The organism is Candidatus Lariskella endosymbiont of Epinotia ramella, assembly GCF_964019805.1.
In the GTDB taxonomy this organism is placed as follows: domain Bacteria; phylum Pseudomonadota; class Alphaproteobacteria; order Rickettsiales; family Midichloriaceae; genus Lariskella.
Genome location: NZ_OZ026472.1, coordinates 1 through 115,343, shown reverse-complemented (window position 1 = coordinate 115,343; position 115,343 = coordinate 1). Strand labels below are relative to the sequence as shown.

The 115,343-nt window shown below is 35.4% G+C and carries 89 protein-coding genes, 3 tRNA genes, 1 rRNA gene and 1 pseudogene (1 of these 94 running past the window's edge); 35 read left to right on the top strand and 59 right to left on the bottom strand.

Annotation, left to right across the window (positions count from 1 at the left end):
* On the top strand, positions 1 to 1,234 hold the 3' portion of the coding sequence (gene murJ, locus AACL20_RS00460) for a murein biosynthesis integral membrane protein MurJ (protein ID WP_339052215.1). It extends 302 nt beyond the left edge of the window; 1,234 of the gene's 1,536 nt are visible here — the last part of the coding sequence; the start codon falls outside the window, past its left edge; it ends in the stop codon at positions 1,232 to 1,234.
* A 202-nt stretch (positions 1,235 to 1,436) separates the two neighbouring features.
* On the opposite strand, the gene folP is transcribed toward murJ, so the two are convergent.
* The 4 genes from folP to AACL20_RS00440 form a co-directional block, all read right to left on the bottom strand.
* Complete coding sequence (gene folP / locus AACL20_RS00455; protein ID WP_339052214.1) at positions 1,437 to 2,219, bottom strand: dihydropteroate synthase; 783 nt, start codon at positions 2,217 to 2,219, stop codon at positions 1,437 to 1,439.
* Between the two features lie 42 nt (positions 2,220 to 2,261).
* Positions 2,262 to 3,218 (bottom strand): beta-ketoacyl-ACP synthase III, encoded by a 957-nt coding sequence (locus AACL20_RS00450; protein ID WP_339052213.1) that lies wholly within the window; start codon positions 3,216 to 3,218, stop codon positions 2,262 to 2,264.
* A 448-nt stretch (positions 3,219 to 3,666) separates the two neighbouring features.
* The gene (dnaN, locus tag AACL20_RS00445) at positions 3,667 to 4,821 is read right to left on the bottom strand and encodes a DNA polymerase III subunit beta (protein WP_339052212.1); all 1,155 of its coding nucleotides are present in this window, start codon (positions 4,819 to 4,821) and stop codon (positions 3,667 to 3,669) included.
* A gap of 220 nt (positions 4,822 to 5,041) precedes the next feature.
* Positions 5,042 to 5,113, bottom strand: a tRNA-Thr gene (locus tag AACL20_RS00440).
* A gap of 295 nt (positions 5,114 to 5,408) precedes the next feature.
* On the opposite strand from AACL20_RS00440, the gene nuoI reads away from it, so the two are divergent.
* From nuoI to flhB, 3 genes are all read left to right on the top strand, one after another.
* Positions 5,409 to 5,891 (top strand): NADH-quinone oxidoreductase subunit NuoI, encoded by a 483-nt coding sequence (gene nuoI, locus AACL20_RS00435; protein ID WP_339042687.1) that lies wholly within the window; start codon positions 5,409 to 5,411, stop codon positions 5,889 to 5,891.
* A 145-nt stretch (positions 5,892 to 6,036) separates the two neighbouring features.
* Positions 6,037 to 6,819, top strand: coding sequence for a flagellar biosynthetic protein FliR (locus AACL20_RS00430; RefSeq protein WP_339052211.1), 783 nt, complete (start codon positions 6,037 to 6,039; stop codon positions 6,817 to 6,819).
* Positions 6,820 to 6,833: 14 nt separating this feature from the next.
* Positions 6,834 to 7,907 carry a flagellar biosynthesis protein FlhB gene (gene flhB, locus AACL20_RS00425; protein ID WP_339052210.1) on the top strand — a complete coding sequence of 358 codons (1,074 nt, stop codon included), beginning with the start codon at positions 6,834 to 6,836 and terminating at the stop codon, positions 7,905 to 7,907.
* 309 nt (positions 7,908 to 8,216) lie between these two features.
* Here the strand turns inward: flhB and AACL20_RS00420 are convergent, their stop codons facing one another.
* The 8 genes and pseudogenes from AACL20_RS00420 to AACL20_RS00385 all read right to left on the bottom strand — a co-directional run bounded on the left by AACL20_RS00420 (position 8,217) and on the right by AACL20_RS00385 (position 20,876).
* The gene (locus AACL20_RS00420) at positions 8,217 to 8,762 is read right to left on the bottom strand and encodes a hypothetical protein (RefSeq protein ID WP_339052209.1); all 546 of its coding nucleotides are present in this window, start codon (positions 8,760 to 8,762) and stop codon (positions 8,217 to 8,219) included.
* 511 nt (positions 8,763 to 9,273) lie between these two features.
* Positions 9,274 to 9,942: an OmpH family outer membrane protein gene (locus tag AACL20_RS00415; protein WP_339052208.1), complete on the bottom strand. Its 669-nt coding sequence runs from the start codon at positions 9,940 to 9,942 to the stop codon at positions 9,274 to 9,276.
* A gap of 806 nt (positions 9,943 to 10,748) precedes the next feature.
* A complete protein-coding gene (locus AACL20_RS00410; protein ID WP_339052207.1) occupies positions 10,749 to 11,786 on the bottom strand; it encodes a DMT family transporter in 1,038 nt (345 codons plus the stop codon).
* Between the two features lie 1,242 nt (positions 11,787 to 13,028).
* Positions 13,029 to 14,113: pseudogene (locus AACL20_RS00405) on the bottom strand (IS481 family transposase).
* Positions 14,114 to 14,340: 227 nt separating this feature from the next.
* Positions 14,341 to 17,463, bottom strand: a complete 3,123-nt coding sequence (locus AACL20_RS00400; RefSeq protein ID WP_339052206.1) for an efflux RND transporter permease subunit — start codon at positions 17,461 to 17,463, stop codon at positions 14,341 to 14,343.
* 637 nt (positions 17,464 to 18,100) lie between these two features.
* Positions 18,101 to 18,727, bottom strand: coding sequence for a BON domain-containing protein (locus AACL20_RS00395; RefSeq protein ID WP_339052205.1), 627 nt, complete (start codon positions 18,725 to 18,727; stop codon positions 18,101 to 18,103).
* 612 nt (positions 18,728 to 19,339) lie between these two features.
* A complete protein-coding gene (gene ubiA / locus AACL20_RS00390; RefSeq protein ID WP_339052204.1) occupies positions 19,340 to 20,233 on the bottom strand; it encodes a 4-hydroxybenzoate octaprenyltransferase in 894 nt (297 codons plus the stop codon).
* 43 nt (positions 20,234 to 20,276) lie between these two features.
* The gene (locus AACL20_RS00385) at positions 20,277 to 20,876 is read right to left on the bottom strand and encodes an NADH-quinone oxidoreductase subunit C (RefSeq protein WP_339052203.1); all 600 of its coding nucleotides are present in this window, start codon (positions 20,874 to 20,876) and stop codon (positions 20,277 to 20,279) included.
* A 499-nt stretch (positions 20,877 to 21,375) separates the two neighbouring features.
* Between AACL20_RS00385 and AACL20_RS00380 the strand changes: the two genes are divergently transcribed.
* From AACL20_RS00380 to AACL20_RS00365, 4 genes are all read left to right on the top strand, one after another.
* Positions 21,376 to 21,945, top strand: coding sequence for a carboxymuconolactone decarboxylase family protein (locus AACL20_RS00380; RefSeq protein ID WP_339041277.1), 570 nt, complete (start codon positions 21,376 to 21,378; stop codon positions 21,943 to 21,945).
* A 762-nt stretch (positions 21,946 to 22,707) separates the two neighbouring features.
* A complete protein-coding gene (gene ychF, locus AACL20_RS00375) occupies positions 22,708 to 23,829 on the top strand; it encodes a redox-regulated ATPase YchF (RefSeq protein ID WP_339052202.1) in 1,122 nt (373 codons plus the stop codon).
* A gap of 50 nt (positions 23,830 to 23,879) precedes the next feature.
* Positions 23,880 to 25,094 carry an IS256 family transposase gene (locus AACL20_RS00370; RefSeq protein ID WP_339051785.1) on the top strand — a complete coding sequence of 405 codons (1,215 nt, stop codon included), beginning with the start codon at positions 23,880 to 23,882 and terminating at the stop codon, positions 25,092 to 25,094.
* Between the two features lie 782 nt (positions 25,095 to 25,876).
* Positions 25,877 to 26,812, top strand: a complete 936-nt coding sequence (locus AACL20_RS00365) for a hypothetical protein (RefSeq protein WP_339052201.1) — start codon at positions 25,877 to 25,879, stop codon at positions 26,810 to 26,812.
* Between the two features lie 348 nt (positions 26,813 to 27,160).
* Here the strand turns inward: AACL20_RS00365 and recR are convergent, their stop codons facing one another.
* The 3 genes from recR to rpsD form a co-directional block, all read right to left on the bottom strand.
* The gene (gene recR, locus AACL20_RS00360) at positions 27,161 to 27,748 is read right to left on the bottom strand and encodes a recombination mediator RecR (protein ID WP_339040187.1); all 588 of its coding nucleotides are present in this window, start codon (positions 27,746 to 27,748) and stop codon (positions 27,161 to 27,163) included.
* Positions 27,748 to 29,136 (bottom strand): glutamate--tRNA ligase, encoded by a 1,389-nt coding sequence (gltX, locus tag AACL20_RS00355; protein WP_339052200.1) that lies wholly within the window; start codon positions 29,134 to 29,136, stop codon positions 27,748 to 27,750. The genes recR and gltX overlap by 1 nt, the downstream gene beginning before the upstream one ends.
* Before the next feature lie 669 nt (positions 29,137 to 29,805).
* Positions 29,806 to 30,423, bottom strand: coding sequence for a 30S ribosomal protein S4 (gene rpsD / locus AACL20_RS00350; protein ID WP_339052199.1), 618 nt, complete (start codon positions 30,421 to 30,423; stop codon positions 29,806 to 29,808).
* A gap of 869 nt (positions 30,424 to 31,292) precedes the next feature.
* Here rpsD and AACL20_RS00345 point away from each other — a divergent pair.
* Both AACL20_RS00345 and nhaA read left to right on the top strand, forming a co-directional pair.
* Positions 31,293 to 31,369: transfer RNA gene (locus AACL20_RS00345), tRNA-Ile, on the top strand.
* Positions 31,370 to 31,487: 118 nt separating this feature from the next.
* Entirely contained in the window at positions 31,488 to 32,660 is a 1,173-nt protein-coding gene (gene nhaA / locus AACL20_RS00340; RefSeq protein WP_339052198.1) for a Na+/H+ antiporter NhaA, read from the top strand.
* Positions 32,661 to 33,198: 538 nt separating this feature from the next.
* Here nhaA and AACL20_RS00335 read toward each other — a convergent pair.
* The gene (locus AACL20_RS00335; protein WP_339052197.1) at positions 33,199 to 33,378 is read right to left on the bottom strand and encodes a hypothetical protein; all 180 of its coding nucleotides are present in this window, start codon (positions 33,376 to 33,378) and stop codon (positions 33,199 to 33,201) included.
* Positions 33,379 to 33,822: 444 nt separating this feature from the next.
* Between AACL20_RS00335 and uvrB the strand changes: the two genes are divergently transcribed.
* Positions 33,823 to 35,847, top strand: a complete 2,025-nt coding sequence (uvrB, locus tag AACL20_RS00330) for an excinuclease ABC subunit UvrB (RefSeq protein WP_339052196.1) — start codon at positions 33,823 to 33,825, stop codon at positions 35,845 to 35,847.
* Between the two features lie 875 nt (positions 35,848 to 36,722).
* Complete coding sequence (locus AACL20_RS00325) at positions 36,723 to 37,772, top strand: monodechloroaminopyrrolnitrin synthase PrnB family protein (protein ID WP_339052195.1); 1,050 nt, start codon at positions 36,723 to 36,725, stop codon at positions 37,770 to 37,772.
* Positions 37,773 to 38,098: 326 nt separating this feature from the next.
* On the opposite strand, the gene AACL20_RS00320 is transcribed toward AACL20_RS00325, so the two are convergent.
* The 7 genes from AACL20_RS00320 to AACL20_RS00290 all read right to left on the bottom strand — a co-directional run bounded on the left by AACL20_RS00320 (position 38,099) and on the right by AACL20_RS00290 (position 46,452).
* Positions 38,099 to 38,779 (bottom strand): phosphatidylserine decarboxylase, encoded by a 681-nt coding sequence (locus AACL20_RS00320; RefSeq protein ID WP_339052194.1) that lies wholly within the window; start codon positions 38,777 to 38,779, stop codon positions 38,099 to 38,101.
* Between the two features lie 738 nt (positions 38,780 to 39,517).
* On the bottom strand, positions 39,518 to 40,012 hold the full coding sequence (gene infC / locus AACL20_RS00315; protein ID WP_339052643.1) for a translation initiation factor IF-3: 495 nt from the start codon (positions 40,010 to 40,012) through the stop codon (positions 39,518 to 39,520).
* 82 nt (positions 40,013 to 40,094) lie between these two features.
* Complete coding sequence (gene thrS, locus AACL20_RS00310) at positions 40,095 to 42,005, bottom strand: threonine--tRNA ligase (RefSeq protein WP_339052193.1); 1,911 nt, start codon at positions 42,003 to 42,005, stop codon at positions 40,095 to 40,097.
* A gap of 5 nt (positions 42,006 to 42,010) precedes the next feature.
* Positions 42,011 to 43,312 carry an amino acid carrier protein gene (locus AACL20_RS00305; protein ID WP_339052192.1) on the bottom strand — a complete coding sequence of 434 codons (1,302 nt, stop codon included), beginning with the start codon at positions 43,310 to 43,312 and terminating at the stop codon, positions 42,011 to 42,013.
* Between the two features lie 670 nt (positions 43,313 to 43,982).
* Positions 43,983 to 44,564: a hypothetical protein gene (locus AACL20_RS00300; protein ID WP_339052191.1), complete on the bottom strand. Its 582-nt coding sequence runs from the start codon at positions 44,562 to 44,564 to the stop codon at positions 43,983 to 43,985.
* Between the two features lie 92 nt (positions 44,565 to 44,656).
* Positions 44,657 to 45,823, bottom strand: coding sequence for a succinyl-diaminopimelate desuccinylase (gene dapE / locus AACL20_RS00295; RefSeq protein ID WP_339052190.1), 1,167 nt, complete (start codon positions 45,821 to 45,823; stop codon positions 44,657 to 44,659).
* Positions 45,824 to 46,131: 308 nt separating this feature from the next.
* Positions 46,132 to 46,452, bottom strand: coding sequence for a hypothetical protein (locus AACL20_RS00290; RefSeq protein WP_339052189.1), 321 nt, complete (start codon positions 46,450 to 46,452; stop codon positions 46,132 to 46,134).
* 199 nt (positions 46,453 to 46,651) lie between these two features.
* On the opposite strand from AACL20_RS00290, the gene ppa reads away from it, so the two are divergent.
* The 4 genes from ppa to ftsY all read left to right on the top strand — a co-directional run bounded on the left by ppa (position 46,652) and on the right by ftsY (position 50,716).
* Positions 46,652 to 47,203: an inorganic diphosphatase gene (gene ppa / locus AACL20_RS00285; protein WP_339052188.1), complete on the top strand. Its 552-nt coding sequence runs from the start codon at positions 46,652 to 46,654 to the stop codon at positions 47,201 to 47,203.
* 177 nt (positions 47,204 to 47,380) lie between these two features.
* A complete protein-coding gene (locus AACL20_RS00280; protein WP_339052187.1) occupies positions 47,381 to 48,127 on the top strand; it encodes a rhodanese-related sulfurtransferase in 747 nt (248 codons plus the stop codon).
* Positions 48,124 to 49,422, top strand: a complete 1,299-nt coding sequence (locus tag AACL20_RS00275; protein ID WP_339052186.1) for a hemolysin family protein — start codon at positions 48,124 to 48,126, stop codon at positions 49,420 to 49,422. Before AACL20_RS00280 ends, AACL20_RS00275 begins: the two co-directional genes overlap by 4 nt.
* A gap of 346 nt (positions 49,423 to 49,768) precedes the next feature.
* Positions 49,769 to 50,716, top strand: a complete 948-nt coding sequence (ftsY, locus tag AACL20_RS00270) for a signal recognition particle-docking protein FtsY (protein ID WP_339052185.1) — start codon at positions 49,769 to 49,771, stop codon at positions 50,714 to 50,716.
* A 324-nt stretch (positions 50,717 to 51,040) separates the two neighbouring features.
* Here the strand turns inward: ftsY and AACL20_RS00265 are convergent, their stop codons facing one another.
* Positions 51,041 to 51,193: a hypothetical protein gene (locus tag AACL20_RS00265; protein ID WP_339052184.1), complete on the bottom strand. Its 153-nt coding sequence runs from the start codon at positions 51,191 to 51,193 to the stop codon at positions 51,041 to 51,043.
* A 1,040-nt stretch (positions 51,194 to 52,233) separates the two neighbouring features.
* Between AACL20_RS00265 and topA the strand changes: the two genes are divergently transcribed.
* Entirely contained in the window at positions 52,234 to 54,615 is a 2,382-nt protein-coding gene (topA, locus tag AACL20_RS00260; RefSeq protein ID WP_339052183.1) for a type I DNA topoisomerase, read from the top strand.
* Positions 54,616 to 55,062: 447 nt separating this feature from the next.
* On the opposite strand, the gene AACL20_RS00255 is transcribed toward topA, so the two are convergent.
* From AACL20_RS00255 to ffh, 10 genes are all read right to left on the bottom strand, one after another.
* Positions 55,063 to 56,418, bottom strand: a complete 1,356-nt coding sequence (locus tag AACL20_RS00255) for a hypothetical protein (protein WP_339052182.1) — start codon at positions 56,416 to 56,418, stop codon at positions 55,063 to 55,065.
* Positions 56,419 to 56,833: 415 nt separating this feature from the next.
* Positions 56,834 to 57,220 carry a dihydroneopterin aldolase gene (locus tag AACL20_RS00250; protein WP_339052181.1) on the bottom strand — a complete coding sequence of 129 codons (387 nt, stop codon included), beginning with the start codon at positions 57,218 to 57,220 and terminating at the stop codon, positions 56,834 to 56,836.
* Positions 57,221 to 57,258: 38 nt separating this feature from the next.
* Positions 57,259 to 58,656 carry a UDP-N-acetylmuramoyl-L-alanine--D-glutamate ligase gene (gene murD, locus AACL20_RS00245; RefSeq protein ID WP_339052180.1) on the bottom strand — a complete coding sequence of 466 codons (1,398 nt, stop codon included), beginning with the start codon at positions 58,654 to 58,656 and terminating at the stop codon, positions 57,259 to 57,261.
* A complete protein-coding gene (gene mraY / locus AACL20_RS00240) occupies positions 58,657 to 59,742 on the bottom strand; it encodes a phospho-N-acetylmuramoyl-pentapeptide-transferase (RefSeq protein WP_339052179.1) in 1,086 nt (361 codons plus the stop codon). It lies immediately after the preceding gene.
* 416 nt (positions 59,743 to 60,158) lie between these two features.
* Complete coding sequence (trmB, locus tag AACL20_RS00235; RefSeq protein WP_339052178.1) at positions 60,159 to 60,866, bottom strand: tRNA (guanosine(46)-N7)-methyltransferase TrmB; 708 nt, start codon at positions 60,864 to 60,866, stop codon at positions 60,159 to 60,161.
* Positions 60,867 to 60,871: 5 nt separating this feature from the next.
* Positions 60,872 to 63,328 carry a PBP1A family penicillin-binding protein gene (locus AACL20_RS00230; RefSeq protein ID WP_339052177.1) on the bottom strand — a complete coding sequence of 819 codons (2,457 nt, stop codon included), beginning with the start codon at positions 63,326 to 63,328 and terminating at the stop codon, positions 60,872 to 60,874.
* Between the two features lie 38 nt (positions 63,329 to 63,366).
* A complete protein-coding gene (locus AACL20_RS00225) occupies positions 63,367 to 64,617 on the bottom strand; it encodes a DNA recombination protein RmuC (protein ID WP_339052176.1) in 1,251 nt (416 codons plus the stop codon).
* Positions 64,618 to 64,791: 174 nt separating this feature from the next.
* A complete protein-coding gene (gene bamE / locus AACL20_RS00220) occupies positions 64,792 to 65,196 on the bottom strand; it encodes an outer membrane protein assembly factor BamE (RefSeq protein WP_339052175.1) in 405 nt (134 codons plus the stop codon).
* Between the two features lie 452 nt (positions 65,197 to 65,648).
* On the bottom strand, positions 65,649 to 65,837 hold the full coding sequence (locus AACL20_RS00215; protein WP_339052174.1) for a hypothetical protein: 189 nt from the start codon (positions 65,835 to 65,837) through the stop codon (positions 65,649 to 65,651).
* 15 nt (positions 65,838 to 65,852) lie between these two features.
* Positions 65,853 to 67,208: a signal recognition particle protein gene (gene ffh, locus AACL20_RS00210; RefSeq protein WP_339052173.1), complete on the bottom strand. Its 1,356-nt coding sequence runs from the start codon at positions 67,206 to 67,208 to the stop codon at positions 65,853 to 65,855.
* Positions 67,209 to 67,932: 724 nt separating this feature from the next.
* Between ffh and AACL20_RS00205 the strand changes: the two genes are divergently transcribed.
* The 3 genes from AACL20_RS00205 to AACL20_RS00195 all read left to right on the top strand — a co-directional run bounded on the left by AACL20_RS00205 (position 67,933) and on the right by AACL20_RS00195 (position 69,313).
* Positions 67,933 to 68,007, top strand: a tRNA-Gln gene (locus AACL20_RS00205).
* 34 nt (positions 68,008 to 68,041) lie between these two features.
* Complete coding sequence (gene rpmB, locus AACL20_RS00200) at positions 68,042 to 68,350, top strand: 50S ribosomal protein L28 (protein WP_339052172.1); 309 nt, start codon at positions 68,042 to 68,044, stop codon at positions 68,348 to 68,350.
* A 633-nt stretch (positions 68,351 to 68,983) separates the two neighbouring features.
* Positions 68,984 to 69,313, top strand: a complete 330-nt coding sequence (locus AACL20_RS00195; RefSeq protein WP_339052171.1) for an iron-sulfur cluster assembly accessory protein — start codon at positions 68,984 to 68,986, stop codon at positions 69,311 to 69,313.
* A 442-nt stretch (positions 69,314 to 69,755) separates the two neighbouring features.
* Here the strand turns inward: AACL20_RS00195 and lpxB are convergent, their stop codons facing one another.
* Positions 69,756 to 71,018, bottom strand: a complete 1,263-nt coding sequence (gene lpxB, locus AACL20_RS00190) for a lipid-A-disaccharide synthase (protein ID WP_339052170.1) — start codon at positions 71,016 to 71,018, stop codon at positions 69,756 to 69,758.
* Between the two features lie 204 nt (positions 71,019 to 71,222).
* Positions 71,223 to 72,146, bottom strand: coding sequence for a 16S rRNA (cytidine(1402)-2'-O)-methyltransferase (gene rsmI / locus AACL20_RS00185; RefSeq protein WP_339052169.1), 924 nt, complete (start codon positions 72,144 to 72,146; stop codon positions 71,223 to 71,225).
* A gap of 99 nt (positions 72,147 to 72,245) precedes the next feature.
* On the opposite strand from rsmI, the gene AACL20_RS00180 reads away from it, so the two are divergent.
* The 3 genes from AACL20_RS00180 (at position 72,246) to AACL20_RS00170 (ending at position 76,743) form a co-directional block, all read left to right on the top strand.
* Positions 72,246 to 73,541, top strand: coding sequence for a penicillin-binding protein activator (locus tag AACL20_RS00180; protein WP_339052168.1), 1,296 nt, complete (start codon positions 72,246 to 72,248; stop codon positions 73,539 to 73,541).
* Positions 73,542 to 73,798: 257 nt separating this feature from the next.
* Positions 73,799 to 74,314, top strand: coding sequence for a CarD family transcriptional regulator (locus tag AACL20_RS00175; RefSeq protein WP_339042721.1), 516 nt, complete (start codon positions 73,799 to 73,801; stop codon positions 74,312 to 74,314).
* A 930-nt stretch (positions 74,315 to 75,244) separates the two neighbouring features.
* Positions 75,245 to 76,743 (top strand): 16S ribosomal RNA (locus AACL20_RS00170).
* Between the two features lie 787 nt (positions 76,744 to 77,530).
* On the opposite strand, the gene AACL20_RS00165 is transcribed toward AACL20_RS00170, so the two are convergent.
* Together AACL20_RS00165 and AACL20_RS00160 are read right to left on the bottom strand one after the other, a co-directional pair.
* Positions 77,531 to 77,698, bottom strand: a complete 168-nt coding sequence (locus tag AACL20_RS00165) for a hypothetical protein (RefSeq protein ID WP_339051810.1) — start codon at positions 77,696 to 77,698, stop codon at positions 77,531 to 77,533.
* Positions 77,699 to 77,857: 159 nt separating this feature from the next.
* Positions 77,858 to 78,678, bottom strand: a protein-coding gene (locus AACL20_RS00160; protein ID WP_339051669.1) for an IS5 family transposase whose coding sequence is annotated in 2 segments (ribosomal slippage) — positions 77,858 to 78,291 and positions 78,291 to 78,678 — 822 coding nt in all. Because the reading frame shifts where the segments join, the coding sequence is not laid out codon by codon here.
* Between the two features lie 103 nt (positions 78,679 to 78,781).
* Between AACL20_RS00160 and AACL20_RS06840 the strand changes: the two genes are divergently transcribed.
* The 3 genes from AACL20_RS06840 (at position 78,782) to AACL20_RS00150 (ending at position 80,556) form a co-directional block, all read left to right on the top strand.
* Entirely contained in the window at positions 78,782 to 79,021 is a 240-nt protein-coding gene (locus AACL20_RS06840) for an IS630 transposase-related protein (protein WP_410519911.1), read from the top strand.
* 231 nt (positions 79,022 to 79,252) lie between these two features.
* The gene (locus tag AACL20_RS00155; RefSeq protein ID WP_339051717.1) at positions 79,253 to 79,699 is read left to right on the top strand and encodes a transposase; all 447 of its coding nucleotides are present in this window, start codon (positions 79,253 to 79,255) and stop codon (positions 79,697 to 79,699) included.
* A 56-nt stretch (positions 79,700 to 79,755) separates the two neighbouring features.
* A complete protein-coding gene (locus AACL20_RS00150; RefSeq protein ID WP_339051716.1) occupies positions 79,756 to 80,556 on the top strand; it encodes a transposase in 801 nt (266 codons plus the stop codon).
* A gap of 367 nt (positions 80,557 to 80,923) precedes the next feature.
* Here AACL20_RS00150 and AACL20_RS00145 read toward each other — a convergent pair whose 3' ends face one another.
* Positions 80,924 to 81,835, bottom strand: a complete 912-nt coding sequence (locus AACL20_RS00145; RefSeq protein ID WP_339052167.1) for a hypothetical protein — start codon at positions 81,833 to 81,835, stop codon at positions 80,924 to 80,926.
* Between the two features lie 466 nt (positions 81,836 to 82,301).
* Here AACL20_RS00145 and AACL20_RS00140 point away from each other — a divergent pair, with 466 nt between their 5' ends.
* The 4 genes from AACL20_RS00140 to AACL20_RS00130 all read left to right on the top strand — a co-directional run bounded on the left by AACL20_RS00140 (position 82,302) and on the right by AACL20_RS00130 (position 83,603).
* The gene (locus AACL20_RS00140) at positions 82,302 to 82,496 is read left to right on the top strand and encodes a hypothetical protein (protein ID WP_339052166.1); all 195 of its coding nucleotides are present in this window, start codon (positions 82,302 to 82,304) and stop codon (positions 82,494 to 82,496) included.
* Entirely contained in the window at positions 82,456 to 82,821 is a 366-nt protein-coding gene (locus tag AACL20_RS00135; protein ID WP_339052165.1) for a NirD/YgiW/YdeI family stress tolerance protein, read from the top strand. Before AACL20_RS00140 ends, AACL20_RS00135 begins: the two co-directional genes overlap by 41 nt.
* A 360-nt stretch (positions 82,822 to 83,181) precedes the next feature.
* Positions 83,182 to 83,310 carry a transposase gene (locus tag AACL20_RS06835; protein WP_410519944.1) on the top strand — a complete coding sequence of 43 codons (129 nt, stop codon included), beginning with the start codon at positions 83,182 to 83,184 and terminating at the stop codon, positions 83,308 to 83,310.
* 143 nt (positions 83,311 to 83,453) lie between these two features.
* Positions 83,454 to 83,603 (top strand): hypothetical protein, encoded by a 150-nt coding sequence (locus tag AACL20_RS00130; protein WP_339052164.1) that lies wholly within the window; start codon positions 83,454 to 83,456, stop codon positions 83,601 to 83,603.
* Between the two features lie 523 nt (positions 83,604 to 84,126).
* Here AACL20_RS00130 and AACL20_RS00125 read toward each other — a convergent pair.
* The 4 genes from AACL20_RS00125 to AACL20_RS00110 form a co-directional block, all read right to left on the bottom strand.
* The gene (locus AACL20_RS00125) at positions 84,127 to 84,495 is read right to left on the bottom strand and encodes a ribosome-binding factor A (protein ID WP_339052163.1); all 369 of its coding nucleotides are present in this window, start codon (positions 84,493 to 84,495) and stop codon (positions 84,127 to 84,129) included.
* On the bottom strand, positions 84,496 to 86,850 hold the full coding sequence (bamA, locus tag AACL20_RS00120) for an outer membrane protein assembly factor BamA (protein WP_339052162.1): 2,355 nt from the start codon (positions 86,848 to 86,850) through the stop codon (positions 84,496 to 84,498). It lies immediately after the preceding gene.
* A gap of 29 nt (positions 86,851 to 86,879) precedes the next feature.
* Positions 86,880 to 87,977, bottom strand: a complete 1,098-nt coding sequence (locus AACL20_RS00115; protein ID WP_339052161.1) for an RIP metalloprotease — start codon at positions 87,975 to 87,977, stop codon at positions 86,880 to 86,882.
* A 594-nt stretch (positions 87,978 to 88,571) separates the two neighbouring features.
* Positions 88,572 to 89,306, bottom strand: a complete 735-nt coding sequence (locus AACL20_RS00110) for a biotin--[acetyl-CoA-carboxylase] ligase (RefSeq protein WP_339052160.1) — start codon at positions 89,304 to 89,306, stop codon at positions 88,572 to 88,574.
* Positions 89,307 to 89,331: 25 nt separating this feature from the next.
* On the opposite strand from AACL20_RS00110, the gene AACL20_RS00105 reads away from it, so the two are divergent.
* A complete protein-coding gene (locus AACL20_RS00105) occupies positions 89,332 to 90,093 on the top strand; it encodes a hypothetical protein (protein ID WP_339052159.1) in 762 nt (253 codons plus the stop codon).
* 359 nt (positions 90,094 to 90,452) lie between these two features.
* Positions 90,453 to 91,811 carry a sigma-54 dependent transcriptional regulator gene (locus AACL20_RS00100; protein WP_339052158.1) on the top strand — a complete coding sequence of 453 codons (1,359 nt, stop codon included), beginning with the start codon at positions 90,453 to 90,455 and terminating at the stop codon, positions 91,809 to 91,811.
* Between the two features lie 12 nt (positions 91,812 to 91,823).
* Here the strand turns inward: AACL20_RS00100 and AACL20_RS00095 are convergent, their stop codons facing one another.
* From AACL20_RS00095 to AACL20_RS00080, 4 genes are all read right to left on the bottom strand, one after another.
* Entirely contained in the window at positions 91,824 to 92,204 is a 381-nt protein-coding gene (locus AACL20_RS00095) for a hypothetical protein (RefSeq protein WP_339052157.1), read from the bottom strand.
* A 61-nt stretch (positions 92,205 to 92,265) separates the two neighbouring features.
* A complete protein-coding gene (locus tag AACL20_RS00090; protein ID WP_339052156.1) occupies positions 92,266 to 97,020 on the bottom strand; it encodes an NAD-glutamate dehydrogenase in 4,755 nt (1,584 codons plus the stop codon).
* A gap of 189 nt (positions 97,021 to 97,209) precedes the next feature.
* Positions 97,210 to 97,833, bottom strand: coding sequence for a phosphatidylglycerophosphatase A (locus AACL20_RS00085; RefSeq protein ID WP_339052155.1), 624 nt, complete (start codon positions 97,831 to 97,833; stop codon positions 97,210 to 97,212).
* A gap of 331 nt (positions 97,834 to 98,164) precedes the next feature.
* The gene (locus tag AACL20_RS00080) at positions 98,165 to 99,154 is read right to left on the bottom strand and encodes an RluA family pseudouridine synthase (protein WP_339052154.1); all 990 of its coding nucleotides are present in this window, start codon (positions 99,152 to 99,154) and stop codon (positions 98,165 to 98,167) included.
* Between the two features lie 268 nt (positions 99,155 to 99,422).
* Between AACL20_RS00080 and AACL20_RS00075 the strand changes: the two genes are divergently transcribed.
* The 3 genes from AACL20_RS00075 (at position 99,423) to nrdR (ending at position 101,319) form a co-directional block, all read left to right on the top strand.
* A protein-coding gene (locus AACL20_RS00075) for an IS3 family transposase (RefSeq protein WP_339051915.1) occupies positions 99,423 to 100,534 on the top strand; the annotation gives its coding sequence in 2 pieces (ribosomal slippage) (positions 99,423 to 99,702 and positions 99,702 to 100,534; 1,113 coding nt in all).
* 49 nt (positions 100,535 to 100,583) lie between these two features.
* Positions 100,584 to 100,847: a hypothetical protein gene (locus AACL20_RS00070; RefSeq protein ID WP_339052153.1), complete on the top strand. Its 264-nt coding sequence runs from the start codon at positions 100,584 to 100,586 to the stop codon at positions 100,845 to 100,847.
* Positions 100,848 to 100,857: 10 nt separating this feature from the next.
* Positions 100,858 to 101,319, top strand: coding sequence for a transcriptional regulator NrdR (gene nrdR / locus AACL20_RS00065; protein ID WP_339052152.1), 462 nt, complete (start codon positions 100,858 to 100,860; stop codon positions 101,317 to 101,319).
* 159 nt (positions 101,320 to 101,478) lie between these two features.
* On the opposite strand, the gene aspS is transcribed toward nrdR, so the two are convergent.
* The 12 genes from aspS to hemE all read right to left on the bottom strand — a co-directional run bounded on the left by aspS (position 101,479) and on the right by hemE (position 115,308).
* Positions 101,479 to 103,281, bottom strand: coding sequence for an aspartate--tRNA ligase (gene aspS, locus AACL20_RS00060; RefSeq protein ID WP_339052151.1), 1,803 nt, complete (start codon positions 103,279 to 103,281; stop codon positions 101,479 to 101,481).
* A 375-nt stretch (positions 103,282 to 103,656) separates the two neighbouring features.
* The gene (locus tag AACL20_RS00055; RefSeq protein WP_339052150.1) at positions 103,657 to 104,514 is read right to left on the bottom strand and encodes an LpxI family protein; all 858 of its coding nucleotides are present in this window, start codon (positions 104,512 to 104,514) and stop codon (positions 103,657 to 103,659) included.
* A gap of 5 nt (positions 104,515 to 104,519) precedes the next feature.
* The gene (lpxA, locus tag AACL20_RS00050; protein ID WP_339052149.1) at positions 104,520 to 105,335 is read right to left on the bottom strand and encodes an acyl-ACP--UDP-N-acetylglucosamine O-acyltransferase; all 816 of its coding nucleotides are present in this window, start codon (positions 105,333 to 105,335) and stop codon (positions 104,520 to 104,522) included.
* A 4-nt stretch (positions 105,336 to 105,339) separates the two neighbouring features.
* A complete protein-coding gene (gene fabZ, locus AACL20_RS00045; protein WP_339040971.1) occupies positions 105,340 to 105,804 on the bottom strand; it encodes a 3-hydroxyacyl-ACP dehydratase FabZ in 465 nt (154 codons plus the stop codon).
* Positions 105,805 to 105,824: 20 nt separating this feature from the next.
* The gene (gene lpxD / locus AACL20_RS00040) at positions 105,825 to 106,832 is read right to left on the bottom strand and encodes a UDP-3-O-(3-hydroxymyristoyl)glucosamine N-acyltransferase (RefSeq protein WP_339052148.1); all 1,008 of its coding nucleotides are present in this window, start codon (positions 106,830 to 106,832) and stop codon (positions 105,825 to 105,827) included.
* Between the two features lie 119 nt (positions 106,833 to 106,951).
* On the bottom strand, positions 106,952 to 108,115 hold the full coding sequence (gene tgt / locus AACL20_RS00035; RefSeq protein ID WP_339052147.1) for a tRNA guanosine(34) transglycosylase Tgt: 1,164 nt from the start codon (positions 108,113 to 108,115) through the stop codon (positions 106,952 to 106,954).
* Positions 108,116 to 108,769: 654 nt separating this feature from the next.
* Entirely contained in the window at positions 108,770 to 109,234 is a 465-nt protein-coding gene (gene ssb / locus AACL20_RS00030; protein ID WP_339040979.1) for a single-stranded DNA-binding protein, read from the bottom strand.
* Positions 109,235 to 109,595: 361 nt separating this feature from the next.
* Positions 109,596 to 109,745 (bottom strand): hypothetical protein, encoded by a 150-nt coding sequence (locus AACL20_RS00025; protein WP_339052146.1) that lies wholly within the window; start codon positions 109,743 to 109,745, stop codon positions 109,596 to 109,598.
* A gap of 1,293 nt (positions 109,746 to 111,038) precedes the next feature.
* On the bottom strand, positions 111,039 to 111,293 hold the full coding sequence (locus AACL20_RS00020; protein WP_339041327.1) for a DUF2312 domain-containing protein: 255 nt from the start codon (positions 111,291 to 111,293) through the stop codon (positions 111,039 to 111,041).
* Between the two features lie 54 nt (positions 111,294 to 111,347).
* A complete protein-coding gene (locus tag AACL20_RS00015; RefSeq protein WP_339041325.1) occupies positions 111,348 to 112,406 on the bottom strand; it encodes an AI-2E family transporter in 1,059 nt (352 codons plus the stop codon).
* A gap of 379 nt (positions 112,407 to 112,785) precedes the next feature.
* The gene (locus AACL20_RS00010) at positions 112,786 to 114,234 is read right to left on the bottom strand and encodes a replicative DNA helicase (RefSeq protein ID WP_339052703.1); all 1,449 of its coding nucleotides are present in this window, start codon (positions 114,232 to 114,234) and stop codon (positions 112,786 to 112,788) included.
* Between the two features lie 30 nt (positions 114,235 to 114,264).
* Positions 114,265 to 115,308, bottom strand: coding sequence for a uroporphyrinogen decarboxylase (gene hemE / locus AACL20_RS06830; protein ID WP_410519943.1), 1,044 nt, complete (start codon positions 115,306 to 115,308; stop codon positions 114,265 to 114,267).
* Positions 115,309 to 115,343: the final 35 nt, after the last annotated feature.

Genomic DNA, 115,343 nt, shown 5'->3' with positions numbered 1-115,343 from the left:
TGCATTGTTATCTATGAGATTTATCGTAGAAATCACAACTCCAGGACTGACATTTGATAATCCTGAGTATTTAAATTTCATCACAGAACTTGCAAGAATCACATTTCCTTATCTATTACTTATCTCAATGGTGGCCTTTTATGGTGGAGTATTAAATAGTATAGGCAAATTTTTTCCATTTGCTTCTATATCTATTCTATTCAACATCACACTAATTATATTTTTATTGTGTAGATCTGTATTCAAAACTACTGCTCATGCATTGTGTTATGGACTGCTGCTTGCTGGCATTATCGAGTTAATTTGGATGATTTATTTCGCAAAAAGGAATGATGTAATTATTCCAATTAAGAAGCCAAAAATAAATAGTAAAATAAAAACCATGTTAAAGAGAATGACGGCTGGGATGTTCGGGGCTGGAATATTGCAAGTGAATGTTTGGATAGATATGGTGATTGCTTCATTTATTCCTGGCGGTATTTCATTTTTATATTTTGCAGATAAAATAATGCAACTCCCTCTTGCTGTGATAGGCACAGCATCATCATTGACACTTCTTCCGACACTTGCGAAAAGTTTTCAAGTAAGTAATTTCGAAGCTGCGAATGCTACTCAGAATTCTATGTTGAAATTTACAATGTTTTTTGCCATTCCATCTTGCTTTGGTATTATATACTTAGCGTTTGAAATAGTTGATTTGCTTTTCCATCGTGGAGCATTTACACATTCAGACACTCTTAAAACTGCTGCTGCGCTACAGTTTTTTGCTCTTGGATTGCCAGCTTATGTTTTAAATAAAATTTTTATTAGTTATCTTCACAGCAAAGGGGATGTAAAGACACCTGTGACAATAGGAGCGATTTGTCTTATTTTAAACGCCTGTTTTAGCGTAGCGCTTGTCATTCCTCTTCAGCATTCTGGGATCGCGCTGTCGTCATCTATTGTTGCGTTTATAAACGCTGCTATGCTTATGAGAGGTTGTTATAAGTACAGTGGTTATAAAATAGACGTTAGATCGATTTTTAGTCTCATATATAACATGATAGCAGCACTGATAATGGTAATATCATTATATGTTTTGCAATTGTTACAAATTGTAAATTCTAAGATATTAGAAATGTTATTTTTGCTAGCTTCTGCTGCGATATGCTATATAGTGTCGTATTTTGCGATATTTTATGCACATAAATTTATTACAACTCAAATTTGGCGTTGCAAGGTAAAGAATGTGTAATACTAATCGATTTCTGATGGACACATTATTTTATTAATTGGTCCATCCGCCAAATATATTCATTGGCCCTGTACTGCAACGCTACTTTCATAAAATCCATAAGGTTTTTGCGTTCATTATAACATTTTCTTACGAATTGAGAGTGCTATTTTGACACTCGTGGCATCATTTTATGCCTCTTCCAAGACTTTTGGCGCGCGTACTAATTGATTTTATATTTAAGAATAGCTTCGATTACAGACAAGGCTCTTTTATGCATATGAACATTATGTACTCGCAAATAGTCCACATTTTCTAGCATAAGGTATACGGAAGCTGCTGTTGTTTCTATATCTCTTTGTTCTGGTGGATAATATGTTAATTCTTGTAGAAAAGACTTTCTAGAGTGTCCAACGTATATAGGCACGCCCAGTCTTTTATAGTGTTTAATGTTTGCAATTAGTTCTAATGATTGTTCAGGATTTGTTGTAAATCCTATTCCTGGATCAAAAATAATCTGAGCTTTTTGTATTCCATATCTTAAACATTCCTCTATCTTACGTTCTCCAAAGCTATATATCTCTGAAATATCTTTAACTCTTACTTTTTTGTCTGCGGGAAGTACTAAGCTTTGCATTAATACATATTTGATACTTGGATTGTTTGCAATGATCTCAAGCATTCTTGGATCTTTTCCTCCTGATACGTCGTTTATCATGGAAGCTCCAAGCATTATAGAACGCAGTGCATTTTCTGGATAAAAAGTATCTACACTAATTTCATATTCTGTGCATAAATTTAACAGCGCTTCTAGTTTTTCCCATTCTTCTTCTTGTGATAGAAGCTTTGCTCCATAAGAAGTTGAGGTAATACCTATATCAACTATATCGGCGCCTTCTTGCAACATCTGTGCTGCACCTTCAGCTGCAGCTTGTGGAGTACTAAAGCGTCCACCATCTGAAAATGATATATTATTATAATTCAATACGCCAACAAGCTTAGTCATATATTTGGTTTATGTATGTTGGTTTTTTATAACAAGCATTTTTTAAAACCTAATAAGGCCGCTTGCCCATGTCATTCCTGCGCCAACTGCTGACACCCCAATGAGTTGTCCACGTTTTATTCTGCCTGATTTTACATAAGAATCAAAGGCAAGTGGAATCGATGCTGCAGAAGTGTTGCCATGAGTTGCAATTGTTGAAACTATTTTATGTGTTGGTAGTGCTAATTTTTCAGCAACTGCAGATAAGATTCTAGAGTTTGCTTGGTGAGGAATGAACCAATCCAATGCCTCTATTGGTATATTTAATTTTTCAAGTAGCGAAAGGAAAGATTCGCACATTTTGAGCACTGCAATTCTAAATACTTCACGACCAGACATCTGTAATTTAGCACCTAAATTACCTTTCGAGACTCCTCCATCTACTTTTAGTAAATCTATTGTATTCATATCAGAAAACAGCTGGATTTCAAGAATACCTTCGATTATATCGGATCTTTCCAGTATCACACAACCTGCTCCATCGCCAAAAAGTATGCAAGTTGATCTATCATTCCAATCCAGTATTCTTGACATGGATTCTGCTCCTATTACAGCTATTCGTTTTGCGGAGCCTGAAATGATGAAGTTATGTGCAATAGAGAGTGCATACAAAAATCCTGAGCATACTGCTTGAATATCAAAGGCAAAACCTCTAGGCATACGTATTTTGGACTGCACTTGCACTGCTGTTGATGGAAATACAAGATCAGGTGTGGTTGTTGCAAGAACTATTCCATCTAGGTCTTCTGGGCCTAGTTTTGCTGAGTTAAGTGCATCAGAAAGTGCAAAGGTAGCAAGATCAGAAGTGTTATGATGCTTTGAGATAATATGTCTGCTTTTTATTCCAGTTCTTTCTGAAATCCAAGCGTCGCTTGTATCAAGAAAAGTTGTGATCTCGTCATTAGATAAAATTTTTTCAGGAAGAAAGGAGCCACAAGCTAGAATACGAGATGAAAGCACGAAAAAACACTCCATGTAAAACAAACTTTAGTGAGAAGTGAAGATAACACAAAATAGAACTAAAGTGCAACTTAATTAATAACTGCGGCATCATTCAGGTTACTTTTTGCATAATCAGCGGATAACACAAAATACATTTGTCATTATACTTGAACTAGTCGCATGCGTCATAACTCTAAGAAGCTGAGTGGTTTATATATTGGCCTGCAAGCAATTATGATACACCAAAAATCCCGCAGCAAAAGTGGTAAAATTGCCAACAATCTTATGGATTTTGTTAAGTAGTATTTTTAAGTATCAGACAAATTATATATCCGAAAATTAGCACAGGGCTGTGGTTTTAAGCTAATTTTTGTACATTTCACTTTCCGCAAAAATTTATTTATATAGCAAATTAATTTTTGACGGACAGACTAACGAACTTGAGTATAGTCATTTATTCTCAAGCTTATGCAGTGACTTCCATAGGCATTAAGATAAAAAATACATTTGTATAATTACTACAGCGGATCGATACAGCAGGGTTTGAAGAGCTCAGTGAAAATTCTATGTCAAAACCATTTAAGAGGGATAGTATATCCATGATATATCTAGAATTAAAAGCAATCTCAAGCATACTATCACCATTATATGTAATACCGCTTATGTTTTGTAGAGCATGCGAGTTGTTCTGAGTATTTACAGTCACCTGAAGTTTTTGCTTATCAAATAATAGTTTTACTGATTTTTTTTTATCTATCGTGATAGTAGTTACAAGATCTATAGCGCGACTTAAATCTTGCGCAGGCACAGTTGCGGTAATTGTACTTTGTGGTGGGATAGCTTTTTTATACTCGGGAAATTTACCATCTATTAGTTTAGATATCAGCTTTGTGCCGTTTGTTACTAGAGCAATTTTGTTATCACAAAATTCTAATTCAACTTCTTCTTCAGCTTCAGACAAGATATTTAATATCTCAGCTACAGTTTTTTTCGGCAATATTATCCCAGAAAATTCCTCTGCGGTATCTTGGATTGCAATGTCAACAACCGCCATCCTGTGACTATCTGTTGCAACAGCAAATAATCTCTTCTCATTATGCACACTTTCTATGTGAAGGTATATGCCGTTTAGATAATACCTAATTTCCTCTGTTGACATAGCATGCCTTACAAAGGAAAGTAACATATATAGTGAATTTGCATCTAGATTTAATTTCCACAAGCAGTTTCCAGCATCAAAATCCGGAAATGTATCTGCAGGTAGTGAAGGTATCACAAACTCGTTCACTTCTGTTTTAATTAATAAACTATCTGTAGTTCCAACTTTGCTAATCTGAATTTTTAGATCATCTGGCATTTTCTTTATGATTTCACAAAGCATTTGAGCTGGGGCAGTTGCAACGCCAGGTGATATAATTTCTCCAGCAGTAGTACTGATAACAGACATTTCAGTATCGGTGGTGTATAGCTCTATTTTATCATCTTTAGCAGTGATTTTAACGTTTGCCAAAATAGGCAGAGCATGTTTTTTATCTACAACACCTTGTACTTTATTTAGAGCCTTCAAAAATAATTTTTTTTCTACTTGGATATGCATTTTATCATCTCTTATGTTGCTCATGGCGTAAAAATTGAAGCGCAGTGGCAGCGGCTATTGGCGTTTTTCAGAGTAAATACAGACACTGAACAATACTTAAATTATAACAGATCATAGTCAACCTTTAATACTTGTTACATAGCGCTCATCAGATTGCTCGAAGCAGAGCTGCGTAAGCAAAAATTTATGCCGCGCGAGCTTAAGTTTATAAAGCGCAAGAATTGCTTTTATTACATCTTCGCGGTGCCGTTAGCAGGAATTGAACCTGCGACCTCTTCATTACCAATGAAGTGCACTACCACTGTGCTATAACGGCATGTACTGCAGTTCTCACTTTAAAGACATACGCATTTCTAAGAAAGCTTCAAAGCGTCGACAGCATTCCTTATATAAAACAAGCTTGCAAATTACGCAAATAAAAATTTCCAGATGTAGTAATGCGCTATCAAAGAACTAGTATTTCACAATCCAAAAGGCTAAAATCATAAAAAACTTTCGCCTTTTATTGTGATATAATTTATATAATATGGATAGCATGTTTATTGCAAGCGATTCTACATATTAATTCAGATGTGTCGATTAATTTTATGCAAACGTCTCCTATAAAAAGTTTGATATTCTGGTTGAGAGCCTACCTAATGGTCGATATTATAGTTGGCATGATTAGAGTACTGAAGCATATGGTGAGGAAGAAGGTCACTTTAAATTATCCATACGAGAAGGGCTATATGAGTCCGAGGTTCAGAGGAGAACACGCTCTGAGACGTTATGCAAATGATATAGAGGAAGAAAGATGTATAGCGTGTAAGCTTTGTGAAGCTATTTGTCCTGCGCAAGCAATTACAATAGAGGCTGAAGCTAGATTAGATGCTAGTAGGAGGACGACTAAGTATGACATAGATATGACCAAGTGTATTTACTGTGGAATGTGTCAAGAAGCTTGTCCTGTAGATGCAATAGTGGAGGGGCCTAACTTTGAATATGCAACAGAAACTCACGTTGAGCTGATATTTAATAAAGCAAAGCTCCTGCAGAATGGCTTGAAATGGGAGACAAGCATTTGTGCAAATATAAATCAGGAAGAAGGAAAGTAATTTTGTCAATTATTCAAAGGTCTGCGCAAGTGACTTTGCCGACAGTGCCATAGGCATTCTACAAAGAAATGAAAATGTAGTGTATACTCGATCAATTTTTAGTTTAGTATGTAGTTGTTATCGAAAACATATAAGCATAGGTTTGGTGAGTAAAACAGTGGTCGTAACAACAATCTCGACAAATACCGTATTTTCAGTTTTTTTGGTTTTTGCAAGAGTAGGTAGTGCTTGCATGCTAATGCCAGGGGTTGGTGAGGTGAATGTTCCATCAAGGTGGAAATTACTTATTTCTATATGTCTTAGCATAATTATATACAATGCGGCCTCTTTTCAATTTCCAAAAATGCCAGCGTCTATAATTGGACTATTTTTATTAATAGCTCATGAGGTTTTGGTAGGTCTCTGTTTAGGGCTGATTAGCAAACTTGTGTTATCTGCGTTGCACGTTACTGGAATGGTGGTTAGTATGCAATCCGGATTATCTGCAGCTATGATGTTTAGTAATATTCAAGATACACAGAGCAGTATAATTGGAAATTTTCTTTATAATATAGTAATAGTATTGCTTTTGCTTGCAAATTTGCATTTGGATTTTGTGAGAACGCTTGCAAATAGCTATGATGTGATAAGCTTTATGAGTTTCTCGACGCATTATAACGATTTTGCTGAGATTTTTGTGAAGACTGTCTCTAATGTGTGGTCTGTTGGGCTGCGTCTCTCTATGCCATTTGTTATTGCAGGTCTTGTAATGTTTATAGCAATGGGTATCATGTCTAGGCTTATGCCGCAGCTTCAAATGTTTTTCCTGATGTTACCTGCGCAGATTGCTGTATTTATTATTATATTTTACATGGTGATATCTAGTAGTGTTGTGTGGTTTTTAGAGCAATATCATGAGATAATGGCCGGTTTATTTGGGATATTCTAGTTTGGTAGGACTTTATGTCGGAAGATCAAAAAGATCCATCACAAAAGACTGAAGAGCCCACTTCCAGAAAGCTTGAAAAGGCTAGGGAAGAAGGAGATGTAGTGACTTCTAGAGAAACTATTACGTTTCTGTTATTTACGTTTTTTACTCTCTCTCTTTATTTTGGAATGCCTCTGATTATGAAGAGTGCTACAAAAATGCTAGCTCCATATACGTATAGTATACATGATATGCATATAGATGCTTTTAGCATAAAGAATTTATATGCAAGAAGTGTAATAATTTTTGCTGTAATTGGAGCAATTCCAGTTTTATCAGTTATAACAGCAATTATATTAGGATATTGGATACAGCGTGGTGGCTTTATTTTTTCTACTAAAGCTCTAAAGTTCGATTTAAGTCGAATTTCTCCTCTCAAAGGTTTTGGCAAGTTATTTTCTATGCGCTCAATTGTTGAGCTAATTAAGAATATTTTGAAGATATCGCTGGTTGGTTTTTCCATATTTATAGTGATCATACCAGAAATACAGTCTTTTACGGAGCTTTATTTGCATAGTTGGTCTGGGATATTGAAACTGCTTTCTAACATCATTCTTAAGATGTTTATTACAGTTTCTATTATAATGGCATTGCTTGCGCTTTTTGATTACTTTTATCAAAGACATACATACATGCAAAAAATGCGTATGACAAAACAAGAAGTAAAGGATGAAATGAAGCAATCTGAAGGAGATCAAGAGATTAAAGCTAAGATGAAAAGCATTCGTATACAAAGGATGAAGAGAAGAATGCTTGCTGCTGTGCCAAAAGCTACAGTTGTAATTACAAATCCAACACATTATGCAGTAGCACTTTTTTATCTTCCAGAATCTATGAAGGCTCCGCAGGTTGTTGCAAAAGGACAAGATCACTTAGCGCTAAAGATCAGAGAAGTCGCTAAAGAAAATGGTGTGCCGATAGTGGAAAACAAGGCTTTAGCACGGGCTTTATTCGAGTCAGTTGAGCTAGATGACATAATTCCTTACGAGCACTACAGGGCAGTAGCAGATGTAATTGCCTATATAATGAAGATGCGACCAACTTTATAATAGGAACTGATAACAAAGTGCTTATGTTTGAGGATTTTTTTATAGTACGCGCGCCAAAAGTCTCGAAAGTGCGCATGAAATAGCGCTTTAAATCCGTAAGCAAATGTTATGCAAAAACCTTACTGATTTTGTGAAAGTAGTGTTTGCGCGCGGCGCAGGACAAATTATATATCCATAAGATTTGTAGCAACTTTGCAATTTTTTCTGCTAGACTTTCTATGCCTCATAATCACTTGCAACCAACATAAATCCTCAGCTTCTTAGAGTTATTGCGCAGGCGACTTGATATCACAAATCATTGCAGAAAGTTTATTCACATTTGTCAAGTTGTATGTAGTAGTTTTTGTAACGTGGCTGCGCAATAGATTTGTGATTTCCGAATATCCAGCCATAAAAAATAAGATCTTGTATAGACGATTGTTCATCATCAATATATACATCTTCTCCATCTATATCTTGATTTTTATAAAGTGCAACTAAACTCATGCTTTCTGGATGTATCTTTACCTTTTCTTCTTGCCAACAAGATAGCACATGTATGGAAAAGCTATCGAGTTTTTTAACATCGCTCATGCCAACTGTGTGGTATTGCGATTTGCCAGTGTTAATATTAAGAATTCTTAATTTTGCAGAGCTCCTGAATGAGCCATCCGTTAAAATTGAGTAAGTATCTCCATTATCATACCCAGGTGGTAGTAAGTTTTGTGGTGAAGTATCTACTTCATCTTGTTTTTTGTTTTTGCCAAATAAGAAGTCGAAAATTGATTTAGATTCTTTGGCTTCTGCTTCTGTGTAGTTATAGCAAAAGCAGCAGAAAATAATTACTAGATAGCGAGTTAAATTGTGTAATTGCATATTACCTCTGAATAAAGAGTTTATATACTCACTATGGCACTGCTCACCAAAGTTACTTGCGCAGACCTTTTTGGCATGATTTTCCATATAATACCGACTTCCTAAATCACAGAATACTTTAGCTTCGTCTTTCTTTTAAAATTTAAGCGCGCCCATGGTCACTGTGCTAGAAGTACAGTTAAACTCAAATCTCATCTTAAATTTTCTAAAAAATACGCAGCAAATATATGCTGTTATTTGTGGAGTTTGTATTACTTCATTAATTTCTGCGCAAACATATATAATATTTGGTTCAGAAATTAACTGGTACTCTAAAAAATCATGCCATTAAAATCCTTGTGCATACATTTATGAAGGCCGCGCCTAATTTTTCTGTAAAACACAAAAAGTGTGGCAACACACTGCATCATCATGCTCTCTACAATCGAAATTGTTTAATGTATTTCGCACTTTAAAGAGAAATTGAGGTCTGCAATGTGTCACCTATGGTGCATTTCAGCAATCACGGACACTACTTTGTTTGCTTCGCCTTATCACCTTCTTTTTTAGTAGGCTGTGATGTCTTTTCATGTGTAGGAGAAGGTTCGAAATTCACTTTTATGTCTGTCATTTCTTTGTTTAGTTGTTCTAGTATGACATCTGTGATTTCAATGCTATTTACATTGTAGAGAGCTGCTTCTTTTGTTATGACGAGCATTATACCATTCTCTTCAGCATACTTTGCGACTATATCGTGAATTTTGTTCTCATAAATGACCATTGCATCATTAAAAGCTTTGTCGAGACTAATTCTCTCTGCATAAACAGATTTTTGGTAAGACTCAGCTTCTTGAGCAAGTGCTTCGTTCTTTTTTGTTAAAGCTTCTTTTGAAAGGGTAGACTTTTGGGCTTCAAGTTCCTGAAACTTCTTTTGAAGTTTTTCTTGTATCTTAATTGCGTTCTTCTTATATTCGTCTGCTTTTTGCTCAACTTGCTTATTCATGCTCTGAGAAGCTAGAGATTTCTCCATAAATTGTCGCGTATCTATGATAGCTATTTTGCAATTTGATTGAGAAATTGCAGTAGTATCAACGCCTAGAGCAGATTGTGTAAAAAGTGGTAGTGAAATAATTGCAAAGAAGAAAAGATAGCCGAGCACTCCAGAAATAGCAGTCTTAGCATTTTTCGAAAATTTACTCATATGATTCCTTTTAGTTTTAGTTTGCTTTATGGTCGAATAAATTAAGAATTATCCGTTTTAGCTCAGTGCTCGAATTAGTATCTCTAAAAATTTGAGCCAGTTATAAAGTCTTACGCGTTAGTACTTGCAAAACGATTAGTGGATGAGTGCATACTGCAACTCATATACTAGTCATACTTTTCAAAATTGGCGCCTGAAAGACCGCTCGTTATGTATTGGTTTATACACATGCCGCATTAGCTCTTCCTAGCTCTTTTTGAAGTATAACTTCGTATGCATAAATCAAATACCAACTCTTCATTTTACCTGCGGTATATACGTCTTATAAGTACAGCGCTTTATGTTTCAGTCAATTTTGATTTTCAAAACATAAAGACTTTGTTGCGCAAACAAGCAAAGCAATATTTGAATAACCTTTGACTTAATATACAGTAAGTAGTTAGCAACAATAGATCTTATAATATTGCGTTTGTCAAAATATTTCTGCTGTCTGAAAGATAAAATACATAGCAATTATGCTATGGCACTGCTTTAAGTAAATGCATGCACGAAGATTTTAATGATATGATCTTTTAGAGGAGCAGTTAATTTCTGAATCAAATACTATATATATTTGCGCAGAAATGAACGAAGTAATACTTGAAAATCAGGCCAAAAAAATCTGCGCAAGCGGCTTTGCCGGTAGTGGCATAACTTTTGTCTATGTTGCTATCGAGATGTTTGATTGCATCTTACTGATGTGATTTAGACTAAGATTTTTGCTATACGCAGGGTTTAGTAATATACCTCTGATAATTGTCTATATGTTATGATTGCAAAATATTAAGTAATTTTTTTCTTGTAATCCCTATATTCACTGCTGCATCATTGTTATCCACTGAAGTCTGAATTTCTTCCTTTTTTTTGCGCACTTGTGTGCTGAATAATAACAAACCACTTGCAATAATTAAAGCGTATCCAACATATGAGAAATGATTACTCACAATTTCTGCAAAAATGGTATAGCCCAGTATTCCGCTGAATAATAATTTTGTGTATCTAAACGGAATGACTATAGATAATTCAGATTTTAGCGCGTTAAAATATGCAACACCGTGTATAAAATAACAGCTAGCCATAGTTGCAAGTAGTAGTAATGATTTTATTCCTATTTCTAGCGGTCCAAATTGTCTGAAGGAAATAGGGATGATTTTCAATGGCAAGCCCATTATTTGTAAAGACTTGTAGTTTATAAATGCACCTAGGAAAGAGAATATAGAAGCAAATAGCAGCAGGTAGAACATCTGAGTTTTATTGTGCTCTGTGTTTCCAAGAAGCTTCACAAGAATTGTATTTAAAGACCAAAAACATATAGCAAGTATTATAAACCAATAATCTTTATTGAATGAAGTATTTGACAGTGAGTTAAAAATATCGGGTTTTACAACTATCACAGCTCCTGCAAACCCTACTATTACTGCAGCTATCTTGATTTTTGTACAACGTTCTTTAAAAAATATCATTCCAACTATTGCAACTAGGACATACTGTATGTTTTCTAGTGCAGCGGCATCTGACATATTTACAAGCCCAAGCCCATGTATGAATGAGAATGACCCAGCTACACTGAGTAGACTACGAAACATATGCAGATGTGCCTTTTTAGTCTTGAGGCGTAATATCCCTTCCATACAGACCCAAGGCAAAATTATCAGAAACAAGCTGAATTTATACATGAAAACTATAAGCGGAGCGTCAATAGTGCCTCTGAGTGTCTTTGCTGATATGTCAAGCCCTGCAAGAGCCATTGTATTAATCAGCATAAATATAATTCCGTAAATGGTACTGTTACTCTTGTTGATCATGAACATATGTATTATGAGACCCCTAAAAAAAGATTTGTTGAATTTATGAACAAATTAGAAATGACGCTTTGTGTTTTTAGAACGAACTCATAAAAGCACTCTGATGTTGGTTGGATAACTTGCAACATATGTAGAGAATGCGATTTTTGAGTAGCATACACAAAGCGCGTGCCACCTTTACCAACTACTTGACTAATATGGCGCTGCCGGAAAAGTCATTGTACAGACCTTTTTGCCTGATTCTAAAGTATTACTTCGTCAATTTCTTCGCAAAAATGTATATAATGTTTGATTCAGAAATTAACTGGTACCATAAAAAATCATGCCATGAAAATACTCGCGCGTGTACTTACTTAAGGCAGCGCCATATACCAACACAATTTGTAAAATAGATATGAGATCTAACTTTCTTGTTTTTGTACTATCTGGTAAAGGCAGTAAAGAAAGGAATTTTTAGAGGAGCATAACATGCGGCGGGGCTCTGAAGATAGCATGCCAATAACGCAATCTATAATATGTAGAGCAAAGACAAAGCGAAAGATTAAGCATATGCTGTTAAGTACCCTTTTTGCCGTGTAATGATACCAATTATATTCTAAGCATGCAATAGTATTTATTTATTTTCGCTAAAATATTGTGTTTTGAGCGAAAATATGCAAAGCATACGGCAAGTTATTGCTCAATTAATAATTAATATATGAATATTGATTAGATAAATTTGCGCTGCAGGTGTATGGTTGCAACCAAATTTGAGAAATATACCAGTCATACTGTTTAAAATTAGCACCTTGTGAGGTCGCTTGTTATATATTGATTATACAGCATGCCACAAGCACTCTTCTTAGTCTATCCATCAAAAATAGGTTTGCCGCGCAAATAAATTTTTGCAGAAAATTAAATGTGCAAAAATTAGCTCAGGATTCGGCCATGATTGTTGCACTTCGTTTTAGAATTCAAGGGACGGACTATGAGATATAATAAACCCATTTATATCAGCCATAAGCATGAATCTGAAGGCGATAGGACGCACCATATCTGGCTAATCACCTGAATTTAAATAGATAAAAATCAAATGCCACAAAGTGGCAATAGAGGACGTATGCTTCAAACGCAGCATTTTGCGTGCCTTACAAACATTTTTCCCATTCTGCCGTAAAAAATCACAATAAATTGACACAGATACCATCAGCTGAGCAATAAACTGTAGAAGTCAAGATTTGATCTTACAGACAGTTATAAAATTTATATCTGCTTGTCATTTAAGTTTTGACTGTCAGATATGTAACTGAGATACAAGATTTCATTATTCTTTTCAACAGCTAACTTTTTACTATCCAGAAAAGTTTGCATAGGTGTTTTTCCATAACAATATTTACCAGAATGAGGTCTTTCATTGTTGAAATATTCTAACCAAATATCAAGATCTAATTGCAAGTCATCCAATGATGTATAAATCTTTTTACGCATAGCGGTATCAAAGAATTCTTGTTTCATAGTTTTATTAAAACGTTCACACATACCATTAGTTTGAGGTGAATATGCTTTAGTTGTGGTATGCTCTTACCTTCTATACTGAGAAATAACTCAAAAGCATGATGTTCTATATTTCCCTTATATTCTCCTCCACGATCTGTCAGAATACGAAGCATCGGTATCCCTTGACTCTCATACCATGGTAACACTCGATCATTTAGCATATCAGCAGCAGTAATTGCAGTTTTGTCAGTATACAGTTTAGCATCAGCAAATCTACTGTAGCTATCAATAAACACCTGAGCATAAACCTTTCCTATCCCTTTGAAATTGCCTACATAATATGTATCTTGGCAACCTAAATAACCTGGATGTTGTGTCTCAATTTCTCCATGTGCTTCTTTTTCATTACGGCGTTTCTCTAGTACTTGCAGCTGTGCTTCGGTCAATATAATACCATCTTGGGCCATCTTAGCTTCTAAGGCTTTCAATCTTTTATTGATATTATTCAAATCATTACGTAACCAAATCGATCTTACTCCTCCAGGAGAAACAAGTATACCACTCTTCTGCAGCTCATTTGATACTCTAAGTTGTCCATATGCTGGGTACTCTATCGCCATATCAACTACTGCTTTTTCTACTGCAGGATCTACTCTATTAGCGATTATTGGCTTCTTGCGACTTATCTCGTATAGCGCTTCTTCTCCTCCTGTTTCATATAGTTCTTTAAATCTGTAATAGCTATCTCTACTATAACCCATTGCCTTACATGCAGATGATATACTACCAAGGCTTTTTGCCAATTCAAGTAAACCTAGTTTCGGTTTGATGATTTTTTGATTTAAGTTCATTGATTATCTCCATTTAATAACTAATTTAATTTACTAAATGTAAGATAAAATGTCGACTAATACAAATAAACCACACAATACACAGTTGTGCCAAGGCATTTCAAAAGCTATAATGCATATTTCTGGCAGATGGACTTATTCTAAATGCTTGTTTGCCATGGCTATTTTATGGCGCTTTAGCCATATCATATCTCTTGCCATCCTTGATCAAACCACAAGGCTCCATATCAGGATTCAGACTTCTTACCTATGCTATCATATTTCTTTAAAAGTAATAGCAGGCAAGGAGTAAAAAATAATGTCAATACTGTTGCAAAAGCAAGGCCACCTGCTATTGCTGTAGAAAGCTGTCTCCACCATTGGCTGGCAGGTGCATCATATGTAATTTCTCTTTCAAAAAAGTTAATAGTTATCCCAAGCACCATTGGCACAAGACCAAGGATCGCAGTACTTGCTGTAAGACAAATTGGCCGCAACCTTTGAACTCCAGTTGTGATAACAGCTTTCTTTACATCAAAACCATCTCTTCTTAAGTGCTGATATGTATCAACAAATATAATATTATTGTTCAATACTATGCCAGAGAGCGCTATTATCCCTATGCCACACATAACTACTCCGAAAGGCTGCCATGCAATAAGCAATCCTAACAAAACCCCAACTGTTGAGAGAAAAACTGCACTCATTACTATGAGAGTTTGATAAAAACTGTTGAACTGTATCAACATCACTATAAACATAGCAAAGAGCGCAAGTACGAAAGCATTAATTAAAAATGTCCCAGTTTCTTGCTGATCTTGATTATCACCCTTGAATTTAACTTTTACTCCGTCCTGTGCATTTTGCTTAAACCAAGCCCCCAATTCCTTTACTTTTGTATCAGCTAAAACCCCTTTTTCAACATTTGCTTTGACAGTTATAACGTTTTTTTTATCTACTCTCTTGATCTGACTCACCTGTCTATCTGGAATTCTTTTTACAAAAGTGTTTAATGGAATAGCAACGCCATTTGTATTAACAATTTTTAGACTTTCAATTGTAGTAATAAAACGTTTCTCCTTTGGCAATCTGACCATGATATCAACCTCATCATCCGTATCATCTGGCCTATATGAAGAGATTTTCACACCATCTGTCAAAAGTCTAAGCATAGACCCAATTGAACCAACATCTACAGAGTATTTTGCGGCTTTCTCTCTATCAATTAACAAGTGCCACTCTATTGCTGGAACAGGCCTTGAATCTTCTATATCTTCCATCCCTCCAATCTCGTCCATAGCACTGCGAAACTTATCTACGAACAAAAGCAATTTATCATAATCTGGCGCAGAAAAATCTATCTCGATAGGCTTCTGTGATGGAGGTCCTACGCGCTCTTCAAGCACCTGATATGAAACGCCTCCTACAGTATCTAATCTTTTTTTAATCTCTTCTATAATTACTTCGGCTTTTGGTCTACGTTTCCAATCATCAAACTCCATCTCTATGACACCTATCGTATCTTCTGGAAATTGGTTATTGTCATTAACATTTCCAGCTTTGACATAAAATATCTTCACTCCAAGCGACATATCTACAACTTTCTCTTCGATCCGTTTCATGATCTCATCTGCTTGTGTAATCGAAATATTTCCTGGGGAACCTATAGTAATAACAGCTGAACTTGGCTCTATCTTAGGGAAAAACTCTATCCCAGTGCCAAATTTGAAGAAGAATATATATACTCCAATTATCCCTGCGATTACTGCATATACAAAAATTTTGGCATGATCTAAGACGTATAATAGACACTTCATATATAACTTGGAGAATGTTCCTAAATTCTCCATATCTCCTTCCTCTGAAGCCTTCATTGCCGCTATTTCATCTTCATGTATAGACTCACTCTTTCCAAATAATGGACCAAGGGATGGTTGGAAGAAAAGCGCAAAAAGCAGAGAATTACCTAATATGAAAATAGCAGTAATTGGCAAATACTGCATAAATTGTCCGAGAACTCCAGGCCAAAATAGAAGAGGAGAAAACACTATGATTTTTACCAGTGTAGATGTAAAAATCGGCCAAAACATACGTGTTGCAGCAGTAGTAAATGCCTCTTGTAGAGGGGCCCCCTCAATTATTTTGCGATCAGCATACTCACTTACTACTATTGCATCATCTACGATCATTCCAACGGTCAGTATTAAGCTAAATAACACAACTATGTTTAGCGTATAACCCATTAGTTGCAGTATCAAGATTCCAGATAAAAACGAAGATGGAATAGAAAATGCTATCAAAAAAGAAGCCCTTGTACCAACGGCTTTCATGATGACAATCACAACAAGGATTGAAGCTATAAGAATAGTATTTTCAAGATCTGACAATATATCTTTAATATCATCTGATTTATCCTGCGAATAAACAATTTCTAAGTTGTTTGGCAGGGAATCTCTCATGTTATCAATTTCAGCTTTTACAGCTTCAACAGTCAATATTATATTGTATCCTGTACGTTTTGAGATCTCCAAAACCAGTGCAGATTTTCCATTTACTCTAGCTGTGTTTTTAATATCCTTATATGTATTTCTGACTTCTGCTATATCCTTTAGTTTCAATACCATGTCTCCCTTGGCGAAGACTGGAAACTCCATTAATTCATGAAAATCCTTCACAAGACTCGGGATTTTTAATGGGAAAGAGCCGTTTTGATTTTGTATGGTACCAGCTGGTACCAGCTGGTTATTACTGTCTACTGCATTGCCCAATAGCTGTAGTGGAAGTCCGTAATTTTCTAGTACTTTTGGCTCAACTATTATTTCTAGAGCTTCTTCTCTGTCACCTCTTATATTGACATCCAAAACCCCCTGCACATTCTCTATTGCATCCTTTAAATCTCTTGCAGCTTGAAGCAAAGTTCTATCAGGGATATCTCCGAGCAAAATAACATTAAGAACTGGCTCAAGACTAAGGTCAACTTCTTTAACTATTGGCCTGTCTGCATCAGTGGGCAGTTCATGCTCATGATCATTAACTTCATTTCTAACATCGGTCAAAGCTTGATCTACATCCTTACCAGCTTCAAACTCGACTATTATTGATGCAGAACCTTCCATTGCATATGCCGTCATCTCTTTAATCCCAGAGATGTTTCTAAGCGCATTCTCCATTGGTTTTAAAAGTAGCCTCTGCCCATCTTCAGGAGAAATTCCTTCATAGGTTATAAGCACATAAATCATCGGAACTTTTACGTCTGGATTGCTTTCTTTTGGAATTTTTAAGAAAGCGACGTAACCACATAGAGCAACCATAATTAATAACATTATGCTTGCTCTCTTTCTATCTACAAAAGATTGTATTATACGCCCCACCTGCTCTCCAAAGATCTAAAACAAGTTAAAAACACAAACTGTGCAACACCTTCTAGAATGATTATAGACATGATAAATAGAGTTTGCAAATCACAAAATACCTAAAAATCCTCATATGCGCCCGAAAGAACGATGGAATTATTACGTCTTTGTATATTATCTTAGATGAATAAGCTACATTTGAAATATCAAAGGAGAATCTCGAATAAGGATTGGAACATATAATACTAAAATAATGCTCTTACCTCCTTAGAATTTATGAGTTTTTGCGTCATAACTTACAAGAAACTAGAGGATTGATATTGACATGCAAGCAATTATGGTGCACCAAAAGTCCAGTAGAAAATGGCAAATTTATCCAAAATCTTATGTATTTTGTTAAATAGTATTTGCTAGGTACAGGACAAATAATATCTGAAAATTAGTGCTGGGACCTTTGGCTTTAGGCTAATTTTTGTACATTTAATTTTCTGCAAAAATTTATTTGCGTAGCAAAGCAATTTTTAGCGGATATACTTACGAAGTATTCTAATTTTGCCAAAATACGCAGCAGGCACTAAACATACAAAAAAATTCATAACGTTCATCTTATAAAACAAACGTGCTAGTGCTATTTACAAGTGCTTAACCGATATATTTAAGGAACTCTTCGTCTTTGATCATTAGATAACAAAACATGATTAATTACCTTTCTAACACCTTTCACAGAACTAGCAATTTCTATTGCTAAATCTAATTCTGCCTGATCTTGAGCTATTCCAAAGAGGAACACAACAGAATTATTTACAGCAGTTGTATAGTTTACAGAATCCATATTTTTTCTGAATAAAAACTTACTTCTAACCTGATTAGCGATCCAAGTATCATTTGCACTATTAATTACCTCACTTGAGACAATAATTTCATCTATGACTTCTTTGACACCCATAACGCCCCAAACAATTCTGACTGCTTCATGCTTGTAGTACTCCTCTTTTACTGCGCCTGTAAGCATAACACGTCCTTCTTTAACATTAACGGCTACTTTAGTGAATACATCCTTTACAGCAAACCTACCAAACTCTCCCTTAATCTTTGTAAATATCACATTATCATCAACAACAGCTCCTATAGATCTCTGATCCATCATGACAGCACCAGCCGTAACAGCAGCAACTGGAATAAAAAGTGCACAACCAGCGCTGATTAAAGTAAAAGAAAGAGTTATACACATTAAAACAGCACGAAACGTGCGCCATTCATAGAAATTAGTAGTATTTTGCATAACGTCCTTCAATACACTTTTATTGATCTTATTCAAGTTATTAACCTCCTAATTTGCGTAAAAATACAATGATCTTATAATATGCGAAAAACACTATAGATAGTCGCTTGCGTCATAACTCTAAGGAGCGCAGTATTTATCTTGGCCTGCAAGTAATTATGGCGCACCGAAAGCCCAGCAGAAAAAGTAGCAAAATTGCCAAAAACCTTATGGATTTTGTTAGGTAGTGTTTGCTAGGTACAGGACAAATTAATATATCCAAAAATTATGGCAGAGCCAGGGCTAAAAGCTAATTTTTGTACATTTAACTTTCCACAAAAATTTATTTGCGCAGCAAATCGATTTTTGACGGACAAACTAAGGCTCTACCCGCAGTGCCTAGATAATTTATATAAACTAGTCCTCACACAGCACATCTAACTACCGGCCAAGCGCCTCATTAGACTTCTTCTAAAAAACGTTTGTTCTGGCAGCAAATTGCTTTGTCGTATCATTGAGCCTTCATGTGATGCAAGTTGTGCTTCTTGCACTTGCATCACTTGAAGCTTGAGTTTAAAGAAGAAATCTATTATCTCACAACTCAGTATTGTATAATTCTCATTTGAAATATACTTATATGTGACCGAGCAAAATTCCAAGTAAAACTATCACACCAAATTCAATATTTGATTTGAACTTAATACCACAACTCTTAGCATCATGAATATCTAAAGTTTCAGTTTGCCAATATAAATGGTAAGCAGCAATACCCATAAAAGCATAAAAAATAATATTCATATGTAGCGCAAGACCAACGATACATATAGCAGTAATTGCCACCTGATATATACGCCAAACAAATAGCGGTGTATTATCTCCAAATTTTATAGCAGTTGACTTGAGCCCCAGCAAAACATCATCAGTCCTGTCCTGATGTGCATAAATCGTATCATATCCAGCAGTCCACATTGCAGATGCTACATATAACAACAAGCCATGAATTGAAAAATATCCTGTTGCAGCAATCCAAGCAATTACTACACCAATATTAAAAGTAAATCCAAGAAAAAACTGTGCAAAGTGTGTGAAGCGCTTCATAAATGGATATACGATAATTGGCAGCACTGCAGCAAAACCGATATAAATAGCAGCATCCGGCAATTGCATCAATATGATCATACCTAACAAAAGAAGTATTGCAAGAACGCATAAAGACATACCTAAACTGACTTCCCCAGATGTAAGTGGTCTATTTTTTGTTCTTTCTACACTATGATCAAATTTGCGATCTGCTATATCATTGATGATACAACCAGCACTCCTCATAACAAGAGCACCGACTGAAAACAGCAAGAAGAAGTATATAAGTTTAAATACATCTTTCAGATTGAAGGCAATCACCCACAAAACTGGAAGGATAAGCAACACACAAGCCACAGGCTTATCTAGGCGCATCAGGCGCGCTATTTTAGAAGAATTTATGAAATTATCGTAAATTTTAGGTATCAGCAAGCGTCTTTTTGACATCCTATCAAAAAAATTTGATAGAAATATTTGTAAACGTACTATGCTATTTTGATGCTTTTTCATCTCCAGGTAATATATAATTTGGTCCATACCAAGGACTTGAGAAATCAAAGTTCCTAAATTCTTGACTTAGTTTAACAGGCTCATAGACCACCTTTTCCTGGATAAGATCATATCTAACTTCAGTGTATCCAGTTAAGGGAAAATCTTTCCGCATAGGATGCCCTACAAAGCCGTAATCTGTCAATATTCTTCTCAAGTCTGTGTTGCCTTTGAAATAAACTCCATACAAATCCCAAACCTCTCTTTCATACCATCCAGCTGACCCAAATAAATCAGTTAAACTAGGAACTATGTCTTCTATGCCGGCACACAATTTCACTCTTACTCTAAGATTATGCTCAACACTTAACATGTGGTACACTACTTCAAATCTCTCAGTACGACTTGGGTAATCTACGGCGCATATATCCATAAGCGCTGAGAATCTGCAGTTCTTGTCATCCCTTAAAAATTGCATTAATGTAAGCAAATCTTCTGTATCCACAAGAACAACAAGTTCGCCATGTACCTCTTGAGCTGAGATGACAGGAGGAGAAATGTCAGAAGTAAGAAGTTGTTTTATTTTACTAAGTTTCTGCATGACTGCACTTGCTGGATTTATTATTAAGATTACATGTTGCAAATTAGGCTTACAAATAGCAATATACATTTTTCTCTTTATTTTTGCAATTTTTGCTTTACAAGAATTTTTAGAAAAATCTTTATGAGCAAAGACGCTTATAATATATTTTGCCAAGTGCAAAAATAATGTTGCATAACCAATTAAAGAACTATAAAAGATGTCAGACTACTATTAGTATTAACCTATATGCCGTGTAATTAAAGGATATCGCATGCAAACTAAGCACTTTTGACTCAAGAAGGTTGTAGTTAGTTAATTTTTGCAATGCTTTATTTAGCCAGGTTGAGCTATGTGCAATTCAAAATTATGTCCACTTTTGATTTTTTATATTAAAATTAGGTGATACATATTCTGAACTACACCACATGCCTTTACATGCATATAAAAATTTTTAGCGTCTTTTTGATAAAATTACTTAAATACAAGAGATCAATACACTTTTTAGGGAATATTAATTATGTCTGTATCTAGCGTAGCAAAGAAACTACCAGAGTATGCGTTGAACATAAAGCAAAATCTTCTTTCAATCTTTGTGAACGGAAATACATCTTTAGCAAATCCGCAACTTTATGGTGTTGCACTAACTGTTGGCTACTTGCTAGGAAACGAGCAGTTGCTAAATGCAATCCGCGCTGAAGCAAAGCTTCATCTTGAAGAAGTAGATGCAAAAGCCTGCAAAATCGCAGCAGTGATGATGTCTATGAACAACACGTATTATAGATTTGCTCATTACACATGTGATCCAGAGCTAATCAATATGCCATTAGAACTTTACATGGATAGCATATTCAATATAGAAGTTACAAAAAGCGATTTTGAGATATATTGCTTGGCAGCATCTATCCTAAATGGATGCCAATACTGCGTCAACATACATAAAAAAAAGTTGACAGACGATGGAATTGCAATGACAACAATCCGAGATATTGGACGTGTTGTATCAGTATTAAAAGCCACAAGTGAAGTCCTTGGAATAGAAACCATGCGCAGTTATGATTTCATAGCAAGAGGAGCAAGCTTTGATTAGATTTGCTGTAAATCGCCTATAAAAATTTAGTAAAATGCGTGCTGTAACATCTGTTATACCTATGCTACAGCATATAAACCTTTAGTTTTCAAAGGAAAGGAATAAATAGTAATAGAATTTGCTATGCATATATACCGTAGGTAAATGCAGAGCTGGTATTTAGCTTGTGTACATACGAAATTATACAAAATCTCATAAATAATAGCATATATTTGCTGCGTATTTTTAGAAAATTTAAGATGAGATTTGAATTTAGCGGCACTAAAAGTACAGCGAAAAGGAATGCGCTTAAATTTCCTAAAAAGGCGAAGTTAAAGTGTTCTATTATTTGTGGGAGTTGGTATTAGAATTCAAAAAGAGTTAGGAAGAATTTAGTTGCATGTGTAACACTACTGATATAAGTGTTTTGCGCAAGGGGTTTTGAGTATGATTTTTTTAGAGTACAAGTTTACTTTCTATATCGAATACTTTTACATATTTGAAAAAAATTAACGAAGTAATAATGTAATACTTAAGCTAAAATCCTATACAATGACTTGATTAACAGAGCTGTATACAAAACACATAAAACGCGTTTTGAAGACGCAAATTTTGAAAAGCATCACATACATTACTACAAATGCGGTTTTATTCACCAATTAATATATCATATAGAATTCCTACTAAAGTCACAGTTAAGTGACTTGTTCACTTAACTACGAAAACTATATGAATGAATAAGAAATAGCACGTTTTTATTAAATATATATATAGCAATTAGATATGAGTTTAAAATGTGGCATTGTTGGCCTTCCCAATGTTGGAAAATCAACTCTTTTCAACGCACTGACCAGCACTATGGCAGCAGAAGCTGCAAATTACCCTTTTTGCACTATTGAACCAAATATCGGACGAGTTGCTGTCCCAGATGATAGGCTAATGGCACTAGCGGAAATTGCTGGCTCTAAGGAAATCATACATACTCAAATAGATTTTGTTGATATCGCAGGTCTTGTTAAAGGTGCAAGTAAAGGAGAGGGACTTGGAAATCAGTTCTTAGGGCATATTAGAGAAGTCGACGCCATAATATATGTTTTACGATGCTTCGATAACGATGACATTATCCATGTCGCGGGAAACGTAGACCCTCTAAGAGATGCTGAAATAATAGAAACAGAGCTAATGCTGGCAGACTTAGAAAGTCTTCAAAAAAGGCGACTTAACCTAGAAAAAAAAGCAAAGCAAGATAAAGGTGCAGCAACTCAACTTCAGTTAATAGAAGAGATTATTAAGCTACTCAATGATGGAAAACCAGCAAGAGAGATATTGAAAAAAGAAGGAATATCAAAAAATGATGTCAATATCCTACAATTACTTACTTCCAAGCCAATTTTATATGCATGTAACGTCCCAGAGAAAGATGTCAATAGTGGTAATATCTATACACAAAGCGTATCAGATAAGATTGGTCCGCTAGGTGCAGAAATTATCCTTATATCAGCTCAAATTGAAGCTGAGATAGCTCTTCTTCAGAATCAAGCTGAAAAGGAAGAATTCCTTAGTAGTATTGGACTTACAGAGAGTGCTTTGAGCAAATTAATAAAGAGCAGTTACAAAGCACTCGATTTAATCACTTTCTTTACAATAGGACCTAAAGAAGCGCACGCGTGGAATGTCAAAGAAAATACCACAGCGCCAGACGCAGCTGGAGTAATCCACACAGATTTTACTAGAGGCTTTATATGCGCAGAAACAATATCTTATGATGACTACATAAAACATAGTGGCGAAATTGGGGCAAAAGAAGCAGGGAAAATGCGCCTTGAAGGAAGAGAATATATTATACGAGACGGCGATGTAATGCACTTCAGATTCAATATTGAGTCTTTATCAAAGATTGTGTAAATTATAGTAGAGCCTATATTTGGAATTAATAAAGAATATAGGTAATTAGAATGAAGACAGAAAAGAATAAGAAAATAAATGAAGCGATAGATTTACTGATAGAAGGAGGAGCGGATTTAAAGACAGTACTGAAGCAGGATGGATTGATTAAGGAATTAACGAAGAGTATTTTGGAGAGAGCCTTGCAGGCAGAAATGTCTGAACACTTAGGTTATAACAAATATGATAGGTCTGAAACTGAGAATTGCAGGAATGGTCATTATAATAAGAATTTGATTACTGAGAATGGCAGTATCGAGTTAAATATTCCGCGAGATAGAGAAGGTAAATTTGCACCTGTAATTGTCTCCAAGAATCAAACAAGAATAGATGGTTTAGATCAAAAGATAATATCTCTGTATGCCAAGGGGATGAGTTTGTCTGATATCAAGATCCAATTACAAGAATTATATGGAGCAGAAGTTAGTGAGAGTTTAATTAGTAGGGTTACAGATGATGTAATTGATGAGGTTAGAATTTGGCAGAGTAGACCTCTTGAACCATTATATCCTATAGTATATTTTGATTGTTTAATAGTTAAGGTAAGGCAAGATAAACAGATAATTAATAAATCAGTATATGTTGCGCTGGGTATAGATTTACAGGGCCGGAAAGATATTTTAGGATTATGGATAAGTGAGAATGAAGGATCTAAATTCTGGCTTAGTAATTTTACTGAATTGAAGAATCGAGGATTAAAAGATATATTAATTGCCTGTAGTGATAACCTGACTGGTATGTCTGAAGCTATATGCGCAAGTTATCCCAAAACTGAGCATCAGCTTTGTATAGTACATCAAATTAGAAATAGCCTGAAGTATGTATCATATAAAGACAGAAAATTATTGGCATCAGATTTAAAGCTTATTTATAGCTCTGCTACTGAAGATGAAGCGCATCTTGCCCTAGAATCTTTTGATAAGAAATGGAGTAAACGATATCCACATATAGCAAAATCCTGGTATAATAATTGGGAGAATCTTGTAATATTTCTGCAATATCCAGAGAGTATCCGTAAGATAATTTACACTACAAATGCTATAGAATCGCTGAATAGTCAGTTGAGAAAAGTTACAAGAAATAAGCGTGTTTTCCCAAATGATGATTCGGTATTCAAGGTTTTATACCTAACGATTGATTATATTACCAAAAAATGGACCATGCCTATCTCTAACTGGAATGAAGCTATGGCTCATTTTATAATCAAATTTGATGGGAGATTTTAATGGCTCTAAAAAATTTACACAATCAATGGGATAAACCCTCAATATTTGATTTTGCGCTGTAATTGACATCTCTGATTTTGTTTTAAAAATCACTATTTGCATTTATACTTCCAGTAATAGTTAGTATTTAATTTTCTGAGTAAAATATTATATAGTACGCGCGCCAAAAGTCTCAAAAGTGCGCATGAAATAGTGCCCCGAGCGTCAAAATAGCGCTTTAAATCCGTAAGGAAATGTCATAATAAATGCAAAAACCTTACGGATTTTGTGAAAATAGTGTTTGCGCGCGGCATGGGACCAATGAATATATCCAAAAATTAGCATAGGGCCACACCTACAAGCTAATTTTGTACATTGAACTTTCGGCAAAAATTTATTCGCGCAGCAAATTGATTTTTGACGGACAGACTAGATACGAAATTAGACTTCAAAAAGAGCTAAGAAGAATGGTACACAAGTGTAAAATACATAAGGCACATTCTAAAAGCATTAATTTTGAACAGTATGACGATCTTAGGTAAGCATGCTCCAATGTTTAACACGGCGCAATTTATAGTTGAATAAATGCAAACAAATTTATAATCTTATTAGGTGTGCAACTTGTGTTTTTGTTAAATATATTAAATATCGTTAAGCGTCGCTATAAAAAGATTTGTATACTGCTATCAATTATTGTGATTTTATTGGTGATTATTATGTATTACAGTGACCGAGAGATGCGATACTCACTAAATGATGCATTATCTTACTACGGATTTGACAGCACTGAACAAAAAAGTGCAATGCAAGATCTTCTACAACAATCATCGATAATTCCAAGTGACCAATCATTGCTTGCTGCATTTCCACCGAGAAGTACCAAAGATCAGCTAGCTTTAGATATTCTAACAATGGTTAAAGGAACTCAAAGTAATCTATCAATGAGAGTAGGAACAAAAGAACGCTGGGAGATGCAATCTGCTGAATGGATGACAGAAAATAAAACGCATAATATTCAAAATCTCAAAATTCTAGGTTTTATTAATGCTATCGTCCCAGTCATGAAAAAAGCTGAGGCTCTGTGCATTCTAGGAGCAACTGGCCCAACTATGTTAAGTAGAATTGAATATGCCAACTCGCTTCTGGAGTCTGGCTTGAAGGCTAGTTCTGTAATATTACTTACAGGAGAACGCTATGTAAATACAAGTGTTGATGGCACTGAGGAAGAATTAGCAGAAATAGCTGATAAATTCGCACTCAGTAGTTGGCGCGAAGTAACAGAGACACACTTAATGCAGGATTTATATAATCAATCTGATTTGCATGACAAAGGTTTAACACTTCATGTTATAGACACACCAAGACAAGATCTACCTAGACCTACTACCCAAACAACAGCGCTGGAGTTAGTTTCATGGCTAAAGCTGCACGATGAAATACAAAGCATTATCTTTATCTCTAATCAACCACATGTAAAGTATCAAAACTGTATTATAGACACAGTTTTTAATGAACAAGGATGTGACATGCCACACGAAGTTGTCGGCGCATCTGCAGACATTGATCAAGTGCAAAGTATAATAGAGGGGCTTAGTGCATATATATGGGCAGCAACACCTAAAGTATTAGCAACTCTGAATATTACAGTGAACAGCAAAGTAATAGAAGAGGCTGTAAAACATTTATATTCTAAGACACCTCTTGTTTACCGCTCTATACCACGATGCTTTACCAGATAATTTATACGCACACTAAAAGTCTCAGAAGCTGTATCAAATAGTGTTTAGAGTTGGAAAATAGTGTTTTAAGTCCGTAAGAAAATGTTAGAATAAGCGCAAAAAACTTACGGATTTTGTGAAAGTAGCATTTAGCATAGAGCCAATTAATATATCCAAAAATTAGCGCAGGGCAGATCTAAAAGCTAATTTTTGTGCATTTAACTTCTACGCAAAAATTATTACTTAACAAAATCCATAAGATTTTCGGCAATTTTACCACTTTTCCTGCTGGATTTATGCGCACCATAATTGCTTGCAATCAAGATAAATTCTATATCCTTTATAGTTGCCGCAGGCGACTTTGTGAAATTAAAAATTTTGCCTAAGTTGAAATGCAACATTTAGCGTACCATCATCCATATATTCTAATTCTGCGCCTATTGGAATTCCATGAGCCAGTTTTGTGATTTTTATATTGAGCCCAGTTAGCATTTCTGCTATGTAATGAGCAGTTGTTTGCCCCTCTAGTGTTGAGTTTGTGGCGAGTATGACTTCTTTGATCTCTTTCTCCACAACTTTATTTTTAATTGCAAACATGTTGAGAGTTTCTGGAGTACGATTATCAATTATTGATAAATTACCGCCAAGTACATGATAATGACCGTTATACAGCTTGCTGCGTTCTATCGCCCAAAGTTCCGATATACTCTCTACAACACATAGCACTTCAGCATCTCTCTCCATATCACTGCAAATTCCACAAGGCGAAACATCATCAAAATTATTACATTCTACGCATCTTTTAATGTCTTGAGAGGAACTAGCAAAGAGTTCTGAAAGACGCATCATCTTTTCTGGGTTTTGTAGTAGGTAAATGAATAATCTTCTAGCAGACCTCGGGCCAAGCCCAGGCAATTTTGATATTAATGCAATTGTGTTATCTATAATCTGAGGCATCACTTTAACTCATTAATTCTACGCAATACCTCCTCTTTTCCGAGAACTTCCATAAATTCATAAATTCCTGGCGACTCAAAAGTGGCAATAATAAATGCTCTCAAAACTTGCATAACTAGTGCTGGTTTTATGGATAAAATCACCGCAACATTCACACCAATTGACTTCAAATTCCCAGCATCCCACTGTTTACACTCTGTGTATTCAGCAATAAGCTTCTGTATAAGCTCAGATCCCCTATATGCATCGATCAACTCTTGCGATCTTGGATCAGTAGGACTTTTTTTCTCAATATATAAACATGCAAGGTCTGTTAATTGCTTCAAGGTATTTGCTCTTGTCTTGATTAGTTGCATTCCGGATAAAATCTTATCACTTACAGAACTGTTTTCAAGTAACATACCGATTTTTTCCAACCTTTCTTTGAGTAAACCTAGAAGCTCAAAATCATCTTTATGCTTGATATAATGTGCATTAACGTAATTTAATTTTTCTAAATCAAACCTAGCTGGAGACTGAGTAATGTCAGAGAGCTGAAAGATTTCTGACACATCTTCTTTGGTAATTAATTCTATATTTCCTTTGCTCCAACCAAGCCTTAACAAATAATTGCACATAGCTTCTGGTAGATAACCCATTTCTCTGTATACATCTATTCCAAGAGCTCCATGCCGCTTTGAGAGTTTAGTACCATCGCTACCGTGTATTAGCGGTATATGTGCGTAAGATGGTCTTTGCCAGCCTAGTGTATCATATATCTGGAGCTGACGAAACGTGTTTGTAAAATGATCATCTCCACGAATAATATGATTTACGCCAGAATCATAGTCATCAACAACTACAGCAAGCATGTATGTTGGAGTCCCATCTGACCTAAGTAGAACCACATCATCTAAGCTGTCGTTAGGCACAGAAACTCTTCCGTGCACAGCATCTTCCATTTCAGTTGAGCCATTTAGCGGTGCTTTTAGTCTTATGGTATATTTACCACTAGAAACATTACTATCTTTATCTCGCCATACACTACGAAACCTAATGGATGGATTACGTATTTTTGCATCTTCTATTTCTTGTGGACTCATATAGCAACGGTAAGCTTTCCCCATACTAAGCATCATCTCAACCACTTCTCTGTGACGCTCTATGCGGGTAGACTGCATTACATACTCTCCATCCCAAAATAGACCAAGCCATTCCATTCCACTCAAAATCGCATCAATAGCCTGCTTTGTAGATCTTTCTTTATCAGTATCCTCAATACGAAGCAAAAATCTACCACCAACAGACTTGCTAAAAAGCCAGTTAAAAAGTGCAGTACGTGCTCCCCCGACATGAAGGAAACCCGTAGGAGATGGAGCAAATCTAGTTACTACTTGGTTAGATGTCATATTTGTTGTTTTGATTGGATATTGGATGCTACATTATAAGTTATCACTGACTAAAAAGCTTCCAATGCAGAGAAAAGTGACGGTGTTTAGTATGGAATTCATTATATATACTCGCTATATTGCAAAATTAGCGCATTAAAGATTGCTCATTATGTAGCCCATCCGTCAAAAATTGATTTGCGTAAGCAAATCAATTTTTGTGCAAAGTTAAATGTACAAAAATGAGCTTGACAGCAGCTCTGCGCTCACTTCCTGAGATCTCATTTGTCCTGTACCTAGCAAATACTACTTAGGTACTGCCGACAAAGCCTCTTGCGCAAAACTTTTTGGCCTGATTTTCAAGTATTACTTCATTAATTTCTTCGCAAATATACCATAAAATCCTTAAGATTTTTGGCAATTTTACCACTTTTTCTGCTGGATTCTCGGGGCGCCATAATCGCTTGCAGCTAATATCAATCCTCCGCTTCGAAAGTTATGACGCAGGCGACTTAGTAAGGTCCATGCTACTTAAATATCTACCCATGATAGATGACGATTTAGCATTTATTAAGTATATACGAAGTGAGATTTCAAAAAAGCTAGGCAGAATGTGATGCACATGTATACATAATACATCAATATATATGCAGTATTTACATACTCTTGGCGTGCAAGTAAAATCAGCTATTATCTTGAGTAAAATTCAATGACAAGATGTGGCTCCATCTGCAATGCATATGGAATTTCCTCAAGCACAGGTATCCTTACATATCTTCCAGATAGTTTACTTTGATCAAACTCTATATAATCAGGAACAGATCCAACGCTTTGCAAAGCAGATTGAATTATTAGAAGATTTTTTGAGCATTCTCTAACTTCAACAACATCTCCTACTTTAAGTCTGTAGCTGGCTATGTTCACCACTTTTCCGTTTACCATGACATGCTTATGGTTCACAAACTGGCGCGCAGCAAATATAGTAGGAACAACTCCCATTCTATAAATAAATGCATCAAGCCTAGACTCAAGGAGACCTACTAAATTCTGCCCAGTATCTCCCTTTCTTCTAACCGCTTCTGCATATATGCCACGGAACTGGCTCTCAGTAATATCTCCATAATACTTCCTGAGCTTTTGCTTCGCTTTAAGCTGCTCTCCGTAATCGCTGAGCTTTCTATATCCCATGGAGCCGTGAACACCTGGCGGATAATTTTTATTGTTGTTTACAGGGTCTTTTACAGAACCCCAGAGACTTGCCCCTAGCCTACGGCTAATTCCGAACTTTCTATTATGACGCTTAGACACAGCACCTCAAGATAAAACTGATTGATAATTGCACTTAAAATCCTCCCTTCTACCAAGGAATGACGGAGAAGATTTTAAATTTAAGAGTCCACTTTGTCAATTTAAATCCTACCATGAGTAATATAGATCTATTCTTATGGAATCATTTCCTTTGAATGCCTTCATATATCCTGAATCTACTCATCTATCACTATAGTAAAAAGATAATACATATTATAGATTTTTTATATTAAGCTAGCAATAGAGAGCTAATGTATCATAAGCTAAACTTGAGAAATAAGATTTTTTGTTCAGTAGGCTAGATTTTTCAATTCTACCTTACATGATATTTTTATACTGCCTTGACATATGCCATTTTACAACTTTAGTAGTTGCTTACAACATATCCACTTGCAAAAAGCGTTGAATTTTATATTTCAAAAACTTTAGAAATGTTGCTCCTGACTCAATTTTCGCACATTATACTGTTAATAAAGGTGCTTGCGTGATGATTTTTGAAGTATGACTAGTTTTGTCTGCCTATAAGAAATGAAGAGTTGGTATTTAACTTTTGCACATATGAAGTTAGACTGCAAAAAGAGGTGGGAAGAGTCAAAGGAGAATTTGTATAATCAATACATAACGCTATAGGAACCTGACGACGCCAATTTTGCAAAGTATGAGAGTGTATAATTGCATTAAAATATCTTTAAGTACTTTTTACTTATCACTTCAAACTTTAGAGAAATAATTCATTAATCTGTTACAGTAAGATAAATAGAATGATGTCATGAAGTATATATAGTTGATTTTTTATTAGAAAGTTGCTAAGAAGAATCTTGGCGTATAGTAGAAGATGTTAGAGCGTCAATTGGAGATAAATTTTAGATGGGTTTGTAGCTCAGGTGGTTAGAGCGCACGCCTGATAAGCGTGAGGTCGGAGGTTCAACTCCTCCCAGACCCACCATCTTAATATTTGACTTTTACTTTTGCTGACTTGGTTTTGAATACCGAAGATTGTGATAAGAAATGTGATAGGTCAGCTATTTAATTAATATCTAATAATTCATATCACACTTGAGCATATGGTAGTAGCTAGATTGGCAAATTTTGGACTCATTCTACATAGAGCAGTCGAAAAAGGTGTATTATTATTTGGCTCGGCTATATTTGCACTTCTAATTGCGAATTCTCATTATTTTGACATTTATAATGCGATTTTGCACGAACACTTTACTCTTTCTTTTGGCAACCATGCTTTTAAATTATCATTAGAGTATTGGATAAATGACTTCTTAATGGCAATATTCTTTTTAGTTGTTGGTACTGAGATAAAACGAGAGTTAATTGCCGGTCATCTTGCAAATCCTGAGCAAAGGTTACTTCCTGTCGTTGCTGCTATTGGGGGCGTGCTGGTTCCTATTTTAATATATTTGACCTTTAACTATAATGACCACGTGAAAGTAAGGGGTTGGGCTATCCCCGCCGCTACTGATATAGCTTTTGCGCTTGGTGTACTGCTACTCTTTGGAAAATCTCTTCCAGCTCAGCTCAAGATTTTTCTGACAGCCCTTGCAATAATAGATGATCTGATTGCAATAGTGATGATTGCTTTCTTTTATACAGAGACGATAGTCTGGTATTATCTAGCTTGTGTAGCAGTTTGCGTGCTGGTTCTATTGCTTTTAAATCGCTATAAAGTAGCGTATATTCCAGTTTACTTGCTTGTTGGACTCATTATGTGGTACTGCTGCTATATGTCTGGCATACATGCAACAATCGCTGGTGTCATCCTTGGATTTTCCATCCCGCTTTATATTGATGAAAATTATTCACCACTTAGATCTTTAGAACATGCACTCACACCGTTTGTTTCTTATATTATTTTACCTATGTTTGCATTTGCAAATAGCGGCATTTTATTGTCAGACCTTTCATTCAATAGTATATTTAACTCAATTACTCTTGGTATAATATTTGGATTATTTTTTGGAAAACAGATTGGTATTTTTGGCACTATATTTCTCTTGGTGAAGTGTGGAGTAGTGAAGCTACAGCAGAAGGTTTCAATGCTGCATTACTATGTTGTATCTATAATGTGTGGCATAGGCTTTACAATGAGCCTGTTCATTGGAATACTATCTTTTGAAAATCAGATGTATTTGTCTAGCGCCAAAATTGGTGTAATGTTAGGCTCAGCCTTATCTTGTGTATATTGTGGCATTGTAATGCTAATCGTAAAATTACGCTCTTCTTAGCATGATTAGCTGCAAGACATATATAAATAATATATCTCCGATAAATAAAAAGAGTTGCTATTTCGTCGATTTGCTACGCACATTAATTTTTCGGAAAGTTAAATATACGAAAGTTAGCTTGAAAGCACACATACGCTAATTTTCTGGTATGTAATTTGTCCTGTACCTAGCAAATACTACTTAACAACGTCCATAAGGTTTTTGGCAATTTTGCCATTTTTTTCTGCTGGACTTTCGGTGCATCATAATAACTTGAAACCGATATAAATCCTCAAGTCTTAGAGTGATGACGCAGGTGACTCAGAAGAATGCAGGGTGCGCAAGTAGCGCTGCCTTCATAAGTTGCGCGTGAGGATTTTAATGGCATAATTTTTTAGAGTGCATGAGAAAATCAGGCCAAAGGAGTCCTGCGCAAGTGGCTTTGCCGGCAGCGTCTACATAAGAAGCATTTTAAAGATGCCAATTTTGAAAAGTACGACGAATATATTTACTTTCCTCTATTGATATCGCATAAGCGATTATAGATTGAAACGACCGATTATTCTTCTATTTTTTTTCGGATATCATCTGGAATGTTATCCTTATATAAGTTATACATGAATTTTTCGTATAGACTGAAATCTTTGTATTTTTTACCACTTGGTATAGAGAAGTAGTGCATTGCACTACTTGAACCGTGTTGCATAAATTGAAAAGAAGAAAATAAATCATTATCCACTTTTTTTCTTTCCTTGTTGTATTGACAGTACAAGTAAATTATGAGCAGCAATGCACCTATATTCACAATTTTGCTGTTAAATGAGATCATAGAATGTTTTTAAAGTAATAATAATGCGTAACAAAAACCAGTAAGCGACCCACCTCCATAAACTATGTGGCAACAGAAGTAGAAAGCTTGTAGTACATATACCGGCATGCAAATGAAGAGTTGGTGTTTATTATGTACATACTAAATTAAACTTCAAAAAGAGCCAGGAAGAATGCTGGCATATGTGTACACACATAAAATAACATAAGGAGTATTTTGACAACGCCAATTTTGAAAAGTATGACTAGTATATACAAAGCAATGCCAAACTTCTTTGCAAAGATTTGCCATAAAAACGGCTCAACATTTCATCAATATAGCATATTAAAAAGCGATAAGTAGCAAAAACTTCACATGCAAAAAAACACATTTCATCTACATACAGAATTTTTACCAGCAGGCGATCAACAAAAAGCCATAGACTATTTGGTAAAAAATATAGACCAAGAAGCAAAAGATCAGGTATTACTTGGAATCACTGGTTCTGGCAAAACATTTACTATGGCAAATGTGATAGCGAAAACAAATAGGCCTACCATCATTATGGCTCATAATAAAACATTGGCGGCACAGTTATATTCTGAGATGAAAGGTTTTTTTCCTAATAATGCAGTAGAATATTTTGTTTCATATTACGACTATTATCAACCTGAGGCATATATTCCAAAGAGAGATCTATATATAGAGAAGGATGCAAGTATAAATGATAGGTTAGATTTACTTAGGCACTCTGCGACCAGAGCATTACTTGAAAGACAAGATGTCATAGTAGTTGCTTCTGTTTCCTGCATATATGGACTTGGTGCGCCAGAGCTCTATCTAAAAATGACTCAAAAGCTTGAAGCTGGTATGAAGCTTTCTAGAGAAGCATTGATAGAAAAGTTAGTGGAGCTGCACTATAAGAGAAATGATACCAGCTTTGAACGCGGCACATTTAGGGTTAGAGGAGAAAATATAGACATTTTCCCATCGCACTATCAAGATAGGGCTTGGAAAGTTACATTTTTTGGCAATGAAATAGAGAAAATTAATGAATTTGATCCAATTAATAATAAACGTACAAACACTTTATCTGAGATAACTATATTTGCCAATAGCCACTATGTAACACCGAGACCAACCCTTCAACAGGCAACTCGCCTTATCAAGCATGAGATGCAGCAAAGAGTAAAATATTTTGAAAATCAAAATAGGATGGCTGAAGCGTTTCGTATTGAACAAAGAGTGAAATTTGACTTGGAGATGATGCTAGAAACTGGTAGTTGCAAGGGAATAGAGCATTATTCAAGGTATTTGTCTGGTAAAGAGCCAGGAGAGCCACCTCCAACTCTTTTTGAATATTTACCTAAAAATGCATTATTGTTTGTGGATGAAAGTCATGTGACTCTTCCACAAGTCGCCGCAATGTTTAATGGCGATAAAGTGCGTAAAGCAAATTTAGTTGAATATGGTTTCAGGTTACCATCTGCAAAAGATAATAGACCTCTGAAATTTGAAGAATGGGATACAATGCGCCCTCAAACTATTTTTGTCTCAGCAACTCCAGGAAAAATAGAACTTGAATTAGCTGGAGACAAATGTATAGAGCAGGTAATAAGACCAACAGGACTTTTAGACCCTGTATGTATAATCAGACCGATTGAGACGCAGGTTGATGATTTATTAAATGAATGTAGAATTGCTGCTGAAAATAACGAGCGTGTTATGGTCACTACGCTTACAAAAAAAATGGCAGAAGATCTTGCAGACTATCTAGCAAATATAGGTGTAAAGGCTATATATCTTCACTCTGAAATACAGACTCTTGAAAGAGTAGAAATTATAAATAAGTTACGTATTGGCATTGTAGATGTATTAGTTGGAGTAAATTTATTAAGAGAAGGCTTGGATATCCCTGAATGTTCACTAGTTGCCATACTTGATGCAGATAAAGAGGGCTTTTTACGCTCAGAGACATCGCTCATACAAACTATCGGAAGAGCTGCACGAAATGCTAAAGGAAGAGTAATACTCTATGCAGATCGCATTACAAACTCTTTGGAGAAAGCTTTGAGCGAAACTGAAAGGAGGAGAAAAATACAAGAAACATATAATGAAGTGCATGGTATAACACCAGTTTCTGTCAAGAAAAAAGTAAGTGACGCTATCAATGAAGCGCTTGAGATTCTTGGAGCAACTGAAAATGGCGCAAAAATTTACAAAGATGATTCTTTAGACTTTAAAAAACTTAGTGTAAGAGAAATAGAGAGAAGTATAGAGCGCATTAGATCTCAGATGCTTGCTGCAGCTAAAGACCTTGATTTTGAGCTCGCGGCTGGACTTAGAGATAAAATAATTACTCTGCAACAGTTCTTGATAGAAGCTGGCGTAGAAGAATAATACTAATTTCCTAGATGCCGCGCTCAAGGTCAGTGCTCGCGCGAGGATTTTAAGAGCATGATTTTTTAGAATGCCAGCGCCATATATAACAGCTTAACTTCAAAATTTTTTAGTTTTATAGGAAATGCTATTGGAAATTATATTATATTATGATCATAAAAATTGCTCTTATATTATCAAAGCAGCATAAATGACTTTTTATCGAATAAATCAATAAATTTATTATATATCGCGACGCCAAATTTAAAATTTAGGTGACAATGCGCAATTTAACAATAAATAATTATGTAGTATTATAATAAGATGCTATAATCAAATTATGGTTGTATAGAATCGAGTACAGCGAAGCTTATCAGCAAGATAATGCTTAAAAGCGTGATCTTTGCCAATTTTCGCTAAAAATACGAATGAGAATTGCAAAATTCTGCATAATCTCGGAATTAGCCTCGATTACCGCCTGTTTTCACAAGAATCATAGAATCCTTGCTTGTTTTGATATCTAAGCAAGCAAATTATGTCCTAGGCGCTGCATTAAGTAAGTGCACGCGCATGAATTTGAATGGCATGATTTTCTAGAGCGCAAGTGAATTTTCGAGTCAAATATTATATATTTGCGAAAAAATTGACGAAGTAATATCAACTACCACAAATAACAACATATATTTGCTGTTTATTTTCTAGAAAATTTAAGATGAGATTTGAGTTTAGCTATACTAGAAGTACAGTGGCCATGCGCGCTTAAATCTTCAAAAAAGACAACACTTGAAAACTTAAGGTGAAAAATTAAATTATAAAAAAAGATTAGTTTGATAAAAAGTCATAATACCAATGCTTTCATAAAGATTTAGTCAACTGCATAGCTATAGGTTATTTGTATGGAGACGGCATTAACTTACTCTAAATATGTATCATCTCTCGATCCACTTTACTTTGATGAGCTTGTTTCTCTAATACACGATTCTAATGCACAAAAAAACTCAAGTGAACTCATTAGAATACTAAAAACTCTAGCAGAGAGAGCTGCTATCAGAGATTTTAATTATTATGAAAAAATAGCAGCCATACGTGATATTGGTATCTTGCTAGGCTCTTTAATAAGACTAGACATACAACCATGTAATATTTTACCAGGGCTACCTGATGTACTGATGAAATTTGCAAAAGACACAGATTTTCCACCTAGAGATACTATATTACACTATACAATTTTCAACCCGCAAAATGCTCGTATTCGTTCATATACCGGCCTCTCAGACGAGCTATTGTTCATTCAGAATATACGCTCTGGAGTATCTGATATTATGACAGTAATGCATGAACTAGTCATTCTGTACACAATCTCACCACTTGATGAGGAATTTACATTATGCGCAGAAAATATCTTGGCAAAACTCACTGTATCGCTATATAAGTGCTTAGCATTGGCTGCTCAAGTTGCCTCCTCGGAAGTCGCCGCAAATAAATTAATGTACTTCTATCAAGAGTTAACTATAGATAATCAAAAGTATTTTTGGGTCAACTTCATACAGGCCTGTATTTGCATCTTTGATCATATATTATGGAGCTGTTCAATTGCAGAAGAATTGCCTATTCAAGAACAGAAAATAGACTTACTATACATGTTTCCTGAATTGCGACAGATTTATAAAAGATTTATAGATATGCCAGATTTAATAACAAAGTTTTCTCACTTGACTAAAGGCAAAACACATTTAGAGATTGTGCAAAAAAATCATAAATTGCTTACTCACATACTAAATTATCTAATTGATCCTAAGAAATCTCCTATACAAGCAGATAATGACACTTCTTTAGATGATCAAAAAAGTAAATTTAACTCTAGCGATATATTCATTCCTAATCATCAATTATTTTTTGCTAAAAAACAGGAAGCTGCAATGAGATTAAGAAATCTCATCCACTAATCCCAAATACCATTTCTCACATATAAAGCTTGAGAGAGTGTGGAAGTATATGGCCAAAGAAGGTGGAGAGATTATATATTAAAAGCAAAATCGGCAACGTGTTAAACAATTTGGAATTTATGAGCTAAAGATATGGCTAAAGCAGCATAAAAAAGTCATGTTATACTTTGTACTTTTGATAAATTTTAAGTCAGCCTCTCCACTAAAATAGAGTTATATTGCCGATTTCAAATGAATAAAAACTTATTCTAAATACTGCTTGCCATACATACTTTATAGTGCTTGCTATGGCATTTTGAAATATGACGAGTATTATTAGTCATTTTCTACTTTTTAGCTAATCTATTTTTGAAGTCTGCTATAATAGTCTCGCCGCCAGTCATTCTTTGTTTTTCTAACACTTGCAGTTGAACATCAATCGGAAGATAAATATCAACTCTACTACCAAACCTAATGATTCCAAATCTTTGACCAGTATCTACAGCATCATCCTTTTTCAAGTCACATACTATTCTACGAGCAATTAGCCCTGCTATCTGCACTATAGCGATTTCATTCCCATCTTTAGTTTCTATAAGTATTGATTGACGCTCATTATATTCGCTTGCTTTGTCTAGCGATGCGTTGAAAAACTTTCCAGGATTATAATGCAACTCCTTTACTCTTCCTGCGATTGGTACGCGATTTACATGTACATCAAAAACATTCAGAAAAATGCTAATTCTTGTCATCATATGATCTCCCATGTCTAATTCTTTTGGAGGAATAGATTGAGTTATCTTTTGCACAACACCATCAGCTGGACTGACTACAATATCAGGATCTTCAAACGTTATACGTTCGGGATCTCTAAAGAAAAATACACACCATAAAGTAAGAATCAATCCGCAATACCCTAATGTACTCGAGATTGCAAATAATATAACTGTTCCTAGCAAGAAGAGTATGATAAATATATATCCCTCTTTATGTATACTTGGAATATAATCTTTAATGCTATCAAACATACGACCTCTTAAAAAGATTTAAAAAACGTGGCAACCTACAAGAAATTGATCTATTTTCACTAATATACATAAATATATTAAGAGTATATTTTAGACAAAATTGATATCATACTTGATGTAATTTTTTACATACTAAAGAAATAAGACTTTCTGGTTTGCTCGTCAAAAATCGATTTGCTACGCAAATAAATTTTTGTGGAAAGTTAAATATACAAAAATTAGCTTTTAGGCGCGACCCTGCTCTAATTTTTGGATATATTAATTCCGTACTTGCAAATACAACTTAGGTACTGCCTGCAAAGCCACTTGTGCAGACCTTTGCGGCCTAATTTTCAAGTATTACTTCATTGATTCCTTCGCAAAGATATATAATATTTGACTTAGAAATTAACTTGTACTCTAAAAAATCATGCCCTTCAAATTCACGTGCGTGCACTTTATAAGCAGTATCTAACAAAAGCCATAAGGTTTTTGGCAATTTTGCCACTTTTTCTGCTGGACTTTCGGTGCATCATAATTGCTTGCAACCAGAACATAAATCCCTACATTCGAGAGTTATAACGCAGGCGACTTTCTATTTACAATACATTCACTAGACTTCTTTGAGTTTCTAGGCTTATTCTAAAACTACAAAACACAGTAACTTAAGGTTAGTTATGACTCATTATTAAAGACATAACAACGAACTTATAAGCAATATCATGCTCAGATCTCATATATAGCTTTACATCTTAAGTATTACTTAGGAACGATAATCATATATATCTGTTTTCCTTCCATCTTAGGTGTAGACTCTATTTTCGCAAATTCATCAACGTCATTTTGGAACCTTTGCATCAAGCTAAATCCCACCTCTTGGTGAGTAATTTCACGCCCTTTAAACATGAGCGAAATCTTCACTTTGTTTCCTTCCTTGATAAACTTCTGCGCACTGCGGATCTTCACTGCGTAATCGCCAATATCTATATTTGGCCTCAGCTTTAATTCCTTCACCAACACCACCTTTTGATGCTTCTTGGCTTCATGAAATTTCTTCTGCTGCTCATATCGATATTTACCGTAATTTATCAGCCTGCAGACAGGAGGAGAAGCATTTGGCGAAATCTCCACAAGATCCAATCCTCTTTGTCTTGCAATATTTAGAGCTTCACGCGGTGCAATCACACCTACCATATCTCCATTTTCATCTATCAACCGCACTTCATCAGCCTTAATCTGCTCGTTAACGCGGATATCCAGTTTACTGCTTATGACTTCCTCTCATTATTTAAATTAAAAACTTCAGCTATAAACATTATGTCAAATAACAAGCTATTTACCTGGGTATATTGCTCATTTCAATAAATTGCAACATAAAATCATCCAACGAAAGCTCTATGTTAGAATCTTCTCCAAGTCGTCTCATACATACTGTACGATTTACTGCCTCTTTGTTTCCAATGGTGAGAATCACTGGAACTTTAGCAAGCGAGTGCAATCTAACTTTATAACCGAGGGTTTCGGCGCTGGAGTCTAATATAGCACGTATCTTGTGTTCTCGCAAAAATGAAAATACTTCTTCGGCATAATTTTCAGCACTGCTTGATACAGTAGCAATCACTACTTGGATCGGTGCAAGCCAAATTGGTAATTTCCCTATATAATGTTCAAGCAAAATTCCTATAAACCGCTCTAAAGAACCAAAAACAGCTCTATGTAACATGACGGGAGTATGCTTCTGCCCATCTTGTCCTATATAACTAGCTCCAAGTCTATATGGCAAGTTAAAATCTACTTGCAATGTTCCAAGTTGCCAGTCACGACCAATTGCATCCTTCAAAACGAATTCTATTTTAGGGCCATAAAATGCTCCTTCTCCACTGTTAATTACATAGTCCAGATTCAGTTCTTGAATCGCAGCAAGCAGTGCAGTTTCTGCATTATCCCAACTCTCATCAGATCCTATTCTTTTTGATGGTCTGTCAGAAAGTTTAATTCTAACATCTTTGAATCCAAAATCTCTATAAATACTAAGGACCAAACGACAAACAGAGAGACACTCCTCATGCATTTGTTCTGGCGTGCAGAATATGTGTGCATCATCTTGAGTAAATGCTCTAACTCTCATTAAGCCATGCAAGGCGCCGGATGGTTCATATCTATGCACTTTCCCAAATTCCGAAAGACGTAGCGGCAAATCTTTATAACTAGTCAACCCACATTTAAAAACTTGCACACCGCCTGGACAATTCATTGGACGTACAGCATAAGTTCTTTCGTCTGCAGCACTGGCAGTAAACATATTCTCGCTAAACTTTTCCCAGTGTCCTGATTTCTCCCAAAGACTTCTGTCAATAATTTCTGGAGTACTGATCTCGTTATATCCAGCAGCATTCTGCTTTTCTCTCATATAATTTACCAAAAGCTGAAATAATGTCCAACCTTTTGGATGCCAGAATACAGCCCCTGGTGCCTCTTCTTGAAGGTGGAATAAGCCCATCTCTTGACCTATTTTTCTATGATCACGCAGCTTTGCTTCTTCCAAAAAATTTAGATATTCTTGCAGTTGTTCTTCTTTAGAGAATGCAGTGCCATATATCCTTTGCAGCATCTGATTTTTGCTATCACCACGCCAGTAAGCACCAGCAACCTTCATTAACTTAAAAGCTTTCACTTTGCCTGTGGAAGGACAGTGTGGCCCTCTACAAAGATCAGCAAAATCACCTTGAAAATAAACACTTAATTCCTCATGAGCTGGAATATCTTTTATAATTTCGACCTTATAATTTTCTCCTTTATCCTGAAAATACTTTATGGCCTCTGCTCTTGTCATGACAACACGAGTGATTTTCTCATTTTGCTTCACTATACTACGCATTTCAGATTCAATCGCAATTAAATCGTCAGTAGTAAACGCATCCGTCCTCACAAAATCATAATAAAAGCCGTTCTCAACTACAGGCCCTATAGTAACCTGCACGTCAGGATAAAGCTTCTTCACAGCCTGTGCAAGGATATGTGCTGCGCTATGCCTTACTATATCCAAAGCTTCAATACTATCCTCGGTGATAATTGATATAATAGCATCATCGTTTAAGGTATGACTTAAATCTTTAATGACACCATTCACTCCAATCGCAATGGCCTTTTTTCCAAGACTCTTGCTAATATTTTCCGCAATTGTAAAACCTGTAACAGGAGAATTAAAACTTCTTACACTGCCATCTTGTAACGTAATGTTTATCATAATTACTATAAAAACTTTATATCTTTACGAAGCTTGAACACACCTAAAATGTTGATTAACATCAATAACCCACCGGAAACACTCATTACAAGGATCACTTTCTCCTGCGTTTGAAAGGAAAACACTATGAAAGCAAACATAGAGTATATTATGTAAACAACTTTTCCAAATTTAGGACTGATAAACTGCGCACATTTTTGTCCTACTACAAGATAACCCACAATAGTAGTATATGCAGCAACAAAAAATAAGCACATTGTAAAAATATCTATGTGAGCTATATAATCTGAAAGCGCTACTGATATATACTCCGAAGGCTGAAGATTTTCAGCTTGCCACACACCAGTTAGCAACGCTATCAAAATAGTAATCGTACAAATGAATGAATCAGTAAACAGACCAAATATAGCCATTCTTGCCTGTCTTTCAGGATATAGCGTTTGTGTTTCACTTTGCACAGTAGAATCATAACCTATTCCAATATCTCCAGAATAAACTGCTCTGGAAACTCCATAGTGCGCAGCAAGTAATATTGTGCTGCCAACGAATCCTCCAACTGGTGCATGACCTGAGAATGCAGACTGCACAATCACCTTCAGCACTGATGGCAATTCAGCTGCATGATCAAATATAACCCAAAGACCGATCAAAACGTAACATATTATAAAAGGAGGCATCAAAGTAGAACATATATTTGCAAGTCTGGAAACCCCGCCAACTGCAGCAAGCATTACTAGCACAAGCAATACACCAATCACCAAATAACGATTGCTACCAGTTGTGCTAACTATCGTATCTGTGACAATTAAGAACTGTGCGACCTCAGCCCCATATATGCAAAGCAGTATGCAAACTATATAAGACAAAAATTTATTTCCAAATGCGGTTTGCAGGTAATACATCGGGCCACCATTATACCCACCTTTATTATCTGAAACTCTATATTTAATCCCAAGATATATTTCAGAATACTTAACAAGCATCCCACAAAATGATGCCATCCAAAGCCACACCAGGCTTCCAGGACCACCCATAGTAACTGCAGCCATTACAGTCACAATATTACCAATACCGACCATGCCACCAACCGATGCGAAGTATAGCTTTATTGGGTGCAGACCTTCTTTTCCCTTCTCTGCACACTGTATAAGTTCTTTTACATGACTGCTAATTTTAAAGACCGAACGAAATTGGAAAAACTTAGAAGAAATCGTAAAATATATACCAGAGAACAATATCACCGCCAGTGAAATATACGTCCACAGCAGATCATCAAGCAAAGATAAAAAATCAAAGAATAGATCCATAACTATTAATAATAATTAAATAATAATAAATTAAAACATTCACTCAAATTGACTTTTCAGCATTCAGACGTATCTTTTCTTTGCAAAAAAATCTTCTATGTAATATGAAATCCATATAGGTACTGGGCTTAGAGTGATCAGAAATACACCCAACAAACACTAAGAATTTAAGTTATATAATCTGTCCATCAAAAATCGATTTGCTCTGCAAATAAATATCTTGCCGAAAGTGCAATGTACAAAAATTAGCTTTTAGGCGCGGCCTTGCGCTAATTTTCGGATATATAATTTGTCCAATACTAACAAATATTACTTAACAAAAGCCATAAGGTTTTTGGCAACTTTGCCACTTTTCCTGCATGACTTTCGTTGCATTATAATTGCTTGCAGGCCAATATAAACCTTCTGCTTCTTAGAGTTATGACGCAGGCGACTATACTCAACATACTTTTTAAAATTGACGCCTTTAAAATGCTCCTTATGTATACATATGCACCCTCATTCTTCTTGGCTCTTTTTGAAGTCTAACTTCGTATGTGCATAATTAATAAATAACAACTCTTCACCTATAGGAGGTATGTGCTATAAGTTAGATGTATCTTTAGGTCATAATCCATAAAATAAGCCCTTAATCTCACTAAAAAGCTGCAAGAAAAACAGAATGCAAACATCACCAAGATATGTCTACCTTGGTATCACCTGTAATACAAACTCCAAATCCGCCATATGATGGATCTCCACTTGCATCTGCATATTGCAAATTGCACTCCATCAGAAGACCATCATCTGCAATCAATTTGCCAGACATCTTACCAGATGTATGCTCAGATCTTTTCCCATTTTTCAAGAAGCCTGTGCGAGCAGCATTTCTGCTGCGACCCACTACAGCCCCATCCATGCGAAGTCCTGTCATAGTATCTGTCTTAAGAATTCGACCTGAGTGTATTACTCTTCCTTGGAACACAGAACCATCTGGCATATAAAGTGTCAACCACGTACTCTGATCCAATTTCTTGTATTGAATAGAAACCTTTTGAGCAGAAGAGATTATTATTCCCTGCATACTTCCAGATGTAGGTCTATGTGACGAACAACATGTTAATAACAAAAGCAAAGCGATGAGAGACTTATACACCCATATGTTTGCTTTGCCAATATTTAAGTTTGCGTATAAAAAAGTAAATACAGAGGATATTATGAAAAACACCTGTGACTTCACACAACCTGCGCACATAATCCACTTTCTAGCCATAATAATCAAATATTCCCACTGTTCTTTGTGCTATAAATTATATTTTTCTCGCATGCAGCCCATATAAAGCAAACTTAAATATCAGAAGATATCTATATTTTTGTATTAAAAAATTTATGCAAGAAATTTTTATATATTGCTTTCAATATCATGATATCTGACACGCTTACATGTTCATCAACTTGATGTGCCGTTTTATTAAGCAAACCAAATTCCAGCGTTGGACAATGATGCATTATAAACCTTGCATCAGATGAGCCACCAAAAGTATTGATATCAGGTTTGATCTTTGTTACTTCAAATATTGAATCTGAAAGCATATCTGAAATTGCGCTATGATCTGTGCAAAATGGCATGCTATTCATATTATAATCTAGAGAAAAATTATTGATATGCTGAGAACATATGTCTCGTATTAGCTCATAGAGACTCTCACATGTATGACGATCATTAAATCTTACATTAAATTGTACACGAACAGCTCCAGGGATTATATTTTCCGCACTATTTCCTATATTTATATCAGTAAACTCTAGATTTGAAGGCTCAAATTTATCAGATCCATTATCAAGTTTGTATGATTTAATAGACTGCAGAATCGGCAGCATTATATCCACAGCATTATCTGCCATACGATGATACGCGACATGTCCTTGCTTTCCATAAATCATTAGAGAAAATGTGACACTACCTCTTGCGCCAACCTTAATTATATCTCCAACACGCGCATTGCTAGTAGGCTCCCCTATGATACAAGCATCTATCTTGATATTGCGGTGCCTAAGCCATGCAATGACATCTCTTGTGCCATGAATTGCTGGCCCCTCCTCATCACCCGTTATCAACAGGCTTATCATGCCACTCTGGCGTCCAGCACATTCCTTGAGATATTCACCTGCAGCTGATATGAAAGCTGCTATTGCTCCTTTCATATCAACACAGCCTCTACCATAAATAACGCCATCTTCCAGCGCCGCTTCAAATGGATGAAATTTCCATTTAGATATTTCACCAACTGGCACAACATCTGTATGAGCAGCAAAACATAAGTTTGGCCCGGAATCTCCTATCCATGCATAAAGATTTTTAATCCTTGCGGATAGATCTCCACCAAATTCGAGAATTTCACATTTAAACCCAGCGTTTATCAAAGTTTCATATAAAAAATCTATAGCTCCATCATCAAGCGGAGTAATGCTCCGAAATCTAATTAAAGATCTTAACAACTCTAAACAATCCATCATATGACGTCCTAACACGATAAAAACACTGAATTTTAAAAAATCATAAGCGTCTGCGGGTGGATTTTAAATAAAAGCGCACAACTTTGCAACAAAAATAATAAATTCCAATACCATTAAACAGTGCAAATCATTAATTAATGCAACACAAGTTGGAGGATTTTGAGGAAATGCTCTTTTAGAGCCCAAGTTAATTGCCGCACCTAATGTTTTAACATATTTGCAAAAGCATGAACAAAGTAATATGAAAAATGAGGAATCCACAAAGGCTTGTACAATAACTTTGCAGGCAGTGCAATACTAATATAGCAAGAAGAGAAAAAGATTTATGATGCAATCTCTAGTGATTCTGGCGGAAACATAGGCAAACCAGATAGGCAAATTACAACCTTTGTTGGAGCTGCTGCACTATTTTGTTGTTTTTTAATAGCCTCAAGTGCAGTGATGGCCTCTACCAATTGAAAGTCAAGACCTACATATACCATATAATAACCCTTATGCTTATATCTATACCTGCCCATATAATCGATAGAAGTAAACTCTCTCAGTGTATTGTCAAAGTTAGAATTCAACTCATATGTTTTTATATTATTGAAACTCTCATTACGATCTGTATCAATTTGTGGCGTGCTATTGAGCTCAGGCATATTGTTAGTATGTAAAGAAAGTTAAAAAACTACAAACAACAGTGTAACATCTTTTAGTTTAACAAAAAATATTAGCATCCATCAAATCATTTTTATCAGCAAAACACTTCATTCAGTTTCTTGACATTAATAAAAAATTGTTTAGCATTAGCGCGTGCCCGTTTTTCATGTTTTAAAAATCGCAAAGCGAGATAATATTATGATAGTTAATTACGAAAAATTGAGCGCTGGTAGCAATCTGCCACATGAGGTTAATGTCCTAGTGGAAGTGCCAATGAACGCCGAGCCTACAAAATATGAGTTCAACTCTGATGTAGGTGTTATGTTTGTCGATAGGTTTATACACACAGGTATGCGTTATCCATGCAATTACGGCTTCATACCAAAAACACTCAGCGGTGACGGAGACCCTGTTGATGTTCTAGTATATGCAAATTACCCCATCATATCAGGCGCTGTAGTGACAGTAAGACCGCTTGGAGTTCTGCTTACAGAAGACGAAAAAGGTCAAGATGAGAAAATTTTAGCTGTCCCTATTACAAAATTAGATCCATTTTTTGAGAAAGTAAAATCTTATCTAGATCTCCCGGAAAGTCTGATACAACAGATAAATCACTTTTTTACACATTATAAAGCTCTTGAAAAAGGCAAATGGGTTAATATAAAGGGCTGGGAAGGTGTTGCTTACGCGCAACAAATCATACAATCAGGAGCAGCTAACTTTAAAGCGCAGCAACACAGCAGATCGTAGTGCATATATAAAAGCAAAGTTGTTATTTCCTTTAGTATAAATTAGATTCAGATTGAATGTATCGTTCAAAACTGTATGGGTATATAATAATTGTATAGCTCTGTTCACAGCAACAGCACTATTAATGTTTTTGGGGAATATATAGGATAAAATTCGAGAAACCATAGAGAGATTATAATGGAACAATATACTGTAATAACGTTCTACAAATTCATTAACATAGAAAATATTCCTGAACTACAGATTCAACTATTAAAGATCTGCAAAAAGCATTCTATAAAAGGAACAATCTTAATTGCAAAAGAAGGAATTAATTCAACACTCGTTGGCAAAGAAAATAATATTGAACTATTTCTAAACAGCTTGCTCAAGCAAAAATTGTTTTCTGATCTTTACGTACAGAGAAGCAAAGTCGACTTTATGCCATTTCATAAGCTCAAGGTAAAGGCTAAAAATGAAATAGTGACATTTCGTGAACAAGAGTTAGACATTGCACAAACAGGAATACATGTTGAGCCAGAAGAGTGGGATTCATTGTTGCAAAACAAAGAGGAATTTCTAGTAATTGACACTCGCAATGATTATGAGGTTGAGGTCGGTACGTTTGCAAACTCAATTAACCCAAATATCAAAAATTTCACAGAGCTTAAAAATTGGCTACACTCTTTGGATATAGGACACAAAAAAAACATAGCAATGTTTTGTACTGGTGGCATTCGGTGTGAAAAATCTACCGCATATATGAAATCTCTAGGGTATAAAAATGTTTACCAACTTAAGGGTGGCATTATTAACTATCTAGCAAAAACAAGTAATAAAAGTGGCATGTGGCAAGGCGCTTGTTTCACATTTGATGACAGGAGAGCCTTAGACACAGATTTGCAACCGCAATATAATAATGCTCACATGTATAAAAGAACATGATTAATTTCTCTTTAGATGTTCTTGTGTTGCTTGCAATTTTGATGCTAAACGCGCTTTTTGTCATGGCAGAAATTGCTATAATCACCTCCAAACAACCCAAATTAGAAGAACTGTCTAGAAAAGGAAATAGAGGCTCTAGACTTGCAATGAAGTTATCCTCAACTCCAGAGGTATTTCTATCTACTGTACAGGTAGGCATAACATTTCTAAACATTTTGATAGGGCTTTATGGAGGAACTTCTATAATCAAAGACGTAGACAATTTTGTTGCGGAATTACCAGTGATAGGAGAATATCATCAAGCCGTAAGTTATGCTAGTGTGATGATAGTGGTAACATATTTTACAGTTCTGGGAGAAGTTGCACCAAAGCGTATAGCAATGCTTTATCCTGAAAAGGTAGCATCAATTGTTTCTCACAGCATGATTATTGTGACGCAAGTACTATACCCTTTTGTTTGGCTAATTACAGTATCCACAAAAGCTGTGCTGTATATAATTAGAGTGAAAAAACCTCAAACACAAGTCTCGCTTGATGAAGTACGTTTTCTAATCCAGCACACTGAAGCTTCTGGTATGTTTGCAGCAACTGAGCAGGATATCTTCAAAAGAATATTGCATCTAAGTAATGCAAAAGTAGGTGCAATAATGACACCAAGAAGTAAGATGGTATGTATTAATCTTCATGATGATAATAAAACAAATGTGTATAAGTTATCTGCATATCCGTTTAATTACTTTCCAGTGATTAACAAAGAATTGAATGATCTAATAGGAATCGTACCTGTAAAGAAATTATTAAATGTAAGAGTAACAAATGATACGCTTGAACACATAGCTAAAAAATCTAAAATCTTATACATACCTGAGGTTGCTAAGGTTAGCAAGTTAATTGAAATTTTCCGGCAAAAGCGTGCTAGAATAGCAGTAGTACTTGATGAATATGGTGATATAGAAGGGCTAGTCACTTTAAATGATATATTAAAAATTCTAGTTGGAGATATTGCTATAGGTGTTCCTAGTATACAACCAAATATTATTAAGCAAAAAGATGGTGTATATCATGTTCAAGGCAACACTCTGATAGAAGAGATAATGACGCTACTTAATATTACAAAGCTTCCTGGAGAAGATGAGCATGAGTATAGAACACTCGCAAGCTTTATCTTAAAGCAAATGCTGAATTTTCCTAAGCTTGGTGATAGTTTCATTGCAGTTGGCTGGAGATTCACAGTTATAGGAATGGAAAACCGTAGAATAGCTAGAGTGTTGATAGAAAAGATAATAGCTGATTAGTCCTAAAATTTCTTTTAAAGATAGATTTAAATTTGTTGCAAAAGAAGCTGTGCTAATGTCTAGTCTATGCCAATAGATGTTATAGTAGTGCTAGGTGCTGCCGGCAGTGCCTAGTATCATCTAAAAAAACAATTAGTAATAATAAGTATGCTACAGAATGTATTACATATGGCTAAAGCAGCATACGAATGAAAATTATTCTAAATACTCGTTTGCCATGCCTATTTTATAGCGCTTTAGCTATATATCAATTCTGAGACATAACACTTTGTCTATACTTCTTTTTTGTCCGTGTTATTAATCAATCAATATATTGCTAATTTTAAAATGAAGCGGAGACAATTTAATGACATTTTTTAATAAACTATATTCTACCCTTGCTAAAACTTCTGGGAAGATCAGCTCTGGCGTAGGGAAAATCTTCGGACTAGGCAAATTTGATAAAGAATCACTAGCGCAAGTTGAAGAACTTTTGATAGCCTCAGATATCGGAGTTGCAAGTGCAGAACATCTAGTATCTAAACTTGCAGCAGCAAAACCAAGCGGCGTTGACCTCGAAAATGAGATAAAAACCTTATTACGTAATGAAATTAAAGAAATTTTGCTGCGCGCAAAGAAACAGCAAAGTATCTTTGACAATACTGCTGAGTATAAGCCGTATGTACTGATGATATGTGGGGTAAATGGTAATGGGAAAACTACAACTGTAGCAAAACTCGCAAAAAAATTCCAGGATCTTGGTAAAAATGTAGCAATTGCTGCTTGCGATACATTTAGAGCTGCTGCAGTTGAGCAACTAAACGAATGGGCAAATAGAATAGGATGCAGATTTATAAGTGGAAGCGAAGGTTCTGATCCTGCAAGTGTTGCGTATAAAGCATTACAAGAATCTAAAAACTTGAAACTTGATGTACTGATTATAGACACAGCAGGTAGATTGCAAAACCAAGCAAACTTAATGTCAGAGCTCGAAAAATGCAAGCGAGTCCTACAAAAACTTGATGAGTCTACTCCACATGAAATTATTTTAACGCTCGATGCTACTACAGGGCAGAATGCTATAAACCAGGTCGAACTATTTGGCAAAGCAGTAGGAGTATCTAGCCTCATCTTAACTAAACTGGACGGAAGCTCAAAAGGCGGCATTGCCATTGCACTTGCACAAAAGTTTGGGATTCCTATATGTGCAATCGGCATAGGTGAAACTCTTGATGATCTACAGGAATTTTCTCCTGAAGAATTTGCCAGCGCAATAGTCAGTCCATCCGCCAAAAGTATGAATTCTAGCTTTTGAAATTCCTTGGCACAACTTGATATTGTGTATTTTATTGCCCAGCTGATGGCATCTGTGTCAATTTGTTGTGATTTTTTATGGCAGAATGAGAAAAATGTCTGCAAAGTGTGCCTTTTTCATTAGATGGCACGCGCGCAAAAAGTCTCAAAACAAGCATAAAATAGTGCCTGGAGCGCAAAAATAGCGCTTAAATCCGCAAAAAAAATGTTATAATAAACGCAAAAACCTTACGGATTTAAAACACTATCTTCCAACTCTAAAGGTCATTTGATACAGCTTCTGAGACTTTTTGCGGGTACTTCTTAGAGTTTGAGACGCGGGTGACTAAAGACTTTCTGAGTATTTTATCTCCAAAACTTTCTTTACTTGTTTTACATCTGGTTTGTAATTAAATAATTTGATCAGCAGTACAATTAATAGAGCGATCTTCAGCACAATCACGACAATTGAAACTTTTTTGATTGATATTTTTTTCATATCACAAATACTCTGATTATCTAACAGTTACTGTTAATTACATTTTTTAAGCAGCAATAATTTAATTAAAAGCCTGCTTTTCAAAAGCAATGCTTTTTATGCAGCAAATTTTGCAAGTATATAGTCCATTTAAGCGCTGATTTAATGCTATTTTGTATTTTATGCCGCTTTCTGAGGCTTTTGGCGCGCGCCAGCTCAAATGCTATTCTTTTACAAAGAAATATGTTGAAACACAGCATGTATTAAATATACAAGCAGATTTTATTACTTGCTCACTCGTAAAAGTTATAGCGCTGACTCAAAATCATGACATTGCAAGCCAAAGCTTTACTTATGCTGCGCAGTATATCATAGCACATGTGCAGTTGTGCGCTGCAAAATTAGCATCTATTAACTCGTAGTTTTTGTTGCATATGATACTCTCTATATTATTTAAGCAATAAATACTACAACTAAAACTTTAAACTTTGCTCTTCTATTCAATTGCACTTTTGATTAATAATCTTTATGTGCTCAAATAAAAGATTCAATTCCTAATTTTCAAGGTGCTGTATATCATCTTATTAGTTTGTTTGCAAATACGAAGCACAATATATGCTGCAGGCAAATGAAGAGTTGGTAATTTAGAATTTGATACGAAGCTCCATTTCAAAAGAGCCAGAAAGAACTTGAGAGCAGTGTATAAATACATAACAAGCGACAAATTTTTAAAATATAGCGAGTATACTCATGTTTATAGGATTGATGCAGCTTTGCTAATAGGTATGGATTTTTTATTGTTCGTTACATATAGCATGTATATATTGATACTTCTTGTGATAAAGAAAGAGTTAGTATACGAAGTTAGACTGTAAAAGAAGTTAAGAAGAATGCGCAATGTATACAAAAATACATAAGGAACATTCCGCACTGTGCCGATTTTGAAAAGTATAACAAGTATAAATATGAAACTTACAAGTCTCATTTAAAGGAAACAGCGACTAAAAAACGACATGTTAACACTTATAGGATAATAAAATTAAAGAATATTTTTAGTTTATATGAAATTACTGATAGTAGAGTCTCCGGCAAAAGCAAAAACAATCAATAAGTACTTAGGACAGGACTTTAAGGTTATATCATCCTATGGTCATATTCGCGGCCTGCCTTCTGAAAAAGGCGCTGTAGACCCTGATAACGGGTTTGCAATGCGTTATGAAATCAATGATGGCGCAGAAAAACGAGTGGAAGAAATTATATCATATGTAAAAAAAAGCGATGAAATATACCTTGCAACAGATCCGGATAGAGAAGGAGAGGCAATTTCATGGCATATAATAGAGGTGCTAAAAATACGCGGAGCGTTAAAAGAAGAGGCTACGATAAAAAGAGTGGTATTTTATGAGATTACAAAAAATTCTGTGCTGGATGCCATAAAAAATGCAAGATCATTGAATGATAATCTTGTTAATGCGCAGAAAGCGAGGCAAGCATTGGATTATCTTGTGGGGTTCACTCTCTCTCCAGTTCTCTGGCGTAAGTTGCCTGGAAGTCGCTCTGCTGGCCGTGTTCAATCTGTAGCTCTTAGAATGATCGCAGAAAGAGAATCTGAAATAGAAAAATTTAAAACTGAGGAATATTGGACGATTACCGGAATATTCCAACCAAAGGCAAAGGCAGCGTTCAGTGCACAGCTAACTGTTTTTAATAACGAAAAACTTGATAAACTCAGTATTAAAACGCAAAAGGATGCAAATCATATAAACGATCTGCTAAAGCAATTTGCTTACCATGTCTCAGAAGTAAACAAGAAGCAAATTAAACGGCATCCTAACCCACCTTTTACTACAGCAACACTGATCCAAGAAGCCTCAAGAAAGTTTGGCTTCTCTGCAAAAAGAACTGCACAAATAGCTCAAAAACTTTATGAAGGGATAAATATTGCTGGCGAAATGATTGGACTCATCACATATATGAGAACAGATAGCGTTAATATATCGCAAGAATCGATAGCCGCAACACGCAACTTGATTAAAAACACTTATGAGAACAGTTACCTTCCAAAGTCTCCAAGGATATATAAGACGAAATCTAAAAATGCACAAGAGGCGCATGAAGCAATTCGTCCAACCGATGTGGATAAACTCCCTCAAAACATAGCTTCTTACCTTGAACCAGAGCAGCTGAAGTTATACGATTTAATATGGAAGAGGCTTGTTGCAAGCCAGATGGAAAGCGCAATTCTTGACTCTGTTTCTATTAATATTCAATCCGAAGACAAAAGCATATCTTTTAGGGCAACAGGCTCTACAGTTGCGTTTCCTGGGTTTTATATTCTTTACTCAGAAAGTCATGATGACAAAGAGCAAGAAGAGAGTGAAAAGGAAAATAGACTACCAAAGCTTGAAGAAAAAGAAGAATTAAAACTCAAAGAAAGCAATCCTCTACAACATTTTACACAACCTCCACCAAGATATACTGAAGCAAGTTTAGTGAAGAGTATGGAAGAACTCGGAATAGGGAGACCTTCTACATATCCGTCAATTATCTCAATATTACAAGACAGAAAATATGTGTCACTTGAAAAGCGAAGATTTTTTACAGAAGCGCTTGGAAGACTAGTGAACGCATTTCTCACTGCATTCTTTGCAAAATATGTAGAATATAACTTCACAGCAAATCTTGAAGATCAATTAGATGATGTTGCATCAGGTGGACAAGATTGGAAAGAATTAATGCAACAGTTCTGGCACCCATTTAAAGAAAAAACAGATACTGTACTTGGCGTACCTAATGCAGAAGTTCTATCACACATACAAAAATCTTTGGAGTATTATATATTCGGTGATGAACAAGGAAATGAAACCAGAAAGTGTCCATCATGCAGTAGTGGAACGCTTGAACTCAAAACAAGTAAGTTTGGTTCATTTGTTGGCTGTAGTAATTACCCAAATTGTAAGTACACAAAAAAACTACATGCAATACAAGAAGAAACAGGACAAATTAGTGACGCTAAAGTGCTGGGAGAAGACGCAAATGCAAGTCAAATCAGCTTGAAGCGTGGGCCTTATGGGTTTTATGTTCAAATCGAATCGTCTGAAAGTAATAATAAAGTTAAGAGAATGCCTATACCTCAAGGTGTTGATATAAATTCAGTTGATTTAAAATATGCAAAGGCATTGCTAGAGCTACCAAAATCACTTGGTATACACAAAGAGCTAGGTTATGAAGTCAAAGTTTCCATAGGAAGGTTTGGTCCATATGTTGAGTGCAACAAGACATATGCTTCTATTACTAAAAAGAGCGGTATAGATTTTTTAAATATCACACTTGATGAAGCCATAAAATTAATTGCTGAAAAGCTAAATAAAATAAAAGATCAGCCAAGCAAACCAAGAGCAGTAAAAAAGACAGCAAAAAAACGTGGTATCAAAAAAAAGTGAATTTGATCACTCTAATCAGATTTTGTTAAATAAATCTTATGGCGCAAAACATTTATTTACACCATGTATGTCTCAGGCGAATGAAGAGTGGGCATTTGAACTTTTGCACATACGAAGTTAGACTGCAAAAAGAGCTAGGAAGTCGCCTGCGTCAAACTCTAAGGAATATACGATTTATCTTGACATGCAAGCAATTATGGCGCACATAAATCTAGCAGAAAAGTGGCTATATATCCGAAATTAGGGCAGGGCCGAATGGCATTATGCAACAATGCCGGCCGATCTAAGGGCTAATTTTTGCACATTGCACTTCTCCACAAAAATTGCTTTGTTTGCGTATATAAATTTTTGGCGGATGGACTCTTTAAATCCTAAACACAAGCACTGTGCTGGCAGCGCCATACACGCGCGATTTTCAGCGCGTGCAATAATTTTAATTGAGCTGTACTAACAACTCAGCGTCGGAGATATTGTTATTTCTAATTCAGTTGTTGGCATATCATTTGTGAATTCTAACTGTATGTCCTGTGCGTCCCTAGTGTCTTCTTCACTAGCAGTAGCGTTAGCTGTTTGAACAAAGAGCTCTTCGGTCAACCCTTCTGCAGCTGAGTTGTCACTACCTCCAGCACGTAATGATGTAAAAAAGTCTACAACTCTGCTGATAATACTGCCTCTGCTCGCTACCGATTGCTGCGCTACAGCATCCTCTGAAACAACAGTAGTAATATCATCAGAAACATCATTGTCAATAGCAGAAGTAGTAGGAACATCAGCAGAAACAATAGTAGTAACCTCAAGATCGTCTACTGTTTGCATCAATTGATTCATCAATTGAGCTTTCTCTGAACCAGACGCATTACTCGTGAGCATCGTTATGATATAGTTATTGTCCATTTCCATTTCTTTCCAGAATTTTATCTGCTCATATATTTCGCTTGTAGAAGCATCCATCTCAGCATGAGAAACATCAGTTGTTTGACTGCTAGTTTCTGCTGCCTCCTCATCTTGATCAAGAGCTTCTGCAACTTCTGTATGTTGTGCATTTTCCAAATATCCTTGCAAAACTGTTGCAACCATACTCAAGCTTGCATCATCGCCACTACCTGTGCTCATGGCACTAGCAATGCCTTCTAAAATGCTGTCACGATGTTCAACAAATAGGGCAGGATGAGTAGCAATATAATCTATTGCCCAAGGAGATGCGAGCATTACATTAACCGCCTGCGCAATCGTATTCTCACTGATCTCTTGAATAAACATACTTCTATAATCTATTGAGATACTATACAACGCCTCATCTCTAGTTAAAATAGCTGAAGCTAACAATACTCTTTCGCCTTCACTCAAATCATTATTAGAGCTCAATGTTCTCATTATATATTCTTCTGCTCGCAACTCTCCGACCACATCAGAAGAGATAGACCTGCACATCAAAGCCATAATAAGAGGATGGACAGTGATCACATCACTATTATCATCACCTATGCGCCCAATATTAGGTGCACTCATAATTTCTGCGAAGCTCACTCCTTGGATTTCCCAACTATTAAATGTCTCTTCTTGATTTTCACCACCAAACCTTTCTACATATCTGCGGAATATCGATTCCATAAGTAGTGTCTGTATTACAGAAGCGCCCTGTTCTCTTGTAGCATTCATCAGGTGAATACTACGTATAGCCCTATTAAAGATGTTTTCGCTCATAGTTAATTCAAAAGATGCATTCCCACCTGCCCCTTCTTCATAACCAAATTCTTTTACTAGCACATCGAATTTCCAAGATGTATCAATACGCCAACCCATAATAATTACCTCCGATCAATCTAAAATGTGTGAAAAGCAACTTAAACGCAAGTTCACAGATAACTGAGTATAAAGCTCAACTTGTGATATAAAGTACACACTTTTATTGCTTTTAAAAAAAACAAGCCATACACTACAAAATTACACAAGTGTCAGCGCAGCTCACCATTATAAAAACAACTCCTACAAAATCTGTAGGAAAAATATCATTTGAATGTAAAAGAGAAAACAAAAACAGACTTGTAAAAAGCCCAGAAACCTAAGGAGATTAGGCAAAAATACATAAGAAAGCGCTTTTAACGCTAAATATATCTATAAACCACAAATTGTGTATCTTGAGTTACCATTGCGCAACACAATTGTAACAAATGTATCTGGACATGTACAACTATTTATATTAAAAAAGAATAAAATTTCATATTGACATACTGAAATTCGAAATCCTAAAAGACGCATATCCCTTAAGTCCTGGGACTTGCGGCTTCTTTTTTACTACTAAAGTTGCCTCTTTTATAGAACAGTCCTGTCTTAAGCACTCAAATAAAGCAAAGCTATAATGCTCTATCAACATAAAACTACGGTTTTCCGAAAAATTTTTAATGCAATTTAATATCTCTGCATAGCAAATAGAATCAGACATATTATCTGAAATACAACCATGCGGCACACCTTGAAAATGAACCGTATAATCCACCAGCACTTCTTGTTGCACGAGTCTCTCACTATCAGAGACTCCTATATTAATGGCAACCGAAAAATCAGAAATTTCTATAGATGAAATATAATCTTTAAGATTTGGCATTCTGTTACTATCCCAAGTTCAGGTTATACACGAAGTCTCTAACTATATATTTCCAAAATTAATTCTTTAAACTTAGCACCTCTCTCTTCATAATTTTTCCATTGATCTTGTGATGCACATGCAGGCGATAGTAATATATTACCACTTTTAAGATTCATACTTTTTATCTGTTTTATAGCATTCTGCATGTCTCCTGAAATAGTATATTGCACGCCATAATCTTCAAGAGTTTTAGCAAAATCATCTGCTGCCTTGCCAATTAAGAATGCATGTTTCACCTTCGAGAAAAACTCAGAAAGTGCGGCTATCCCATCATCTTTACATATACCACCTAAAACCCAGTATATATTATCAAACGTCTTTAAAGCCCAATAAGCTGCGTCAGAATTTGTGGCCTTGCTATCATTTATAAATCTTAAATCGCAAGTACGATGAAAAACTTCCATCCTATGTGGTAGAGCCTTAAAATGCCTAATTGCTTCCATTATGAGCTCTGGCGCAACACCTATCAATGAAGCTGCCGAAAATGCAGCAGCTATATTTTCTGCATTATGCTCACCTAAAAGACTTTCAGGTGCTTCAAAATCATATTCACACCCAGTAAAATATTTGTCTATAATCTTACTTGATATAAAAGAAACGCCATTATTGAGCAATTTATTACTTGATACTGCAATAATATTTTGCCTTTTTTGCTCAGAGAGCCAATCTAGCATCGCATAACCTGAATTTACACTAACTACAGCATGATCTAACATATCTTGATGTGCAAATATCTTCTTTTTACTTTCAAAGTAATTCTCAAATGAACCGTGCCTATCTATATGATCTGGCTTGATACTTAGTGCAATTGCTATATCAAAACGCATATTAGAAAAAAGATCTAACTGAAATGAAGAAACCTCCATTGTATAGACATCACCTAACTGCAGCTCTGAAAGAGCTAAAGCAGGATTTCCAATATTACCTCCAACTTCTGTCTTAACACCAGCAAACTGCAGAATATGCCCTACTAGTGCTGTAGTAGTCGACTTACCATTTGTCCCAGTAATCCCTATATAAGACGCAGCTGGCTGAGCTACCTGCAGCAACTCTATATCTGATACCAAAGCAATATTATGCTCTCTTGCAAAGAGAATATATTTGCTAACATAAGGATAACAAATTGGAATGCCTGGACTTACAACGATCGAATACATCTTCTGCAATTCTTCTTCAGAAGGCCTTTGAAATCGAAGGTGAGATTTATGAAACGCAATAGATAGCTCTCCCTTCTCATACAGCAGATCTTTCATAGACTCCATTACAGAATCATTATCATCCCAGGCAATAACAGAAGCGCCTCCAAACACCAGTGCTTCTATTGCAGCAACCCCAGTTATGCCAAGCCCATATACCCCAACAAGCTTTTTCTTATAATAATTTAAGCTAATCATTTATCTAAGTTTTAATGTGGAAAGCCCGATTAGAGCAAATATAATTGCAACTATCCAGAATCTCATCACAATAGTCGACTCACTCCAACCAAGTTTTTCAAAATGATGGTGTATTGGTGCCATCTTAAATATTCTTCTCCCATATAATTTGAAAGATGCGACTTGTAATATTACAGACATAGCTTCTATCACAAAAAGACCACATATAATACCAAGCACAATCTCATGCTTAGTAATCACACTGATAGAACCAAGAAGCGCTCCAAGTGAGAGACTACCGATATCTCCCATGAAAACTTTAGCTGGTGGCGCATTATACCAAAGAAACCCAAGCCCTGCTCCAATTAATGATGCACAAAGTACAGCAATTTCTCCTGCACTTTGCACATAATTAAGCTGCAGGTAATTTGCAAACACAATATTTCCAGTCAAGTAACTAATCAATGCGAAACACGCGGCAGCTATAATGATTGGCATAATTGCAAGTCCATCAAGCCCATCTGTTAAATTCACTGCATTCGAAGAACCTGTAATCACAATGCTTGAAAAAACAAAATAAAATAAACCCAAATCAACACCAACATTTTTAAAAAATGGGAAGAACAAAGTTGTCGCAGAGCTTTCTGCCACAGAACCTATTAATATGCTTACAAGTAATCCAAATAAAAGCTGCATGGAGAACTTCGCTTTTGCAGAAAGACCTTTTGAATTTTTATACTTGAGCTTTCTATAGTCATCAATGAAGCCAATCACACCATAAGCTAACATAGCAGATAAACAAATCCATACGTACTTATTTTGCAGATCTGCCCAAATGAAAGTTGATACTATTGTACTAAAAAGTATCAAGGCACCTCCCATAGTAGGAGTCCCTGCTTTAGTCATAATATGAGAATCAGGTCCATCTTCTCTAATTGGCTGCCCTGCAGTCTGTACAGACTTTAAAAAGCTTATGAATTTTTTGCCAAATATAAAGCTCACTAAAAGTGCTGTGAATACCGCACAAATACTTCGAAACGTGATATATCTACAAACATTAAATATGCTAAAATGATGTATTAAATCAGCAATAAAATAATATATCATACTCTAAATCATTTATTTATGTATATTAGCACAATAATCTTGTGCAACTTATATAAGCGTTTATTTTAATCAACTCTACAGCGCTTTTCAACCTACCATAGCAATTGACTCGCTCGTTAAACCAGCCAACCTGCTCTAACACTTAGAATGCATTTCGAGATAACAACAGTTATTTATCATGCGCCTATACACTTTGCAAATATATGAGTACTACTTGCAGAATATATTTTTGATGCAGGCACTACATCTAACTCAAGTTACCAATTAATAATCAGGGATGAACTATATCAGATGTTGGAACAACATAAAATTGTAAGATAATAAGTTCATAAACAAATAGATAACACAACTCTAGCAGCTAAACATTACACATATTGTGCAAATAGCTATAGAACGTGAACCTTGTAAATGTAACATTAAATCTTCATTGCGACTATATAGAAGATTTTTTTAGATAATTCTATAGCTTTAGCCTCATACTTAGTCTCTCTCCAGTCTGAAGGTTTCTCTAGCGCATTTAACTTATCTTCTACTGACTTACAATATCTAGGTAAATTTTTTATTGCAAAATCATTATTCTCAAAGCAGCACAACATATGCTCTGCATAGCCTCTATCATCTGTTGCAGTATACAATAAACCATCAGACCGCATTTTGCTTGCAAATAGCTTTAAAGAATCTGAATTTATTATTCTACGTTTATTATGTCTTACCTTTGGCCAAGGATCTGGAAATAAAATATAGATCCTAAATAAAGAATTATCTGGGATTTTTGCAATAAACTCACGCCCATCACCTTCATAAAAGTATATATTTGCAGCATCATTATCTTTGATATATGAAGCAACTCTAAATAACCCTTTTTTATATACCTCACAGCCTATGAATATTTGTTCTGGAAATTTAGTAGCACGCTCTATCAAATTTTTTCCGTCACCGAACCCTATCTCAAAATTTATTTTTCTCTCACATTGCTCTATATTTTCAAAAATCCTTTCACAATTTACAGAAGCAGAAAATTTTTTGAGAACATCTAGCATTAAATAATTTTGATCAGGACTTAAAGACCTCCCTCTTACAGCAAAAGATTGAAGATATTTCTTGTGCTTATAAAAATCTTCCATGAAATCTACTCTTCTTCATCTAAAGTGGATAATATTTCTCCTAGGTTATAATGAGGAATCGACTCTTCCAAATTTTCCTCAGATCTATCTCTAAATGCATGAGACCAAGAATGATTCTTTTTGAATGCCTCAATTATGATATCAGATTTTGCTACCTCATAGTCTTCTTCCTCCAATACTCTACCAGTTCTTTTATTTACAGCTTTAAGCGCAATACCATCTGGAACTGCAAATTCTAATGCCGGCATTTTAGCACAAGCTTTTTGCATAAAATCTATAAAAATAGGCAATGCAACGGTAGAACCAGTCTCTCTCGCCCCAAGAGTTCTTGGTTTATCAAATCCAACATAAACACCAACAATTATATATGGCGTAAATCCTACAAACCATGCGTCAAAACTATCATTTGTTGTGCCTGTCTTTCCTGCAACTGGAATTCCAAGCACATTCGCCTTTGCGCCTGTTCCCCTTCGCATAGCGCCTTCTAACAAAGAAACAAATTGGTAGTTCGTATCAGTATCCACCAATCTATATGTAGGGTATTCTATATCAGGTAATTCTGCATCTTCATATATACTACCATCTGCTATGCTACTTATCAGATCTGATGTGCAAGACTTACAAATTATATCTTCCGACCTATAGATCATATTCCCACGCCTATCATATATGCTCTCTATAAGTTTCGGAGTGACTGCAAGACCACCACTTGCAACTGTATTATATGCATTAGTTATCTCCATAAGAGTTGTTTCAAATGCTCCAAGTGCAATTGAATAAGCAGCTTTGCTTTTTTTATATACTCCAAAACGATTAGCAAGTTCTATAATTGATGGCAATCCAACTGTTAACATAATCCTTACAGTCGGAGTATTCCTAGATTTTTCAAGCGCCGTTCGCAAAGTAATGGGGCCCAAGAAATTTGCATTATAATTCTTTGGCGACCAATTTGGCATTCCCTTTCCTTGGCTAACAGAAATTGGCTCATCTAGTATTATTGTGTTTGGCTGTATATTTTGCTCCAACGCCGCAAGATATACCAATGGTTTAAACACAGAACCTGGCTGACGCTCTGCTTGGATTGCACGATTAAAATATGTTTTATTTCCATTAAAGCCACCAACCATTGCTAGAACTTTACCTGTATATGGCTCCATAACTACCATACCACCTTCCACATCTGGAACTTGTTCAAGTGTGTATTTATCGCCTTCAATATTTTTAACAAAAATCACATGTCCGGCATTTAATACTTCAGAGATACTATTTAATTGCGGCCCTAATGTTTGATTCTTTAGATTTTTTCTAGCCCACTTTACATCATCAAATGCAATAAATCCTTGCGATGAATTCGGAAGACCTATAATAGCTCTATTATTCGCTATCTTCAGCACTATTGCGACATCTAGGTTATTTTCTATAGCCACTGCTGAATATCTTGATATAACATTTTGCCAATTTGCTATTTCACTACTTGAGATTTTATCTATAGGACCACGCCACCCATGTTTCTTATCGTATCCAATCAATCCTTTTTTGAAAGACTCATCAGCAAATCTTTGCAGCTCAATATCCAAATTTGTGTTTACAACAAACCCCTTAGATACAACATCATGCTCTCCAAACATTTTAACAAGCTCTTGTTTGACAGACTCTGTATAAAAACTTTCACCATGTTCTTGCAACATACGCTTCGTACGCAGCAATATTTTTTGCTTAATATATTTTGCAGCCTCTCTATCGGTAATCATTTCCTCCTCTGCCATTCGTTCAATTACCCAATCACGTCTTATTTTTGCTTTCGAGTAATTAGTAAATGGATTAAGAGTAGAAGGAGCTTTAGGCAACGCAGCAAGCATTGCAGCTTCTGCGATATTCAGATCTTTTAGATCTTTATCAAAATAATTTTGAGCTGCAGTTACAATACCATATGAGTTATTACCTAAGAAAATCTGGTTTAAGTATAGTTCAAGTATCCTATGCTTTGAATATATCTTACTAATTCTATAAGCAAGGATAGCTTCTTTGATTTTTCTAGATATACTGCGTTCGTTTGTAAGCAAAAAATCCTTCACAACCTGCTGTGTAATTGTAGAACCGCCCACAACTCTTTTGCTAGCCGCTAAGTTAAGCACGCTTTGTATCGCAGCTCTAATAGTGCTGTATAAATCCACACCAGGATGTTGAAAGAAATTCTTATCTTCAGCAGCCAAAAACGCATTAATTACAATCGTTGGCACTTCTGATATCGGTACAAATGTACGTTTTTCTATAGCATATTCCGACAAAACTTCACCACTGTGTGAATAAAGTCTCGTTATACCTGGTGGATCATAATCTGCAAGTTGCTGATAATCCGGCAAGTCATGACTGAAAAATATAATTAGCTGTAATGAAAAAATGACAAACAATAAACAGACACCAAACAAAAAAGCAGCCCATTTAACTATAGAATTTAGCATGTCAATAATCTGAAAATTTGCTCTTAAGACACTTCAATTTAAATACTTGGAAGATGTTCTACATCTAATTCTACAACGTTTGCTGCAGAGGAGCTCTCTATATTTTGAAAATTATTCTGTATTTTCCTCGTTTCATTTTCAACTTTTACAATTGTTTCGGTCGCCTGTTCTAGCTTCAGCCTTGTTTTGCCAAGAAGAGTACCAAAATTATTAAACTGGGATTTAAGCGGAGCAAGAAGCGCCCAAAGCTCTTTTGACTTTCTCTCAATTGCTAAAGTCTTAAAGCCCATTTTTAAACTGCTTAGCATAGCACTGATAGTCGCAGGCCCTGCAATAATAACTCTATAACTACTTTGCAGCTCCTCAACTATTCCAGGCTCTTGCAGCACTTCTGCATAAAGCCCTTCAGTTGCCATGAACATAATAGCAAAATCCGTAGTATATGGATCCTTTATATATTTCTCACTAATAGTTTTCGCTTGTTTCTTTACAACCTTTTTTAAATTACTAGCATATTCTTTGATTCGATTAACATCTCCAGTTTTTTGGGCTTCTATTAAACGCTGATAATCTTCAAGAGGAAATTTGGCATCAATAGGGAGCAAAATATCTCCAGAATTATCTCTACCAGGGAGTCTGACTGCATATTCGACTCTCTCTTGACTCCCTGGGATTACATTTATGTTTTCCAGGTATTGCTCAGGGGTCATTATCTGCTCTATAATAGATTTTAGCTGTACCTCGCCCCAAATACCTCTAGTTTTCACGTTTGAAAGAATATTTTTTAGATCTACAACCTGTGATGAAATACTCTGCATCTGTCCAAGTCCTTTATGCAACATTTCAAGCTTATCACTAACAAGTTTGAATGACTGATTAAGGCGTTGCTCCAAAGTGCTATGCAACTTTTCATCCACAGTCTTTCTCATCTCTTCAAGTTTTTTATCATTGCTATGCTGTATATCAAGAAGTTTAGAATCTACTGTCTGTCTCATTCTATCTGCATGTAGATCATTTGCTGTTTTAAGTTTTTCAAGAGCATCACTAATGAATTTTAGCTGTTCCTGTTGAATATCTCTACTTACTTTCAGCTGTTCTGATATATGAGATTGCAAGCTCTCAATTTGTGTTTTATTCGATACACTAAGGTATGTTAGTTCTGTTATTTGCTTTGTTAGCTCCTCAAGAGCGCCACTTCTACCTGCAAATATAGATACTTTCCTATACACAAAGAACTGCGACAGGAGAACAAAAAACAGTGAAGCTAAAGCTATAATTATTGTTTCCATAAGTTACAAACATCAAATTTTTCGCTATACGCATTAAGATACAAATTCACAAAACGTGTAAAAAGCGGATGATACTCGTAACCTCGCTCTTCTTAAAAAGCAAACAGCATGTTTAACTTTGTGTTTTTAATGTGTTAGGTAAAATGCCTAGCAAAGCAATTAATTTAACACTCTTCATAAATTGCTAGGAGACCTATTAAACCTTCCTAGATTTCTAAAGAGCTGCCTGAACAAGCTTACTTCATTCCCTTTAATTATGATGCTATCCTTGCTAAAGACAACCATTCTACTATCTTCTGTTCCATAAAAGCGTATATCATTAACAACATCATTGTTATTGAAAGAGATTGCGATTATCTTTTGCTCTATTAGCTTAGGATCAAAGAACGCGATCTTATCGTATTTCGCCCCCATATAAAAGAAAGTCTTAGGACCGAAATCTGAAGTAACAGTAGGAGTACCTAGTATCCTGTTCACATCGTCTGATGTAGATTGTGATTTCACAATGCTCTGAAGATCAGCATTTTCATATTGATATCCCGAATTAATTCTCCGCACTGAGCATCCGACTACGAACAAAACTATAAGAGCACAAAGCGCTAATTTATGAAAATGCATAATTAAAAGTATTTAATCATATTTTTATTTTTTAATAATCCTACAATAGACTTCTTCTTCAAACGCTTGCTTCAGTTTCCAATTGCTTTATCACATCCTTAGCCTTTAAGTGGATACTCATGCACTCCGTGTACACTGCACTTGCCTCACCTGTAATCGAGTTTTAAGAAGAAGTCTAATCTACCCGTGGGATTATCAGCTAATTCTGCTTATAACACAAGAAGTACAAACAAAAAGCACTAAAATCAACTTAGAACATACGAGGTTAGGAATTTGACTAACAGATAAAAACGAAATTAGCAATGTTTTTAGATATCTTCAACAAGTCATAAGTTACGTAAAAAGACAAAAATCAGCATTAAGTTACAAACAAAACTTTTAAAAATACCGAGTAAATAATCAGACAACGCATCTTACTTCTGATCTGTGTTTCGCAGTTGCTTTCTGCGCCTTATATTTGCTCTTAGCGCTTCATACAATTTAGATCCTACTTCAAATTTCATATTCTTAACCGTATCATTTAATGTCTCATGATGATCATTATTTTCTTCTTTTTGCACTGTAGTATTATTTTTATTACCAGCACTTAGTTTGTTACTCATACCACAATAATCTCTTCATTGAAATTTAATGTTCATCATGTTTTGCATTTTTTGCATTTGTCCTTGATCCATTTTGCTAAACTTTTTGACCATGCCTTGCATTTCAATGCATTGCTTTATTAGCTTATTTATTTCTTGAACACTAGTCCCAGAACCCTTAGATATACGCTGTTTGCGTGAAGCATTTATCATCTTTGGATTTTTTCTCTCCCATGGAGTCATTGATTGTATTATAGCCTGCTGATGTAACAGAACACGTTCATCAATTTTAGCATTTTGCATAGATTGTTTGATTTTCCCAAGGCCTGGTATCATCCCGAGTAATGAACCAAGTCCTCCCATTTTACGCAAAGTTTTTAATTGTGCAGCAAGGTCATTCATATCGAAAAGGCCTTTTTGGAATCTAGATGCTATCTTTTCTGCTTCTTTCTCAGATATGTTTTCCGAAGCTTTCTCAACAAGAGCTACTATATCGCCCATGCCAAGTATTCTACTGATTGTACGTTCAGGATCAAATTCTTCAAGATCTCCAGGTTTTTCGCCAACACCCATAAATTTTATTGGCATTCCTGTGATCACTCTCATACTCAAGGCCGCGCCACCTTTTGCATCACCGTCTGCTTTTGTTAGGATAATGCCAGTCAATGCAATTTGTTCGACAAAGGTTTTTGCAATTTTTGCTGCATCTTGACCAAGCATAGAATCTACTACAAGTAATACTTCCTTCGGCTCTATGAATTTTTGTAAACTTATTAACTCATTCATAAGCGCATCATCAGTATGCATACGACCAGCTGTATCAAACAGTATTATATCTGCATTCATCTCTCTTGCAACGCTTTGTGCTCTTTTTGCAATCTCCATAGGACCTTGGCCCTGTATTATTGGCAGCGATGAAATGCTAAGCTGCTTTGCAAGCAACTCAAGCTGTTTTTGTGCAGCAGGCCTTGACGTGTCCAATGAGACAAGAAGTACGCTCTTCTTATACTTCTGACGCAGCCTAAGTGCTAGTTTTGCAGTAGTAGTTGTTTTACCCGCACCCTGAAGCCCAACCATCAAAAATCCAACAGGGTCACCTTTTGAAGAGAAGTCTAATCTATTATCTTCGCTTGATATTATGGCAATCAGTTCATCATGTACTATTTTCACGAACATCTGAGCAGGAGAGACGCTATCTAAAACTTTCTGTCCAATAGCCTTCTGTTGAATTTTTTCTATTACCCCTTTCACAACTAAAAGAGCAACATCAGATTCAAGTAATGCTATTCTTATTGCTCTAATAGCTTCAGCAATATTGCTCTCAGAAAGTACTAAATTACCTTTCAGCCTATCGAAAATTTTTGTTAGACTATCGCCAAGACTTGAGAACATGGTTTAATTTAGATTTTGCTATTGATTAGTATATGAGTATTATGCTGTTTTTGATAATTTCGCAAGTATGCAAGAACCATACCAGATTTGGATTTGCACCAATTCAAGGGTAGTATAATAGCTCATTTTTAATATTTTGCAATCGTATTTGCTGGTTATTTGGCCTATTTAACATATTTTTCGAAAACTTGTTACAACAAAAGCCGCACCTATTTTAGTTACAGCTTTTATTATTGCACTGCAAGAGCGCAATACAATTTTGCCACTTTAGTAACAAGTGACAACATATCGACCTTTGCAAAAATCATTAATTAAACCGCTCCTGACTCTATTTTCAAAATATTTAGATGCATTGCTGATTATAAATGACATTAATAATTTGCGTGAGTCAAGCCTAATACTGACCGATTTTGAGGGCAAAATCACTGTTTCCACAATGAATATTTTATTCCGTTAAGTAGAAAAATGAGTTGACAGTTTAGCTAGATATTGGTAGTCAATATACGTTGCGTTTAGGCCTATTCTCTTTTTGTGCGCCACGCTTTTAGCTTGTGTTTTTTTGAGTGACCGTCTCTAAAGTTGTTACTCATCACATTGCATTTTTGTTTTTTAAAGTTGCGATCTTTTGTTACATTTGGTTAAGCTCTGCGGGCATGAGCTTTTCGTGCCCGACTTTTGTTTCACCTAGTCGGTTTTGGGCAGTGAGCGATCGCCAATAGAATCTTGGGGCGTAGCCAAGCGGCAAGGCACTGGTCTTTGATACCAGCATGCGGTGGTTCGAATCCACCCGCCCCAGCCAGTTTCAATTTAAGTTTTTATTAATTACTTGTGTTATGGCAAAAATTGACAGCATTAACCCCAAAAAGGGTGTATTGAGCGGAAATAATGTTTCTCATTCAAATCGCAAGACTAGGAGAAGATTTTTGCCCAACATGCAAAATTTTTCTCTTATAAGTGAAGCCCTTGGAGGGTTTGTTACGCTACGCATGACTACAAACAGCGTTAGGAGCGTTGAACATAATCATGGAATTGACGCATATCTTCTATCAAAACCTAACTCTAAATTAGCTCCAGAGGCAAGGGTTCTAAAAAAAAGGATCATCAAAGCTATAGCGAAAAAGGAAGCTGCTACTGCTGCGTAGTTGATAGCTTCTCTTTCTTTTGTTTCATATCAGTTGTCTTATTAATAGCCCTCATAAATTCAAGCTTTTACCTTAAGGCCAATTTTGAAAAGTATTATGAGTATACTCTATAATACATAAACAAAGTAGCAAATACGATTGCAGGGAGTGATATTTTTGTCTAAGCAACTCTATAAGCTAACAGTGATAAAAGGTCAAATTGTTATATAAACCATACAGTTTAAACCTCTTCTTCGCAGAAGTACTCTGTCTATATATTTTATCAAACCTCTAGATCATATAAGTTGCCAATCATAAAATACCATTGGCAATTCATCTACATATGTGCGAAAATCGAGCCAGAAGAAGTATCACACAATTTTCAAAGTAGGTAGTCCCGTGTGTCTTCAAAATGACGCAACAACTAGATATGTTGTAAGCGCTACTACTAAAGTAGGCACTGTTAACAAAGTGCCTAGTAAAATGGCATACCACTCTTTGTATTGCCGAAAAATCTGCTGCACACTGATGATTAGATAATAGCAAGCTTGCATTATCTATAAATGCACTAATCAGCAGCGCAACAAGCAAGCTTGAAATATTTGCATATAACAGTAAACAAGACATCTCTAATTATTTTATTAATAGAAAGTGATGGTTTTCACTATAACAGATGCGGCGGCATCAAGAATTTTAGAAATAGCTAAATCTGATTCCACACCACCAGTACTAAGAGTCGCTGTTGATGGTGGAGGCTGTTCCGGATTTCAATATATATTTGATGCGGGCGCTACTAAATCTGAAGATGATATGATTTTTGAACACAGCGGAGCTACAGTAGTTATAGATAGTGTTTCACTTGATCTACTTTCCGGCTGCAGTATTGACTATGTTGAAGATTTGGGAAGCGCAAGCTTTGTTGTAATAAATCCAAAAGCAAAAGCGAAATGCGGCTGTGGTAATTCTTTTTCTATGGATATCTAACGATCTCGTCCCCTACATCATCACTCTAAGAAATAGAGTATTCATGTTGGTTGTAAGAAATTATGAGGCACATAAAATCCAGTAGAAAATATGGCAAATTGCAAAAAAAACCTTGTAGATTTTGTTAAGTAGTATTTTTGTAAGTACCTGATAAATTATACATCAAAAAATTAGCATAATGCCACTGTTCAACTAGCACGCACGCAAAAAGCCTCGAAACAAGCATGAAACCGCAAAAAAAATGTTATAATAAAACGCAAAAACATTGCGGATTTCGTGAAAGCAGTGTTTTTAGGCGTATATATACAAAAGTTGATTTGTTACGCAAATAAATTTTTGGCGGATGGACTTTATAGTATACTTGCGACTCACATAAATCTTGCATTACAAGCATTATGATGCAACGATTTGTGCGTGTGATTAATCAGAAGCTAGCGCTAGATTAGATCTGTAGCATCGAGAGAACAAGTTCTGCAGCGATTTCACTTGCTTGAGGGCTGTGATCTGCGCGCAAAAGACGCTTCACTTTGTCATATCCTGCTAGTTGTTTTGCTCTAGCATTCTCGTCATTTAATAATATTTCTATTTCTGCTACTATATTCTTATAATTCATATCAGACTGCAATAGCTCTGGTACTATTTTTTCTCCTGCTACTATATTACAAAGTGCTACGTGCGGTATTGTTAATCTATGCTTTAAAATGAACGCTGTAAGCCAAGATAGTTTGTATATAACCACCATTGGTATATCAAACTTAAGTAGTTCTATTACTGAAGTTCCAGATTTTACTATTGCAACGTCGCTATGAGCTATCAGTGCATTTTTGGTATTTTCTGATGATGTGACCAGAATGGTTGCTCCATGTAACTGATCGGTAATGTCATTGAAGTGATTTTGTATAAGATAATTAAAGCGCTGTAATGTTGGAAATACTACTGTCAACTTTTTTTCATATTTTTTGCTCAGTTCAATGACTGCTTTTGTGATTTCTGGTAGGTGGCGCTGTATTTCTCCATCTCTGCTGCCTAGCATGATGGATATCTGCACGTCAGATTGTTTTGTTCCTCTATGTATTGCAGATTCTTTATCTTGCTTTGCGTTTTCAAGTGACGGATGTCCTATAAAAGTTGATGAAATATCTACTGCATCAAAATACTGTTTTTCGAATGGTAAGATTAAAATAATGTGGTAGTAGAGATTGCTTACTATTTGAGCTCTTTTTGGTGCATAGGCCCAAACTGTTGGAGCGATATAGTGAATAATCGGTATCTTTACATCAAGTTTGCGTAATTGCTTCACAAGTCTAAAATGAAAGCCGGGAGAATCTATTGTGATGATCATATCTGGCTTTGATTCTAATATGAAGTCTACGGTTTGTTGCAGTCTCTTGAGTATATTATAAATTCTTGGGATTACTTCTAAAAACCCAATAACTGAAAGCTCATGCATAGAGAACAAGCTTTTAATTCCCAGTTCTTCCATTTTATATCCACCTATACCAGAGAACTCTATTGGTATGTCATAGTTTTCTGTTGCTTGGCAAGCTGACATGCCAGAGCTATAACTAGGCTTGTTGGTGCCAGTATGGTCTTCTGCTGTAATATGAGCGGATTTACCGCGCATAGCCATCATCAGTTTAGAGCCAAGCAAATCGCCTGATGCCTCTCCAACAGATATAAAAACTTTCTTAGTTTTTTTTAACATCTTGATTTCGTTTTATATGATTAAAGGATTGTTTTATAATTTTTAAGGCGACTGTAGGGCAATTATTGCCAAGTAGATATTTAGTGTTAATTAGTATATAGATCACATTATAAGGTTCTTCTTGCATAAATATGTGAGAATTAAACTGAATAATAAATATCTTCAAGAAATTCTGTTTAGTGATCATTAACTGCAGAAATAATGCTAGATAACTTTTTGCTGGTCAGTTTGTTGTCTTTCAAATATCCCTAATGCAAGAGCCATTTTATAAACTTCTCTCTTTTGTATATTACACTGTTTAGCTACTTCTGTTACAGCATCCTTAAGAGTCATTTCGTTTGATAAACATATTAAAAGTTGCTTAGCGAATTCTTGAGTATCTTCTGTTGCTTTCTCTTTCCCAGAAATTAAAAGTATCAGTTCCCCACGTGGTGCATTGATCTGGTAAAAGGTTAAAACTTCAGAGAGTGTGCCAAGCTTACTTTCCTCATACACTTTAGTTAATTCTCGCACAACGGTGCACTCTCTGTCACCAAAAATATCTATAGCTTCTGCTAGAATACTTGTTAGATCATTTGCTGTGACAAAAAATATTAATGTTGCACAAGCTTCCTTGGCTGCTTCAAATTCTTTTCTGATTTCAGATTTTTTTTTGCTTACGAAGCCACAAAATAAAAATCTATCAGTTGCAAGTCCAGATATTGAAAGTGCGGCAATTAAAGAGCAGGGACCAGGTATCACCTCAATATTTATATTTGATAGTTTGAGTAACCTAATAAGCTTGAAGCCAGGATCTGCTATGAGTGGTGATCCAGCATCTGAGACAAGCGCAATGCTTTTTCCGCTTTGTATTAAATGAACAATTTTATCTCTTTCATATTGAGAGGAATGATCATTATATACCAAAAGTGATTTTTTAATATTATGATAACATAGTAATTTATTTGTCACTCTTGTATCTTCGCAAGCTATGAGATCTACGGCATTCAGCGTATCAAGAGCTCTCAGCGTAATGTCTCTCATATTCCCTATCGGTGTTGCTACTATATACATTCCACTTTCTAATGGTCTATTATCCACCAATTTATCACCTTGTGTTACAACTTTGATGCGGCTATACTCAACCATAAATAACCTAAAATCTTATCAGTCATGCGAAATCTTAACGTTTACAAAGGCATGCTATGTGCTGTGTTTATTTGTCTAGCACTTAGCGCCTGTGATCATATGCCTTTTGGCAAAAAGGATGTTAACACTAAAGAGAGTGTGCATCAACCTTCTAAAAGCAAAAGTAAGGGTAAGCCGAGTGTTGCTACAAAGAGTAGTGCTTCATCTGGGAAAACTAATGCGGCAGGTAAAGAGAGTACATCATCTGCAGCGCCAACTCCACTTTCTACAGCAGCTAATCAATTTAAACCAAGAAAAGATTTTGTTATAAAAAAAACAAATCTAAATGTTGCTATAATGGCGCCAATTTCAGTTGATAAGTCTGATGGCCGTGGTATGCAGGATGCTGCTTATTTAGCGCTTGAGGATTTAAATGTAAAGAAGGTTAATCTGGTATCAATCGACACAGGTTCTGATGAGCAAAGCATGAAGAAAGCGATTGCTAAATTAAAGAGTCAGGAAATCGATGTGATAATTGGCCCTCTCAATAGAGAAAGAGCTGAGCTTGTTTATCAAGAATATGCTAAAGATCGTAACGTTTTGATCATGGCGCTTGGAGGGCAAGATGAGATTTCACAATATCCTGGTCTATACTTTTTAGATTTTGTTCCAAAGCAGCAGGTAGATAGATTAATGCAGTATGCGAAGTCTCAAGGATATACTGATATTTATGCGCTTTTACCTAATACACAATACGGGCAAGGTATATATAAGGATTTATATGACAATAAAACAAGAGTAAATCTGCTTGGTGTTCGTACATATGATGTTGATGGAAATGATAAAGATGCTAGTTTTAATCAAGCAGTCTTAGAGGTGAAAAATGTAGTGGCGGATCTTTACAAACAACAAGCTGCTAAGCGTTCTGAAGATAAATCTATGAATGTTGCATTGTTAATCCCTGAGGGTGGCCCAAGGCTGGACTATGTCGCAGAAAATGTCAAATTAGTTGGTGGGCAGAATCTGCTGCAGTTGAAGAAGCTTGGTACTTCTCTTTGGATGAATTATCCTACAAAAAGCCTTCCAGATCTAGAAGGGGCATGGATAACAGATTCGCCACAGAATATGAAGATTGCATTTGAACAAAGGTTTAAAAGTAGGTTTGGTTATGTGCCTCCAAGAAATGCGTCTATTGCATACGATGCTGTTGCTTTAATAGCTGGTGTTAGTACACAATCTGATGCTGATATACAATTAAATTCTGGAAGTTTAATGAATGGCAATGGTTTTGAAGGTGCAACTGGTGTGTTTAAATTTACCGAAGATGGCTTCACTTCTAGATTATTTTCAATATATGAAGTAAGAGCTGGTCGTTTCGTTGAAATAGATAAAGCGCCAGAAAATTTTTCTGATTAACTGTGGCATATATGGTGCAAGTTGTAGATCATTTTGTTCGGTACTATACTGCTTGTGTTTTTGTTGTTTGTCTTGTAGTTGTGCTCTAGGTGCACATCTGCAGGATTGAGTCAGTTTGCGGTGAAAACTTTAAAATATTACATTATTCTGCACATATGTTTTCAATTGTTTAGTCGAGTTTGTATTATTGCTGTACTTGTGTTATAATGACTCAGGTTATTTTATAAACAGCAAGAAATTAGCAGAGTGTGGTGATAATGAAAACATCTGAGACTAAAGTATTTCGAATTGGTGATCCTGTGATTTATCCAACGCATGGTGTTGGTCAGATTACAGGTGAGGAAGTAGAGTTGATTGGTGGAATAGAGACCAAACTTTATGTGATTTCATTTGCAAAGGACAAAATGGTGCTTAGAGTTCCAAAATCCAGAGCTCTTAAGACTGGGTTGCGTCATTTAAGTTCGGAGAAGGATTTTGCAAATGTGATATCTGTTCTGAGAAGTGCAGCTAAAATGAACAAAAATATGTGGAGTAAGCGTGCGCAGGAGTATGAGCAGAAAATAAATTCTGGAGATATCAAGCTTATTGCTGAGGTGGTTAGGGATCTGTATAGGCAAATCAGTGACCAAGAGAGATCGTATAGTGAGAAATTAATATACGATGCTGCGTTAGATCGTCTTGCTCGCGAATATGCGGTTGCAAGTGGGATGGAATTAGATGTTGCTAAAGAAAAGATAATTTCAATCTTGCAAGACTATAGAATAGCGGAATAGGTAGATGCGCTATTCTCCTTATATTCTATCTGTCACTTCATATCTTAAGCTACTACTTTTGTTTGCGTACGTTTAGTAGCAAGCAGTTGCTTGCGCATCTATGGCCTGTACTGCGCTATACCCTCAACTTATTTGTTTCGTCATACTTTTCAAAATTGGCGTCTTAAAGACCGCTAGCGATGTATTGATTATACACATACTTCCTTAATTCTTTCTAGCTCTTTTTGAAATATGGCGCTGCCTTCATCAGTGCGCCCGCGCGGATTTTAATGGCATGATTTTTTATAGTACCAGTTTAATTCCTGAATCAAATATCATATATATTTGCGAAGAAATTAACTAAGTAATACTGAAAAATCAGGCCAAAAATATCTGTGAAAGTGGTTTTGCCAGTAGTGTCATAGCTTTGTATAAAAATCCGCAAGACCAACTTCTTCATTTACCTGCGATATAAATCTTCTAAAGTCACAATTAGGATAGTGTTGCTATTTTTGAAATAATGCATGGCTGAATAGCGTTGGTTTGTTCTTGCCATTTTTTGTTGAAGATTTTTATCGATCTAATTATCTATTTTCTGTGTACAAATAATACTGGTTATTACTGCTATGTTGAGCATTATAATTTGATTTCAACAGGCTATGTTTCTTGGCTTTATAATGCTTGGTATAATTCTTTTGATGACTTATTTTATAGCTCATTCATATCGTTGTTTTAGTATGGAGTATTATATTCCATTCTATTCCAATAAAAAAATAATCGAGTTTCTTAAGAAAAGTGTTTGACAGTGCCGGGTAAATAGCATATATTCACCCCTATGGCGAGCCTGAAAGATAACTAACTTAAAGCTAACTCGCTTTTTCTTTGAAAGTGTAAATAGACAATACAAGCAATAAGACGGTGGTAAGAGTATTTTAGCGTTAAGCTAATACTTAACATGAGAGTTTGATCCTGGCTCAGAGTGAACGCTGGCGGCGTGCTTAACACATGCAAGTTGAACGGAAATAATTGGTGCTTGCACTGATTATTTTAGTGGCAAACGGGTGAGTAATACATGGGAATCTACCTTGCAGTACGGAATAACTATTGGAAACAAGAGCTAATACCGTATATTGCCGAGAGGTGAAAGATTTATCGCTACAAGATGAGCCCATGCAAGATTAGCTAGTTGGTGAGGTAAATGCTTACCAAGGCTACGATCTTTAGCTGGTCTGAGAGGATGATCAGCCACACTGGAACTGAGACACGGTCCAGACTCCTACGGGAGGCAGCAGTGGGGAATATTGGACAATGGGCGAAAGCCTGATCCAGCGACGCCGCGTGAGTGAAGAAGGCCTTCGGGTTGTAAAGCTCTTTCAGTAGGGAAGATAATGACGGTACCTACAAAAGAAGCTCCGGCTAACTTCGTGCCAGCAGCCGCGGTAATACGAAGGGAGCTAGCGTTACTCGGAATTATTGGGCGTAAAGCGTACGTAGGCGGCTTAGTAAGTTGGGAGTGAAATCCTTGGGCTTAACCCAAGAATTGCTTTCAAAACTACTAAGCTAGAGTATCAGAGGGGATGGCGGAATTCCTAGTGTAGAGGTGAAATTCGTAGATATTAGGAGGAACACCGGTGGCGAAAGCGGCCATCTGGCTGATTACTGACGCTGTTGTACGAAAGCGTGGGGAGCAAACAGGATTAGATACCCTGGTAGTCCACGCAGTAAACGATGAGTGCTAGATGTTGGGGGTTTTCCTCAGTGTCGCAGCTAACGCGTTAAGCACTCCGCCTGGGGAGTACGGTCGCAAGATTAAAACTCAAAGGAATTGACGGGGACCCGCACAAGCGGTGGAACATGTGGTTTAATTCGATGCTACGCGAAAAACCTTACCAGATCTTGACATGATAGTCGTACGGCTAGGAAACTAGCTGGTCGGTTCGGCCGGACTATCACAGGTGTTGCATGGCTGTCGTCAGCTCGTGTCGTGAGATGTTGGGTTAAGTCCCGCAACGAGCGCAACCCTTACCCTTAGTTGCCATCAGGTAAAGCTGGGAACTTTAAGGGAACTGCCGGTGAGAAACCGGAGGAAGGTGGGGATGATGTCAAGTCAGCATGGCCCTTATGGTCTGGGCTACACACGTGTTACAATGGTGGCTACAATGAGATGCAAAGAGGTGACTCGGAGCAAACCTATAAAAGCCATCCCAGTTCGGATTGTACCCTGCAACTCGGGTGCATGAAGTTGGAATCGCTAGTAATCGCAGATCAGCACGCTGCGGTGAATACGTTCCCGGGTCTTGTACACACTGCCCGTCACGCCATGGGAGTTGATTTTACCTGAAATAGGTGGGCTAACCGCAAGGAGGCAGCTTATCACGGTAAGATTGATGACTGGGGTGAAGTCGTAACAAGGTAGCCGTAGGGGAACCTGCGGCTGGATTACCTCCTTAAAGACAATTGGTTAAACAATCTAAATCGCCATCGTCTTAAGCTTTTATTGTTCTATTATTACTTTTGTTCTATTATTACTTGCTTCTTGCTGCTCAGTTTTCTTATGGCTAATGCCATGAAGTAGCAACGTAGGGTGCATGTTTGAAACGCAGCATTTTGCGCGCCTTACAGGCATTTTTCCCATTCTGCCATAAAGAATCACAATAAATTGACACAGATACCATCAGCTGAGCAATAAAAAGGCATTGCTAACTAAAGATAGATATCAGCAAGTCTTTATTAAAAAGCATTAGGATAGAGTTATAGATCATATCTATAGCCTTACTGTAACGTTTGGTTTTACGATGAAACCTGGCTAAATAGTGCCGTATTAATGAGTTGAATGATTCCACTAAAGACGTTTCTGCCTTAGTAGAATAGTGTTTTTTAGCAATCCTAAATTTTTCGTAAACGTCGTTGGTCACTGCATGATATCTCTATTTCATAGCTACTTTGTAATAGCATGGCAATCGGAAGATAGGATGCAAAATCCCTGACAATGCTCACTTCAAAATCAACAACTTTATTTCTGTCCCTATCAACAGCAAGCCAAATGTAGACTTTGTTAGTTTTTTGATGGTAACTAAAAAGCTCATCAAGCTCAATAATTGAGATTTACTTGACATCTTACGGTATAGATACTTCATTTAGTTTTTGTTTGAGAATCTGCAAAAACCTTCTAATCCACTTTATTATAAGTGGACTCCAGACCTTTTCTAATCTCTCTATTGATCTAATTCCAACTCCCTACAGATACATGCCTGCAACCTTCATCTTTTTATCAAGGCTATACTTTACTCTCATATCTCCAGATTTATAGGTCTTTTGACACCCTCGGCACTTATACATCTGACGCACTTTAATATAGCCATTCTTTGTATTTTCTATGCTGCCACAATGCTTACAACTTAACATATATAATGCTTCTATAGTATATCTCCTATCAATTAATAAAAGATAATGTTATATTATCTGTGAAATAAATAAGAGATATGTTATTGAGTTATATGGGCCGTATTCACTTGAGTTAAGAGAAAAGGTTATTTCATATATTAGACCTCTTGCATAACCTATTTAAAGCTCAAAGTTATAGATACCAGCAAGTAAATTAAACCTTAAACCGAATCGTTTTCTTCTGTTCCTATAACGATCAGCGATAATTTTAAATCGTTTGATCATGCCTATGACGTTTTCATTTAAAACACGTTCACTAGACAATTGACGATTTTTCTTTTTATCTTTCCTGCTTAGTGGTCGCTTTTTTGTCTTTTTCTTTGGTAACTCTGAATTATAATGCAACTTATCAATGCCTTGATAACCAGTATCTGTAAGAACTTTAATCTCAGGGTGGATGTGAACTCCGGATTCTTTAAATAACCTGAAATCATGACGCTTGCCATTAGAAAAATTAGTGCAAATGATTTCTTTTTTCCTTTTATCCACAATAAGCTGAGTTTTTAGAGTATGTCGCCTCTTTTTTCCCGAATAAAAGTGCTTCTGTTTTTTTTAGGTCGTTCTATCGGTGTTTCAGTAGCATCAATTAACACAAGTTCGTATTCAGAATCGCTTTTTAGTAATGCTTTACGTCCAGGTAGTGAAAATCGTTTATCTTTAATTAGAGTATCTTCAATCCAACGTATATTACGATAACAGGCACTTTCACTTATTCCATAACTGCGGGAAATATGAAAATATGTCCTGTATTCACGCAAGTACTCAAGCGTCATGAGTAATCGATCTTCTAAAGCCAATTTATTGGGTTTTCCACCTTGAGACTTTAAAATAGCTTCAGCTTCTTTTAATATACTTAGTATAACTTCAAACGTTCCTCGTTTAATGCCAGTAAGCCTGCGAAACTCTTCTGCGTATTCATCTTTGATGTTTTCAAACTTCATGTTATCCTTGATAAAATCAAGGATTTTAATCAATTTATATGGTTATGCAAGAGGTCTATTGAGCGAGGAGGTAGTAAGAGTTCTGCTGCCTTTGCTATAGGTCTTGATACAGTATATCGCTTGCTACGTCTTCATCGTTCAGGTTCTTTGCGCCCCAAACAAAGGAGCAATTACAGTAGGAAGGTTTTTAGATAAAGTCATATTGGATTACATCAAGGCTCGCCCTGATGATACGCTAAGGGAGATAGGGTTAGGCGTTGGACTACATTCTTCAAAGGTATGGAAGTATTTAAAGCGATTGAAAATTACGCTAAAAAAAGATCACACTATACAAAGAACGTGATGAAGTTAAGAGGTCTGCATTCAAAGAAAGAATCTCATCTATAAATACTTCTACTATAGTTTATATAGATGAATCTGGTGTTGATAACCGTATATTTAGAGCATATGGTAGAGCGTACACGCACCAAAAGTCTTGGAAGAGGCATAAAATAATGTTTAGAGTATCAAAATAGTGTTTTTAATCCGTAAGAAAATGTTATAATATCCCAAAAAACTTACGGATTTGTATTATATGCCATCAGAAGAAGTGCAAATTAATAATACTCAAAGTAGAATATTTGAGGAGAGATTATCTAATAGTTTGAATCCCAAACACAAGTTATATAAATTAAGATCGATAGTTGATTGGTGTGGTCTTGATGAGCGAATTTTTGGTAAAGTTTCTGTGAAACGATATGGTAGAAGCCGTAAAGACCGTCGTGTTATGCTTGGTTTGTTTATGTTGCAAGCCATTTCAAGTGCCTCTGATTGTTATACTGAGGAGGAGCTTCAGGAAAATTCCTATTGGCAGTATTTTTGTGGATATGACTATTTCAAAAATGACATAATTGTATCTGAAAGTTGCATAAGAAGATTTCGTCAAGCTTTAGGAGAATCTGGGTGTCGTGAGATATTAAAGGAGCTTGTCAGAATAGGCTGTAAGATTGGCACAGTTAAAAAAAAGATTTGGCAGCCGTGATTATTGATACGACAGTTCAGCCAAAGCATATAAAACATCCACATGATTGTCATCTAATGGAAAAGGCGCGTTTTCAGATAGTTGAGCTTTGCAAGGATCAAGGTATATCGCTAAATGATACATATGCAAAGTACTACAAGCGTGGAATAATGAAGGTTTGGAAATATCGTGATGATAGCAAGTCCAAAAAGCGGATTAATCAGATGAAGAAGCTGAAAAGCAGGCTTGGCCGTCTAATAAGATTTTGCCATCGTGGTATTGCAAAACTGTCATTGACTATTTCACCAGAAGCCGCAGCAATTCTAGAAAAAGCTAATATGATCTATAATCAATCTGTACTTTGCAAACGTGCCAAAGAGGATTACAAAAAAGAAAATAAGGTACTATATAGTTTCCATGAACCTGCTGTTGAGTGCATAGGCAAAGGCAAATTGCACAAACCATACGAATTCGGCAACAAGGTTGGTATAGCGGTGAGTGGCAGAGGTAATTTCATAGTTGGAATAAAGTCATTTCATGGAAATCCATACGATGGACATACACTATCTGAGATGGTTGATGAGGTGAAAAAGGTTGCAGAAGATCCCAAAAAGATATTTGTGGACCTTGGTTACCGAGGTAATAATTTAAAGTCCAAAAGCAAAGTATATACGCCATATACCAAGAAAAGCCTTAGTTTTGCTGATAAAAAGATGATGAAGCGAAGAAGTGCAATTGAGCCTATAATCGGACATTTGAAGCATTTTGGTCGTCTTGGACGTAATTATCTGCGAGGTATAATAGGAGATATAATAAATCCATTCATATCAGCCATAGGCATGAATCTGAAGGCGATAGAGCGCACCTTATCTGGCTAATCACCTGAATTTAAACATATCAAAATCAAATGCTACAAAGTGGCAATAGAGGACGCATGCTTAAAACGCAGCATTTTGAACGCCTTACAGACATTTTTCCCGTTCTGCCATAAAAAATCACAATAAATTGACACAGGTACCATTACATGAGCAGCAAAACACACAATATAAAGTTGTAACAAGGCATTTCAAAAGCTAAAATCCATACTTTTGGCGGATGGACTTTTTATGGCAAAATGGGAAAAATGTTTGTAGTACGCGCGCCAAAACTTGCTTTGCTACGCAAATAAATTTTTGACGGATAGACTAAATATGTTGTACCCTCCAAATCCTCGCAAAGTTATTAACAAACACATACTGCTCTTTCTTACACATCACCGAACCACAAAGACACAGCTGTTTCTTGATTGGTAGCATTATCAGTGATATCACAAGTAGCATTATTATTAAGGTCATAAGTAACATACTCAGTGATATCACAAGTAGCATTATCATTAAGGTCATAAGTAACATACTTAGTGATGTCATAAGTAGCATGATTAGTAGTCTCAGATCTTTGCAAGCTGTGACGTAGCATACCATCAACAGTCTCTATAACTATAGCAGAAATATAAGAAGCTATCTCATTGCCTGGCATAAAATCCGCAGCAAGACGGTAATTTAGTGTATTAATACCGCCTATGTTACCTTCATGTGGTGTTAATTCCTGAAAATATAGTTTGGATTCATGAAATATCTCCTGCGAAACTTTTCCAATAGCAAAATATGCAAGATATATTGCAGAGTTTAGCATCACTGGGTTTAAAGCAATATTAGCTTCCAATACTTCTTTAGTTTTTGCAAGTGCAGCAAACTTGAAGATGAAGCGCGTGGACCATATAGCAGAGTCTAAAACTGTCGGTATATAACCACTCAAAACACATCCTATTGGCAAACCTATTGCTCCTGTCGATACACCTTTTTGTAAAGCATATGCTACAAGGCTGGTCTCTGGCTCTACGCTACCGAGAGAATCCCAAGATATGAGTGTCATAGTAGCTATAGGCAGATTTTCTAATAATGCTTTAGACACAACACATCTAGAGAGAATATCACGCTCTTCAGCACATTTATTCAGCGCTTCAGTATTATCAAATCCATTTAACCAAAGCAGCCCTGGCTCTAACACTGACAATGCTAATTGAGTAGCAATTACACTATCCAAAAGTGACTGTGTAGAAGTCATGAAATTCGCACTACCAAAAAGATGTCCTGTTGCTAAAGCTATAAAGGCTGGCATAACAGCGTAAACACTATCTTGAACATTCTTATAACAGGGCGTTATTACTTCAGCTAAGGAAAAAGGTATCATACTTTCAACTCTTGATTCCATCATACTAATCTACCTGACAATTAAATGGTTGTAACAGTCTGATCATTACTATAATCTGTAATGTAGAAATTTATTTATAGAACTAGGCAAGTGCAAGCGAAGTGCAGAAAAAACACAAGAATTTACTCAACAAAGAGTTGTGTATTGTATAAAGCTATCTATATAATGTCAAGTACTATTCCTTGCGATTTATGTACCTCCTGTGAACAAGTCATTAAATCCTCACAAACCTTATAAATCTATGCTCTTTTACATGTAATAAACCGTTCAGATATCACCAGCATCTCGCTCTATTGTCGCATAAGATTGCTTTATATTGATATTAGAAGAATAAAATGTTACACTACTATGAATGGAAAATGTCATTTGCCATGTGGAACCAGTAGATTCTAAAACCTTACATGGAATCAGCGTGGGTGGTTGTAATTCTGCGCCACCACCAAAATATTATGTTCTGAAACAAGATCCAAATATCAACATAATGGTTATTTTTAATAATAAAAAAGAAAATAATAAAGCAGGTACTTATGAGAAGAATTATTTTATTTATGTTAATGATGCTTTATAGCACATATGCCTTTGCTAAGCAAGATTACGTAGTAGGGGGTGGTTTTGCAGGACCCACTGCTATTGCGCAAGTGATTACTGTTGAGCAAGCTAAAACAATGAGTGATGATACTATGGTAATATTACAAGGTAATATTATCAAACATATAGGTGGAGATAATTACATATTCAGTGATAGTACTGGTTCTATTAATATGGATATTGATCATAAATTATGGCTCGGTCAGGTAATTACTCCAGACGATAAGATAGAAGTGAGAGGGAAAGTAGATAGAGATTGGAATTCAATTGAAATTGATGCAAAACAGATAACTAAGATGAAGTAAGTTATGGCTTTTTAGCAAACCACTTTATACTTTCTAGCGTCTATCTGCCAAAAAATAGTATGCGCGCAAAAAGCCTCAGAAGAGGCATAAAATAGTGCTTGGAGCGCTAAAATAGTATTTTAAATCCGTAAGAAAATGTTATAAAAGACCCAAAAACCTTACGGATTTGTATTATATGCAAGCAGAAGAAGTGAAAATTAATGATACTCAAAGTAGAATATATTAAGATCGAAAGTTGATTGATGTGCTCTTTTAGGAGCGAATTTTTGGTAAAGTTTCTGCGAAACGATATGGTAGAAGCCGTAAAGACCGTCGTGTTATGCTAGGGTTGTTTATGCTGCAAAGCCATTTCAAACGCCTCTGATTGTTATACCGAGGAGTGGCCTTCAGGAAAATGCATATTGGCAGTATTTTTGTGGATATGACTATTTCAAAAATGACATAATTGTATCTGACAGTTGCATAAGAAGATTTCGTCAAGATCTGTGAGAATCTGGTTGTCGTGAGATATTAAAGGAGGTGGTCAGAATAGGCTGTAGGATTGGCACAGTTAAAAAAAAGATTTGGCAGCCATGATTATTGACACGACAGTTCAGCCAAAGCATATAAAGCATTTCCATGATTGTCATCTAATGGAAAAGGCTCGGTTTCAGATAGTTGAGCTTTGCAAGGCTCTAAAGGTTATCGGGCATTGTTACATAATGCCATGCAAGCCAGTTTTAAGCGGGCTTTTGGCAGATATTTTGTTGCCAAATGCGATATTAAAAGACAAATTGAGATGATTATTAAGGTAAGCACTCTAAATCTCTTGAAAAAAGACTTCATTCTTATATCTTCTAAAGCTTCTTGAAGTGAGAAGCTTTAGCATTTTATATATGTACCAATAATGAAATAGTCTCATTATGCAACAATGCCAGTCCGCAGGTAAATGAAGAGTTAGTATTTAACTTGCGTATATACAAAGTTAGACTTCAAAAGGAGCTAGGAAAGATAGGAGACGCATTATGTGTGCACTACTCATAAAGCCACTTGCGCAGACCTTTTTTGCTTCATTTTTCATATTACTTCGTCCGTCTGCCAAAAATTAGCACAGCAAATCAATTTTTGGCGGATAGAGTAAAAACCTATTCCAACAGCAATCAATTAACCAGCAACTCACGCTATACAATGTCTTGAAGCAATTTTACTGTATAATCGAATAGAATTTCACTGAGTAGTGAACATGTGATTACAAAAGTTACAGGTTCTCAAACGCTTGAGCATAAAAAAGGTATTGAAAAATATGATGCTTTATACAACATAAAATCATGTGTGATGCACTATTGACTCAGCGTAAGATACTGAACGTAACTTAATTTCAGGTGTATATTTAAGTCTGATACTGCTGCCAATTACTCTACGCATATTTGGCACAAGCAGACGTAAAGCTTCAAGATAAGCTTGAGTTCTGGAATCATCATGCACCGCGATGTATATAGTTGCAAGCCTCAGGTCAGGAGTAATTTTTACGTGAGCAATAGTAAGATATGTATTTTCTATTTCTGGATGAAATAATGCGCCAGAAACTAGCATAATAGATAACTCATTCTTAATAGCCTGCGAAACTCTAAGCTGTCTATTAGAGGGAGCTTTTTTCTCAAAAAATATACTATCAAACATTAAGTTTTTATTCATCTACATAGCACCGTAACCAAACGTTAACCTTAGCCTTTCTTTCTGATCAAAAGGTTGAGCACTAATTGGAATACCATAATCTAATCTTATATTCCCCAGTGGAGAAGCCCATGATATACCAATGCCAAATGAAGTTCTAAGTGCAGATTTATCAGTTAGCTTTTTTGCTTGTTCATATTGCTGTCTACATAAATCATTGCTGGAATCATCGCTGCTCTTACAGGCAACATCTACACCCCAAGAATCTCCAGCATCAAAAAATATAGCTCCGCGTATCCCAACTTCCTCAGGGAAACCAAGCGGGAAGGTTACCTCAGCAGTCGCATAGTAAAAGTATTTACCACCAAGTGCATCAGTGTATACTGGATTGCCATTTGCATCTAAGCGCATTTTACCATCTTTATCACGCGCTACATCTCTTGGACCTATACCATAATCTGCAAAGCCCCTTATTTGTTGCTTTCCAATTCGATAATTATCAACTAACTTAATTGGTTTATCTCCAATTCCTAGTATGTTTCCTGCTTTAGCAAACAACTGCAATATTACACCTTTACGATATAAAGTCCAATAAGTGCTTCCAGAGATCTGATTTTTTAAATATCTAGCATCTCCGCCAAGGCCCGCAAACTCCTGTGATAATTTTATGATATAGCCACTGGTAGGAAAAATATTACTGTTAAGCCTATTATAAATAAAAGATTGATTAATTGATGAGACTATCGTCTCTCCAGCTGCATCTTGAATTATTAAAGAAGTTGCATCCTTGGCAGGATTTACCTGACGCTTTGAGATCGTATAACCCAAAGAATGAGCTAAATACTCCCTTAGCGCATAAGTAGCGCTGAAAGAAGCTCCATATTTTGAGTCTTTATATGCACTTCCGTCTGTGAGATCTAAGCTATTAGCAAATACATCAAAGCCCGTTCTTAGTTCTTTTCCTAAGAAGTAGGGTTCTGCAAAACCAAAGGATACATCCGTTGTTTTTGTACCATAATTAAAATCAAAAGTTAATATTTGGCCCTTCCCAAGAAAGTTATACTCTGAGGCTAGTACTCCCAAACTTGGGCCAGTTTGTGAATTGTATCCGAGTGCGAATCTAAAAGAACCAGTTTCGATTTCTTTTACTCTAACATCAATATCAACACGGTCAAGATACTCAGTTTTTGATTTAGACAAGTCAACCATACTGAAGTAACCAAGGTTAGTAACACGCTGTTTAGAGCGATTTATATATGAAACATTATAAGGATCTCCTTCGCTTATTCTAAATTCTCGACGTATCACTCTATCTCTTGTGATAACATTATCAAACACATTTATTTTATTTATGTATATTCTCTTGCTCTTGTTGATATTGAACTTAACATTTACAAATTTGGATAGATTTTTATCCACTCTATCCAAATCATAATCAACGTTAACAAAAGCATATCCGTGTTCTCCAAAGTACTTTGTCAATACATCAGTAGCATTCTCGATACTTGCTTGTTTAAAAATACTTCCTTTTTCTATTTTTATTTTCTCTCTCAATAACGTGTTATCAAAACCTGGAATATGACTTTGTACTTCAATATCATTTATTCTATAGCGATCTCCTTCATGCAAGTTGAATGTTATTATGAAAGAATCTCTATTCTGAGATAGCTCAGATGTAACAGAAATTACATGAAAATCTATAAAACCAAGATTCATGTAATGCGTTCTCAGTAATTCTTGATCAAGTATTAATCTATCAGGTTCATATTTTTCAAATTGATTCAATATTCTATACCAAGCATATTCTTTGGAGAGAATAATAGATTCAAGCTCTGCGCTTGATACTTCCTTATTGCCAACGAAGTTGATTTGCATGATCTTCGCTTTTGAGCCTTTCTTTATTTTGTAGACTAGATCTACTCGATTTTGTGACAATTTCACGATCTGAGGGTCAACTTTTACTGAGTAATAACCTTTAGAACGGTATATTGCGACTATTTTTCTGATGTCATTCTGTAGTTTCGCAAGCGAATAAATGCTTCTTGGGAGCAGTGAGATTTCTTTTCGCATCATTTCGTCATCCGTACTTGAGGTGCCCTCAAACGCTACTCGATATACTATAGGATTTTCAGCTACTGCAATATGTAGAGCACTACCTACTTGCTTCACATCAACGTCAGCGAAAAGCCCCGTTTCAAATAACCTACGTATTGCGGTGTCAATCTTATCTTGATCATACTGCATTGGGAGCCTAAACTCTAAATATGCAATCACTGTTTCTTTAGAAAGCCTTTCTGTCCCGCTTATTTCAATAGCAGTTATCTTTCCACTATTTGCTAATGCAATTGAATAAAGTGAAAACAGTGACAGCAACACAATAAGACATTTTTTAACACTTCGCATGATCAACGAATCAGTCCTCTAATATCATTAAAAGTAGCAAACAACATAAGTGCAATGAGTATAAAAAATCCTAAATGCCCACAAAATTTTTGCATTTTTTGCGAAATTGAGCGTCCAGTAACGGATTCTATCAGATAGTACAACAAGTGTCCGCCATCTAGCATAGGAATTGGAAGCAAATTAACCAATCCTAAATTTAAAGAAATCATTGCAACAAACCAAATCATTGGCGCTAGACCAAGCTTCAACGATTCTCCTGAATACTGAGCTATTTTAATAGGGCCGCCTAAATCAGATGCAGAGTGATCATGAATTATGATGGATACAAGCCCTTCTAACATTGCAAAAGAAATAGTAATTGCGTCTGAAATAGAAGCTAAGACAGACTCTAGCAAATTCACCTCTTTTCGATTAGCTAAAAAATTCACTCCAAGCATAGAGTGATCTATGGTATTGTAATTTACTCCCGATCTATCAATAATCTCTTTTACATCATATATTTGTTTCTGACCATCACGCATTATTTCAATTTTTAAGTCCAAAATACTTCTAGCACTTGCTATAGAATTTTTAATATCTAGCACGTCGTTTATAGTACGATTGTTGATAGAAATAATGGTGTCACCAGGGAGTAGCCCAAGATAACTAGCAATACTCTTCTCTGCTACGCTTGATATCTGATTTGTTGTGGAAACTTTGCCATATACAGAAAACAATAGACTCATCAAAACTATTGCAAGCAGATAATTGAAAGCAGGACCTGCAGCGACAATGCATGCTTTTTTCCATAAAGGCTTGTGATAAAAAGATATACGCTTTTCTTCCTCATTCATATCTTGAAAAGCTTCAAAATCTGGAGCACTTACAATATTTTTATCTCCAAACATCTTCACATAACCACCCAATGGAACGGTACAAATTCTGAACTCCGTTCCATACTTATCAATCCATCTATAGAATGCTTTGCCAAAACCTATTGAGAAAACATCAACCTTAACACCACAAAGTCTTGCAACATAAAAATGCCCGAACTCATGTACAGAGACAGTCACAAGTACTACTACTAAGAACCCTAAAATGCTATAAAATAAACTCATCATTTAAATACCTCCGACCTTATTAAAGATAAGGCCTTCTATGACTAATAACCTTTTTTACACACTGACTCTTATAAATAACCAACTATTAAAACGTGTACTGGCCAAAGCGATCAATACTTGCAGCAACATGTATTCATTATCACTCAAGTAGAATCAAACAATACATTTACTCTTTTCAAAGCAAGAGCATCGTATAATGCTACAGTAATGCATACTCACCATACTTTTCAAAATTGGCGCCTTTAAAAATGCTCATTATATATTTCGTATACACACGGCGCCTAACGTTCTTCCTAGCTTTTTTAAAGTCTCACTTTTCGTGCATATAATAAATACCAACTCTTTATTTACCTGCTGTATATGTATTTGAAGCAATGAATAATCAAAAGCATGACATTAGAAAATGTAAAACTTAACGTTTCTTGCCGGATGTTGGATATAATCGGCAAATCAAACCACAAAACAGAGCTTGAGAAATGTAATGCAGAAGCTTTCAACTGGAAATACTATAGACTACAGAACAGTTCAAGGATTTATACCAGTAAATCTATTTTTGTACAAGCAACTATTAAATCAGCATTTAAAAATACAGTGTTAATTCCAAACTTCTCCAGCGGTGATGATTCTCACTGAATTTTCAACATTCAACAATAATTTACCGTCTTTATCAATGTCTATAAACTTTCCTCTTATTTCTTTATCAAGAAATCGCACATTTATGTCAGAATTGATAGATTGTGCGCGTTTGATCCACATTTCACGCACTGGAGTAAAACCATAACATTCCCAAGCTCTTAGTACAGAAAAAAATCTGTCTAATATAGAATTTATTAATGCTTTCCGATCTACTACAATATCTAAATCTTCAATACTTATAGGTTTTTTTGCTACGCCGCTTATTTGCTCTTTTTTTACTATATTTACACCGATTCCAATCAATAATGTAGAGCTATTATAAACCTCTAATAAAACTCCTGCAATCTTTCTGCTTTGTACTAGTACATCATTTACCCATTTATAAGTCACATCAAGATCATTTATGTAACTTAATATCGTTTCTCCAACTGCTATTGCACCTATATAAGCTACCTGAGACCATGTTTCAATTGCACATCTTGGAGATACTATAATGGTAAATATTGCGTCTCCTTCATCACTATGCCAAACTCTTTCGTAGCGTCCTCTCCCTGATAATTGTCTTTTAGTTGATATGATGGTTGTTTGTGCGCTGGGAGAATTTGAGAGTAGCCTTTTTGCCTCAAGCTGAGTGCTATCTAATTCTTCGTATTCTTTGAGTATATAATCGCCTATCATATTTTTAGGAAACATTATATAATAAATACTGTTTTTGAAAATGAGAAATAATAGCCAAATTTATGAAATATACAGGATACTGAATATCTCTCAAGCAATAATTTCTAAACATGAAATAACTATCGCGCATTTCTTAGAGCAATTTTATCAAGGTTTATCAAATGCCAAAAGCAGTTTATACGATAAACTTGAGCATATAAATACTGTTATAAGAATGATAGAGAAATTTCACTGTTATTTTCATTTCGAACAATCTTGGATATATACACTATATGCTTATATATTGCATAAGGCAGGAAAGTTTGATGACAAGATCAGATATGTAGAAATGGCTCTATTTCAAGATAAAATGAATGATGTTGTAAAAAATGATAATAGAGAAATATCTAGCTTATTCAAATATAATAAAAACTACCTGTATGAAACAGCTTTTCTAAAATTTGCATTAGGCAGTTTTAAGCGGGTAAAACAGGTAAAGCAGTTAGACTTATCGATTAAACTAATAATATCTGATAGAATAGATGATGCAAAGATTTTACTGGATGATATAACTTATGATTCTCATAGATTATACACATCTCTTGCTATTTGCGATATTTATAGGGCGGATACCGCAGCTTCTATAAAAAACATAGAGAAGGCCGCCAAATCTATTGAGACCGCTCATCAAAGATACCACAAATACGCTGCATATATATATGAATTGCGGGCTTCTATTTTTGTAGAATTACAACAATTTGATCTTGCTAGAAACGACAGTGTTAAAGCTAATAATTTATACCCTAGGGATCAAATCATTTAAATTTGCAAGCTGCAAGCTAATTTCTGTACATTTAACTTGCCACACAAATCTATTTACCCAGCAAATCGATTTTTGACTGATAGATTGTTTGATAAAATATTTCAGATTGGTTGAGCGTAGCATGCTACTTTGCATAGCAAAAGAAGCAGCATCTTAAATCATAAGCTTTTTATAGAAGTATTGAGACTCTCATATTGAAATACATGTAGTTTCCTATTTATAAGGCCAATTTTGATAAATAATTTAATTATAGCCAATTATCAGGCAATTTACTATATTAGCTTGTAATATAACCTAACTGTAAGGCAATATAAAAATGAATTGATAAGCAATAACTATGAATAGTGTGCGCATAAAATATGAATCAAGTGTTAATTGTTGATGATGAGTCTGATATTAGAGGGTTATTAGCTGAGATCTTAGAAGATGAGGGATACAACGCCTTGCAGGCTTCAAATGTATCTGGCGCTCTTGTGCATCTTGCAAATACAATTCCAGCTCTAGTAATCCTTGATATATGGCTTGAAGGCAGTCAAATGGATGGAATGGGGTTGTTGCAGATCATTAAGAAGGACTTTCCTTCTGTGCCTGTTGTGATGATAAGTGGGCACGGAAATATAGAAACTGCTGTGCAAGCGATAAAGCTTGGAGCATATGACTTTATAGAAAAGCCTTTTAAATCAGAAAAGCTAACGATTTTAGTGAAACGTGCTATAGAAGCGGGATTGTTAATAAGAGAAAATTCTGTGCTAAAGCGTCAGCTTTTTCCTCAAGAGCTTGTTGGCAATTCTAAGGAAATTCAAAAAATTAGGGGCACCATTAAGACTTTTGCAAGGACAAATAGTCATACGTTTATAGTGGGAGAACCTGGAACTGGTAAAAATACTATAGCAAAAATTATACATTCTACGTCCCAAAGAAGTGCAAGACCTTTAACAGTATGGCATACCGCTGGAAAATCTCATACAGAACTTTCATTGGAATTATTTGGCGGACTCTCAAATAGTAATGCAGCACTAGTTGAACAAGCACAAGGCGGAACTCTTTATATAGATGAAATTACAAATATTCCTTTGCAATTGCAAAAACAATTTTTGCAGATGCTACAGAATGAATGTTTCATTAATCCAGGAATGAACAAAGAAATTAAGTCTAATATAAGAGTAATAGCTGCATCAGCATTTGATCCAATGCAATCTATAAAAAATTGCAAGCTAGACGATCGCTTATACTACAAATTAAACATAGTAAGCATAGAAATCCCGCCTCTGCGAGAACATAGAGAAGATATACAATTAATGGCAGAGCATTTTTTGAGTAGCCTTTGCAAACAATTTTCTATTAGAGAGCTTGCTATTTCTGATGAGGCATATTCTATCATGCTAGCTTATAACTGGCCTGGTAACTCTAGAGAGTTGCATAACGCTATTGAGTGGCTCATAATGCTCGCAATAAATGGGAGGAAAGATATAATATCTCATGATATGTTGCCATATGAAATAGTTTCTTCCGTGAGTGGGCGGTATAGAGGTATTAATGCATCAGCAAACATTTTTCTCACAAAATCCCTAAGAGAAGCGCGAGATATATTTGAGAGAGAATATATACAAGCACAGCTTCAGAAATTTAATGGAAATATAGCCAAGACTGCAAGTTTTATAGGTATGGATAGGGCTGCGCTACACAGAAAAATTAAGGCTCTGTTATCAAATGAATAGGAAGTGTATATTTTATAATATATCATTAAAGTGTAGAAGTTTTTTATTGCTACGCCTACGTATTTTAGATTGAGTTGTTTTTTTCCAAATGCCATTCGGCTTTTTTGTATTAGAGTCAGAAGATTTTATCTCCGGCGTTAAGCAGCTGAGATCATAGGTTGGTTGCAGGTTACCGTCAAGATCTACTATATAGCCCATGATTTTATCGCTATTATATGGTTCGTTGTTCTTTCCCAAGGAACATTCAGATTCGATGTATTCCATATATTGAGCTAAGGAGCTTTTTGCAGAGTTGAAGTATCGTTTTATATCCATTAATATTTCTACTGCTTCTTTAGGTCCAAACAGTGCTATTAGCACTACGCCTATAATTGCAATTTCAGAAAACGACACATCAAACATTTCCTATTCTCCCAATTTATATTGCACGTTAACAGTACAATAGCAAAATTGCTTAATTGCCTCCATTGCTATCAGAGGCAAGATCATTCAAATGTTTCTTTATTACAACTAATGTTGAAATCAAAGATTCATCGGCGATATTTCCAATATCAGACAGCAGTTCCTCATAACGTCTTAGCTTTGCACAATTAAATATGCCGCAGCAGGTTAAGTTCGCATCTTCACTGGCTTCAGTGCCATTTTTGCTAGCATTTATATATTTTGCTATCAATGCTACTTTAATATCAGAAATCTCATCTACCGATTCTCTGAGTGCGACTGTATCAAGATAATGTTTTGGTGATGCATGCCCAACTCTTTCCACAATACTAAATATACTGAGTTTTGAACTCACTATAAAATAGGCAAGTGCGGCTTTTTCAATGCTAGATTTTGCATATTCTGCAATATGTAATATATCAAAAATATTACTAGCGGCGTTTAGTTCTTCTATATTGTCGACAACTTCCTGATAGAGGGGGTTTGTTTTATCAACAACATTAAGCTTGCATTGTAATGATATTTCACCTTTTGCAGTAAGTTCTTTAACTTTTATAGCTGTTTCTCTGTATGATTCTACTAGCTTTCCAACATCATCTATTACGTTGTGATGTTTCAACACCCATGTTATTCCGCTTGCTATTAATTTTTGTATAGATATGAATGAGCTTGCTTGACTCTCAAATGGAATCTTGTTACTCATTTCCTCTATCTTTTGCCAAACGCCTTGAACATCCATGCTATCACGCACTACCACGAAAGCCTTTATTATATTTTCAGCAGCATGCCCTCCATCGCTCAATAGCTGATGGAAAAAACAACACCCAAGCATGTTAACAAAGTCATTTACAAGAACTGTATGTATGAGCTCATTTCTGAGTTTATGTTCTAAAAATACATCCCTATAGCGTTCTTGTATTAATTTAGGAAAATATTGAATCAAACTCTGCATTAGATGGCTGTCTGATGAGAAATTAACACCCGCTATCTGTTTAAGAGCTGATGTTTTCGCATATGCCATGAGTACAGCAATCTCTGGTCTTGAAAGCTTTCCGTGTTTATTTTGTAGGGACACAAGATCTTCATTACTTGGTAATTTTTCCAGACTTCTATCTAGTTCATTTTGTGATTCCAAGTAGCGCATGAGCCAAGCCTGCATTTCCATAGCTTTGCTTCCAGAAAATTCTTCAAGAGAAATTAACTGTGTTTGTTTATAGTTATCTCTCAGTACTAAACTTGCAACATCATCTGTCATTTCAATGAGTAGTTCATTTCTTTCATCTAAAGATAATGTTCCATTCTGCAATAATTTGGAGAAACCAATTTTGATATTCACCTCATGATCTGAACAATCAACGCCCGCAGAGTTATCTATAAAATCAGTGTTAATCTTTCCACCTTTTCTTGCATATTCTATTCTGCCGAGTTGAGTGCATCCTAAGTTGCCACCTTCTGCAAACACGCGACACCTAAGTTCTGCTCCATTCACTCTTAAGGTATCATTGCTCTTATCTCCTATCATCTCATGTGTTTCTGAAGTAGCTTTAACATATGTACCTATCCCGCCATTCCATATCAAGTCTACAGGCGCTTTTAAAGCAGCATTAATAAGCTCATCAGGAGATAATGCTTCATCTGTAATATCTAATACTGCTCGTACTTCATCAGATATTGCTATGCTCTTCTCACTTCTTGAAAATATACCACCACCACTTGAAATAAGTGACTTATCATAATCAGACCACTGAGATCTTGGCATCTCAAACAATCGGCTGCGTTCTTTAAAGCTTATTTCTGGATCTGGATTTGGATCTAAAAATATATGTGCGTGATTAAAAGCTATCACCAGCTTGATTTTATCAGAGAGAAGCATTCCATTGCCAAATACATCTCCTGACATATCACCAATACCAAGAACAGAGAATGTTTGTTGTTTTATATCTATGCCAAGTTCTGTAAAGTGGCGTTCAACTGATATCCAGGCACCTCTTGCTGTAATTGCCATTTTCTTATGATCATAACCTGCTGAACCGCCTGATGCAAATGCGTCACCAAGCCAAAAATTGTATTTAGCAGCGATAGTGTTTGCATAATCAGAAAATGTAGCAGTTCCTTTGTCTGCTGCGACTACTAAATACGGATCATCTCCTTCATAACTAACCACACCAGAAGGTGATACAATCTCGTCATCTACTATATTATCTGTAACATCCAAGACGCCACATAAGAACTTCTTATAGCATCTAATTCCTTCCTCAAAAAAGATATCACGTCCGACTGCAGGTGTTACAGATTTAACAACAAACCCTCCTTTAGAACCTACAGGTACTATGACAGAATTTTTTGTCATTTGTGCTTTCATTAAGCCTAGAATCTCTGTTCTGAAATCTTCCATTCTATCTGACCAGCGAATTCCACCTCTTGCTACTTTACCACCTCTTAAGTGAATCCCTTCAAAAGCCGGAGAATAAACCCACACTTCGCGGAATGGTTTTGGAAGTGGAATCTCATCCATTTCTTCCGATGCTATTTTAAATGAAATATAACTACTACGCTCATTTTCTTCATTTAGCTGAAAATAATTTGTTCGCTTCGTTGCAAGTATCACGTTTAAATATAGACGCAGTATTTTATCATCTGTGATGCTTGGCACAGAAACAAGTAATTCTACAATTGAATCTTGAATTGCTTTTAGTTCTTCATCTGAAAAATCTTTTACTGCAGGGTCGAACTTGTAATTAAATAGTTGTACTATCTTTCCAGTAATCGTTGCATTGTTTGCCAGTGTTGTCGCAATAGCACCTGTACTATATATCAATCTTATCTGCTTAAAATATTTTGCATATGCTCGCAGCATTGAAACTTGTCGCCAATTTATCTTTGCATATGTAATTAGAGAATTAAATTCGTCATTCTCAAGTTCTCCTCTCCAAATTCTTTCGAATGCGTCTTCTATCTCTGACTTAATATTTTTATATATCTCTTTAAAATTTTTGTTCTTAGGTTCGAGTCTGAAGTAATCCACATATATTTCTTGCTCTTCTAGTAGAACTTTAGCTTGTGTTTTGAAGCTAAGCATATCTACAGCAAGGAAGCCCATGTTCTCCACTATAGGAAGTGTGGATGATAGAGGCAGAAGCTCACTTGGTGAAAAGATCTTTAGCTGAGCCAGCTCTTTTCCACTTTTTGCTGAGATGTAAAAGCTGAATTTAACGTCTTGACTAGCAATGGAAAGCTCCATCATCTTAATATCATGCACAGCCTGCTGCGCTACAAAACTTGCCTGATATTTTGCGTCAAAAGCATCTTTATATCTTTGATATTGGATTGTTGCTTCATTTCTAGAGTATTTAGCACACAATGCTTTAAATAATTCGTCTTGCCATGCGCTTATAGAGCATGTAACAAGTTCTTCTATTTTCTGTAGATTGTATTGAAGGCCTGCTTCTGAATTAAGCTTTACTAAGAACTGCAATCTTGTTAGTTGTCCTTCGCTGAGCTGAATATTGCGCCTTGCTATATGGCCATGAAGTTGTTGCTCTATAATTCGTTCTATAGCGCTGACGCTATTAGCGCTTGAGAGTTTTTTTGGTATGAATAAGATGAAACTAACAAACTTTTTAGAACCATCTGATCTTGCAAATGCTTTTACTCTCGGCGCGAGGCTAAGCGAAACTATACCAATCACCATTTCATAGAGTGTGTCTTCATGAATCTGGAATAAGTCGCTTCTTGGAAATGCTTCCAGTGCCGTAACTAGTTCCTTCGAGTTATAATTTGCTTCATCATGTCCATACTTTGCTAATATGTTATTGACCTTCATCCTAATAAATGGGATAGAGCGAACACTTTGGTAATATGTTGCCGAAGTGAAAAATCCAAAAAATACAGTTTTTTCAGTATTAACACCATTTGCATCAAATTTTTTAATGCATATACAATTCATATAATCAGTTCTGTGTACGACAGATCTGCTTTCAGACTTTGCAACCAGAACCACTTGATCTTCGTGTTCTTCAAATGCTATAGGCACGTTCTTATACATTGCATCTTTGCATATACCAAGCTCACTGCCCTTTACTATAGAAAATTCCGCATCTTTCTCAGTGCATTGTGAAATGAAAGCACCTAAAAATATGAAGTTTTTGTCTAATGTCCATTTCAAAAATTCAATATATTCGTTCTTTTCTATATTAGCTTTAAAATCAGTCTCTTGTACGTATTTTATATTACTACTAACCTTTTCTTTCATATGTTCCCAGTCGCTCACAGCTAGCTCAACACACTTGATTATTGCGTTTATTCTGGTTAGCAGGTCAGCATAGTATTCATATCCAAGCCAATTTGGTATATAGAAATGTATGATTAGTTCATTATGCGTCCCTTTATCGAGTATTTCTGTCAGATTCCCATCAGCGTCGCGACTTACACATATAACAGGATAAAGTATAAGCTTCACCTCTGTCTCTTGAAGCTTTAATTCATTGCTAATAGACTCGATTAAAAATGGTATTTCGCAACCAACTACTTGCAGCACACACCATTCGCTTGCTTCATCTAAGCGTGTAATCTCTACTTTTCTTGTATGTTCTTTTCGTGTTTTGAATAATTCAAAGGATTTTTTTGCAACATCGTATAATAACTCAGCTCCCAGACTCTTTAAATCTTCTTGCGGCGTATCAGAATACAGACGGCGTATAAATGACTTGAGCAGTTTGTCGGATGCCTCTGCTAGACTCTCAATAGAGTGAATAAAATCGTCTGTCATACTAAATACGACTCCAATATTTGTTTAAGATTCAATAAAAACTTGCTATTCCCACGCGACTTATAGCATTTTAGTAATTGCAGCGCAAGATTGCCTGCATAGAACATTAATGTCTAAGTGTGGGTCAATATTTTTAAATTCGTAAAACAAAATACAATAGTAGAATACTTACAAGCAACCTTAGCATACTTATAAATAACGCAACTTATCCAACACAATATGACAAATATAGATAGAGCCACCTGCAAATATTCCAGCAACAATATCATCTAACATGACGCCAAAAGCACCTTTGTAGTTTTTATCTATATTTTTTATAAAAAACGGCTTTGCTATATCAAAGAATCTAAAAGCACAAACTCCTATAATAAAAGATAGAGTCATAGTACGCATACTCACAGCTTCAAATTCGAAATAGAGAAACCTACTAATATTATCAAGGAATTCGTATGAGATTGCAAACGTTAAAAGCTGTCCGACTATTTCATCTATTACAATCATTTGGTGATCGAAAGAATGAGTTTCTTTCTGAAAGACACTTACCGAATAAAGTCCTAAGAGCCAGAGTATAGCTGTTACTATAAAGAATGAGAGTGAAATCTCACTATATGATGTTGAGCTTATAATCATGAAGTAATATATTGGGTACGTACATATCGAGGCAATTGTACCTGGCATAATCGGAAATTTTCCTATATAGAACCAAGTTGCTACTACCGTAGAAAAGCTGAAACGTGTTTCTATAGTCATGCGCTTTGCATTCATAAGAAACATGGATGTGCTGCGAGCAGAAAACTTTTTTCTTCTAAACATTTTTGCTAAGCTCCAAGATTAATCATAAGTTAGGCTAGATAAACTAAATAATGTATTAATCTTTTAACTAGAAAATGGACTAGCAAAAAAATAGTTTAAATTGCCCAGAAGAAATCGTCATAAAATACGAGTGCTACTAATGACTACATGACAAAACTCCCAGTAAAGATGGCATGTGCATCATATGGATTCTATCACATGCTAGTGGAATTTAAAAAAAACTTTGTTTGATTTCGTTATACAAATAATCATCAGATTAACATTTAGCCCTATTACTTGGGCTTTTGCGCGATACTTTAACGTGTAAAAACTTTTGAATTTTATGCTATATTTACGAAGTGATATCTAAACGTAGCAAGTCTAATATATGTTGTATATCCTGAGGTAGAGCGCTCTCAAACATTAAATTAGTGTTAGTTATAGGATGTTGCAATGAGATTTTGTAGGAATGTAATGCTTGTCTGGACATAGAGGCGATAGCTTCTGTTGTTTCTTTGCTTAGCGTACTTAGGTTAAAATTCTTAGATGATATGTAAATCTTATCTCCAATGATAGGGTGGTTTTTGAAGCTCATGTGTATTCTGATTTGATGAGTTCTTCCTGTATCAAGTCTGCACTCCAGCATACTGACTTTATCTCTGAAAGTTTCCATTACTGTATAGTGTGTAACAGCTCTTCTGCCTCCGCTATTTGTTATAGTCATTTTAGTCCTATCTCTTGTACTTCTTTTTATATTTGCTGAGATTATACCACTTTGCAGCGATGGGACTCCAAACACTAGTGCAATATATAATCTCTCAACTTGCTTGCTGGCAAAGGCATCTGAAAGTATTTTATGCGCAGCATTATTTTTTGCAACTACCATAAGGCCCGAGGTGTTGGCATCTAATCTATGTACTATTCCAGGCCTTAGAGGCCCTGATATATCAGATAGATTTTTACCGCAGTGCAGTTTAAGCAAATCTACAAGAGTAATTTTATTTGAATTATTAGATGTAGGGTGCACAGCGATGCCATGTGGTTTATCTAATATGATGATGTCGTCATCTTCAAAAGCAACTAAAAGTGGAGCGCAGCTGTTTGGTAGTTGTTTTTTCTTTTGATCTTGAATTTTAGTAAACTCTACTAAAGCTGGATGTTTGACTTGATATGAGCAGTCTGTTACTATTTTTCCAGACACTCTTACGTTACCATTTTGTATGAGTTTTTGGATAGTTGCTCGCGAATAAGCTGTAAAATTTGAAGCTATAGCTCTATCTAACCTGATCGGTAGAGAGTCTCCTGATATACATATTTTATTTGGTAATTCTTCTTGTAGCACGGGGCGTATGTCTAGAAATTCAATATTTTATAAAGCAAAACAAGAGCCTATGTTATCAAAGTTATTTTGGCAGCTTACATATTTTATAATGTTATCCTGTGTTATGATTTTAGCTTACGCCACTTATCATAACAATAAGAATTTATTTCATGGCCTGTTCAATACGCTGGCTGGCAGTGTATAATGGCCCCAAGAAACGAACCAGAAAAAATAAAACAACCGATTTTTTGATAGTAAAATGAATCAAAAATAGGATTAAGTTAGTAGTATGAGTAAAAAGAAAAATTATACGGCTGAATTTAAGGCAAAAGTGGCTCTAGATGCCATACAAAGTCAAAAGGGGAAAGCTGAAATATGTAGTGAATACAAAATTCCTGCAACTAATTTATATGACTGGAAAGATAAGGCTATCAGGGATTTGTATCAGCTTTTTATTCCAGAAAGTGAGTATACAAAAAAGCAAAAACTCTCTGAGCAAGAAATAGAAAAATTGCATAAAATTATTGGCGAGATAAGCATTGAAAATAATTTTCTCAAAAAAAAATTGCAGAAATAAATTATGAAGAGAGAAAAAATATGTTAGAAATTTGTGCTGATATTTCTATAAGAAGACAAGCTGAGTTGCTGAATATTCCTAGAACTAAGTTGTATTACAAGCCAGTGATAAGTGATGAAAGTGAGATTGCAAATCTCATTAGGGAAATTTATTTATTATCAGATTGTAGATACGGGTATCGCAAGATAACAGCTGATTTGCATAACCAAGGTAAGATCATCAATGCTAAAAAGGTACTGAGAATAATGCAAGAAATGGAGATAGAAGGCTTATATCCTAAGAGCTATAGAAATACTACTATAAAGAATCCTGAACATAAAATTTATCCTTATTTACTATCAGGAATTGAAATCAATAGGATAAATCAAGTATGGGCAAGTGATATTACATATATAAAAATTAATGGCAAGTTCATGTATTTCACGGCTATTATTGATTTACACAGTAGATATATTATAGGCTATGATTTATCATATTCTCTGGAAGCAGGATTTTGCATAGCATTATTAGAAAGGGCATTGGCAACAAGAGTTCCAGAGATATTTAATACTGATCAAGGTTCGCAATATACCAGTAGTGAATTTATACAAAAATTACAACTAAAAAATGTAAGCATCAGTATGGATCATGTTGGCAGGTGTTTTGATAATATATATGTAGAAAGACTTTGGAGAACTTTAAAGCAAGAAGTGATCTATTATTATAGACCTGATGATATAGGCAGCTTGGAAAAAAGGATAGAAGAATTTGTACCTTGGTATAACAACAAAAGGTTACATCAAGCTTTAAAATATAGAACACCAGCTTCTATATATTTAAGCTAATTTTTTGCTAAAAAATCGGAGCATTTAAAACAAATGGTTTGAATTAAGGGTGCAGTATAGTGATGTATTATTCCAAAGTGATATCTCTTCAGAAAAGTGCAAGTATAATGAAATAAATTTAGACATTGCTATGGATGTTGCGAATGTTATATACTCCGGCAATAGAGCTCTGGTCCTTACCAAAACACATCGTGGTACACAAGAGATCTTGTTAATAGATCTTTGTAGTGGCGATGTTATAAACAAGACAAAATTAATACTAAAACAAGAGCAGGATGCTGGGCAACACGTGTACAACGAATATACAGGATGATTGCTAAATAATGAAATGTCCCTTTTGTGGCTTTCTTGATACGTTTGTTCGTGATTCTAGACCTATAAATGACTCAAGCGCTATAAGAAGAAAGCGTTTTTGTTCGAATTGCGGTGGAAGATTTCTAACGTTTGAACGTATGGAAGCGCATGAGATGCTAGTGTTAAAGAAAAACGGAGTAAAAAAATCGTTTGACCGCGCTAAACTGTTAAAATCTCTCACAATCGCAACAAGAAAAAGGCCAATAGAACCAGAAGATCTGGAGAATATAGCGACTAATATAGTAAAAAATCTAGAGAAGCTTGGAGAACTTGAAGTAAGTAGTACTAAGATCGGAGAACTTGCTATGGATGAACTTGCTATGCTAGATAAAGTAGCGCATGTAAGATATGCGTCTGTTTATAAAGATTTTCATGATGTTGAAGACTTCGTAAAATTTGTAAACGCCATCGGTAGCAATAAACAGACTTAAAAAGCTTTTGGCTAGTAGAGTGTATAGTCTGCCCATCAAAAATTTATTTGCATAGCAAATAAATTTTTGGCGGATGGAATATATGGCTAATCACCTAAATTTAAACAGACAAAAATCAAATGCTACAAAATCCATAAGGTTTTTGACTTTGTAAATATTCTACTTTTTTGCTATCAAGCTGTGAGTTATACCAAGCTCTTTCAACTGCTTTGAAGAAGCAAATGACGGAGCATTCATCAAAAGATCTTCTGCATTCTGATTTAGAGGAAATGCTATCACTTCTCGTATATTTGGCTCATCTGCCAGCAACATGACAATTCTATCTATACCAGGCGCAACTCCTCCATGAGGAGGAGCTCCATACTTAAAAGCTCTGATCATTCCACCAAACCTCTCATCTACGATCTCTCTGCTATATCCTGCAATTTGAAAAGCTAGATACATCAAATCTGGATGATGGTTTCTTATGGCTCCACTAGATAGCTCCACCCCATTACATACGATGTCATACTGATAAGCTGTGATAGAAAGTTTTTTTTCATTAGTATCTGCATTAATCAGAGCTTGCATTCCACCTTGTGGCATTGAGAAAGGATTATGTGAAAAATCTATTCTCTTCTCATCTTCATTCCATTCAAAAAATGGAAAATCCACTATCCAACAAAATCTAAACGCATCTTTTTCTAAGATATCTAATTCATCAGCTAACTTAGAACGAACCTTTCCTGCAAGTTTTGGCGCACTCACTATGTTATCACACACAAAAAACACAGAATCTCCGGTTTTTAGACCAGCTTTTTCCTTTAGCAGTTTCAGTTGCTCTTTTGACAAAAATTTAGCTATAGGACCTTTTGCAGTATCATCATTTTCAAATACTATATAAGCGAGTCCAGCTGCACCAAGCTCAGTTTGAGCGAATGCAATCATTTTATCAAAAAAACTTCTGGACGCAGCAGCAGTATTGGGTGCAGGTATAGCCCTAACACAATTACCCTTAGATATCCCCTCTCTAAATATGGTAAAACTTGACTCTGCAAATACTTCAGTTACATCGCATATAATAATTGGATTCCTTAAGTCAGGCTTATCAGTGCCATATTTCAAAATAGCATCACTATGCTTCATTCTAGGAAAAATAGAATCTACTTTTTTATTTGAGAATTCTTTGAACAGACCAGATATTACAGGTTCTATTGTAGAAAATACGTCCTCTTGAGTAACGAATGACATCTCTATATCAAGTTGATAAAATTCACCTGGCGCTCTATCAGCTCTTGCATCCTCATCCCTAAAACATGGAGCGATTTGAAAATACCTATCAAACCCAGAGATCATAAGCAACTGCTTGAATTGCTGCGGTGCTTGAGGCAATGCATAAAATTTTCCTGGATGTAACCTACTTGGAACCAAAAAATCTCTAGCTCCCTCAGGAGAACTTGCAGTCAAAATAGGAGTTTGAAACTCAAAAAATCCTGCTTCCTGCATCCTTTTGCGTATACTTTGTATTACGCTATTTCTTAACATTATATTGGAGTGCAATTTTTCTCGTCTCAAATCAAGAAATCTATATTTTAATCTAGTTTCCTCTGGGAACTGCTGATCTGAATTAACTTGCATTGGCAAGACATCAGCAACAGATTCTACAATCAATTCTCGAATTGCAACTTCAATTTCTCCAGTTGGAATGGATTTATTCACAGTATCATCAGAGCGCTTTAAAACCTCACCTACTAAAGTGATCACTGTTTCATAACTTAGCTCAGATATTGTATTATACGCACTTTCGCTTAATCCAAAATCTTTAGAGGCCACTATTTGTGTGATTCCATAATGATCACGAACATCAAGAAATAATAAACCACCGTGATCTCTTTTTCTATGAACCCAGCCTGAGAGTTTAACTGTTTGACCAATATGAGAAATTCTTAACTCACCACAATTGTGTGTACGATACTTATGCATTTTAAAATCTATAACTCAGTTTTTACCTTAAGTAAAATAAACATTTACAAGAAAGCTTCTCAGAGATCAACTCATACTGCTAGACTAAATAAATATACTCGTCACACTTTTCAAAATTGATGCCTTTTCAAGAGCGCTCATTATGTATTGAACACATGACTCCAACACTCTTTCTAGCTCTTTTTGAAGTCTAACTTCGTGTGTATGCAAATTAAAATACCAACTCTGTATTTACCTTCTGTATACAACAAAACTCCAAAGCATCTTCAAATAAATGAAAAAGCTCTCTCTAAAAAGTGCATAACGTGGATTATATGCGATCTATAATAGCTACGTAAAGTAAAAAGTCAGAATAAATCTCTTGATATAAAGTTTTCAGTCTGCATCAAGACCGAAAACAAAAACACCAAGTTCATCAGCTCTTCTAATTGTCTCTTTTTTATCAAGAATTAACGAAACTCCAGCTTCCACAGCAACACCATGAAAATGATACTGATGAAGACGTGTAATTGTATCAGGTCCTATACACGGCAGATCAATTCTCTTATCCTGCTGAGGTTTCGTAACCTTCAGCAAGATACATGATTCACCTTTTTGCTGAACCTTCCCACAACGTTCAATTAGCTGATCAGTTCCCTCCACTGCCTCAACACCAAGCACTAAGCCATTTTGCATAACAAGCGCTTGTCCTATATCAAAAGCTGCAATTCCTTTTAAAATCTTAGCACCTTTCCGAATATCTTGCATCGCGCTAGGAGTTGGCTTAACAGATCCCATGCTCCCGCTTTTCGCTACAATTTGAGTCGCTATCTTCTCTGGTGGAATTATTACAAACCCTTCCCTCTCCAGAAATTCCAAAACTGCACCAAGTATAGCGTTGTCATTGAGTCCAGCTTTCATAATCATCGCCAGAAGCTTTGCTGCCTTAAAATCTAAAAGCAGCTTTGAGAGACTTGTCCTCTTAACTACTCCAGCACATACTACATATTTAATCCCAATAGCATTCATCTTATTAATTATTTTTTTAACAGAATGAACTGGAAAAAATTCAATCTCCACTCCTTGAAATAAATCCCTGGACGTCTGATTTTCAAGACCGATTACATGTACTTCTATTCCTTGTTCTATACATGCATCATAAACATGCCTAGGCAATAAGCCACTGCCCGCTATAATACCAAGCTTATCTATTTCTACAGGTTGCTCTTTGTAAGGGAGTTTTATCTGTGTCATCTGAATTATTCGTCCGCTGTATCTTTATGTTGTGTTGTTAAACAAATTGTTCTTGTACTATTTGTAGTAATAAATTCGAATATCTCTTTTACATTAATGCAATCCTGATATTTTGCTGCAGCCGTCGCAGCTCTTTCTTCAAGCGTTCCTCCAGTTTCCTGCACAAAAATCATCTCAAATGCATCTAAAGCAGCTCGAATCTGTTTTCTAGAGAAATTTCTTCTCTTCATACCAGTAATGTTAATTCCTAGTAGTTTTGCTCTATCTCCAGCAACACTAGCATAAGGAATTACATCCTTAACAACCGCGCTCAAACCACCGATTATAGAGTGTCTACCGATTCTAACAAATTGGTGAACTGCTGCAAGCCCTCCCAAAATTGCAAAGTCTCCAACTACAACATGTCCACCAAGAGTAGCATTATTAGCTAAAATTACATTATCTCCAACAACACAATCATGTGCAACATGCGCTCCAACCATAAATAAACAGTTATTCCCAATTACAGTCTTCATACCTCCTGAACTTGTGCCAGGGTGCATAGTGACATATTCCCTGATTATATTATTTTTCCCTATTATAAGTTGTGAATCTTCCCCATTGAACTTTAGATCTTGAGGTGGATAACCTATAGAAGCAAATGGAAATACTTGAGTTTCAGAACCAATGTAAGTATGCCCATCTACACAAACATGCGAATGAAGGGTAACATTGCTTGATAGCTCTACATTTGGCCCTACTATACAGTATGGCCCCACTTGAACTCCATCGCTGATCTTTGCCGATCCGCTTATTATAGCTGTTGGATGTATATTATTCATAATACTACAACTTATTTTCTCTATCCACTAGCATTGCAGAGAAAACTGCCTCTGCTACTACAACTTCATCTACACGAGCCTCTCCACGCATCTTACACACATTCTGTCTACCCTGAATTTTGCTGACATGTAGATATAGCGCATCTCCAGGAATTACTGGCTTGCGAAACTTAGCATTTTCTATAGACATAAAATATATAACCTTATCTGAAGAATGTAGACCCTGATCCAGTGTAATGAAAGCAGCAGCAGCCTGTGCCATTGCTTCTATTATTAGAACACCAGGCATCACAGGATGACTAGGAAAATGTCCAACAAAAAAATTCTCATTTATAGTTACATTCTTAAGTGCAATAGCACCCTCGCCCGCCTTTACTTCAAGAAGACGATCTATCAATAAAAACGGATACCGATGTGGTATTAGCTCCATTATTTTTGTAACTTGAAGCGTTGAAAAATTTTTATCCATAAGATTTAAAACTCTTTATACTACTTAGAAGTTAGCTTTTTTAATGTAATAGTCTGTCTATGCCATTGCATCATAGGAACAGCAGGGCACCCACCAAATTTTTGATTTTTAGGAATATCAGTCATTACTCCAGACTGAGCAGCAACAGAAACATTATCTGCAATATTGAGATGTCCTGCAATTCCTACTTGTCCTCCCAGCATGACAAAGTTTCCTATTGTTGTGCTACCAGCTATACCAACCTGTCCGGCAAAAAAACAACTGGAACCTACCGAAACATTGTGCGCTATCTGTACCATATTACTAAGCTTAGTATTATCTCCAATCACAGTATCTTCTATTGCTCCTCTATCTATGCAACTATTTGCACCAATTTCAACATTTTTCCCTATTATAACTCTGCCCAACTGTTTCACTTTTATTATTTCAACACCATCATTTGCAAAACCAAATCCTTCATGCCCAATTCTCACACCACTATGCAATATACATCTTTCACCTATTTCTGCGAATAATATAGTCACATTAGGATTTATAACTACATTACTACCTATAACAACAGCTTCTCCTATATAACTATTGCCTCTTATTATACAATTATCTCCTATAATAGTCCTAGAACCTATAAAAACTCCAGGTTCTATCAAACAATTTTTACCAATCTTAGCAGTGCCATCAATATATGCATCCGAAGAGATAGACCTTTTCTCTTCTTTATCTAAATAAATAAAATCCAAAGCTTTTGCCCAAGCTACATAAGGATTTTTTGTAACAAGACATGTTAGACCTTTTGGCGCAAACTCCATGTCACTCTCTTTTATTATGCAAGCTCCAGCACTCGTATTTTTAAAATCCTCTAAATACTTAGGATTATTAAAAAATGATATGTCTGATTTTGCAGCATTCTTTAGTGTTGCAACACCTTCTACAATGGAATTTGAACTTCCAACTATTTTACAATCAGATACAGAAGCTATCTCTTTAACACTAGTCCTTCTAGAATGCCAAAATGAATCATACACTCCCATTATTTATACCTTAGTCAGTTCCTATTACAATTCTCAAACTAGAAATCATCTTGCTATTGTATCATATCTAAACTTGCATCTTTAGAGCATTAAATTGCGTATTTTTACTAGCATACCCCTTAAGAAATCACAACATCACGTAATTTAGCAATATTATTACCGAGGCCAGTATCAAACAAATCTTTTTGAATAGCAAGCCGAATTATATTCATTAACTCTTGATAATAAAAAATATTATGCCATGTCATCAACATGGAACCTAATATTTCTTTAGACTTCACAAGATGATTTAGATATGCTCTACTAAAATTTAAGCATGTATAGCACTTACAACTTGAGTCAAGCGGTTCTTGATCATCTGAATATTTTGCATTTTTTATATTTATCACTCCATCCCAAACAAAAGCTTGCCCGTTACGCCCTGAACGTGTAGGAATAACACAATCAAACATATCTACTCCTCTTTCAACAGCACCTATGATATCAGAAGGCTTTCCTACTCCCATCAGATATCTAGGCTTTTCTTGTGGCAACACTTCAGAAACCGCTGCAATTGAATCAAACATCACATCTTGCGGCTCACCAACCGCTAAACCACCTATTGCAAGACCATCAAAATCTAGGTCTATCAAAGCCTTTGCAGATTCAATGCGTAGGTCATTATAAGTTCCACCCTGAATTATACCAAATATTCCGTATCCCTCTCTCTTTTTATAAGCATTTTTAGATCTCTTAGCCCACCTCAATGATAATTCCATTGATTTCTTAACTTCACTATAGCTTGTAGAGTATGCCACACATTCGTCAAATATCATAGTAATATTACTTCCAAGAAGATGCTGAATTTCTATAGAACGCTCAGGTGATAAAACATACCTCCTGCCATCGATATGAGAGTTAAATATTACACCTTCTTCCGTGACTTTTCGCAAAGCACCAAGAGACATCACCTGGAAACCACCTGAATCTGTTAGAATTGGTTTGTTCCATTGCATAAACTTGTGCAATCCACCGAGCGAAGCTATTCGTTCTGCCCCAGGTCTTAGCATTAGATGATATGTATTTGATAGTATAATATCAGCTCCAAGATCTGAAACTGAGTGAGGTGTCATAGCCTTAACGGTGGCTGCTGTTCCAACTGGCATAAATGCAGGTGTCTTAATATCACCATGCGCCGTGCTTAGAGTCCCTAATCTTGCAGCAGTTTTTGAAGAGTTAGCTTTTATATTGAATTTTAATGACACTTCTAATCTCGAGTAACTTGTTAATCTTACATCTGGCATATAACATGCTTAATTCGCAACTAGTTCAAATAGCATTCATGGACTTCTAAAAACACGCGGCAACCGTATGCTGTCATTTGTGAGAGTTGGTATTACGCCAATCTTGCACATTGACCCAATTTACATTTTGAACTCATTAGACTTCTTCTTCAAACACGTTTTTCCAGCAGCAAATTACTTTATCGCATCCTTAAGCCTCTTTTTCAGGATGTCATGCGCTTCTCTGTATACTCCGCGCCTCCTCCTTGTGCTTTCGTATGCTCCTTGCACTTGCTTTACCGGAATAAACTTCCTAAGAAGTCTATTTTTTGCAAAGCCAATTATAACAATTAACAAACATTTTATGCAAGATGTTACTATAGCAGGCTTGCACATCTTACATATATATCGATATATAACATATGTAATAACCTACACATCTAGCAGAACCTTATACACAGTCTATCCGTCAAAAATCTATTTGCTGCACAAATAAATTTTTGCGGAAAGTGAAATGTACTAAAATTAATTTCGGATATATAATTTGTCCGCATAACATATCACTACATAAAACTATACAATGATATCTTTACATTACTTAGAAAATACTCAGCTCAATATCCGTAAACATTAGACAAAAAGGTTACTTCAACACAGCTGTTGCCTTATAGCTTTCTAGAATGGAATTTCATCCTCTAAGTCTGGATTATATGATGCATTACTAACAGGTTGCGTAAAATCACCTTTTTCTTTATCATTTTTTTGCCAAGACCCTTGTTGCGCCCCCTTATTCGAATCTAAAAGCACTATAGTACCGCTGTATGGTTGCAGCACTATTTCAGTTACATGACGCTCTACCCCAGACTGATCAGCCCATTTTCTCGTTTGTATAGAACCTTCGATATATAACTTAGACCCCTGATGCACATAATTCTTGACAAGCAGAACAAGTGGCTGTGCAAATACAACTATCCTATGCCACTCTGTCTTGTCTCTTTTTTCACCAGATGCCTTATCACGCCAGACCTCAGAAGTGGCTAATGAAAAAACAGCTACTTCCTTCCCTTCTTGTAACGCCTTTATTTCGGGTTCTCTTCCAACATTCCCTATTAAAGTTGCGCGATTCAGACCGCTAGCCATATTTATATCCTCTTACTTTCTTATAAATAATGAAAACACAAAAGCATTAGATGCCTTCGACTTGTTAGTTGCATATGCATGCACATACATAAGATACATTTGCTAAAATTGGTGCAATAAAAAGAATTACAAGTAACGATTCTGATATAATCAAACACTAAAGTAAGTCAAATTCATCATTTTACTAGAATCCTTTCAAAAATCTCCAATGTAATAAAAGACTAGTTTAGAATATTAAAACTCTACTCTTTGACTAAAACAATTAGCACTAAATAGCTTCACGTACATTTATTACTGCATAATATAGCATTATTAACAAAGGCATTGTGCAGGTCTTTTTGACATAATGTTCCATACTTCGTTAATTTCTTTGCAAATATGTAAAAGTATAAGGTGCGGCAATTAACTTGTATTCTAAAAAATCATGCCACCAAAATCCATGCGCATGTACTTTGTTATCAGTACCATATAACACTTCTTCAAGCAGAAAATTAGTCTTATAAAGTGTCACTGTCTGCTAAAAGAATATTTTTGTTATTAAGCGTTCTATATCTAATTCTCATAATTAGATATAGAGACAATAAAAAAGCATTAATATAAAATTTACCATATAGCAACCTATAATAAATTCTTATACAACAATCAATGCAAAATAATTAACGTATTATTTAGGGAAATCTACAATATTCCACTAGTACAACATTTATTCACTATTCAATAACAATTACAACTCAACTTTAATATAAAATTATTTCTGACATTTGATCATGATTTAAAAAGAGCAATCACAATAATTTTATACTCAAGTCTTGACATGAGTTTTAATTCTAGATTTTAAGTTGAGAATTATTGCACTGCCGGTAAAGTCACTTTCGCAGACTCCTTTGGCCTGATTTTTAAAGTATCACCTCGTTAACTTCTTCGCAAATATATATATATAATGTTTGGCTTAGAAACTAACCAGCACTCTAAAAATCATACTAAAAACCCTTACACAAGCATTTTATCTACGCGCAATAACAAAGGAGGTGATAAATATTATATATTTAAAGTAAAATCTACAGTATAACGAATGGCTTGGAAGTTTTGCACTAAGAATCTAATTTTAGCTTTAAAATTTAAACCACATATTAATCCTATAATATTCTCAAATTCCCTTACTAACCCGAATTATTGATTAACAATAGAAGGCTTTTTAGCTTTTAAAATATGAATAAAAGCATTGACTTAGAACATATGCCTTAAATGTTTGAGATAAAAAATAAATTTATGATATCTTTTTCATTGGTAAGCTTCGATTATTGTTACAAACTTATCTTTACCTACTTATCCATATTCTGGCAATTTTGCTTAATCCATAATTCTGGTTACTATATAAGATGAGTTGTTAATTATTTTATGATTAGCCCACAATATATGTAAAAATTGAGTTATGAGTGGCTTTCCTAGTTAAATGTGCAAAAATATGCCGCAAACACTACTTTCACAAAATCCGTAAGGTTTTTGCGTTTATTATAACATTTTATTACGGATTTAAAGCGCTATTTCATGCTTGTTCCGAGCCCCCTTTTGACGCGCATACTAAATAAAGCTCTATAAAACATGCATGGCAAACGAGTACTTAAAATAAAATTTTATTCACTTGAAATATGCAATATAACTCTATTTTAGGCGAGAGGCTGACTATTAAATATTTAACAGAGATTTTGACTGAATCAATTTTGAAAAGTATCACTAGAATATCATAATAACTTCTAGACTTTTAAAGCATGTTTATATTGATGATCTTGTAAAACTGAATTTATTATACTTCCATACCAATGGCACGCTTGTATATATCAAGAAGTTCTTCTTGCTCACTCAACTTACTCTGATCCATTTGCCTTTCTCTTATAATCTGTTTCATAATTTTTGTATCCAGACCAGATGATTTAGCTTCTGCATAAACATCTTTTATTAGATCAGTAACTTGCTTTTTCTCTTCCTCCAGCCTCTCTATTCTTTCTATATATTGCTTGAGAGTTGATCCTGAAATTCCACCAATCACTATGTTATTCATATAATGTATTGTAAATTATTATTTTATCAGCAGCATTATAATTCTTTTCACTATTTACAGCAAATTATAAAACGTACTTTTATAATATTTTTTCATTAAGTATTTTCCTATAACCATGAGTACAGCAGCAGTTGGTACAGCAATTAGAACACCAGTAAGACCAAACATATTACCGCCAAGTAGTAAAAAGAAAACTATAAATACAGGATGAAGCCCTGTTTGATCACCTATTAATTTTGGTGTAAGAAACATTCCCTCAAGTAATTGTCCAATTGAAAAAATCAATACTAGAATGCCAAAAGACTTTAGAGTCCCTATCTGCAATACAACAATAATTGCAGATGTAATAAAACTAGCAACTGGACCAAGGTAAGGTACAAAAACTGAAAAACCACTCATTATGCCAAGAGCTATTTTAGTATCGACGCCTAAAATGTAAAATCCAATTGTGTAATAAACAGAAAGAATAGATGCTACATAGAACTGCCCACATAAATAAGAAAAAAGCGCATTGTTTATATCAGATAGTATTTCACATACTTCGTTCCTATATCTTTCTGGAATGATATTATTTAAAAAACTTTTTATCTTTTCTAAATCCTTCAATATAAAAAATGTGATAAAAGGTGCTATTAAAATGTAAGATATAGTATTGAATATAGTCATGCTAGACTTTATTACACCCTTTGTTAACCATCCAGAAATAGTAAAAAATTGTCCCATTGTTTCCTTAATTCCAGATTTTAATATATTCCCTAGCTCAGGAAATGTATCGCCTATATATGTAAGAGCATATGATACATATTGATTTTTCATTATTGAATTGTAAGAAGGTATATAACTCCCAACCACAACTAGCTGTCTATAGATCATAGGAATCACAGAAAAGCATATAACAATCAAAAATATGAAAAATATAGCTATCACAAGAATTCCAGAATATTTTCTTTTTATTCTTAAAACAGAAGACAACTTCTCAACTATAGGATTGAGTATATAACAAAATACCATAGATAACACAAAAGGTGTAATCACAGGCAAAACAAGCCACACAGCCGCAAGAAACAGCAGAGCAAAGCATGTAACTGCAACAATATTACTACTTTTTGTCATATTTCAGCTTTTATTGATTGATATTGTATATAATATTAAAATATAGATTATTAAAAATCTTCACTTCTCAAACTCAAATTTATTAAGGAAAAAGAGATATAAGCTGAGAAATTAGCCGGCTCTATTCTTACTTAACACTTATCACAGTAATAAATACTAATTTCAAAACAACTTCTTTAGATATAAGCTAAAAATAACATTTTTTATTCTAAATTCTTATATTTATCTAATGCTTCACTCATTAAAAACTTTTCAATATTACAACTAATGTTATAACTTAATATTATTTTTATTATTTAATTTTTACTCCTACATATTGCTCTTTATTTTCTGTTTGAGAGATTTCTTTAAATATTTCAACATTTTCACTATCTTGAATTTACATACTCTGACTACCAGCAACATACATATTTTGAAAATTTGTAGTTTCATTATCAAACCTTAAGAAACAGTTTCCTGTTGGTCCATTTCTCTGTTTTGCAACTATTATTTCCGCAATATGTTTAACTGCATTTACTTTTTCCTGCCATTCCATGTTCTCCTGATTATCAATTGGAGTCTTTTTATCTAAATAATACTCCTCTCTATATAAAAACATTACAACGTCTGCATCTTGCTCTATGTTTCCGCTATCCCTTAAGTCAGAAAGCTGTGGTTTTTTGTCAACTCTAAGCTCTACTGCTCTTGATAATTGCGATAAAGCTATAACTGGAATATCAAGCTCTTTTGCTATTTCCTTAAACCCTTGTGAGATCTCTCCAATCTGTTCAACCTTACTCCTGTTTTGAGAGGCGCTTGAGGGTCTCACAAGCTGAAGATAATCAACTATAAGAAGCCCTATGTTATGTTGACGCTTCATTCTCCTTACTCTACTTTTTATAGTAGATATTGAAAGAGCTGGTGTATCATCTATAAAAATAGGTAATTCTTTTATGTTACCAGCTTCGTAGATTAAATTTTTTAACTCATCTTTATTAAACTTTCCTGTTCTTATTCTCTTCCCTTCAAGCCCAGTTTTGATAGATAAAATACGATTTACAATTTGCTCAGCAGACATTTCAAGAGAAATTATAGCAACAGACTTCTTTTTTTCATTCTCTCCATCTTCACTTAATTCATTGACAAAAAATTCTGCTGCATTCAATCCTATCTTGATTGCAAACGCTGTCTTTCCCATAGAAGGCCTTGCAGCAACTATTAATAAATCAGAGGATTGCATTCCACCTATTAACTCGTCTAGCTTATCAAATTTTGTAGGTATTCCTTCAAAAAGCCTTCGATTTTTTGATAAATATTCAATCTTATGTATAGAATTTGATATTGAAGTATTTATATGTAAAAAATCATATTCCCTAGTACCTACAGATGCTATATTGAATAGTTCATGCTCAACTTTTTCTATTCTATCATTAATTGAGATATCTAAATCATCTTTATAAGAGGTATTTACTACATCCTCACCGACTCTTATTAATTCACGTCTAACTGCAAGTTCATGTATTAAAACAGCAAGATCACGCACATTTAATATTACTTGAGCGTTTGTGACAAGCTTTACAAGATATTCATAAGGACTTATTCCAGAAACTTTAAATACTTCATCGTCTTCCAAAAACTTTTTTAAACTCAGTGGATTAGCACTTATTCCTTTCTCAGAAAGCCTTTCAATCATGCTATATATTTTAGCATGCAATTCATTGAAGAAATATTTAGGCAAGAAGAAGCTATTTATTTGATCTATTTTTTCATTATCATTTAGCAGTGCACCTATTAGAGCTTGCTCCGCTTCTTCATTGCTTGGCATTGTTCTAATTACAGGCGAATTCATTAGCAAAATATAAAATTAAAATTTATCTAATTACCTTCTATAGCTACGCACTAAATCAATAAGATATTCTACATTTTCAGTTGGAGTATTTTTTAGAATTCCATGGCCGAGATTAAATATAAAACCACCGCAAGACATTTTTTCTAGTATCAAATCAGCTGCAGATTTAATATCACTTTTTTCGCAAAGGAGCAATACATTATCCATATTCCCTTGTAATACAAAATTATTATGCAGCTCATTTAGTGCCCAATCTAAAGGTATTGTATGATCTATAGCTATGCAATCTGGTGATACTTCATAAGCATATCTTTTATATAAAATGCCAGATCCTTTTGGGAAACAGATTATTGGAATTTCAGGAAACTCAAGTTTAACCTCATGCACTATTCTTTTTGAAGGAGAAATCACCCACTTTTCAAACTCAGCTTCTGGAAGAACTCCAGCCCAAGAGTCGAACAACTTTACTACAGAAGCTCCATTTTTTATTTGACCTTTTAAATAATAGATTGTGATTTCTGTTAGTAAATCTATAAGCTTTGCAAAATCATTTTTATTTTTGTATGCAAATTTTCTCACTTCAGTAAAGTCTTTATCTTTTCTTGAATCAATCATATAACATGCAACAGTCCATGGAGAACCAGCAAATCCTATTAACGCTTTTCCAGGAAAATTTTTATTCAGTTCTTCTCTAACTAAAGCTATAGCAGAAAAAATTTTAGAGAATACTTCTTCTAAATCTTTATACTTAGTTTTTAACGCAGTTATATTTGATTCGTTAATGAGTGGTGTAATCTGCGGTCCATATTCTTCCAAAAAATCAACGTTTAAGCCCATAGCCTTTGGTAAGATTAGTATATCCGAAAATATTATAGCAGCATCCAAGTCAAATCTTCTTAAAGGTTGTAATGTTGCTTCAAGCGCAGCGTTTTTATTCAAACAAAATTCTATAAAGGAACTAAAGCCTTTCCTCAAAACAAGATATTCAGGAAGGTATCTTCCTGCTTGCCTCATAAACCATATTGGTATTTTATTCGTCTCTTTTTTTCTCAAGACATCTAATAATATATTCATAATAACTGATTCTTTATATATATGTTGTAGTAACA

What these genes read in the sequence shown, in the direction of transcription:
- ffh (WP_339052173.1), bottom strand. Translation starts at nt 67,208, where the DNA reads ATGTTCTCAAGTCTTGGCGATAGTCTAACAAAAATTTTCGATAGGCTG.
- rpmB (WP_339052172.1), top strand. Translation starts at nt 68,042, where the DNA reads ATGGCAAAAATTGACAGCATTAACCCCAAAAAGGGTGTATTGAGCGGA.
- AACL20_RS00195 (WP_339052171.1), top strand. Translation starts at nt 68,984, where the DNA reads ATGGTTTTCACTATAACAGATGCGGCGGCATCAAGAATTTTAGAAATA.
- AACL20_RS00325 (WP_339052195.1), top strand. Translation starts at nt 36,723, where the DNA reads ATGGAGACGGCATTAACTTACTCTAAATATGTATCATCTCTCGATCCA.
- AACL20_RS00125 (WP_339052163.1), bottom strand. Translation starts at nt 84,495, where the DNA reads ATGAATAAAAACTTAATGTTTGATAGTATATTTTTTGAGAAAAAAGCT.
- tgt (WP_339052147.1), bottom strand. Translation starts at nt 108,115, where the DNA reads ATGCCAGATGTAAGATTAACAAGTTACTCGAGATTAGAAGTGTCATTA.
- rsmI (WP_339052169.1), bottom strand. Translation starts at nt 72,146, where the DNA reads ATGGTTGAGTATAGCCGCATCAAAGTTGTAACACAAGGTGATAAATTG.
- AACL20_RS00010 (WP_339052703.1), bottom strand. Translation starts at nt 114,234, where the DNA reads ATGAATTCGCCTGTAATTAGAACAATGCCAAGCAATGAAGAAGCGGAG.
- AACL20_RS00395 (WP_339052205.1), bottom strand. Translation starts at nt 18,727, where the DNA reads ATGCAAAATACTACTAATTTCTATGAATGGCGCACGTTTCGTGCTGTT.
- ssb (WP_339040979.1), bottom strand. Translation starts at nt 109,234, where the DNA reads ATGGCTAGCGGTCTGAATCGCGCAACTTTAATAGGGAATGTTGGAAGA.
- thrS (WP_339052193.1), bottom strand. Translation starts at nt 42,005, where the DNA reads ATGATAAACATTACGTTACAAGATGGCAGTGTAAGAAGTTTTAATTCT.
- AACL20_RS00155 (WP_339051717.1), top strand. Translation starts at nt 79,253, where the DNA reads ATGCCATCAGAAGAAGTGCAAATTAATAATACTCAAAGTAGAATATTT.
- AACL20_RS00115 (WP_339052161.1), bottom strand. Translation starts at nt 87,977, where the DNA reads ATGATGAGTTTATTTTATAGCATTTTAGGGTTCTTAGTAGTAGTACTT.
- topA (WP_339052183.1), top strand. Translation starts at nt 52,234, where the DNA reads ATGAAATTACTGATAGTAGAGTCTCCGGCAAAAGCAAAAACAATCAAT.
- AACL20_RS00015 (WP_339041325.1), bottom strand. Translation starts at nt 112,406, where the DNA reads ATGACAAAAAGTAGTAATATTGTTGCAGTTACATGCTTTGCTCTGCTG.
- dnaN (WP_339052212.1), bottom strand. Translation starts at nt 4,821, where the DNA reads ATGAGCAACATAAGAGATGATAAAATGCATATCCAAGTAGAAAAAAAA.
- flhB (WP_339052210.1), top strand. Translation starts at nt 6,834, where the DNA reads ATGTCGGAAGATCAAAAAGATCCATCACAAAAGACTGAAGAGCCCACT.
- AACL20_RS00055 (WP_339052150.1), bottom strand. Translation starts at nt 104,514, where the DNA reads ATGACACAGATAAAACTCCCTTACAAAGAGCAACCTGTAGAAATAGAT.
- ppa (WP_339052188.1), top strand. Translation starts at nt 46,652, where the DNA reads ATGATAGTTAATTACGAAAAATTGAGCGCTGGTAGCAATCTGCCACAT.
- AACL20_RS00255 (WP_339052182.1), bottom strand. Translation starts at nt 56,418, where the DNA reads ATGGGTTGGCGTATTGATACATCTTGGAAATTCGATGTGCTAGTAAAA.
- AACL20_RS00290 (WP_339052189.1), bottom strand. Translation starts at nt 46,452, where the DNA reads ATGCCTGAGCTCAATAGCACGCCACAAATTGATACAGATCGTAATGAG.
- AACL20_RS00100 (WP_339052158.1), top strand. Translation starts at nt 90,453, where the DNA reads ATGAATCAAGTGTTAATTGTTGATGATGAGTCTGATATTAGAGGGTTA.
- trmB (WP_339052178.1), bottom strand. Translation starts at nt 60,866, where the DNA reads ATGGAAGATTTTTATAAGCACAAGAAATATCTTCAATCTTTTGCTGTA.
- recR (WP_339040187.1), bottom strand. Translation starts at nt 27,748, where the DNA reads ATGCCTCAGATTATAGATAACACAATTGCATTAATATCAAAATTGCCT.
- AACL20_RS00385 (WP_339052203.1), bottom strand. Translation starts at nt 20,876, where the DNA reads ATGCAGAAACTTAGTAAAATAAAACAACTTCTTACTTCTGACATTTCT.
- AACL20_RS00130 (WP_339052164.1), top strand. Translation starts at nt 83,454, where the DNA reads ATGGAAAAGGCTCGGTTTCAGATAGTTGAGCTTTGCAAGGCTCTAAAG.
- aspS (WP_339052151.1), bottom strand. Translation starts at nt 103,281, where the DNA reads ATGCATAAGTATCGTACACACAATTGTGGTGAGTTAAGAATTTCTCAT.
- lpxB (WP_339052170.1), bottom strand. Translation starts at nt 71,018, where the DNA reads ATGTTAAAAAAAACTAAGAAAGTTTTTATATCTGTTGGAGAGGCATCA.
- AACL20_RS00215 (WP_339052174.1), bottom strand. Translation starts at nt 65,837, where the DNA reads ATGAGTAACAAACTAAGTGCTGGTAATAAAAATAATACTACAGTGCAA.
- lpxD (WP_339052148.1), bottom strand. Translation starts at nt 106,832, where the DNA reads ATGGGAGTGTATGATTCATTTTGGCATTCTAGAAGGACTAGTGTTAAA.
- AACL20_RS00225 (WP_339052176.1), bottom strand. Translation starts at nt 64,617, where the DNA reads ATGGAAACAATAATTATAGCTTTAGCTTCACTGTTTTTTGTTCTCCTG.
- AACL20_RS00175 (WP_339042721.1), top strand. Translation starts at nt 73,799, where the DNA reads ATGAAAACATCTGAGACTAAAGTATTTCGAATTGGTGATCCTGTGATT.
- AACL20_RS00135 (WP_339052165.1), top strand. Translation starts at nt 82,456, where the DNA reads ATGAGAAGAATTATTTTATTTATGTTAATGATGCTTTATAGCACATAT.
- hemE (WP_410519943.1), bottom strand. Translation starts at nt 115,308, where the DNA reads ATGAATATATTATTAGATGTCTTGAGAAAAAAAGAGACGAATAAAATA.
- AACL20_RS00420 (WP_339052209.1), bottom strand. Translation starts at nt 8,762, where the DNA reads ATGCAATTACACAATTTAACTCGCTATCTAGTAATTATTTTCTGCTGC.
- AACL20_RS00300 (WP_339052191.1), bottom strand. Translation starts at nt 44,564, where the DNA reads ATGGCTAGAAAGTGGATTATGTGCGCAGGTTGTGTGAAGTCACAGGTG.
- AACL20_RS00415 (WP_339052208.1), bottom strand. Translation starts at nt 9,942, where the DNA reads ATGAGTAAATTTTCGAAAAATGCTAAGACTGCTATTTCTGGAGTGCTC.
- AACL20_RS00380 (WP_339041277.1), top strand. Translation starts at nt 21,376, where the DNA reads ATGTCTGTATCTAGCGTAGCAAAGAAACTACCAGAGTATGCGTTGAAC.
- AACL20_RS00090 (WP_339052156.1), bottom strand. Translation starts at nt 97,020, where the DNA reads ATGACAGACGATTTTATTCACTCTATTGAGAGTCTAGCAGAGGCATCC.
- AACL20_RS00320 (WP_339052194.1), bottom strand. Translation starts at nt 38,779, where the DNA reads ATGTTTGATAGCATTAAAGATTATATTCCAAGTATACATAAAGAGGGA.
- ychF (WP_339052202.1), top strand. Translation starts at nt 22,708, where the DNA reads ATGAGTTTAAAATGTGGCATTGTTGGCCTTCCCAATGTTGGAAAATCA.
- AACL20_RS00165 (WP_339051810.1), bottom strand. Translation starts at nt 77,698, where the DNA reads ATGTTAAGTTGTAAGCATTGTGGCAGCATAGAAAATACAAAGAATGGC.
- ftsY (WP_339052185.1), top strand. Translation starts at nt 49,769, where the DNA reads ATGACATTTTTTAATAAACTATATTCTACCCTTGCTAAAACTTCTGGG.
- AACL20_RS00410 (WP_339052207.1), bottom strand. Translation starts at nt 11,786, where the DNA reads ATGATCAACAAGAGTAACAGTACCATTTACGGAATTATATTTATGCTG.
- gltX (WP_339052200.1), bottom strand. Translation starts at nt 29,136, where the DNA reads ATGACATCTAACCAAGTAGTAACTAGATTTGCTCCATCTCCTACGGGT.
- AACL20_RS00085 (WP_339052155.1), bottom strand. Translation starts at nt 97,833, where the DNA reads ATGTTTAGAAGAAAAAAGTTTTCTGCTCGCAGCACATCCATGTTTCTT.
- AACL20_RS00365 (WP_339052201.1), top strand. Translation starts at nt 25,877, where the DNA reads ATGCAAGATCTTCTACAACAATCATCGATAATTCCAAGTGACCAATCA.
- fabZ (WP_339040971.1), bottom strand. Translation starts at nt 105,804, where the DNA reads ATGGATAAAAATTTTTCAACGCTTCAAGTTACAAAAATAATGGAGCTA.
- murD (WP_339052180.1), bottom strand. Translation starts at nt 58,656, where the DNA reads ATGATTAGCTTAAATTATTATAAGAAAAAGCTTGTTGGGGTATATGGG.
- nhaA (WP_339052198.1), top strand. Translation starts at nt 31,488, where the DNA reads ATGGTAGTAGCTAGATTGGCAAATTTTGGACTCATTCTACATAGAGCA.
- uvrB (WP_339052196.1), top strand. Translation starts at nt 33,823, where the DNA reads ATGCAAAAAAACACATTTCATCTACATACAGAATTTTTACCAGCAGGC.
- AACL20_RS00305 (WP_339052192.1), bottom strand. Translation starts at nt 43,312, where the DNA reads ATGGATCTATTCTTTGATTTTTTATCTTTGCTTGATGATCTGCTGTGG.
- AACL20_RS00180 (WP_339052168.1), top strand. Translation starts at nt 72,246, where the DNA reads ATGCCTTTTGGCAAAAAGGATGTTAACACTAAAGAGAGTGTGCATCAA.
- AACL20_RS00110 (WP_339052160.1), bottom strand. Translation starts at nt 89,306, where the DNA reads ATGTTTCCTAAAAATATGATAGGCGATTATATACTCAAAGAATACGAA.
- lpxA (WP_339052149.1), bottom strand. Translation starts at nt 105,335, where the DNA reads ATGAATAATATACATCCAACAGCTATAATAAGCGGATCGGCAAAGATC.
- nrdR (WP_339052152.1), top strand. Translation starts at nt 100,858, where the DNA reads ATGAAATGTCCCTTTTGTGGCTTTCTTGATACGTTTGTTCGTGATTCT.
- AACL20_RS00265 (WP_339052184.1), bottom strand. Translation starts at nt 51,193, where the DNA reads ATGAAAAAAATATCAATCAAAAAAGTTTCAATTGTCGTGATTGTGCTG.
- AACL20_RS00105 (WP_339052159.1), top strand. Translation starts at nt 89,332, where the DNA reads ATGAGAAATAATAGCCAAATTTATGAAATATACAGGATACTGAATATC.
- AACL20_RS00280 (WP_339052187.1), top strand. Translation starts at nt 47,381, where the DNA reads ATGGAACAATATACTGTAATAACGTTCTACAAATTCATTAACATAGAA.
- AACL20_RS00275 (WP_339052186.1), top strand. Translation starts at nt 48,124, where the DNA reads ATGATTAATTTCTCTTTAGATGTTCTTGTGTTGCTTGCAATTTTGATG.
- mraY (WP_339052179.1), bottom strand. Translation starts at nt 59,742, where the DNA reads ATGATATATTATTTTATTGCTGATTTAATACATCATTTTAGCATATTT.
- ubiA (WP_339052204.1), bottom strand. Translation starts at nt 20,233, where the DNA reads ATGTCAAAAAGACGCTTGCTGATACCTAAAATTTACGATAATTTCATA.
- AACL20_RS00020 (WP_339041327.1), bottom strand. Translation starts at nt 111,293, where the DNA reads ATGAATAACATAGTGATTGGTGGAATTTCAGGATCAACTCTCAAGCAA.
- AACL20_RS00370 (WP_339051785.1), top strand. Translation starts at nt 23,880, where the DNA reads ATGAAGACAGAAAAGAATAAGAAAATAAATGAAGCGATAGATTTACTG.
- AACL20_RS00230 (WP_339052177.1), bottom strand. Translation starts at nt 63,328, where the DNA reads ATGCTAAATTCTATAGTTAAATGGGCTGCTTTTTTGTTTGGTGTCTGT.
- AACL20_RS00150 (WP_339051716.1), top strand. Translation starts at nt 79,756, where the DNA reads ATGGAAAAGGCGCGTTTTCAGATAGTTGAGCTTTGCAAGGATCAAGGT.
- AACL20_RS00145 (WP_339052167.1), bottom strand. Translation starts at nt 81,835, where the DNA reads ATGCCAGCCTTTATAGCTTTAGCAACAGGACATCTTTTTGGTAGTGCG.
- folP (WP_339052214.1), bottom strand. Translation starts at nt 2,219, where the DNA reads ATGACTAAGCTTGTTGGCGTATTGAATTATAATAATATATCATTTTCA.
- AACL20_RS00250 (WP_339052181.1), bottom strand. Translation starts at nt 57,220, where the DNA reads ATGCCAAATCTTAAAGATTATATTTCATCTATAGAAATTTCTGATTTT.